The 115343-nt window shown below is 58.1% G+C and carries 94 protein-coding genes and 1 pseudogene (2 of these 95 cut by a window edge); 18 read left to right on the top strand and 77 right to left on the bottom strand.

Features of this window, described 5'->3' with window-relative positions:
- The 42 genes from ACI5FR_RS04885 to ACI5FR_RS04680 all read right to left on the bottom strand — a co-directional run.
- Nucleotides 1-3401, bottom strand: the 5' portion of a protein-coding gene (locus tag ACI5FR_RS04885; RefSeq protein ID WP_405451066.1) for a golvesin C-terminal-like domain-containing protein. It extends 3139 nt beyond the left edge of the window; only the first 3401 of its 6540 coding nucleotides appear in the window; the start codon lies at nt 3399-3401; the stop codon falls past the left edge of the window.
- Between the two features lie 76 nt (nt 3402-3477).
- Entirely contained in the window at nt 3478-5496 is a 2019-nt protein-coding gene (locus ACI5FR_RS04880) for a Sip1-related alpha-galactosidase (protein WP_405451063.1), read from the bottom strand.
- 83 nt (nt 5497-5579) lie between these two features.
- Entirely contained in the window at nt 5580-6953 is a 1374-nt protein-coding gene (locus tag ACI5FR_RS04875) for an ABC transporter substrate-binding protein (RefSeq protein ID WP_405451060.1), read from the bottom strand.
- Nucleotides 6954-7171: 218 nt separating this feature from the next.
- Nucleotides 7172-8722 (bottom strand): DUF5050 domain-containing protein, encoded by a 1551-nt coding sequence (locus ACI5FR_RS04870; protein WP_405451057.1) that lies wholly within the window; start codon nt 8720-8722, stop codon nt 7172-7174.
- 175 nt (nt 8723-8897) lie between these two features.
- Nucleotides 8898-9113: a helix-turn-helix domain-containing protein gene (locus ACI5FR_RS04865; RefSeq protein WP_405451054.1), complete on the bottom strand. Its 216-nt coding sequence runs from the start codon at nt 9111-9113 to the stop codon at nt 8898-8900.
- A 109-nt stretch (nt 9114-9222) separates the two neighbouring features.
- Nucleotides 9223-11514 (bottom strand): polysaccharide lyase 8 family protein, encoded by a 2292-nt coding sequence (locus ACI5FR_RS04860; protein WP_405451051.1) that lies wholly within the window; start codon nt 11512-11514, stop codon nt 9223-9225.
- 113 nt (nt 11515-11627) lie between these two features.
- On the bottom strand, nt 11628-12632 hold the full coding sequence (locus ACI5FR_RS04855; RefSeq protein WP_405451048.1) for a LacI family DNA-binding transcriptional regulator: 1005 nt from the start codon (nt 12630-12632) through the stop codon (nt 11628-11630).
- 91 nt (nt 12633-12723) lie between these two features.
- Nucleotides 12724-13674, bottom strand: coding sequence for a carbohydrate ABC transporter permease (locus tag ACI5FR_RS04850; protein ID WP_405451046.1), 951 nt, complete (start codon nt 13672-13674; stop codon nt 12724-12726).
- A complete protein-coding gene (locus ACI5FR_RS04845) occupies nt 13671-14570 on the bottom strand; it encodes a carbohydrate ABC transporter permease (RefSeq protein ID WP_405451043.1) in 900 nt (299 codons plus the stop codon). Before ACI5FR_RS04845 ends, ACI5FR_RS04850 begins: the two co-directional genes overlap by 4 nt.
- Entirely contained in the window at nt 14571-16796 is a 2226-nt protein-coding gene (locus ACI5FR_RS04840) for a DUF5696 domain-containing protein (protein ID WP_405451040.1), read from the bottom strand.
- The gene (locus ACI5FR_RS04835) at nt 16789-18831 is read right to left on the bottom strand and encodes a YIP1 family protein (RefSeq protein WP_405451037.1); all 2043 of its coding nucleotides are present in this window, start codon (nt 18829-18831) and stop codon (nt 16789-16791) included. The genes ACI5FR_RS04840 and ACI5FR_RS04835 overlap by 8 nt, the downstream gene beginning before the upstream one ends.
- A gap of 57 nt (nt 18832-18888) precedes the next feature.
- On the bottom strand, nt 18889-19770 hold the full coding sequence (locus ACI5FR_RS04830; protein ID WP_405451034.1) for a carbohydrate ABC transporter permease: 882 nt from the start codon (nt 19768-19770) through the stop codon (nt 18889-18891).
- Nucleotides 19767-20753, bottom strand: coding sequence for a carbohydrate ABC transporter permease (locus ACI5FR_RS04825; protein WP_405451031.1), 987 nt, complete (start codon nt 20751-20753; stop codon nt 19767-19769). Before ACI5FR_RS04825 ends, ACI5FR_RS04830 begins: the two co-directional genes overlap by 4 nt.
- Nucleotides 20750-23719 carry an extracellular solute-binding protein gene (locus tag ACI5FR_RS04820; RefSeq protein WP_405451028.1) on the bottom strand — a complete coding sequence of 990 codons (2970 nt, stop codon included), beginning with the start codon at nt 23717-23719 and terminating at the stop codon, nt 20750-20752. Before ACI5FR_RS04820 ends, ACI5FR_RS04825 begins: the two co-directional genes overlap by 4 nt.
- The gene (locus ACI5FR_RS04815; RefSeq protein WP_405451025.1) at nt 23716-24852 is read right to left on the bottom strand and encodes an ABC transporter ATP-binding protein; all 1137 of its coding nucleotides are present in this window, start codon (nt 24850-24852) and stop codon (nt 23716-23718) included. Before ACI5FR_RS04815 ends, ACI5FR_RS04820 begins: the two co-directional genes overlap by 4 nt.
- A gap of 644 nt (nt 24853-25496) precedes the next feature.
- Entirely contained in the window at nt 25497-26492 is a 996-nt protein-coding gene (locus ACI5FR_RS04810; protein WP_405451022.1) for an ABC transporter ATP-binding protein, read from the bottom strand.
- A gap of 9 nt (nt 26493-26501) precedes the next feature.
- Nucleotides 26502-27317, bottom strand: a complete 816-nt coding sequence (locus ACI5FR_RS04805; protein WP_405451019.1) for an ABC transporter permease — start codon at nt 27315-27317, stop codon at nt 26502-26504.
- Nucleotides 27318-27322: 5 nt separating this feature from the next.
- A complete protein-coding gene (locus tag ACI5FR_RS04800) occupies nt 27323-28126 on the bottom strand; it encodes an ABC transporter permease (protein WP_405451016.1) in 804 nt (267 codons plus the stop codon).
- Between the two features lie 240 nt (nt 28127-28366).
- Nucleotides 28367-29311 carry a substrate-binding periplasmic protein gene (locus ACI5FR_RS04795; RefSeq protein WP_405451014.1) on the bottom strand — a complete coding sequence of 315 codons (945 nt, stop codon included), beginning with the start codon at nt 29309-29311 and terminating at the stop codon, nt 28367-28369.
- The gene (gene acpS / locus ACI5FR_RS04790) at nt 29308-29700 is read right to left on the bottom strand and encodes a holo-ACP synthase (protein ID WP_405451011.1); all 393 of its coding nucleotides are present in this window, start codon (nt 29698-29700) and stop codon (nt 29308-29310) included. Before acpS ends, ACI5FR_RS04795 begins: the two co-directional genes overlap by 4 nt.
- 24 nt (nt 29701-29724) lie before the next feature.
- Nucleotides 29725-30465 carry an SDR family oxidoreductase gene (locus ACI5FR_RS04785; protein WP_405451009.1) on the bottom strand — a complete coding sequence of 247 codons (741 nt, stop codon included), beginning with the start codon at nt 30463-30465 and terminating at the stop codon, nt 29725-29727.
- Nucleotides 30462-31214 (bottom strand): 3-oxoacyl-ACP reductase family protein, encoded by a 753-nt coding sequence (locus ACI5FR_RS04780; protein WP_405451007.1) that lies wholly within the window; start codon nt 31212-31214, stop codon nt 30462-30464. The genes ACI5FR_RS04785 and ACI5FR_RS04780 overlap by 4 nt, the downstream gene beginning before the upstream one ends.
- Nucleotides 31211-31534, bottom strand: coding sequence for a phosphopantetheine-binding protein (locus ACI5FR_RS04775; protein WP_405451004.1), 324 nt, complete (start codon nt 31532-31534; stop codon nt 31211-31213). The genes ACI5FR_RS04780 and ACI5FR_RS04775 overlap by 4 nt, the downstream gene beginning before the upstream one ends.
- Before the next feature lie 20 nt (nt 31535-31554).
- Complete coding sequence (locus tag ACI5FR_RS04770; protein ID WP_405451002.1) at nt 31555-33876, bottom strand: beta-ketoacyl synthase N-terminal-like domain-containing protein; 2322 nt, start codon at nt 33874-33876, stop codon at nt 31555-31557.
- Entirely contained in the window at nt 33857-34780 is a 924-nt protein-coding gene (locus ACI5FR_RS04765; RefSeq protein WP_405450999.1) for a GNAT family N-acetyltransferase, read from the bottom strand. Before ACI5FR_RS04765 ends, ACI5FR_RS04770 begins: the two co-directional genes overlap by 20 nt.
- A 15-nt stretch (nt 34781-34795) precedes the next feature.
- Complete coding sequence (locus ACI5FR_RS04760; RefSeq protein ID WP_405450997.1) at nt 34796-36109, bottom strand: dicarboxylate/amino acid:cation symporter; 1314 nt, start codon at nt 36107-36109, stop codon at nt 34796-34798.
- A gap of 118 nt (nt 36110-36227) precedes the next feature.
- Entirely contained in the window at nt 36228-36641 is a 414-nt protein-coding gene (locus ACI5FR_RS04755; protein ID WP_405450996.1) for an NHLP leader peptide family RiPP precursor, read from the bottom strand.
- Nucleotides 36642-36736: 95 nt separating this feature from the next.
- Nucleotides 36737-39658, bottom strand: coding sequence for an NHLP bacteriocin export ABC transporter permease/ATPase subunit (locus ACI5FR_RS04750; RefSeq protein ID WP_405450994.1), 2922 nt, complete (start codon nt 39656-39658; stop codon nt 36737-36739).
- Nucleotides 39659-39684: 26 nt separating this feature from the next.
- Complete coding sequence (locus tag ACI5FR_RS04745) at nt 39685-41895, bottom strand: NHLP family bacteriocin export ABC transporter peptidase/permease/ATPase subunit (RefSeq protein ID WP_405450992.1); 2211 nt, start codon at nt 41893-41895, stop codon at nt 39685-39687.
- A 19-nt stretch (nt 41896-41914) separates the two neighbouring features.
- The gene (locus ACI5FR_RS04740) at nt 41915-42880 is read right to left on the bottom strand and encodes an NHLP bacteriocin system secretion protein (protein ID WP_405450990.1); all 966 of its coding nucleotides are present in this window, start codon (nt 42878-42880) and stop codon (nt 41915-41917) included.
- Between the two features lie 13 nt (nt 42881-42893).
- Nucleotides 42894-44033 (bottom strand): ABC transporter substrate-binding protein, encoded by a 1140-nt coding sequence (locus ACI5FR_RS04735; protein WP_405450987.1) that lies wholly within the window; start codon nt 44031-44033, stop codon nt 42894-42896.
- A 218-nt stretch (nt 44034-44251) separates the two neighbouring features.
- Nucleotides 44252-48136 carry an AAA family ATPase gene (locus ACI5FR_RS04730; protein ID WP_405450984.1) on the bottom strand — a complete coding sequence of 1295 codons (3885 nt, stop codon included), beginning with the start codon at nt 48134-48136 and terminating at the stop codon, nt 44252-44254.
- A gap of 223 nt (nt 48137-48359) precedes the next feature.
- Complete coding sequence (locus ACI5FR_RS04725) at nt 48360-48830, bottom strand: DUF4871 domain-containing protein (protein WP_405450981.1); 471 nt, start codon at nt 48828-48830, stop codon at nt 48360-48362.
- Between the two features lie 194 nt (nt 48831-49024).
- A complete protein-coding gene (locus ACI5FR_RS04720; protein WP_405450978.1) occupies nt 49025-49990 on the bottom strand; it encodes a GNAT family N-acetyltransferase in 966 nt (321 codons plus the stop codon).
- Between the two features lie 114 nt (nt 49991-50104).
- Complete coding sequence (locus ACI5FR_RS04715) at nt 50105-50614, bottom strand: GNAT family N-acetyltransferase (RefSeq protein ID WP_405450975.1); 510 nt, start codon at nt 50612-50614, stop codon at nt 50105-50107.
- Between the two features lie 97 nt (nt 50615-50711).
- A complete protein-coding gene (locus tag ACI5FR_RS04710) occupies nt 50712-51077 on the bottom strand; it encodes a type II toxin-antitoxin system HicB family antitoxin (RefSeq protein ID WP_405450972.1) in 366 nt (121 codons plus the stop codon).
- A 193-nt stretch (nt 51078-51270) separates the two neighbouring features.
- Complete coding sequence (locus ACI5FR_RS04705) at nt 51271-52164, bottom strand: response regulator (protein WP_405450969.1); 894 nt, start codon at nt 52162-52164, stop codon at nt 51271-51273.
- A complete protein-coding gene (locus ACI5FR_RS04700; protein ID WP_405450966.1) occupies nt 52145-53434 on the bottom strand; it encodes a sensor histidine kinase in 1290 nt (429 codons plus the stop codon). Before ACI5FR_RS04700 ends, ACI5FR_RS04705 begins: the two co-directional genes overlap by 20 nt.
- Before the next feature lie 134 nt (nt 53435-53568).
- Nucleotides 53569-54219, bottom strand: a complete 651-nt coding sequence (locus ACI5FR_RS04695) for an amino acid ABC transporter permease (RefSeq protein WP_405450964.1) — start codon at nt 54217-54219, stop codon at nt 53569-53571.
- A gap of 13 nt (nt 54220-54232) precedes the next feature.
- Nucleotides 54233-54886 (bottom strand): amino acid ABC transporter permease, encoded by a 654-nt coding sequence (locus ACI5FR_RS04690; protein WP_405450961.1) that lies wholly within the window; start codon nt 54884-54886, stop codon nt 54233-54235.
- Between the two features lie 84 nt (nt 54887-54970).
- The gene (locus ACI5FR_RS04685; RefSeq protein ID WP_405450958.1) at nt 54971-55813 is read right to left on the bottom strand and encodes a glutamate ABC transporter substrate-binding protein; all 843 of its coding nucleotides are present in this window, start codon (nt 55811-55813) and stop codon (nt 54971-54973) included.
- A gap of 26 nt (nt 55814-55839) precedes the next feature.
- Nucleotides 55840-56568 (bottom strand): amino acid ABC transporter ATP-binding protein, encoded by a 729-nt coding sequence (locus ACI5FR_RS04680; protein ID WP_405450956.1) that lies wholly within the window; start codon nt 56566-56568, stop codon nt 55840-55842.
- A 217-nt stretch (nt 56569-56785) separates the two neighbouring features.
- Here ACI5FR_RS04680 and ACI5FR_RS04675 point away from each other — a divergent pair, with 217 nt between their 5' ends.
- The 6 genes from ACI5FR_RS04675 to ACI5FR_RS04650 are packed head-to-tail and all read left to right on the top strand — an operon-like array spanning nt 56786 to nt 61595.
- Complete coding sequence (locus ACI5FR_RS04675) at nt 56786-57163, top strand: GntR family transcriptional regulator (protein ID WP_405450953.1); 378 nt, start codon at nt 56786-56788, stop codon at nt 57161-57163.
- A 9-nt stretch (nt 57164-57172) separates the two neighbouring features.
- Nucleotides 57173-57880, top strand: a complete 708-nt coding sequence (locus tag ACI5FR_RS04670) for an ABC transporter ATP-binding protein (protein ID WP_405451489.1) — start codon at nt 57173-57175, stop codon at nt 57878-57880.
- Complete coding sequence (locus ACI5FR_RS04665; protein WP_405450951.1) at nt 57881-58618, top strand: hypothetical protein; 738 nt, start codon at nt 57881-57883, stop codon at nt 58616-58618.
- A 2-nt stretch (nt 58619-58620) separates the two neighbouring features.
- Nucleotides 58621-59697 carry a DUF4097 family beta strand repeat-containing protein gene (locus ACI5FR_RS04660; protein WP_405450948.1) on the top strand — a complete coding sequence of 359 codons (1077 nt, stop codon included), beginning with the start codon at nt 58621-58623 and terminating at the stop codon, nt 59695-59697.
- Nucleotides 59698-59731: 34 nt separating this feature from the next.
- On the top strand, nt 59732-60661 hold the full coding sequence (locus tag ACI5FR_RS04655) for an ABC transporter ATP-binding protein (RefSeq protein ID WP_405450945.1): 930 nt from the start codon (nt 59732-59734) through the stop codon (nt 60659-60661).
- On the top strand, nt 60654-61595 hold the full coding sequence (locus tag ACI5FR_RS04650) for an ABC transporter permease (protein ID WP_405450942.1): 942 nt from the start codon (nt 60654-60656) through the stop codon (nt 61593-61595). Before ACI5FR_RS04655 ends, ACI5FR_RS04650 begins: the two co-directional genes overlap by 8 nt.
- A 72-nt stretch (nt 61596-61667) precedes the next feature.
- On the opposite strand, the gene ACI5FR_RS04645 is transcribed toward ACI5FR_RS04650, so the two are convergent.
- The 4 genes from ACI5FR_RS04645 to ACI5FR_RS04630 form a co-directional block, all read right to left on the bottom strand.
- Complete coding sequence (locus ACI5FR_RS04645) at nt 61668-62222, bottom strand: SLOG family protein (protein ID WP_405450939.1); 555 nt, start codon at nt 62220-62222, stop codon at nt 61668-61670.
- A gap of 21 nt (nt 62223-62243) precedes the next feature.
- Nucleotides 62244-62885, bottom strand: a complete 642-nt coding sequence (locus ACI5FR_RS04640; RefSeq protein ID WP_405451486.1) for a pyridoxamine 5'-phosphate oxidase family protein — start codon at nt 62883-62885, stop codon at nt 62244-62246.
- Nucleotides 62886-62900: 15 nt separating this feature from the next.
- Nucleotides 62901-63911 carry a hydroxyacid dehydrogenase gene (locus tag ACI5FR_RS04635; protein ID WP_405450936.1) on the bottom strand — a complete coding sequence of 337 codons (1011 nt, stop codon included), beginning with the start codon at nt 63909-63911 and terminating at the stop codon, nt 62901-62903.
- Between the two features lie 208 nt (nt 63912-64119).
- Nucleotides 64120-65013, bottom strand: coding sequence for an AraC family transcriptional regulator (locus ACI5FR_RS04630; RefSeq protein ID WP_405450933.1), 894 nt, complete (start codon nt 65011-65013; stop codon nt 64120-64122).
- A 276-nt stretch (nt 65014-65289) separates the two neighbouring features.
- Between ACI5FR_RS04630 and ACI5FR_RS04625 the strand changes: the two genes are divergently transcribed.
- From ACI5FR_RS04625 to ACI5FR_RS04615, 3 genes are read left to right on the top strand one after another with little or no spacing between them, the layout of a single operon-like run.
- Complete coding sequence (locus tag ACI5FR_RS04625) at nt 65290-65733, top strand: hypothetical protein (protein WP_405450930.1); 444 nt, start codon at nt 65290-65292, stop codon at nt 65731-65733.
- Complete coding sequence (locus tag ACI5FR_RS04620; protein ID WP_405450927.1) at nt 65726-66931, top strand: Gfo/Idh/MocA family protein; 1206 nt, start codon at nt 65726-65728, stop codon at nt 66929-66931. Before ACI5FR_RS04625 ends, ACI5FR_RS04620 begins: the two co-directional genes overlap by 8 nt.
- 36 nt (nt 66932-66967) lie before the next feature.
- Nucleotides 66968-69280: a family 78 glycoside hydrolase catalytic domain gene (locus ACI5FR_RS04615; RefSeq protein ID WP_405450924.1), complete on the top strand. Its 2313-nt coding sequence runs from the start codon at nt 66968-66970 to the stop codon at nt 69278-69280.
- A 560-nt stretch (nt 69281-69840) separates the two neighbouring features.
- On the opposite strand, the gene ACI5FR_RS04610 is transcribed toward ACI5FR_RS04615, so the two are convergent.
- From ACI5FR_RS04610 to ACI5FR_RS04570, 9 genes are all read right to left on the bottom strand, one after another.
- Nucleotides 69841-71370: an MDR family MFS transporter gene (locus ACI5FR_RS04610; RefSeq protein ID WP_405450921.1), complete on the bottom strand. Its 1530-nt coding sequence runs from the start codon at nt 71368-71370 to the stop codon at nt 69841-69843.
- A 30-nt stretch (nt 71371-71400) separates the two neighbouring features.
- Entirely contained in the window at nt 71401-72237 is an 837-nt protein-coding gene (locus ACI5FR_RS04605; protein ID WP_405450918.1) for an alkaline phosphatase family protein, read from the bottom strand.
- Nucleotides 72238-72283: 46 nt separating this feature from the next.
- On the bottom strand, nt 72284-73120 hold the full coding sequence (locus ACI5FR_RS04600) for a DMT family transporter (protein WP_405451483.1): 837 nt from the start codon (nt 73118-73120) through the stop codon (nt 72284-72286).
- Nucleotides 73121-74057: 937 nt separating this feature from the next.
- Complete coding sequence (locus ACI5FR_RS04595) at nt 74058-74402, bottom strand: hypothetical protein (RefSeq protein WP_405450915.1); 345 nt, start codon at nt 74400-74402, stop codon at nt 74058-74060.
- Between the two features lie 30 nt (nt 74403-74432).
- Nucleotides 74433-75815: a hypothetical protein gene (locus ACI5FR_RS04590; protein ID WP_405450913.1), complete on the bottom strand. Its 1383-nt coding sequence runs from the start codon at nt 75813-75815 to the stop codon at nt 74433-74435.
- A gap of 211 nt (nt 75816-76026) precedes the next feature.
- Nucleotides 76027-76785: a P-loop NTPase family protein gene (locus ACI5FR_RS04585; RefSeq protein ID WP_405450911.1), complete on the bottom strand. Its 759-nt coding sequence runs from the start codon at nt 76783-76785 to the stop codon at nt 76027-76029.
- Between the two features lie 36 nt (nt 76786-76821).
- The gene (locus tag ACI5FR_RS04580) at nt 76822-77847 is read right to left on the bottom strand and encodes an NAD(P)-dependent oxidoreductase (RefSeq protein ID WP_405450908.1); all 1026 of its coding nucleotides are present in this window, start codon (nt 77845-77847) and stop codon (nt 76822-76824) included.
- Entirely contained in the window at nt 77844-78707 is an 864-nt protein-coding gene (locus ACI5FR_RS04575) for a DUF6807 domain-containing protein (protein WP_405450906.1), read from the bottom strand. Before ACI5FR_RS04575 ends, ACI5FR_RS04580 begins: the two co-directional genes overlap by 4 nt.
- A gap of 21 nt (nt 78708-78728) precedes the next feature.
- Nucleotides 78729-79844 carry a Gfo/Idh/MocA family protein gene (locus ACI5FR_RS04570; RefSeq protein WP_405450905.1) on the bottom strand — a complete coding sequence of 372 codons (1116 nt, stop codon included), beginning with the start codon at nt 79842-79844 and terminating at the stop codon, nt 78729-78731.
- A 151-nt stretch (nt 79845-79995) separates the two neighbouring features.
- Here ACI5FR_RS04570 and ACI5FR_RS04565 point away from each other — a divergent pair, with 151 nt between their 5' ends.
- On the top strand, nt 79996-81204 hold the full coding sequence (locus ACI5FR_RS04565) for an AraC family transcriptional regulator (protein WP_405450902.1): 1209 nt from the start codon (nt 79996-79998) through the stop codon (nt 81202-81204).
- A gap of 74 nt (nt 81205-81278) precedes the next feature.
- Here the strand turns inward: ACI5FR_RS04565 and ACI5FR_RS04560 are convergent, their stop codons facing one another.
- From ACI5FR_RS04560 to ACI5FR_RS04545, 4 genes are all read right to left on the bottom strand, one after another.
- Nucleotides 81279-82160, bottom strand: a complete 882-nt coding sequence (locus ACI5FR_RS04560; RefSeq protein WP_405450899.1) for a carbohydrate ABC transporter permease — start codon at nt 82158-82160, stop codon at nt 81279-81281.
- 11 nt (nt 82161-82171) lie between these two features.
- Nucleotides 82172-83131 carry an ABC transporter permease gene (locus tag ACI5FR_RS04555; protein ID WP_405450896.1) on the bottom strand — a complete coding sequence of 320 codons (960 nt, stop codon included), beginning with the start codon at nt 83129-83131 and terminating at the stop codon, nt 82172-82174.
- A 99-nt stretch (nt 83132-83230) separates the two neighbouring features.
- Nucleotides 83231-84865: a type 2 periplasmic-binding domain-containing protein gene (locus tag ACI5FR_RS04550; RefSeq protein WP_405450893.1), complete on the bottom strand. Its 1635-nt coding sequence runs from the start codon at nt 84863-84865 to the stop codon at nt 83231-83233.
- Between the two features lie 311 nt (nt 84866-85176).
- Complete coding sequence (locus ACI5FR_RS04545) at nt 85177-87498, bottom strand: helix-turn-helix domain-containing protein (protein ID WP_405450891.1); 2322 nt, start codon at nt 87496-87498, stop codon at nt 85177-85179.
- Between the two features lie 154 nt (nt 87499-87652).
- Between ACI5FR_RS04545 and ACI5FR_RS04540 the strand changes: the two genes are divergently transcribed.
- Both ACI5FR_RS04540 and ACI5FR_RS04535 read left to right on the top strand, forming a co-directional pair.
- Nucleotides 87653-88495 carry a helix-turn-helix domain-containing protein gene (locus ACI5FR_RS04540; protein WP_405450888.1) on the top strand — a complete coding sequence of 281 codons (843 nt, stop codon included), beginning with the start codon at nt 87653-87655 and terminating at the stop codon, nt 88493-88495.
- 119 nt (nt 88496-88614) lie between these two features.
- The gene (locus tag ACI5FR_RS04535) at nt 88615-90171 is read left to right on the top strand and encodes an ABC-F family ATP-binding cassette domain-containing protein (RefSeq protein ID WP_405450885.1); all 1557 of its coding nucleotides are present in this window, start codon (nt 88615-88617) and stop codon (nt 90169-90171) included.
- Nucleotides 90172-90251: 80 nt separating this feature from the next.
- Here ACI5FR_RS04535 and ACI5FR_RS04530 read toward each other — a convergent pair whose 3' ends face one another.
- Nucleotides 90252-94064: an S-layer homology domain-containing protein gene (locus tag ACI5FR_RS04530; RefSeq protein ID WP_405450883.1), complete on the bottom strand. Its 3813-nt coding sequence runs from the start codon at nt 94062-94064 to the stop codon at nt 90252-90254.
- A gap of 221 nt (nt 94065-94285) precedes the next feature.
- Between ACI5FR_RS04530 and ACI5FR_RS04525 the strand changes: the two genes are divergently transcribed.
- Nucleotides 94286-94768, top strand: a complete 483-nt coding sequence (locus ACI5FR_RS04525) for a hypothetical protein (protein WP_405450881.1) — start codon at nt 94286-94288, stop codon at nt 94766-94768.
- 100 nt (nt 94769-94868) lie between these two features.
- Here the strand turns inward: ACI5FR_RS04525 and ACI5FR_RS04520 are convergent, their stop codons facing one another.
- From ACI5FR_RS04520 to ACI5FR_RS04505, 4 genes are all read right to left on the bottom strand, one after another.
- On the bottom strand, nt 94869-95663 hold the full coding sequence (locus tag ACI5FR_RS04520; protein ID WP_405450878.1) for a hypothetical protein: 795 nt from the start codon (nt 95661-95663) through the stop codon (nt 94869-94871).
- Nucleotides 95660-96256 (bottom strand): RNA polymerase sigma factor, encoded by a 597-nt coding sequence (locus ACI5FR_RS04515; protein ID WP_405450875.1) that lies wholly within the window; start codon nt 96254-96256, stop codon nt 95660-95662. Before ACI5FR_RS04515 ends, ACI5FR_RS04520 begins: the two co-directional genes overlap by 4 nt.
- 157 nt (nt 96257-96413) lie before the next feature.
- Entirely contained in the window at nt 96414-97427 is a 1014-nt protein-coding gene (locus ACI5FR_RS04510; RefSeq protein ID WP_405450872.1) for a glycoside hydrolase family protein, read from the bottom strand.
- On the bottom strand, nt 97427-98065 hold the full coding sequence (locus tag ACI5FR_RS04505; RefSeq protein WP_405450869.1) for an SGNH/GDSL hydrolase family protein: 639 nt from the start codon (nt 98063-98065) through the stop codon (nt 97427-97429). The genes ACI5FR_RS04510 and ACI5FR_RS04505 overlap by 1 nt, the downstream gene beginning before the upstream one ends.
- A 241-nt stretch (nt 98066-98306) precedes the next feature.
- Between ACI5FR_RS04505 and ACI5FR_RS04500 the strand changes: the two genes are divergently transcribed.
- Nucleotides 98307-99077 carry a sporulation protein gene (locus ACI5FR_RS04500; protein WP_405450866.1) on the top strand — a complete coding sequence of 257 codons (771 nt, stop codon included), beginning with the start codon at nt 98307-98309 and terminating at the stop codon, nt 99075-99077.
- 313 nt (nt 99078-99390) lie between these two features.
- Here ACI5FR_RS04500 and ACI5FR_RS04495 read toward each other — a convergent pair whose 3' ends face one another.
- From ACI5FR_RS04495 to ACI5FR_RS04450, 10 genes and pseudogenes are all read right to left on the bottom strand, one after another.
- Nucleotides 99391-100221 carry a helix-turn-helix domain-containing protein gene (locus ACI5FR_RS04495; protein ID WP_405450863.1) on the bottom strand — a complete coding sequence of 277 codons (831 nt, stop codon included), beginning with the start codon at nt 100219-100221 and terminating at the stop codon, nt 99391-99393.
- Nucleotides 100222-100257: 36 nt separating this feature from the next.
- Nucleotides 100258-101280: a zinc-dependent alcohol dehydrogenase gene (locus tag ACI5FR_RS04490; protein ID WP_405450860.1), complete on the bottom strand. Its 1023-nt coding sequence runs from the start codon at nt 101278-101280 to the stop codon at nt 100258-100260.
- 190 nt (nt 101281-101470) lie between these two features.
- The gene (locus ACI5FR_RS04485) at nt 101471-101899 is read right to left on the bottom strand and encodes a hypothetical protein (protein WP_405450859.1); all 429 of its coding nucleotides are present in this window, start codon (nt 101897-101899) and stop codon (nt 101471-101473) included.
- Nucleotides 101900-102030: 131 nt separating this feature from the next.
- A complete protein-coding gene (locus tag ACI5FR_RS04480; RefSeq protein ID WP_405450857.1) occupies nt 102031-102219 on the bottom strand; it encodes a MerR family transcriptional regulator in 189 nt (62 codons plus the stop codon).
- 11 nt (nt 102220-102230) lie between these two features.
- Nucleotides 102231-103037, bottom strand: coding sequence for a VOC family protein (locus tag ACI5FR_RS04475; protein WP_405450854.1), 807 nt, complete (start codon nt 103035-103037; stop codon nt 102231-102233).
- A 43-nt stretch (nt 103038-103080) separates the two neighbouring features.
- Nucleotides 103081-103899 carry a class I SAM-dependent methyltransferase gene (locus ACI5FR_RS04470; RefSeq protein ID WP_405450851.1) on the bottom strand — a complete coding sequence of 273 codons (819 nt, stop codon included), beginning with the start codon at nt 103897-103899 and terminating at the stop codon, nt 103081-103083.
- A 373-nt stretch (nt 103900-104272) separates the two neighbouring features.
- Nucleotides 104273-104881: a 3'-5' exonuclease gene (locus tag ACI5FR_RS04465; protein WP_405450848.1), complete on the bottom strand. Its 609-nt coding sequence runs from the start codon at nt 104879-104881 to the stop codon at nt 104273-104275.
- Nucleotides 104882-104949: 68 nt separating this feature from the next.
- Complete coding sequence (locus ACI5FR_RS04460; protein WP_405450845.1) at nt 104950-105573, bottom strand: YdcF family protein; 624 nt, start codon at nt 105571-105573, stop codon at nt 104950-104952.
- A 101-nt stretch (nt 105574-105674) separates the two neighbouring features.
- Nucleotides 105675-106499, bottom strand: coding sequence for an AraC family transcriptional regulator (locus tag ACI5FR_RS04455; RefSeq protein ID WP_405450843.1), 825 nt, complete (start codon nt 106497-106499; stop codon nt 105675-105677).
- A gap of 209 nt (nt 106500-106708) precedes the next feature.
- Nucleotides 106709-106999: pseudogene (locus ACI5FR_RS04450) on the bottom strand (hypothetical protein); the annotation flags it as partial.
- 399 nt (nt 107000-107398) lie between these two features.
- Between ACI5FR_RS04450 and cas5c the strand changes: the two are divergent.
- Genes cas5c through cas7c form a run of 3 tightly spaced genes read left to right on the top strand, consistent with a single transcriptional unit; the run spans nt 107399 to nt 110824 of the window.
- On the top strand, nt 107399-108073 hold the full coding sequence (cas5c, locus tag ACI5FR_RS04445) for a type I-C CRISPR-associated protein Cas5c (protein WP_483875158.1): 675 nt from the start codon (nt 107399-107401) through the stop codon (nt 108071-108073).
- Nucleotides 108051-109883 (top strand): type I-C CRISPR-associated protein Cas8c/Csd1, encoded by a 1833-nt coding sequence (gene cas8c / locus ACI5FR_RS04440; RefSeq protein WP_405450840.1) that lies wholly within the window; start codon nt 108051-108053, stop codon nt 109881-109883. The genes cas5c and cas8c overlap by 23 nt, the downstream gene beginning before the upstream one ends.
- Nucleotides 109884-109921: 38 nt before the next feature.
- A complete protein-coding gene (gene cas7c / locus ACI5FR_RS04435; RefSeq protein ID WP_405450838.1) occupies nt 109922-110824 on the top strand; it encodes a type I-C CRISPR-associated protein Cas7/Csd2 in 903 nt (300 codons plus the stop codon).
- Here cas7c and ACI5FR_RS04430 read toward each other — a convergent pair.
- Nucleotides 110802-111923 carry an acyltransferase family protein gene (locus ACI5FR_RS04430; RefSeq protein ID WP_405450835.1) on the bottom strand — a complete coding sequence of 374 codons (1122 nt, stop codon included), beginning with the start codon at nt 111921-111923 and terminating at the stop codon, nt 110802-110804. The two genes, cas7c and ACI5FR_RS04430, sit on opposite strands and share 23 nt — an antisense overlap.
- A gap of 22 nt (nt 111924-111945) precedes the next feature.
- Nucleotides 111946-112890 carry an NAD-dependent epimerase/dehydratase family protein gene (locus ACI5FR_RS04425; protein ID WP_405450833.1) on the bottom strand — a complete coding sequence of 315 codons (945 nt, stop codon included), beginning with the start codon at nt 112888-112890 and terminating at the stop codon, nt 111946-111948.
- Between the two features lie 103 nt (nt 112891-112993).
- On the opposite strand from ACI5FR_RS04425, the gene ACI5FR_RS04420 reads away from it, so the two are divergent.
- Nucleotides 112994-114637: a glycosyl hydrolase family 28-related protein gene (locus ACI5FR_RS04420; protein ID WP_405450830.1), complete on the top strand. Its 1644-nt coding sequence runs from the start codon at nt 112994-112996 to the stop codon at nt 114635-114637.
- Nucleotides 114638-114652: 15 nt separating this feature from the next.
- Here the strand turns inward: ACI5FR_RS04420 and ACI5FR_RS04415 are convergent, their stop codons facing one another.
- Nucleotides 114653-115343, bottom strand: the 3' portion of a protein-coding gene (locus tag ACI5FR_RS04415) for a DegT/DnrJ/EryC1/StrS family aminotransferase (RefSeq protein WP_405450828.1). 509 nt of this gene lie beyond the right edge of the window; 691 of the gene's 1200 nt are visible here — the last part of the coding sequence; the start codon falls outside the window, past its right edge; the stop codon is at nt 114653-114655.

Raw genomic sequence — 115343 nt, 5'->3', positions numbered from 1 at the left:
GTATACCGGCCGATAACGGCATTGTGCGCGATATCCCGCAGCAATTCATCGCCGGTGTACTCCGCGATCCGGAGCAGGAACGGCGCCTCCTGCGCGTTCAACCGATAGTTGGCGGATGTGTCGCCCGCTTCGAACGTAAGGCCGTTCGGGGAGACGATCCAGCTGTCCACGACCCGGCCGCCTGGCGCATCTTCAGGCAGCTTCGTCCGCGGGTATTGGTACTTATATTCGTCCGTCCAGCGGAACGCGAGGCTGTACCGGGGCGGCGACGGCTGCGGGATCGAGATCGAGCCGTCCGGCACCGGCCGGGCTACGAAGATGCTGGCATAGCGCTTCGCTTCCTTGTAGGCGGCATTCAAGTATTTGGGTTCTTTCGTTTCCTCGTACAGCTCCAGAATTTCGACCCAGAGCTTCCCGTAGTTATAAAAGAAGTTCGTGCGGCCGAGATCCACCGTAGCGGGCGTATCGATTTCTTGGGCGATATACTGATCGGCCGCCGCTTTCGCTTCGTTCAAGTACTTTGGATCACCGGTCATTCGGTACGTCATCAACGGTTGAATCACCGGTCCCCGGACGAATTGATCCGGATTGCGGAACTGATATTCCTCCAGTCCCAGATCGTATAAGCCGGCGTTCTGACCGCGCGTCATCTCGTAGAACGTCGAGACCATCGAGACGTCGAACGGGACCGCCGCCATTTTCCACAGCGAGGAGTCGGTGTACACCATGCTCTTCGTCGGCGACCAGCCGCGTTCGTTCCGGGATACGCCGTGCTCGAGCATAGGGAGCGCTCTCGTATCGTAGAGCTGATCGTCCCCGGTCATGTAGTACGCGCCCATCAGCACGGAGCTCGTCGCGGAGCGGATCGAATCCTGGTTTTCGATATCGATGAAGCCTTTGGCCCGGTTCCACCAGCCGCTCAAGGACGGTACGAAGTTGACGGAATCGTCGCCCTCGGGCTCTACCTTGACCAGATCGATCATGTTGAACATCGCATCGGTCAGCGATCCGCCAGTCACATTCTCCCGGTAGGCGGTGTAGTCGTACTCGTTGCGCAAAATGTCGGTATAGGCGTCATAGACCGCTCCCGGCTCGGCATACAAGCCGACGCTGAACCGGTATGTGCTGCCAGCCGTAAGCTGCGAGTGCGTTCCAAACTGCGGTGCGTACAAAATCGGCTGAACTTTGCCCTCATTGTTGATCAGGCTCATGCCGAGCCTTTGGTTGCCCGCTGTCCCGTCCGGCTCGAACGTGAGCGGCAGCTGCTCGGCCGGGATGTACAGGCCGTATGTGACCGGGTTACCAGCGCCGTTCTTTTTCTCCACCAGACTCATAGGTGCCGTCAGCTCCCACAGACCGGTGGACTCGGCGGTACCGGCCATCTTGGCATGGTTGCGGGCTCCGCTCAACACTTCGCTCACATCGGCCAAGTCCTCCGTCGTAAACGACTGATAGCCCACTACATAATTACCGCTGGTTTTGGGTGTATACGCATAGGAGATAACCGGTCGCGATCCGGCTAACGACCATGTCACGCTGAAGTCGTATTGGCTCGAATTGCGGCTGTCGGTCAGTACGACCGTCTGGCTGTCGGGCATGGAGAAGCCGTCGAACAGAACCCAAGTGTAGTCCATCGAATCGTAGTAGTTGCTCCGCTCCCCGAAGGACCCGCCGAAAATGACCCATTGCTCCTCAAGCCGCTCCGGCACGGAATTCATCGGCGTCCATACGCCGTTCTCCCGATAATAGACGTCGCGGACTACCGTCGTGCCCCCCGTCCAGTCCGCCTTGTAAAACGTAACTTTATAGTCGCCGTTCTCGATCATACCCTGCTCGGTATACTGAAGATTCGGCAGCGTGCGGGTGCGAAGCGCGCCCTCAGCCGGAGGTTTGCGCTGCACCGTTCCCTCGAACTTGACCGCATCGGCTCTCGTATAGCCCGGGGTCGTCGTAATGCGAGTTAGGCGCACGTACTCGTTGCCCGCTCCTGTGAACGTGTAAGTCCCGAGATCGATCCACCCTTCCGTCGCCGGCGTCAAATCGATGAACTTCGTATCGGTGATGCCTCCGTGCACGATATCGAGCTTGACTCTAGGGTCGGCGCCGTCCGGCCAGTTCACTTTGTAGAACGACACCTTCGCCGTGCCGGCCGTCATACTCGGCTTCCATGTGATCGTAGAGTTCGTGACTGCCGAGTACCGCGTTGTCGACCGATCAACCCCCCTCACCGTATTGGATGTGGTCCAGGAGCCGGTCTCCATGTACCCGGGATCTCCGAAATCCACGAGGATCGTGTTAAACTCCTTCCGCGTCACCTGGATGGAGTAGCTCTTCTCGTCGCTCTGGCCTCCCCCGTATGTGGCAGCCGTTACGGTGATGGCAATCGGATTGCTGCCTACGGCAAGCGGAATATCGGACGATTCGGAGCCGTTCGGGACGACCGTTCCGTTCACCCGGATGACGGCAGTCGGATCGACGGCGGTGGGGGTCACCCGCAGACGGTCGGTCTGCAGCTCCACCTCGCTCGTGTAGCTCAGAACCGAGGGGCTGAAGGCCGGACTCAGCGTCCCTGCGCTAAGCACCAAGCTCTGGAGCGAAGCGTCCACCTGAGGAGGACGTGTGACGGTGATCGTATAGTCTCGCGTCGTCGTTCCATCCGCCGCAGTTACCGTGACATGAATCGCCGTGTCCCCAACTGCAAGGGGGATACTCGGCGAAGGCACGCCGCTCGCGACTGCAGTCCCGTTCACATGGACGCTGGCAGCCAGGTCGTACACCGAGGCCGTCACGCTGACGGAGGACGTCTGCGGCGTTACCGTTGTCGTATAAGCTGTAACCTGGGGGGAGAACGCAGGGCTCAGGGCCGCGCCCCCTCCGTTTACTTGCAGGTCGGTCAAGGAAGCGTCGCTTCCGGCGGCCACCTTCTCGAATTTGACGGCATCGGCGTGGATGAACGTTCCGTTCACGGTGGACATCTTCGTCATTTTAACGAATTCGTTCCCTGCTCCGCTGAACGTGAACGTGCCGAGCTCCACCCATTCCGACGTACCTTGCGTGAAATCGATGAATCGGGTATAGGTCGTTCCGCTGTGCACAACATCGATTTTCCCGTTGGCGTCGTCGGTTAACGTGGGGCGCTTTACTTTGAAGATCGAAACTTTATAAGTGCCTTGTACGGTGCCCGCGGCCGGCGTCCAGGTGGCATAGTTGCCCACTCCGCCCGTCACTCGCGTCGTAGTTCCGTTGTAGCCTTTTACGCTGCTGTTGCTCCAGGCAGGATTTTCCGCATACAGGGGGTCCCCGTTATCTATGAGCAGCAAATCCGTTGGAGCGGCGTGTACGCGGGACGTACCACCCGGCAATAACAACAACTGGCACAACAGGGTTAATACCACCAACATGCTGAGCCGTCTGCGAATCAACCACGAACCCATTCCCGAATTCAATCGATTCCCCCGCTTTCTTAATGGCTTATCCTTACTTCCGCCGGATGCGCAGTACCAGGCTGCCGCCGTTGTCCGGCAAATCGGCCGTCCACAGCCGCCCGTCCTCCGAATCGAATGTCACACCTTCCGCCTGTATCGACCCTTTCTCGTTCCAGACCGCGAACGGTCCGCCTTCCTTCACTTGCACGATCAACTCTTCCTCGGACGCCTCGATGACGTGAACCGCCGCGGGCGACAGGAATTTGTCCGTCCGCCCGATCACCGACCAGCCGTTCTTGATCGGGGTCAGGAGGTAGAGAATGTTGCCGTAGCCATCCAGCTCGTAGCGAATCTCTTCGCCGACTGCCAGCCGGACTGCCTGCCCACGCTCCCAGTCGTAGGCGATCAGCCCCTCGGCAGGCAAGGACCAACGCGTCTCCCCCTTCTGCAGCATGCAGCCCGCTTCCGCGTAATGCTCGGCCGTGAGCGCCCCTCGTACCGTCACTTCCGGCTCCGTCAGGTTATAGATGACCACGGCGGCGGACTCATTCGCGAGCGGCGCGATGACACTATACGGCTCCCCTCCTTCGAAAGGATCCGTGAACAGGCTCTCGCGCAGCGGTGCCGCTGGGGCGAGCGGGCGCAGCAGCTCTCCATCGCGATAGCACAGCGGCATCACGTTGTCGGCGACAAAGTTGGCCGGACTGTCGGACACGTAGATCGGCCCGCCGGACATCGCCTTCGAGATGGCCATCACTTTGCCCGATACCCCGTCGTTCGAGTGGAACATGTCGTGGTCGCCCCATACGGTCTGCCCGATCCACGGAATGTTCCCGTAGGAGTTGTGCAGGTGCCTGCGGGCTCTCGCCAGATCGCCGACCGCATAATCCTCGCTGCAGCGGGTCACGGCGCTGATCCGAGTGTTGAACACGCAGACGGCGCTGTGCGCCATGCAGTTGATCAACCCGTCGGTATGGCGGGCCGACGCGGCTTCCAGCGCCTGTGCGTTGTTCACCGCCCGCCGGATCCCATTGTCCGTCCCGGCATTCAGCCGGACGTTCTGCGCCTGGTTGTCGACTTTGATGAAATCGAATCCCGCCTCGCGTACGGACCGGATATAGGCGTCGTAGAACGCAAACGAATCCAGGAACCGCTTCTTCGGCTGCATCGCCGACTCCTTCACGAGCTCCAAGTGGGCGTTCAGCTCCCCGAATTCGTTCTCCGGGTGGATCCCGTTCCAATAGCCGTTGAAGTTCAACCACAGTCCGATCCATTTGATCCCGTCCTCGCGTTTGCGCGCCATCAGCGGTTCCCAGCCATTGGGGAATTTTTCCGCGTCGGGCTTGAAGCTGATCAACCGGCGTTTGACGTCCGCATGCAGGTGTCCGTCATCCACGAGAAAATATCGGATCGGCAGCTCGGAGCGCTCGATGCCCTCCCACGCCTGGAGCAGGATGTCCTCGCTGATACCGAATTTGTATTCCTCCCAGCTGCACCAGCCCAAGTATTTGAAAATCTCGGGATACTGCTTCTCTTCCCGCATCCGGGTCGAGTATCCGACATGCTCTGCCGCTGTATGCCAAACGAGGCGAGACGCCTCATAAGGGTTCTCGTGGGTGGCCCAGGCGCACAGCGGCACGGGTCCAGACACTTCGCCGGTTCCGAAGATGCCGGCCTGCACAGTGAGCCGTTCTTCCTCTTCTGCGAACCAAGCGTAAGTTTGAGGGCCGACCAACGTGGCGATCGCCATATACCCCCCTTGCTTCAACTGCAGCAGCAGGAACAGGCCGCCGACCGCGAGATCGCGGAAATCCCGGACCGGCAGCGGCTGAATCCGATTGCAGCCGTCCGGCCACGCTTGCGTGCGGGTTTTGATCGGATCGTACTTTTGGAAAGGGGCAAAATAGCTCCCGATCTGAAACTCTGGAAGTTCGACTGCACAGTTGGCGATCCGTCCTTGCGAATCCGGCGTTCGGCTGCCTTCCTCCAGAACATGAATTCCCGTACGGCCCAGAGCCGCGTCAAACTCCAGCTTCAAGCCTTCTCTTTCTTTAGGCGAGGCCTTTCCCATCTTCGCATTTCTCCTGTCTATTGGCGTTTTTGTCTACAAAGACGGCCTGAGTTGCGCCGAACCCAGGCCGATATGCATTGTTTTTAGAGTCCCAGCTGCTTGCGCAGGTCGAGCGTTTTCTTGTTCCAGGCTTCAATGTTCGGAATGACCGTGGTGTTGATGTCTTTGCCGTTGAACAGCGCGTCGTTGATGTACCCGTTCCAGGCGGCGTAGTAATCGTTCCAGGCCGGAATGTTCGGGCCCGGTCTCGTGCAGCAAGGAAGCGTCGAGGCGGTTACGTTCTTGCCCTTCCACACGTCGGTTTCCGCGATGGCCTTGTTCAGATCCGGATCGACCGTGACCGGGAAGAATGAATCCTTGATGTTCGCCAGTTCTTCCTCTTTCTCGAATTGGAAGGCGAGCAGCTTCATCGCGGCTTCCTTGTTCTTGGACCCGCTCAGGATCGCTACCTGACCGGTCGAGTTCACGCCGACTTGCTTCACGGTGCCTTTCGGGAACGGGAGAATGTCCCAGTTGAACTTGGCGTTGTCCTTCGTCGTCTTGCCCACCCAGGAGCCGCCGACGTTGAAGAGCACTTTCCCGGTAATGAACGTTCCGTCCATCGCCCGGTTGAATCCGGTCGCTTTGCTCTCCTCATAGTTCGGCAGCGAATGATCCTTGCTCTGAAGCTCCTGCCACCAACGGAAGTCGGCGAGCGCGTCCGGGGTATTCAGCACGCTTTGGGTCATGTCCTTGTTCAGGTAGAACAGGTTGTCGGCATGGCCGTTCGCCATAGCGAGGGCGGACGCTCCGTAGATGCCGGTGAAGGCGTTGTCGCCGATGCCCCAGTCGCCGGCTTTCGGGTCGGTCGCTTTCTTCGCCATCTCGCGGAATTGCGTCCATGTCCAGTCGTTCTTCGGCATCTCCATGCCGTACTTCGCCAGCATGTCTTTGTTGACGTAGATGAAGATCGGATTGACGGAACGCGGCAGGGCGTACTGCTTGCCCTTGATCTTGAACATGTCGAGCAGACCTTCCGGGAACTTCACTTTCTTCATCGTTTCGTTATTGGCCATGAGCGGCGTCAAGTCTTCGACCAACCCGTCCTTCATGTAGGCGGTGATGTCGACGACCCAGGTCAGATCGGCCGGCGTGCCCGCGGCATTCAGGGCGGCGATCTTCTCCATGTAGTTCGCGTCCTGCCCGCCCGTCGCTTTCTCCACGATGACCGTGATGTTCGGGTACTTCTCCATGAACCGCTTGTAGTGCGCGTCCTGGTCCGGGCTGTTCTGGTGCACGATCCGGAGCGTGACCGGCTCTTCCTTCTTGGCTGGAATCGGAGTCGGCGTCGCTGACGATGACGGCGAAGTGGTACTCCCAGTATTCCCGCCCCCGCCCGAGCATGCCGCCAGCATCATTGAAAGCGTCATCATTCCGGCCATACCCAAAGACATCTTGCTCTTCCATTTCCCTATCATGCGCTTTTCGACCTCCACCGTGGATGGTTCTTTATCAATCTGACCCAATCTTACCCAATTATAGTTTATTCGTCAATATGATTTTACGTTAATTTAGGAATTATTATAGTTAAATATTAAAGTGTAATTTAGTTTATTTTCTTGAATGTGCATCTTATTTAAAGACAAAAACAGCCGGTATTGGCCGGCTGCAGCAGTGCTCTTATTCAACTGACGATTCAACGAATAAGTTTGATTGAGGAATCTAAGGAAGATTCGAGTAAAATCCCATCGTCGGATGTAAGTACACGAGAGATCGGATCCGCTACTTCCAGCTGCAGGCGGCCAGAATCGTCCAGCAGTACGACGCGAAAACCATCGTTCTCGTCAAACCGGCAGACAAGCCGATTGTTTATTACTTGCACAGCTGTGACCGGCGTTCTCCACACGAGCGGGTCTTCTCCGTTCCGATCGGCTTTGTACAACTCGAATCGATTCGTGTCTCTCTTGGTTGTGTAGAATACGTTGCCGTCGATGCTGTCAAACCATGATACTGGATGATCGGAAAGCTTCATTTCGCCCTTCCCATCCAACGCCGACGAATACAACATGTTGTCCTCGTCCTTCACATAGTAGAGCTTTTTATCAAAAATGCGGAATAAGCTAATCCCCGAGTTGACGACCGTTTCACTTTTATTCGTTTTCAGGTTGATTTTGCAAAGTGAATTGTGGTCGTTAGGGCCTTTTAAGCACAGGACGAAGACATCATCCCCGACCAAAGAGTCAGCTGTTGTAAGAACGTCGCGGCTGGTGTACATCTTCACATTCGGGTCGTCTCCCCCTACAATCTTGCTATCCGTCTCATTCTGACCTGGCTGCGATAAATACATGAAGCCGCCTGGGAGATTGAGGATTAAAGTCCCATATGGGGTGTCGAAGAAATCGATATACCCTCGATGCAGCAACTCGGCTTTCCCATCGTCACCGACTTTAACGAACAGGTCCGTACCTGTAAATCCTCCCCCAAGGTGATACTTAAACCAAAGCGTATGATCTCGGATCTGAAAAGTTACGACCTTTGGATTCCTATCGGAACTGTAGAAGCTATAAGAATAAATCTCCTCCATGTCGGACGGATGCAGCTCGGGAGCCCGATATACATGGTTTGTCATCCCTCTCGTCTCGACAAAATAGAAATATCCCTTGAAAAGGGCAACATCGTTCTCACCGGCATAGGCAGGAAGCAGAGCCGGTTGCACCTGTGGGTTATCGGACGTGATGCTAAGACCATCGGTATCGCTCCACTGGTAATCCCAGTTGAATTCGTCGTGCGCGAAACGCCAGGTCAATGGAAAATACGTCACATCCCGGAAGCTTAACAACGGATATTCTTCGTTGGTGTTGTCAATCGTCTTGCCGTTGATCGTGACGGGAGTTGCGGGAACTTCCGCAGCGTAGGAGGCTGCGTTGCGACGATCAGACTTGTAGGACACATACGAGGAAGTCACCAGGCTTTGCTGGATGTTCAGCCCGTTTTCCGGCGACCAATCCGTCTCTAAACCAAGCAGTCTGGTATCGTACCACGTCATCGGAAAATAGGTGATATCGTCGTAAACCAGCAGCGGGTATTCGCGGTTTAGATTTTCCACAATATGCCCGTTCAGTTCTACCGTAAAATCCGGCAGCGTAACCCTTACGGTCTCAGCAGCAGCTCGACTGTTTCCCGCCGTTGCCAACAAGCCCAGGTATAATGAAAAGATAACCATACATCCGATCCGCTTTAATCTCATAGTTCCATTATCTCCTTTAAGAAATTGAGGAAATATTTGTATGAACTAATGACGCTTAATCCAAGAAAAGGTTGCACTAACTGCCCTTAAGCGTAACAAGGCCGCCGATTATTTCGGCAGCCTTCTATTGGTGTCATTTTGCGCTAAAGTGTCCCGTTAGAGTTTACTTCCTCCGCTAATCAGCCGGTACCCATTCATACAGAGCCTCCGCCGTACACCCCAGCGTGCGGGCGATCGAAACCGCCGTTTTGAGCGGCATGATTCGCTTGCCCTCGATATAATCCGCGAGACGCTCCGGCTTGTACCGAAGCTGCATCGCCAGCTCCTCCAGCGATACCGAGGCCTCGCGCATCCTTTCCTGCAGCAAACTGCGGCCTATTTCAACCTTCATACAGACCACGCCTCCTTCCGGACTACTCTGACATTCTGCTTTCCACTCTCAGCTTAGCCAGCCGGAAGCGACCGCAACCTACTCGTTTCCTTATGCCGCTGCAACCGCCCTATTCGCTCTCGAATGCCAGCTCGATCTCGAAAGAGCCACCCGTCGCACCAGCTGGATCAAAGTCCAGCCTTACCCGTCCCTCTCCTTCCGTGAGGAGTCGGATGCGCTCCGACCGGTAGACTACGCGGCCCGCCGGCAAATCTAGCGCCAGCTCGATCGGCGACTGCCGCTTTTGCGTAGGATCGCTGACGGCCAACCGCCACCCGGCCGAGGACTGCTTCAGCACCACGGATGCCGGTCCGTCGACGCTGACCCTCCCGCAGCCATGGCGGGCGGACTGCCAGAAGTGGGCGGCGAACAGGCCTTGTTCGACGTCCTCCACCGCGTGGCACTGCTCGCTCTGCTCCATAATCCGGATCGGCGGGCGCTCGGCGAATTCAGCGGTCTCCTGTTCCGTTCGGCCCGGCAGCACCATGTAAGCATATTCCGCGCCGGACGCCGCCTGCTCGGCTTGCCCCTCTGCAGCGTGCTCGAACCAAAAGGTCGCATACGGTCGGCGTATCTGCTCCACCGGGCCGGCAAGGTTGATGTCCCTCCAGCTCCCCGACCGTTCCTCCCGAAGCGCCTTCACGGTGCAAGCCTTCGGGAACACAATACCCGCATCTGCCTCCGGAACTCCTCCCGCCAGATGGATCCAGCGGGGTTGAAGCGTCTCTGCGCTACCCGTCTCGAGGCAAATCGGCCGGCCATCCGCGCTGATCTTTTCTTCGCCCGTAACGAGCTTCCGATTCTCGATCACCGTTTCCGCCATCTTGCCCGATTCGTTCATCACGATATTAGAGCCGAGGGCGACTATACGGTCGCCGAACAAAAACCAGCTTTTCCGGCCGGTCAGCTGAGCCGAAGCCCGCTCCGCAGGACCTGGAGCCGGTGTCTCCAGCTCCATCGCCACCGCCCCGTAGCGGGCTCCGAGCACCGCTCCGCCGACAAAAGACCGGCTGCTGGACCGGCTTCGGCGCTCGCCGTCCTCCAGCGGCTCCACCGCCGCAGTGATGCCGGGCAGCCGGTACGCATTCACCGTAGGCCAGTAGCCGTCGGCGAATTGGCTCAAATCCCCGTTGTAGAGCGAGGTCATCCCCTGGGAGGTATACCAGCCCTTCAGGTTATCTCCGTTGATCGACTCGTAAGTAAAGATCCGGTCCGAATACATGCTAATGCCGAACGCAAAGCCGGGCCCTTGCAGCACCGCGCGGTCCATCTGGGCGAACAGCTTGCAGAACGCCTCCTCCGGAGCCGGCTGGATCCGCTCCTCCAGAAGCAAACGCCGGGCTTGCTCCGCCGTATCCGGAGGAGCGGTTGTGACATACGATTTGTAGGTGTCCGCCACGATCCACCGCTTCACCCGGGCCAACAGCCATTCGGCTTGCGCCTCGTCCAACATCCGGGCGAAACGCAGACAGGAGGTGATTACGATATGGCCGATATCGTGATTTTGCGAATGGTAGCGCGACATTTCCCGCCCGCTCGCCATGTCCAGCAGCATGCCGCGGAACATAAGCGGAACATACGAATCTTGGATCCAGCGGTAGGTCAACGCCGTTGCGTTAGCGGGCAGCTCCCAGGGCGTGCCGTTCAGCCACACCAGCACCCGAGTGAGGTCCTGCAGCAGCGATTTGCCATAGCCGCCGGTATACGCAAACTTCTCGTGCTGAATGAAGGAGCCGTCCTCATAGAAGCCATCCCCGTGCCGACTGTAGCTGAAAACCGGCAGCAATGCGCGGCAGGCTGCTCGCAGCTTCGCCTCATCCCCCTGAACCACTGCCGTTAGAGCGGAGCCGCTGACCTTCCAAACGAGGTTCGCTCCTGTCGATGGGTTCGGTTGCGTGAACAGCTTCGCGTGAAACGCAGGATCCGCCACATACTTGTCCACCGGCCGAAGCAGCCGTTCGATGAACACCGGGTCGAGCACATCCAGCTCCTCCAGGACGATGATCGTCTCCAGCAGGGTGATCGGCACGCCGATCTCCCAGTTCCACCAGTTGCCGTGCGGCGGGCGAACTTCGTTGTACCGGTGCTCGTAAAACCATTCGAGACCGGCCCGGATTTCGCTCTTCAGCGCCGGATCGTTATAACAAGCGGCCCCCGGCGTGCTCAAGCCGATCGCAAGCTCCCTTAACCGCAGGATCAGGAGATACGAATCCGCGGTGTTGTCCTTCAGAGGAATATCCGGCCACAACAGCGTTTGATCGGGCTGCATCGTGCTCCGGTACTTTTGAATCTTTTGTATCGCTTCTTGCGACAGGGTCTCGCCTACCAAATACTGCCGCCATTTTTGACGTAATTGCCGCATGCGGAGTCTCCTCGACGATTTGATCTTTCACTGTCTCTGGTAGTATAGCACAAGAAGCCGGAGATGGACGTTCGTCCCTCCGGCCCCCTCAGGTTCGGGTTATATATTCCACGTCACAACGACTCGCGCTCCACGAAGTGCGTCGGCATAATGAACTGCACCGGGTAATCCCGCTCCCCGGTCACACGCGCGAGCGCCGCGCGTACGGCCATCCGGCCGATGTTGTAGCCCGGCACCTCGATCGTCGTCAGCCTCGGCGACACATATTCGGCCATCTCGATGTTGTCGAAGCCGAGCACCTTCACCCGGCCCGGCACGTCGATCCCCCGCTCGCGGAGCGCGATCATGACGCCGACCGCCAGCCGGTCGCTCGGACAGAAGAAGACTTCGGGCAGCTCCTTGCCCGAGTCGAGATAATCCAGGACGGCGATTTTGGCCGCATCCGTCTTCCAGCCGTCGATCAGGATCCGGTAGTCCGGATTCAGCGGTTTGTTCATTAGCTTGTGCGCATCCAGATACGCCTTATAACGCCCGGTATGCGGGTTGCCCACATAACCGACCCGGTCGTACCGGTTCAGCACCTTCGTCTGCAGCCACTTCAGCGTGTCCGTATAGAAGTTGACGCCGACGTAGTCCGCCCCCTCAGGAATGGCGGACATCATTTCGACGCCGGCTACGACGAGATCGACTTGGTGATCGATCAGCAGCGCCAGCAGCTCCTTCTCCACGGACATATAGATCACAGTATTGACCTGCGAATCCTCGAGAATTTTTTTGAAAGCTTCCGGCCGGTACAACCCCGGCGTGAAGCAGCCGAAAGCGAGCGTCACGCCGGTGCTGACGGCTTCCGCCTCAATACCTTTGAGAATCATAGAATAGAAGGGATCATAAGCCGTATCGACGGATTGACCGAGCACGTACCCGATTTTATATTCCGACTTCCCGACTTGCCCGGCCTGCTTCCGTTTGGCCTTATAGCCCAACTCGTCGACGAGGCTCCATATTAAATTTTGCGTCTCCTCGCTGCAGATCGTCGTGTCATTATGGTTCACGACTCTCGATACGGTGGTGACCGAGACGTTCGCTTTCTGGGCAATGTCTTTCAGCGTTACGCTCATATCCATTCTCCTACTATCCAAACTTGATTCCTATCAAATAGGTAAACACTCCCATTATACCCGTTTCCGCACCCAATTCCTATCTTCGACTCTAATCGACAAGTCCGGTCCGCTCGATGCCTTCCACAAACCAACGCTGGGTCACGATATAGACGAGCAGCGGGGGGAAGACGATCAGGAACGCGCCCGCCATCTTGGTCCCTTCCGTGATCGGATTGAAGAGCTGCGCCGAGGGATCCGGATTGGTCCCCATGAGCACCTGGGGCAGCTGATTGAGCCGGATGGACAACGGCTGATAAGCATTGTTCAAGAACATCGACGGCTCGTAATATTGGTTCCAATACCAGATGAACGAGAACAGGAACACGACGAGACAAGCCGATCGCGCCAGCGGCATCATAATCCGCGAGAAAATGCGGAACGTCGACGCACCGTCCAGCTTGGCCGCTTCCTCCAGCGCATCGGGCAACGTTTTGAAGAACTGCCGGAATATAATGATGAACAGCGCGCTGCGCAAGCCTTGGCCGAACAAGGCCGGGACGAGGAACACAAGCGGCGTGTTGAGCCAGCCCAGCTTGCTGAAGATGACGTATAACGGGATGATGATGATCTGCGGCGGCACCAGGAACGTCAGGAACACGAGGAACTGCGCCAAGCCTTTCCCCGGGAACTTCAGTTTGGCGAGCGCATACCCCGTCAGCGCGCAGACGCACACCTGGATGAGCGAACCGAACAGGGCGATCGTGATCGTATTGGCGAACGACTGGGGATACTTCAGACCGTTCCACGCCCGGACCAGGTTGTTCCACTCCAGCTTCCGAGGAATCCACTGTACCGTCGGGTCCAGCAGGTCGCTCAAGTTCTTGAACATGGTCGACACCATATAGAAGAAGGGCTGCAGGTACAAGTAAGCGACGATCGACAGCATGAAGTAGATGAACAGCTTCGCGAGCCAGCCGTCGTTGTGGTGTTGGCCGAGTACGGCCCGCTTGGCTTGCTGCGCCCGCTTCCCGACGAGCGCCTTCCGGATATCCGCCATCATCGCAATCCCCTCCTTCCGGATGAAGTCCGGCCTAAGAATAATAAGATAAGCGCAATCAACACCATCACGATCAAAAAGTAGAACCAAGCGAGCGCGCTGGCATAGCCGTAGCCGGTGTCGACCTTGAACATATTTTTCTTGATTTCATCCATAACCGGGTTGAACGCGAACGTGAACAGATCCACCATCGTGTAGAGCAGATTCAAGCCGATGAACGGGAAGATGCCCGGCAGCGTAATTTTCCAGAAGCTCTCCCACGGCGACGCCCCATCGATTCGGACCGCTTCGTATACCGTCCGCGGAATCGTCTGGAACCCGGCGATGAAGATCAGAATCTGGACCCCGGAGGACCAGAGGATCAGGATCATCAAACCCAATACGCTGAGCAGCGGATCGGCGAGCGATTTGCTCACATGCTCCCGGATCAGCACATCGATCCCGTACTGGCTGATGAACGGCAGCTGCCCCGCTCCCTGCTGGAACAGCTCGGTCAGCACCTGCCCCGTGGAGAACACGACCGGCAGGAAGAAGATCGCCCGGTACAGGAACCGGCCCGGGAAGTTCTGGTTCAGCAGGATCGCGACCAGCAGGGAAAAAATAATAATGATCGGGACCATCAGAATCATCTGTTGAAAGAAGGCGAGCAGCTTCACCGGATAAACGTTGTCCTTGAACAGCGCATTCCGGAAATTTTCCAAGCCTACCCATGTATAAGCGAACCCGTCGCCGGTCAGCTTCGTCTTGTTGAAGCTTAAGTACAGCGACCAGCCGATCGGGAACGCCATGAAGACGGAGAAACCGATCACCCAAGGCAGCATGAACAAGTAGCCTACGCCGTACTGCTTCCAGCGGCTGGCCCAGCGGACAAAGCGGGGATGTCGGGCATGCATGGTCATCTAGCTTCCTCCTTTGGTGCCGCCGGTCGGCTGCGAGACGTCGAATGTTTTGCGGTTGTAATCCACGCGGACCTGGACGCCATTGGCGTAGCTCGTGACGAACACGCCGTCCGACACCTTCTCGTGCGCCGTGATCTCCTGGTCGTAGACCGGAGCCAGCTGATCGAACGCGGCATACTCCTTGACCACGGTATCTTTCCAGACCGCAAACTCGCTGCTTGAGAGCCACTCCATCGCCGTGCCCAGCAGCTTGCGGCTGGAGTCGTGCGTCAACGTATAAGCCGGATTCGCGCCATACTCGATCGCCCGCAGCATCTCATCGTCGAAAAGGTTGCGGAAGTTCCCGGGTACCGTGGAGTACGCCACATATCCATGCAGCACGATCGGATAGAAAGGAACCGCTTCGTCGACAAGAAAATCATTGCTGGTGCTGAGAGGCATGTTCTGAATCCGGTCGATCTCGGACAGCGAATAGGAGAACCCGGTATTGACACCCGCCAGCCCTAGCGTCTTGCGAACGTTCGCCAGCATGTCGCGGTTATAGTAGGCCGTGTCGTCCCGCTGCATCGGCCGCTCCGGGTTATAGTCCCTATACAGGAACCCCCCGACCCCTCGCAAAATCAAACCGTCTGCGCCATACGTTTTCAGCTTGCCGCTCGCTTCCCGCTCATAGCGGAGCGCCTGGATCGGGTTAAGCGTAAACCCGCCGCGGTTCAAGAGCACGGTCCCATCGATTCCGCGGATCCCGTACGTCTTGGGGGACAGATCCAGATACTTGGAATCGCCCTGGTTGACGTTCCGTTCCATATACACGGATGCGCCCAATTCATGCATCCGATCGACGAAGGACTGCAGCCCGGAGCTGCCGCCGAGCTTGCTCTCGATCGTAAACCCGAGGGTGTCCGCATATTCGCCGTTCTGCTCCCAGTCCGAATAGGTCACATTGAAGCCGGCGACCCCTTTGTCCTTCAGCTCCTCCACCATAGCCTCTGCCTGTCGGAACGTCGTCACAGGCACGAAGCTGGTCCCGCTGAATGACTTCGAAGCCCCGCCGCCGATGAGCGACAGATCGAGCGGCACGTGCTCCGCCGGCTTGACCCGGTCGACCAGCTGCTTCGTCTGCAGCAAATAGTTCCGGTACGCGTGGGCCATCCCCGCGTAGATCGCTTCGGAGCCGGACAGCAGCCGGTATTCCACCTCGAAATCCTGCTTCCGCAATTCCCGCTGGAACACTTTCATCGGCTTCCCTCTCAGGCTGGTCCGCTGATCATATTCTTCGCGGTAGATCAAGCTGGCGCTGGCCGAATGGAAGGTGGACACGATGCCCGACGGATTCGCTCGGATGATCGCAGACTTGTCGCCTCGGGTCACGATCGCCGCATAAGCGTTCGCGCCCCGCTTGATCCCGAACACGGGATATCCGATGACCTCCCTCTTCTCGTCCGGATCCGGCCGCGAGCTGGCCGGATCGTACCCGTACACCGGCTGGCTGTAGCCGTTGCCGAAGGCGGCATGCTTCAGCGGGAAGCGGATGAGAGCGCCGGGTCCGTCCGGGACGAACAAGTAGCCTTCTTCGGCCGTTGCCGCCGCGCCCATGAACGGCAGCAGCTCAATCGAGATGATCTTGGCTTTGCCGCTCTCCACCACACTCGCTCCCGGGATAGCGGCGCGTACGCCTTCCGGCGTAAGCTGGTATCGGACGGCGAACTTGATCTGCTGCGTCGTATGGTCATACAGCACTTGAACGCCGCCGTCGACTACGGTGACGGTCTTCGTCACCTTCGGATCGAGCGCGTTGGTGAGCAGCCGCTGCGTCCTGCCCTCCTCGAAATATTCCAGCACGTAAGGGGACTCCAGGTTGGACAGAAGCGTCCCTTTCACCGTTTCCCCGCTTAACGCCCGCTTCTCCGGGTTGCTGCGCCAGACGAACCCTCCGGCCGATTTGTCGGTGACCGTGAACTGTCCGTTGTCGGGATTGACCCTTAGGGTGAACTTGGCGTTCTCCGCCGCTACGGCGAAGCCGGCCGCGTCTTTGCCCGCGGGTGCCCACGGCGTTCCGGCTTCGGCAGAGAGAAGCTCGGCGCGGTACGGCTCCACATGCAGCGCCTCGAGCGAGGAAGGCGACCGGTCGGAGACGGCGTACCAGACGCCCCATAGCGCTAAGAGGAAAATGACGGCGGCGACCGCAAACGTCCATTTCGGTATGCGCGGCATCGTTTTAAGCACGCAGGGTCACCTCCCGGTACAGCTGGTAGAAGAAGTCGTACAGATTATAGGACAACCCGAAGGTGACCACGATAAAGATCCACAGGACGGCAATCGTAAAGAGCGCGATCAGGATGATTTTAACGTTTTCGGTGAAATCGAAGTTGTGGATGACCTGCGTTTTGACGAAAAACAGCGTGAACATCCAAAGCCACATCGCCCAAGTGAGTGTCTGCACGAGGATGCCTTCCTCCAGGACGAGCACGTTCGACAGCAGCACGATCGGAATCGTAAACACGATGTAAGGGATCAACGCGTAGACGCTCGACTGCAGCACTTCCCGCAGCATCCCTTCTCCGTCCTTCACCGTGCTGACGAGATAGTTCGCGATGACCCAGGTGAACCAAGGGACGAAGAACACCGCGAGTCCGAGCGGTACATTGATTTTGGACAGATCGACGGGATTAAACGCAAAGCCCGTGCCGAACATGGAGAGCAGTCTAACCGCCGCGGCGGCAAGCAAGATGACGAGCAGCGCGATCCAGGACAGTCTCCTGCCCTTCAGCCGGTAAAAGCCCTCGTACGGATGGAACATCAGGAACCAGCCGTCCTTGAGATCCGATGCGGCCTGAGAGATCCTGGGCGGATATGTCCGTGCGGCGGCCAGCCGATACGCGGGACGGAGCGCGAAGCGGTATAGGACGTAAACCCCGACGAGTGCGGCCAAAGCGACCGCGTAGTTCGAGCGGATCCAGTTCAACCGGTACGTCCAGAACGCCTGCGAGTAGCCTTCGGCATCGTAAGAAATTTTGTAGTGGGCCATAGCCTCCTCGACGCGGTGCTCCTGCAGCGCAGCTTTGCCGAGTCCCTGGTAGGCCAGGTTGATCATCTGGTTCAGCTTGTTCACCGTTTCCCACTGCGGTTTGCTTTGCACGTACGCGCCCTTATAATACTCGGCGGAAGCTCTCATTACGCTGTCCCCGAATTCCGTCCGTTCGAACACTTGGATCATGTTCATGGCGTTGTCCAGCACCCAGAGCTCGCTTTTCGAATTAACCGCGATCGATGCCGGATAAGCGAACACTCCGGCCTGCTGCGGATTTTTGCTGATGCGTCCGAAGCGGAACAGCTCCATCCCGGTCGGGCTGCAGATCGAGATCCCGCCGGTCACCCGGTCCAGCGCATAGAAGAACGCGTCCCGGTCCACGGCCACGTCCACGACCTGCTCGAGATTAGGCAGCTTGCTGTCTCCCTTGAATCGGTTGACGCCGCCGGCATTAAGCCGCTTGACCTGCTTACTGTTGACGCCGATGTTGGAGGTGAAGATGAAACCTTCCGCATCCAGCGCCACATTGGAAATTTCACCCGGCCGAATCGCCGACTCCTTGCTCATCTGTTCTTTGGTGAAAAACATCCGTTTCAACCGGTCGAGCAGCGTCGTCTCCGCCGGGTTGGCTCCGAAGAAGCCCGTGAATTCCCCTTGGCCGTTCATGCGCAGCAAGCCCTGGTAGGTCCCTTTGTTCGCAATGTACAAGACACCCCGGCTGTCGACGATCAGCTTCGAGGGCACGAAGAAGTATTCCTGCGGCAAGTAGTCCGACTGAGGCCTTACGAATTCTCGGACGAATTCCCCCTGCGGCGTATACTGGACGACTCGCTTGTTCCCGGTGTCCGCCACGAATACCGCCCCTTCGGGGGTGACGAAGACGCCTTCGGGCGCGTTCAGCTTGCCTTTGTCTTCCCGGTCCCCGTACGTGCGCACGAGCCGCTTCCGATCATCCAGCTCCAAGACCCGGTTGTTCCCCGTATCCGCCACGAACACATGATCGTTGCCCGTGATGAATAGATCGCTCGGCTGCTTCAGCGGCGTCGTATTCAAGTCCTGGCCGAGCACCACGGCCGCCGGCACATAAACATCCTGGATCTGGTACCCGTTCTTCTGCCCCATGTAAAAGGTGTCGTACGGCGTCGCCGCCGAGCCGGTCTGCGGGACCGAGACGAACAGCAGCAGCAGGGCGCAGCACGAGGCGGCCGATTTCACCAGCAGTCTTATCATGGAAAACCCTCTTTCCTTCATCACAAGTCATCCCTCGTTCTTCGGTTAGCTCAGCGCTTATTTCACCCCGGAATGGACCATCGTCTCCATGACTTTTTTCTGGAACAGCAGGAAGATGATCAGGTTCGGCAGAAAAATGAGCAGTCCCGCGGCGGCCGCCATCCCCTGTCCGGCCACGCTGTTCTGCAAGCCGTTCGTCAGCGTCAGCACGTAGTACGGCAGCGTCTTCATCGTCTCGTCCTGCATGTACAAGGTCGAAGCCTCGGTGTCCATCCAGACCGCCTGGAACGTCAGGATCGAGATCGTCGCGATCGCCGGGAAACAGATCGGCATGACGATCCGGGTGAACAACCCGAATTCCGAAGCCCCGTCGAGCTTGCCCGCCTCCAAGAGCGCGTCCGGCACCTGATCGATGAACTGCTTCATCAGGAACACCCCGACTGTCGAGGCCAGGAACGGCAGCACATGCCCGAAGTACGTGTTGTTCAGCCCGAGCCCGCTAATGACGAGATAACGGGGAATGCCGACCGTCTCGGGGGCGAACATCAGCGAGACCAAGATCAGGGAGAAGATCAGACTTTTAAAAGGAAAGCGATGCTTCGACAGCACATAGCCGGCGAGCGAGCTCGCCAGAATGACGCAGACGAGCGTGATGGACGAAATCAACACACTGTTGAACAAATACCGCGTGAACGGAATCGTCCCGCCGGAGGACACGAGGAACAACGTCGAGAAGTTGGTCCATGTCGGCTGTTTGACTAGAAACGTGGGCGGGAACAGAAACAGCTCGTTGAACGGTTTGAACGCATTGTTGATGATGAACACGATCGGGAGCAGCATGAAGACGGCCACCGCCGTCAGGACGGCGAACAGAAGCGCCCGGGATATCGAGATCCGGCGCAGCCGTCTCAGCTTGTTGCGCATAGCCAACATCGTCATTCACCGTCCTTCGGGGCGAACAGCCGGTAGCAGAACCGCATCACCAGATAGGCGATGACGAGCAGCACGACCGACACCATCGACGCGTACCCCAGCTCGAAGCGCTGATACGCGTAATCGTCCACGTGATTGATGATCAAATGCCCCGCGTACTGCTGCGTAATCGGCTTCCCGGTCAGCTGGACGGAGATTTGCCCCGCCTTCAGCGTGCCGACGATCGCCATCACCGCGCTGAAGAGCATCTGCGGTTTCATAGACGGCACCGTGATGTAGTACACTTCCTGCAGCCGGCTCTTGATCCCGTCGATTCGCCCGGCCTCGTACAGCTCGGTATTGACCGTCTCGAGACCGGCCAGCATGGCGAGGAAGCCTACGCCGAAGTTCGTCCACAGGGTGACGATGATCATGATGTTGAGCAAATATTGCGGATCCTGCAGCCACAGCTTGGGCATGTCGATCCATCCGAGGTTCAGGAGCAGGTGATTCAAGTACCCGACCTGGTCTCCGCTGAACGCGGCGATCCACACGACGGACAGCGCCACGCCGCCGGCCATCGAAGGCGCATAGAACGCCAGCGTGAAGTAGTCGCGGATGCTCTTCGGCAGCTGGTGAATGAGCCAGGCGACGAAGAAGGTGAACAAATAGCCGATCGGGCCGACGAACACCGCGAACTTGATCGTATTCGGCAGGGCGTATTTCATGAAGACGACGTCCTGCGTGATCAAGGAGATATAGTTGTCGAGACCGATGAAGGTCGGAAACGTAAAGCCGTCGAACGACGTGAAGCTGAGCGTGGCGGCCATGATGACGGGCACGACGACGAACGCGAGAAAGCACAGGAGAAACGGCGCCAGGAACAAATACGAGAGCCGGGCGTCCCAGGTTCTGCGCAGGAACAGCTTCATACGCTGAACGATCGTGCCGAAGTCGGGCGCCGTCGTCGGTTTGACGATCGGCGGCCGGGTCACGGATGGTCGGGTCATGGCTGGGCGCTCCTCCAATCGTAAGGTTGATCGAACGCCGGCAGGCGGAGATCCGCCGTCGCCGGGATGTTCAGGTTGCGCTGCTTGCGCTGCATCTCGCGTTCCATGGAGACGGTCGCTTCCTCCAGCGATTCTCGGGCCGGCACGCCTTTCACGACCGTCCGGATCCAGGCGAACTCCATCTCTCGGCTCAGGAAATAGTACCCCGGCGCGAGCGGCATGTTCTTCGTCCAGCGGTTCTGCTCCTGGATCGCCTTCAGGTCCTCGGCCGGCCAGGACAAGGCGGCGAGCGCCTGCTGATTGGCCGTGTTCCAGCGGTACTCCGTGCCGTAGAACGATTCGATCCGGTTGCCGTACTGCAGCTGCACGTCATTCGATGTCCACCAGTCGAGGAACTTCCACGCCTGCTCCTTCCGTTCGCTCTTCTCCATGATGATCGCGCCGGTCAACCCTTGCGGAGCCCAGCGTGCGACCGTGCCGTCATTCTGTCGGTTGCCCGGGATCGGGGCGATCTTCCACTTGCCGGCGATCTCGGGTGCGGCGACGAGCAGCTGGACATAAGTGTTGAAATCCGCGACGCCGATCGGCATATCGCCGAGCTTGAAGTGGTTGTAGAAGGACGGGACTTCCTTCGGTAAATAATACTTTTCGAATAACCCGGTCCACTGCTCGAACGCTTTCTGCGCCGCTTCGCCTTCCAGCTTGCTGTGCATGCCGTCGTTCGTGAAGAACTCCGCTCCCTGCTGGTAGAAGAACGGGGTGAAGTCCAGGGCCGGATAATAGAACGACAATCCGTTCTCCTGCAGCGTCGGCAGCATCCGGTATACGTCCTCCCAAGTTTGAGGCGGCTGCAGGCCGAGCTGCTGCAGCAAGTCCGTACGGTAGAACATCAGCTTGAAGTTCTGCACCTCCGGCAGCGCATAGACCCCGCCGTCGTAAGCGTACGAGCGCATCGCGCCCGGATGGAACCTTTGGACCGTCTGATTGAAACCGGGGAACTTCGACAGATCGGCGACCGCCTGGCGCATCGCGTAATCTACCGGGGTATCCATGGCGATGCCGAGCGCTACATCCGGCTGGTCGCCGGCCGCATTGCCCAGAATGAGCGCATTGGCGTTCGGCATCAGGTTCACGTTGACCTTGATGCCGGTCTTCGGCGTGAAATCCTGATCGATCATCTCCTGCAGCAGATCGACATAATCCCGGCCGCGCTGCACCCACACGGTCAACGCCGTTCGGTCGTTCAGCTTCCGAAGGTCATAGGTCATGTAGAACGTGCGGAAGAAGTTGTTAACGGCATAAGGAATTTTGGTGAGCAGCGTCGACTGCTTCAGCTCAGGCTTGGCCTCCGGCGTCCGGACGACCAGGAAGTCGAGCGCCATCCCCTGTTTGTTCAATTGATCGAGCCAAGTGCTGAGGCTGCTCTGGATGTCGGTGAAATATTTCATCTCCGTCGGGATGCGGTCCAGATCCGACTTCATTCGGTTCAGCGTATCTACAGCGATTTCCACCGCGGTGGTAGCGTCCGTTTTGGTCTGATGGAGACCCTTCAAATATGCCGCCGCACTGTTCAAGTTGTCGATAATGGCTTGGATTTTGTCGGGCAGCTTCGGGTCGTACTTGGCCAATTCCCACGTCCGGTTGAGATCGACGTTGCCGTTCTTCTCGCCATAGTTGCCGGTGATCTTTCGGATTTGCTGCTCAATGTCCCGAATGTCGTCCAACGAGCGGCTCAGAGACAAGACGGCCGGCTCCACCGGGGAGCTGTCCGCGGTCATCCGCAGCACATGCTTGCCTGCCGTCAGATAGAAGCGGTACGGGTCGCCGTTCGGCTGCTGTATCGTTCGCACCGTCAAGCGGTCGTTGTAAGGGAACGGCACGTGCAGCATTTCCCGGAACGGCACCTGCCCGTCGATCATGATCGTGCGGTAGACGTTGATTTTGCCTTGGGCGGGATACTTCTGAAAGTACTTCGTATCGATCTCATAAAACCCGGTCTTCGGAACTTCGAATGTCCATTCGATCCATTCCCCCGGGTTTTTCCAGCGAGAACCATCGATTACGTTATAAACGATCCGCCCTTTCGGGTCCGGGGACACGTAGGGCTCCGACGCGCTGCCGGTTTGGACCGACGTGTGTGATTTCCGCGTATATTGCTCGGCCTCGAAGATGGCGTACCAGTTGTCGGAACCATCGCCGGTATTGGCCGTCTTGGATTGTACATATTGCGCGTACGCGGGAGTCGCCGCCGCCGGGGCGAGCGAGAGCGCATGCAGCGCCACCGGCCCCCCGCTCCCGGTCATCCGCAGCGTATGGACGCCTTTGGTCAGCTGGAATTTCAGCGGCTCCGAGGAGGCCGAATAGTTGGCGAGCGTCGTCGTCTTCCAGCCTTCGATTTCCTTCTGCGGGGAGCGGATTTCGTTATTCAGCGCATTCCGGTCGTACGGGAACTTCTCGTCCTTCCAATGCCGCACGAGCTCCAGATGCCCTGCTTCTTCGAATTGGAGCTTTCCGTCGATCTGCACGCCTACTATGATCGGGGTGTAGCCTGAGGCGAGCGGCAAGTAATCGAGACTCAATTCGTACAAGCCGTCCTGCGGAGCCTCGAACTGCCACTCCACCCAACCGAGCCCGCTCTCCCAAGCTAGGATGTTCCCTTGCTGCGGGTCTTGACGCTTCGCCGCTTTTGCGTCGTCCGACGCCTTCGTGAACGCGGCTGCCTGCAGTTGAATGGCGGCGGCAGTCCCGTTCGTGGCAGCAGCGGAGGCGAGCTTGCCGAAGGTTCGCTCCGCCTCCGCATAGGCCGGCACGCCGTTCACGCGGTGCGCCTCGCTGATGCGGACTTGATCGGCCGGCACCGCCGGATAGCTGTCGCCGCTCTGCGCCACGGACCGAAGCCCGAAGCCGGCGGCCGCCAACAGACAGACGGCCGCCACGGCTATGATTCGTGTTCGCCGCCTTCTCATGCCCGAGGATCCTCCTGAGCCTGCAACGACATCCCGGTTTCTTTATCGAAGAAATGCGCCTTTTCCATCCGGAACGCAGCCTGCACGGCATCTCCCGGCTCAAAAGGTGAATGCGCTTCCACGCGGGAGATCATACGGGTGTCGCCTGAAGTTAAATAGAGGAACATATCCGCGCCCATCAGCTCCCGGATGTCGACCTTAGCCTGAACCGCCGAGGCGCTATGCTGGCGCACGAGCTCCGGGTCGCACACGACATGCTCCGGCCGGATACCCATCACGATCTGGCGCAGGGCCGTCGCGGAAGTTCTGCGGAATGCGGGGTAGAACGATTCGGGAATCGGCAGCCTCCACCGCTTCGTATCGAAGTAGAACCGGCCCTCCTCCTCGAGCACCGCTCCCTCCACGAAATTCATCGGCGGGGAGCCGATGAATCCGGCTACGAACAAATTGCGCGGGTGATTATAGATGTCCTTCGCCGTCGCGACCTGCTGGATCTCTCCGCTCTTCATGACCACGATCCGCGAGCCCATCGTCATCGCTTCGGTCTGGTCGTGCGTGACGTACACGGTCGTCGCCCTCAGCTCCTGATGGAGCCGGATCAGCTCGGCGCGCGTCTGGGTCCGCAGCTTCGCATCCAGATTGGACAGCGGTTCGTCCATCAGGAACACCTGCGGCTCCCGCACGATCGCGCGTCCGAGCGCAACCCGCTGCTTCTGGCCGCCGGACAGCTGGTTCGGCCGCTTCCCGAGCAGCGAGTAGATCTCGAGCGTCGTGGCGGCCCGCTTCACGCGCAGTTCGATCTCATGCTTGGCCATCTTCCTCAGCTTTAGGCCGAGCGACATGTTCTCGAATACGGATAAATTCGGGTAGAGCGCATAGTTCTGAAACACCATCGCGATATCGCGGTTCTTCGGAGACACATAATTAATGTAGCGATCCCCTATGTAGATCTCGCCTTCCGAAATGTCCTCCAGCCCTGCGAGCATGCGGAGCGTCGTCGTCTTGCCGCAGCCGGAAGGCCCGACAAGCACCAGAAATTCTCCGTCGTCGACCTCGAGATGGAAGTCCTTGACGGAGGGAGTCGATTCGGATTTGTAGTATTTATACACGTGCCGGAACGAGACATGGGCCATGGTCGGAACCACCCTTTAACCAAATTAAATACGGATCCTGCCTTGATTTTATGGCATTATAGTATAACTGTCAATTTATTTTACTTTAATTTTAGGTGATTATTTTAGTTGATTTCTATTGACTTCTGTTTGTGGGCAAAAAGAAAACCGTCCTGTGCGGACGGTGCGTCGCGTAGGCGTTCAGTTTGGCGCGTGGGGCGGGCGGGCAGAGAGGTTCCGATCGTAGATGAAATCGTGTCGCCTGTTGTTTAGACGGGCGTCGTCCTAACCAGGAGAGGGAAAACCTCCCTCCCTTTCGCTCCTAACCACGTGTTTCGCGCTGATGTGAGGGAAAAGCTCCCTCTCCTTTGGCCCGATCCCCCCGATTTATGCTTTTTTCCATAAAAAAAGAGGGAGCTTTTCCCCCTCACATCCCTTAAGTTGCTTGAATCCGACGAAAAAGAGGGAGGAAATCCCTCTTCTCACACCAGATACCCCAGCGCCGCCCACGCATCGGATAAGCTCCCGCCCATTCCCGATTCCAGGACGACTTTGCTTCGACCACTCTTGGTCTCCCCAGCGATGTCCAATCGCGCCCGAGGCGGGTTCCGCCCCTTAGCTGGAGGTTAGAGCCCGCCTTCTGTCGTTCACCGCAACACTATATCCTACTGAACTTGCCGCTCCGGCGAAGTTTTGTAAACTTCGCGAATCGCTTCTTCGATGTCCGGTTCTTTGACGCTTAAGTCTTGAATCGGCAGCTTCCGGGACAAGTCCGCGATGAGCTCGGCGGCCGTGATCCGTTTTTTCTCGAACTGGTACCACAGTCTAAGGCCTTCCCGCTTCACAATCTCGGCTGAAGGATGCGTCAAATCTTCGCAAGGATGCTGCAGGTCAACGACGAGCTGCCGCTTCGGCGTGAGTTGGCCGATCAGATGCTCGATGGGGCCGTCTTCCACTACCTTGCCGTGGTTCACGATGACCAGCCGGCTGCACAGCTGCTCGACGTCATCCAGGTCATGGGTAGTCAGAATGACGGTCAACCCCAGCGTGCGGTTCATCTCTTTGATGAACTGCCGGATGGCATGCTTCGCTTCGACGTCCAGGCCGATCGTCGGCTCATCCAGGAACAAGACGGAAGGCGAATGCAGCATGGACGCGGCTAAGTCGCCCCGCATCCGTTGGCCCAAAGACAGCTGGCGGACCGGAGTGTCCAGAAACTCGCTCAGCTTCAAGACCTCATTTAACAGGGCCACATTTTCGCGGTAAAGCTTGTCGTCTATCTGATAAATCCGCCTGAGCAGCTCGAACGATTCCCCGAGACGCAAGTCCCAATACAGTTGGGTGCGTTGTCCGAACACGACACCGAGCTTTTTCACAACCGCCTTGCGGTTCTCCTGCGGAGAAATGCCGCACACTCGGATGGTGCCCGAAGTCGGGTGGAGAATGCCGGTCAGCATCTTAATCGTCGTGCTTTTTCCCGCCCCGTTCGGACCGATATACCCCACAATTTCTCCAGGCTCGACGGCGAACGTAACGCCATCGACACCCCGGACGATTTTTTTCTCGGGGAAGAACAAGCTTTTAACCGCTCCTCGAAGGCCGGTTTCTTTCTTCACGACCACATATTCTTTGACGATGTCATTGACCTCAATCACGGCCATATCCAACCCTCACGATCCGGAGCTTTCATAATTTTTCATACCGAGCCTGAATAGCCGTAGCGATAACCAAAAATAAACCAACCCGAGAAGAGGAGTCCAAAGAGCAAAGCCTAAAGGAAGCTGAAAGGCATGAGCCTTGTCCAGAAAATCGACGGCCGGATAAAAACTGATGAACCCGATCGGGATCAGAAACGTAAAAAGCATCTGAACGATGTATGGGTATAGACTAAGGGGATATAACGTGACCCGCTCCAAGGTAGACAAAGCGAAATCAACCGTCGAAGCGTTGCGCTTGGTCCAGAACGCGATCGTGCCAAGACTGACGAACAGCGCCGCCCGAAGGAAGACGCCCCCAATTACAACGAGGATCAGCTTGCCTATGTTCGCAAGGGACCACTCCAGGCCGACGGCTTGGCAGCCATAGATAAATATAATGGTGCCCGGTATGAGATCGATCAGTCCGATAAAATTCACATAGCTCGCCACCAACTGAAAAAACACGCTCATCGGCCTTAGCAGAAGCCGGTCGAACGCCCCGTTGATGACCATATGGTCCATATGCCACGTATTAATAAAAAAGACGACCAGCAGCCCGTGGCTCAACAGTCCCAGCCCATAGATAAACGCCAGCTCGGGGAAATCCCACCCATTCAGCGGTTGAAAACGGTCCACAATGATGCGCAGCATCCAAATCCCGGAGAAGTAGTGGATCGGAATCATCAGCAGCCAGCTGACAAGAAACAAAGGATATTCCAGCTGCCGCTGTACGGCCAGCCGGGCGAAACAAGCCGCTACGGAGCCGTAATGCCTTAATTTTGCCACCATAGTCCTTAGCCTCCCTGGATCAGCGTCTTCGTCTTCGTGCGATTCCAAGCCCAGCGGAGCAGAAGAGCCAATACGGCGACCCAAACGATCTGTATGACCATCCCCTGAAAGGCTTCGGGTATCGAAACGACGCCGATATAAATGCTGATCGGGGCTTGATACGTATACTGAAACGGCAGGAACGCCGAGATGCGCTGGATCGTCTCCGGGAAAAACCAGAGCGGAACGAGGCTGCCGGACAAAATACGCACGATACTATCCTTCACGATGCCCAAGTTGCCGAGCTCCATGACCCAGAACGCAGCCAAGCCGACCAAAGCGCTTAGCAGCCATAACAAAGCATAGCTCAACAGGACACTGGGGACGAACAATAAAAAATGCTTCCACGAGGCGGGGAGCGGCGGACCGAAAACGATCGTGGCGAACAGGAACAGCGGAATCACCCGATTCACGAGCCCGCTGACCGCACTTCCGAGATCGTCGGCCAAATAGGAGGCGAGCAGCGGGATCGGTCTGTAAAAATCCGTGACGATCTGGCCTTCGCGGATTTTATAATAGATCGTATTCTGTACTCCGCATACAAAAACGGAAGCTAGCAGGATGGAAAGCACCGTATACGTAATCAGATCATCCAATTGCATGGATTGGACCTGTTCGATGCCTGCATAGGCGGATCTCCACAAAAACACAGACGCGATCAGCAAAATAATGTTGGTTCCGACAGCCGCGAACACTTCAAAGCGATAGGCCAGGTTGGTCAACACCCGCATTTTCGTTATGTACCAATAAGCTTGCAGCAGTCCAGACACCCCACTATTCAACAAAAGCTACTAGGCAGGCAATTTATACCATTATAAGTTCGGTCATAGGGTCTAGCAATATGAAAGTTACATTATAACGGTTTTGGAGGAAGGCAAGGAAACTAATCGTGTTCGAAAAGGGGTTGAAACCGTGTGTTTAGCGGGGGGCATTACGTTCGCGCATGCTTGGGGAAGCCGAGCCCATCTGGACGATCGTCTGCACAATTCCAGTTTACGACGAGCCGTTACTTAACGGGCATGCTCGGCTTTCACCCCGTATTTCGCCAACAGATAATCAATGCGAGCCTGATTGCTCTGCAAATACAAGTTGATCCAAGCGAGCAATGGCCCCTCTTGAGGCGGGATCGCGACGGCGATCGGATCGACTTGATCCGGCAAGAGATGCAGCTGCAGATCGATGGAGCGCCCCGGGTTGTTCGCGAGCAGCTGTTTCAATTGCAGCTCGTCGTAATAGATCGCCGTCACATCGCCTTTAATCGCGGCATCCATTGCTTCCTGCGGGGTCGCGAATTGGACCGTCTCGGTTCTCGGGAATAGGAGATGCGCAAAACTGACGTAAGAAGTCCCCGCGATGACCCCGATCTTCACCTTCGCTTGGCGGAGGCGCTGTACGGGGTCTACACTCGCAGGTCCGAGCCGCGCCATGGCGAGACGATTCATCAAGAGGCCTTGGTGCAGCGTGAGATAGGGCTCGGAGAACAGCACTTTTCCCGCTCTTGGCAATGTCGCGCTGAGCTTGGACACGGCCACGTCGGCCTGGCCCGAAGCGACCTGGTTCACGACCTCCTCGAAGGATTTCGCGGACCGCACATACTCTACGTCCACGCCCAATTGAGCCGCCATGTCCGCGGCCAATTCTACGTCGCTCCCAGTGAGCATCCCGCCCGCATCGGTATAGAAGAAAGGGTTGCGATCCGCAACAGGCAAGGCTACCCGGAGTTTTCCTCGTTGGTAGATGGCTTTCATTTGCGGCGAATAGTAGGCCAGATCCTCCTCGGCTATGGTCCGCTTGACGGGAGTCACGACGAATTCGCCCGTCCCGTCCTTTGGCGCCTGGGGAGCCGATGAAGGACTCGCTCCGCAGGCGGCCAATGCAAGCACGCTCGCCAGCATAAGCCCCGCTAATCGGGCCTGAGCCCAAAAGGAGTGTCTATTGCATTTCCAGGCCGTCATGGGCGAGCCTCCTTCTCGATGACGACGACAGCGGCCGCGGTCGTGTCGGTGTGCGTGATGCTGAGATGGCAGGAGATCGGGGCTTCCAACTGCCGAAGGACGGCGTCGGACAAGACCAGGCAAGGTCGGCCCGCCGAATCCGGACTCACTTCGATATCCCGCATGCCGATGCCTCGGGGCAAAGCCAGCCCCAGCGCCTTCATCAGCGCTTCCTTGGCCGCGAATCGGCCGGCGAGCCATTCCGCCTGGCGATGCGGGGCCTCCAGAGCGAGGAAATCCCTTCGTTCCTTGTCCGTCAATAAACGCTCGACCAGCAGTTCATCCTTTTTGTTCAGCATTTTGACGAACCGTCCGATTTCTACCAGATCGAGTCCAACGCCGATTAGCAATCGGAACTCTCCTCTCCGAATGAGTTACACGCCGGTATCCAGCCCCGCACCGAAATGGATATTTTGCCCGCTCACCAGACGCTCCGGGACTCGCAGCAGCCAATCGACGGAAGCTGCCGCCATCTCTTGCGGCGCCGGTAGATACGGCTTCAAGGCATGAATCTCCAACCTTTGCCTAAGCTCCTTCTTGTCCACCCGTTCGTCCGGAACGGCGTAATAGCCGTAGGTAACGGCGTTCACGGCGACCCGGAAGGGCGAGAGCTCCTTTGCGAGCGTCTTCATCAGCCCGATCGTTCCCTGATTCAGAACCGGCGAAGAAGGGTACCCTGCAGAGTACAAGCTGTCGGCGAGCAGCAAAAACCAGATTTGTCCCGATTTGGCGCGGGCCATATGCGCGGCCGCCGCCCGGCTATACAAAAAGCGGTTCCGGAGCTCCGCCGCCGTGTTCAACCCGAATTCGAGGGGATCCAAGTCATATCCCGCTTCTTCGTCCCAGGCCTCTACCCCGTGAATCAACACATCCAAGCGCCCCATTCGGCTCGCGGCCTGATCCACGACGGCTCGAATGCCTTCCTCGTCCGTCGGCCGGCCCCATAAGGGGAAAAACCGCTCCCGATGGCGCTCGGGCACCCGATCCATGCAGGAGCCGGCTTCCCCCGGTTCCGCAAACACCATAGCCGTCGAGCAGCCCTGCTCCAGCAGTTCGGTCAAGATGTGCCCCATGAAGAGCGGATCGGCTTTCGTGAGCAATACGGCTCGGCTCATCGCAGGAACCCCCCGTCTACCTTGAGCACTTGTCCGGATACATAAGCGGCAGCCCCGGAGGCCAGCGGCAAGAGGGCGGCCGCGACTTCGCCAGCGGTGCCTTGGCGCTTCAAGTGCGTGTGCCCCAAGAAGGCGTCCATGGTGCCGGCGGGCAGCGACTCCGTCATCTCCGTGGCGATCATGCCCGGGGCTACCGCATTGACGCGGATGCCCTCCTGCGCATGACGGCGAGCCAGCAGCTTCGTGAGGCCGATGACAGCGCCCTTGGCGGTGCTGTAGTTCGCCTGGGCCTCCCTGCCGTAAATGCCCGAGACCGACACAACGTTGATGACGGAACCCCCGCCTTGCTCCCTCATATATGGAATCGCCTCCGTGGCGCAAAGTAATGTCCCGAGCCAGTTCGTTTGCAGCACCGTATCCCATTCTTCGACGGTCATCCGCATCGCCAGATTGTCCCTCGTAATGCCGGCGTTATTCACCAGGATGTCGAGGCGGCCGAACTGTCGCTTCACCCGCTGCATCAGCTCCTTAACGAAGGCGGGGTCGTGGACCGAACCTTGATAGAAGGCGCCCGGAATCGATCTCGACTCCCTCTCCGCCTCTAGCCGCGCGGCGATCTCCTCGCTTCGGGCATAGACGCCGATCACGGTGGCGCCGGCATATGAGAATTGCTCCCACACCGCTCTTCCGATCCCCCGGGTGGCACCGGTGACGATAGCCACCCGATCCTGGAGCACCCCGGATCTCATACCGAGCCCGTCTCCGCCCGGTTGACCGGCTGCTCCCGCACGCTGGCCTGAATGAACCGGGCGATCGAATCCACATGGCGCATGTGGGCTTTGAGCTCCTCTGCCGGGATCCCTTCCACCATCACCCCGAACACGGCCTCCAGCCCCACCATGACCTCGAAAGCCTCCACGGAATCCAGGCCCAGCCCTTCCCCGAACAGCGGCATTTCATCGCCAATGTCGGCCGCCGTCACGTCTTCCAATTCCAACCGCTCGACGAGAAGCTTCTCTTTCACGATTTGCTTCAGTTCCTCCAGCGATAACAAGTGCGCGTTCATCATGGGATCTCCTCCCCCTCCTCCTAGTAGCTGGTTGATTCCACGGCGCTGACGATGGCAGCGGCCGCATTGCCATTCACGGATATACTGACGGCCAAGACGTGCCGCAACCCTCCGGGCTTCACCTGCTCTGCAGCTGCGCCCAGCAGGAGCATCGAGCTGACGGATTCCCCGTATCCGTATTGCTCATTCACGTCTACCAACGGGACGTCCCTTCCGGCGAGCAGCTCGCGAACGGCCTGAACCGCCGCTTCTCGCTCGCTTGGGCGGCCCGCGCAATCGAGCAGCACCCCGTCGATCTGTTCCGGCGCCACCCCAGCGCGCTTCGCCGCTTCGTCGACGGCTCGGGTCAAGCCGTCTGCGCCAGAAGCCATCCCGCAGCCTCCGAGCTCCGCGATCGTCAGCCATCCCGTCTCCCGGGCGGTCTCCAGATCGGCCAAAGCAAGACAAACGCTGCCCTCCAGCGCCCCATACCGGCTCTCCGTCAGCCCCTTCGCCCGGTCGATCTGGTCCGAGAGCCCGGACCATTCATCCCCGGCCGCGACGAGGAATCGGTCGTGTACCCCGCTGCGGATGCTGTCGCAGGCATAGGCCACGGCCAGAATCCCCTCCGTGCCGCCGCTGCTCAGGGAGCTGCTGAACCCGCCCAGCTCCAGCTTCTCCGCGGTTTTGCCGGCAATGGAGTTGATTACCGTAAAGGGGAAATAGATGCTGCTGGCCTGCTCGGGCCCGTTCACGAACACGCTGTGCAGGAACTTGCCGATGCTGTCCGTGCTGCCCCTCGAAGTGCCGTAGATGAATCCGATCGCGTCACCGGCCGCGGAGCCGTCCCATCCCGCATCCGCGAGCGCCGTCTTCGCGGCGCCGATGCTGAACTGGCAGAGCCGGTTCATCCGCCGCTCATACAGACTGGGATCCAAGTCCTTCAACGAGAACGTGCACGCTCCCGGTTTCGCGTCCACTGTATCTGGCGTGGAGTCACCTGCACCGGATACACCCGATACACCCGATACACCGGATATGCGGCCACGGCGAACGCCGTCCCCCAGCACCGCCCCGATGCCGACGAGCCCGATTCTTCGTTCCGGGCGGTAGCGCACAGCCGCAGGATTGTAGTCCTGCGCCGCATCGGCCAGACCCGTTCGGGCCACAAGGGATACATTGTGGCCCCCGAAGGCCGAGTTGTTGTTCAGGATGAACGCCGGCCGCCCCTCCTCCATTCGATTGGCCACGATGCTTAACCCTTCGCAGCCAGCTCTCGGCTCGTCATAATGCAGCGTCGCCGGCAGCCAGCCCTGCCGAATCGCATACAGGGAGGTCGTGAATTCGATCGCGGCGGCCGCCCCGAGCGTATGGCCAAAATAAGCTTTGCTCGAGCTGAGCGGGATATCGGGCAGCCGGTCGCCGAACACGCTGCGGAGCCCCAGGATCTCCGCTTGATCGTTGGCCTGCGTTCCCGTGCCATGCGCGTTGATGTACTCGATCTGCGACAAGGATGTACCGGCATGGCGCAAAGCCATTGTCACCGCACCTTGAATGCCCCGTCCCTCCGGATCCGGCGCGGTCTCGTGATGCGCATCGTTGCTGAGGCCATACCCGCAAATTTCCGCATAGACGGTGGCTCCGCGCGCCAACGCCCGCTCCAGCGGTTCCAGGACTACGATAGCCGCCCCCTCGCCGAGACTGAGCCCGAACCGGCTCGCGAACGGGGAGGTCGGCACGGGATTCAAGGCCCTCAGCACATTGAACCCGGCATACACCGCGTGCGAGAGGGGATCGGAGCCTCCTGCCAGCATCGCGTCCGCGTAGCCCCAGCGGATCATGTCGTAGGCGTACCCGATCGCATTGCCGCTGGCCGCGCATGCCGTGTTCATGGTGGCGACCGGCCCTCCAGCCCCAAAATAAGCGGCAACGTCGTCGCCCTGCTGGTAAAACGGATAACGGGCCGTTCTTGCTTCGTCCAGCTCCGTGACGGTCCATTGCTCCTCGAGCGACACGATGCCCCCGTTGCATGTGCCCAGCGCCACGCCCCATCTCGGTCCCAGCTCGACCGTCCCTTGCCGGCCGCTGTCCCGAAGCGCCTGGTCGGCGGCGAGGATCGCATATTGCGCGCACAGGTCGTACTGCCGCCGCTCTTCCGGCGTAAAATAGCCCTTGGCCGCAGCCGGACTCAGCTCCGCCCCGATCCCACTATGGAGCCGCGCCGTCGGAAAGCGCTGCACCGGCCCGATGCCCGTTCGGCCCTCCTGCATCCGGGCGAATACGGCTTCGAACGTATCCCCTAGGGCGCATAGGATGCCCATTCCCGTTACCGCCACGCGCCGTCTATCCATGACTTGTGCCAACCGCGAGCCCCCCTTTCACACATAGATCCTTATGGGCCGACTTTCGCTCCGAGATACCGGTTGTATAGGGGCCGAGCCACCGGTCCAGCATTCGGCGCATGAACGGAGCTTCCCGATTCACCGCGAAGATTGCCCGAGGGATCCGATGCTCGAGCTGAATGGAGATGGATTGTGCGATCAGCATGAACGCACAGCCGGACAAGCGATATTCCGGCGCAATATAGACGCTGTCATAGAGTACGGTATCTTCGGCAATCCGGTATGTGATGCACCATCCCACCGTCTCGCCGCGAGCCCGCAGGCCGAGGCTGTTGCGCTTCTCCAGCGGCAGCACCGCTTTGAACGGCGAGAGGTATGCGGGATACAGGCTGCCCTCCAGCTTCTCCAATCGGGTCTTCTCTTCCCCCGGAAGCTCCTGCCAATAGAAGGAGCGCATCCCGCTCGGCATGCCGGTCTTCTGAAGCCAGGGCGCCTCGGCGATCCTCATGTCCGCCGTATACACTTTCCCTTCGGTCTCCGGCGGCGACCACCCCTCGCGATGCAGAAACGACTCGATCGCGGGGGTGATGGGTTTGCCCGAATAATAGATCAGGCTCAGCTTCGAGCGCTGCCGCTCTTGGAGGAGGCCCTCCGCCAGGCGGAGGAGCGCCGTCCCGATTCCGCGTCTGCGGTACGGGGCTTTGACGAAGAGAGAGACGACCTCGGCGCCTTCGCTCCCTGCCGGACAATGGAGGAGCAGCAGCCCGACCGCTTCGGTCTTCCTGGCGCCGTCCCTCCATTCTGCCCCAAGGGCCAAGGAGGTCGGACGCTCGTTCAGTTGCTGCAGCAGGGGGCGGGCATATTGGAAGGTCAGCGATTCGTAGGCCGGGCTTGTTGTCGAATCCAGCTGGCTAACGTGGAACATAAGCTTTCCCCCTAATCATTCCATCTGCAGGGTGCCGTCCCGGTAGGGGAGGCTCTGGGCGCCCGCTAACGAACCCTTGTCCTCGGGCTCGGCGATCATCACGGTTGCGGCGCAATTCAGCATGATACTAGCCGTCGTCACGCCGGGATCGATGATGGGGTTCACCGCCATCAGGAGAATGACGCCCGTGGCGTAGGGCAGATGCAGCGGCTCGGCGATCAGAGCGATCATGGAAATGGCTACGATACCTGGAGAGCCCGCTCCGGCGACCGCGGTCAGAATCGCGCCGACCAAGGCGATCAGCAAGCCCTGCAGCCCGAGCGTCACTCCATACAATTGAGCGATGAAGACGATGCCGGTCGTATACGTCAGCACCATGCTGTACCGGCACAGCACGATGCCGAGCGGTACAACCAAATTGACCGCATGCGCGTTCAACCGGAATCGGTCCCGCAAAGTCTCGAGCACATACGGCATGGTCGCGATGCTGTTCTGCGTGCCGAAGGCAATGCACAGCGGTTCCTTAAGTCCGAGCAGCGTTCGGAGAAAGCTCAGCTTCATTCTCGCCGAAACGATCCAAACGCCGAGCAGCAAGAGCAGCAGGCAAACGGAATAAATGCATACGATATATTGAACCATGGCTAGCAGCAGGTCTCCCCCCGCGCCCGCGATTTGACCGGCCATCATGCAGAACATGCCGAGGGGCAGCATGTACATGCCCCAAGAGATGATGCGCTGGAAAGCCCGGAACAGCAGGTCCGTCATCACGAGGAACTGATCGCCCGCATGAACGGAGAGCAGCCCGACGGCGATCCCTACGACGACCGAGAAGAATAAAATCTGCAGGTTGTCTCCCTGCCCTAGCGCGATGAAGATGTTCGACGGAATGAGATCGAAGACGAATTGGAGCAGGCCATGGCCGGAGGAAGCGGCCTCCGAGGATTCCGCAGCCGGTTCCCGGTCGAGCACCTCCTGGCCCAGCACCGTTCTCTGACTGGCCGAGAAGCCTTCGCCCGGTTGGCCGAGCGATCCCGCTCCGAGTCCTAGAGTGCCCACTAGAAGCAACCCGGCCAGAAACACCGTAACCATGCGCCGCAGCACTTGCGATGTACCGCTCGACATGAACAGCCGGCCTACGCTGGAGACGATGGCGGTGACCATGATGGGAATCACGCACATTTTGAGAAACGATAAATATAAATTTCCATATGGAACGAGCCTCTCGGCGAACTGGGGCTGGTACAACCCGATCAAGACCCCGGCGCCGATCGCCCCGACTATTGCCCAGATCGATTTTAGCCAACGGATGGAAAAGGGAATGCGCTTCATGAACTTGAACTCACCTTCTGTAATAAGCTTGAACCATGCCTTATAGGTAGAAAGGGGCTTGCGGAAGAACCCCATTCAGGATTCGCTCCGCAAGCCGGTAAGAATAAGTCCTACACCATTATTGAGCCAGAGCTGCAGGCAGCGTAATGATGGCACCGATGACCGTGCCGGCTGTAGCTTCGTCGCTATTGCCCCGGAACCCTGTATCATGGCCGAACATGGCCAACGCACCGGTTCCAACACCGCTGAAGAAGTCGCTCGCCCCGTCCTTGCTGCCGCCGGCGACACTTTCCAGCTCGCTCTCGGACAGCTCATCGGCCTCCCGGACGACCGGAGGTAACACCAGGTTCAAGTGGTTCGCCGATTGATCGAGCACGCCGATCTTGAAGCTGGCCGGTACCTCAAGCCCGGTCTCTTGTTGAATGGCGGCATGAATGTTGGTCAGGCACAAACTCCTGAATTCAGCATCCGTAGATGCTCGGGCGCCGATTTTTTGTACCGCTTCTGCCAATGCTTCTTTCGTCCAACTCATGGTAATGCCTCCTCGCAAAATGAGATTTATCATAAACCTGGCGGTTAGCCAGGAGAATGAACCTAATGATCCGGAGTCCGGAATCCGGAATCCGACTAAGCCAGCTGTCGCTTGGCCAGCTCCAGGAACAACCCGTCCTGCTGCATCAGCTCCGCGTATGTGCCGGCTTGCACGACCCGTCCTTGGTCCAGGACGAAGATCCGGTCGGCATTCATAATCGTGCTGAGCCGATGGGCGATCACCACGCGCGTGGCGCGCAGCTTCTCCATGCTCTCGCTGACGATGGCCTGGGTTCGGTTATCCAGGGCGCTGGTGGCTTCGTCGAAGAAGAGGATCTTCGGCTTTCTGGCGAGCGCCCGGGCAATGAGCAGACGCTGGCGCTGCCCGCCGGACAATGTGCCGCCCCCCTCCGAGATGACCGTGTGCATCCCCATCGGCATCTGCTGGATGTCCTGATCGAACCCGGCCAGACGGGCCGCTTCCCAGGCATCCTGATGCGTCAGATTGGTCGAGCCGACGATGTTGCTGTAGATGTCGCCGGCCATCACCTTCCCATGCTGCAGGACAACGCCGAGCTGGCTGCGAACCGAACGGATATCCAGCGCCTTCATATCCTGGCCGTCATAATAGATGGAACCCGACTCCGCTTTCTCGAACCCGAGCAGCAAGCGGAGCAAGGACGATTTGCCGCAGCCCGATGCGCCGACCAAGGCGACGAATTCGCCCGGCCGGATGGTCAGGGACAGATCGTTCAGGATGAGCGGCTGCTCGGACCTGTACCTGAAGTTCACATGGCGCACTTCGATCCCGCCCGCCAGCTCCCCCGGGTCCTCCATCGCCTCCTGCACCTCCGGCACCGCTTGGAGGATCGGCTTGGTGCGCTCGAACAGCGGCACGATGTTCAGGATGGACACCACCGCGGACGACATCGAGATCATCGCGGTCAGGAAGGCCGTGAACGCCGAGAAGAAGGCGATGAACTGGCCGGCGCTGAGTCCCTCCGCGTGGCCCCCGACCATGTAGAACAGCACGATCGAGGTCACGAGGGGATAGAACGAATTGAACACGGCATGGATGTTGCTGACTGTTCTCGCCTGGAACGAGGTTTCCTTCATTTCTCCGAACCCTTTGGCCCACAGGAAAAAAGCTCGTTTCTCCGCGCCGGCCATCCGAAACTTCGAAATCCCGTTGATAATCTGCAGCACGCTGCCCGTCAGCCGCCCTTGCACCCGCAGCAGAATCCGCTGCCGGCGCACCTGCACGACCCCGACGCCGACGGTCGCGAGCATCGGAATGAGCGCCAGCACCGCCGCGGCGAGCGCCATCTGCAGATCGTAATGGAAGAGCAGGAAGAAATTGAAGGAAGAGAAAAGGCCCGAGAAAATTGCGGTGACCGCCACGCCGGACAACATCTTCCTCATCGCATTGATGCCGCCGGCCCGGTTCGCCAGGTCCCCCGCCGTGAATTGCCGGAAGAACGACGCCGGCAAATTCAGCAGCCGATCCCAGACCGCCGCCTGGATGGAGCCGTCCATCTTCCCTTCGATGCGAAGCATCGCCATCGAGCGCGCGAGCTCGAACAACCCCGTCGCGAGCGTGATGGACAGCAGGATGAGCCCCATCTGCAGCAGCGGCCCCCGCTGGGCCGCAGGAATCACCGTATCGAACAGGATGCCGTTCGCGATGGGAACGAACATCCCGAGCAAGCCGGTGGCGATCCCGAGCAGGATCATCCTCGCGAAATCGCGCCGGACCGTCCGATGCGCGCCATATTGGAGAATATCCAACACGGACAACGGATGGGTCGGAAACGGGCGATAAAACATGTGGGCCACGCTCTCCAGCATCCCGGCCAGCTGTTCCGTGACCTCAGTCTCCGACCCGTCCTCCGGATTCAACAGCGTATAGCGGGACGGCCCTTGCGGCAGCAGCGCGACCGGATGCCCCCCCTCTTCGGTGAAGGCCAGCAACGGGCCGTTGTCGGCCTGCCACCAGTCGTCTCTGAGCACGACCTGGCGCGAGCGGAACCCGGACCCTTTGGCGAGCTCGCTGACGGGATCGCGCGACTTGCGCAGCCGGGAGACCGGGGCCGGCTTCACCGTCAGGCCCACGGCTTCGCCGACGCGACGAGCCGCCTCGTAGAGGGCGTCTCCGGACAGCGGGTCCGCCGCACGCTTCGTGCCGGGCCCTCCGGTGACCGCCGCCAGACGGCGAATCGCCCGCTCCATGACCGCCCGATCCTGCTCGGTCTTGAGCTTCAGCCGCTCGCGTTCGAATCGGGTCTCGAACCGATCTCGCTCGCGCAAGCTGGCCGCGATGTGCTGATGATACGCCGACAGTCCTTGCCAGGACGGATCCAGCTCCAGCCACTGCAGCGTGCTGTACACCGTCACGCTGGAGGGCTCCGCGGCGGACAGCCAGCTGTTCGGCGTCAGCGGGAACAGCTGACCGGACCGATCGACCTTGAGGCCGGAGTCGCTCCTCCAATGCAAGTGCCCGCTTTGCAGCCTGACCCACACGGGGCGGGCCGTGCGCAGCACCGTCCCCTCCGCCGCCTCCACCGTGTCGCCCAGCTCCAGGTCGATTGAGAGTTCCGCCGGCTCCGCATGGGTCCCTGCGGTCGAGCAAGCCGAAATCCACCCCTCGATCAAGGGAGCTGCGGCCGCCCGCAAGTGGGGAGACTGGGCCAACGCTTGAAGGAAGACCGCTTTGTCGAGACGCAGCAGCCGGGTTCCCGTCAAGCCCGCGACCAGCATCCCCGCCGACCTGACTGGACCGGCCTCTCCCGCATGGTACCCGAACAGGAGCTGTCCCGGATCCGCCCCGAACAAGAAGCGTCTGGGGCGTACCACCTCTTCCTCGTGCAGCGCAACGGCAAACACATCCGCATGCCCCGCCAGGACCATCCACACCTCCTGCTCATCCCGGACGATCAAGGGTTGGTTGCCTTCGGCTTCCGCCACCGTCCCCTGTTCCAGGAACAGCTGCTGCAGCTCGGTTCTTTGCGTAGGTCCCACGGGTTTCTCCTCCTTTCGAGGGGCAGTTAATGCTCCTGAATAAGCCGGGCGTACAGCCCGTTCTTGGCGAGCAGCTCTTGATGGGTGCCCCGCTCGGTGACCTTCCCGCGATGCATGACGATAATCTCATCCGCATCGCGGATCGTGCTCAATCGGTGCGCCACGATCAGGCAGGTGCAGCCGCGTCTGCGGATGCTGGCATCGACCAGCTGCTCCGTCTTCGGATCGAGGGCGCTCGTCGCTTCATCCAGCACGAGCACGGAGGGATTGCCAGCCAGCGCGCGGGCGATCTCCAGACGTTGCCGCTGGCCGCCGCTGAAATTCCCGCCGCCCTCGTCGATCCGATGATCATAGCCGCCGCTGCGTGAGCTGATCTCATCGTGAATGCAGGCGTCCTTGGCCGCCCGGACGATGTCCGTCTCTGGGATGGTCGCATCCCACAGCGAGAGGTTCTCCTTGATCGTGCCTTCGAACAGATGGATCTCCTGATCCACAACCGCCACCGAGTTGCCGATCAGCTCTCGCGAGAGCTGCTGGCGCGTCGCGTCATCGAATCGAATTTCCCCGGACCAGGGCTCGTAGATGCCCGCCACCAGCTTCGCTACCGTCGATTTGCCGCTGCCGGATCCCCCTACGAGCGCTACGCGCTTGCCCGGCTTCAGCTCTAGGCTGAAATTCTCGATCAGCGGCCCCTCCAGCCGGTTGTAGCCGAACGTCACCTGCCGGAGCTCCACGAACCCCGCCAGCTTGGCATGGTCCTGGGTCCCGGGCTCCCGCTCCTCTGCATTGGTCGGTTCCGGCGTCTCGGCGGCGAACTGCGCATCCACCTTGTAATTCAGTACATCGTCCAGGCGTTTGAGTCCCCCCTGCGCTTCCTGCAAGGAGCTGCCCAGCTGCACCATCTGATTTACCGGCTCGATGAAGCTGGCCATGAGGCTCTGAAACGCCACGAGCATCCCGACGGTGAGCGCTCCGTCCATCACTTGATAGCCGCCCACGGACAGGATCACCGCGGTGCTCAGGCCGGACAAAAGGCCGGGCACGGCCGACAACAAGCCGGAGGAAACCCCGAGCTGCTGCTGGGACTGAAGGAGCTTGCTCTGGTACCCGGACCACTTGGCGAAGAAGTCGGATTCCGAACCGCTCGATTTCAACGTCTCGATCAACTGCAAGCCTCCCATGGACACACCCTGCATTTTCCCGGATTCCTGCAGAAGCCTCATATTCTGATCTACCCTTTGTTTGGACACAAAGCGCAGGAACAGCACATTCGCGAGCGCTACCGCCACCGCGATGAGCGTCAGCAGCAGGCTGTATTGCAGCATGAGCAGCAGATAGAACACGATCAGGATCGAGTTCAGCACCGCCACCGCCAGATCGCCGGACAGCAGCTGGGCCACGCGGTCGTTGATCATCACCCGGGACCCGATCTCCCCGCTGTACCGCTGGGAGAAGAACTCGATCGGGAGCCGCAGCACGTGCCAGAAAAACCGCCCGGAGGTGCTGAGTGAGAACTTCATCTCGAGCCGCAGCAAGTAATATCGCTGCAGCCAGGTCAGCGCCGCGCGCATGGCCGCCGTCAGGCCCATCCCGAACAGGAGAGGCATCAGCCAGCTGTGAAGACCGCCGAGCAGGATGTTGTCGATCAGCACCTTGGTGAATACGGGAATGACGAGCCCCGGCACGACGAGGAACAACCCGGCCAGGATGACGTAGATCAAGGCCGACTCCGAGCCCTTCAGCCGGCTGCCGAGCGCCTTCAGCATCCCGGTCTGCCCGCCCTGGGGCTTGTAGGTCTCGGAGGGCGCGAAGGTCAGCACCACTCCGGTGAACGCCATGTCGAACTCTTCCTCCGAGACGACTCGGGGCCCCGCAGCCGGATCGTTCAAATAGACGCGGCCATTCTTGAAGCCCTCCAAGACGAGGAAGTGGTTGAAGTTCCAGTGAATGATCATCGGCACCGGCAGGCTGCGCAGGTCCTCCGGATTTTTCTTGTAGCCCTTGGCCGTCAAGCCATACTTCCTTGACGCCTTCAGGATGTTATTGGCTTTGCTCCCGTCCCGGGAGACGCCGCATTCCACGCGCAACTCCTCCAGTGGGACGTGGCTGCCGTAATAGCCCAGGATGATCGCCAGGGCGGCCGCGCCGCACTCCACCGCTTCCATCTGCAGGACGGTCGGCGTCTTGGCCCGCCTAGGCGCGCCCGATCGCCGGCTCGGGCTTATCTTCGTTTCCATCCGCGGGTCAACTCCATCTTCACTTGATCTGAGGAATAACCGAAGTGATCGGCTTTTGCTGCTTCACGATGATGGAGGCGGACACCAGGGTGCCGCTGTCGAGCTCCACCGGCGGCCCTTCTCCGGTCGACCACGCATAGCCGCTGACCGTCCGGGGATCGAGGACCGGATCGATCCAGACCTCCAAGAGAGCGGCCCCCCGTCCGGCCAGCTCGCCCACCAGCGCTTCGTTGCCGAGCGTGACGAGCATGGCCTGGGCGTTCACGGGAAACTCGGAGACGGCCGTAACTCGTCCTTTAATGAACCCGTACTCCTCGCGATTCACGGAGCTGGGGGACACTTCGACCTGCATGCCGGGTATAATCTTTTTGCCTTGCTGAAGCGGCAGGTACATCACCGTCTTCAACGCCTTCGCGTCCTTATCCCCCGATTCGATCGAGATTAGCGGCATGCCCGCGTTGATCGCGGAGCCCAACTTCGTCCGAACCTCCATCACGCGGCCGGAATACGGGCTGACGACCCTGGACGCATTCGCATAATCGGCCTTCACGAGCGCGATGGCAGCCTTGGTCTTCTCGATTTGACCGGCCAAGGCCGGGGTCGGTTCCAGCTGGTTGCCCGCTTCCGCCTGATGCAGCGATTGATTCAGCTGCGCGAGCTTCTCCAGCAAGAGCGGCTGCTCGATCCTCGCCATCACGTCCCCCTTGCGCACGTAATCGTTCTCCACGACCCGGATATCGGTGATGGTCCCGCTGGTATCGGAGTAGATGTTTTGCAGGCCGCCGGGGCGGATGAGCACGCCTTGGGCGTGGATCTTCGTTTGGAGCGTCCCCCCAAATCCCCAAGCGATCGCTGAGAGCAGCAGCACGCCCAGCGCAGCGAGCGCCAGCCAGCCCTTGGGCGACGTGACCCGCATCAGTGTGTCCAGCTGCTCCGGCGAGGACAATCGTTCCACGGAGACCTTGCGAAACACTTCCTTATTCATCCGCACGTCCTCCTTAGTTGAGATACTGGAACGAAGCGCCTCTCAGCTGCTTCAGGATGATGGGCATATCCCGCACGTTGCCGTCGGCATCGAAGGTATGGAGGCCGGACACGCCCTGCCAGCCCTTCGTCTGGTTCAGCACGTTCGCAAGCTTCGAAGGTTGGCGGGATCCCGCCTTCTCCAGCGCATACGCCAACAGCTTCAACGCATCGTAGCCCTGGGCCGCCCACTTGCGGGGCTCCTCGTTATACTTGCTCTTGTACGCTTGCACGAAATGTTGAACCGTGTCGCCCGCGGCGGTCGGGTTGAAGATCGACGCCACGACCGTATTGTCCGCCGCGCTTCCCGCCACTTCCGCGAGAGCGGCCGTGTCCAGCCCGTCTCCGCCGATGACGGGCACTTGCATGCCGACCTTCCGCAGATCCGCGAGGAAGGCAGCTCCAGCCGGCATGACCTCGGCCAAGAAGATCGCGTCGACGCCGAGTAGCTTCCATTTGTCCATGGCCCGCCGCAACGCATCCAAGTCCCTATAATCGGACAGCCGGTCCACGATTTGGATCCCCGTCGCCTTGGCCCCGTCCTCGAAGGAGTTGGCCAAACCTCGGCCGTATTCGTCATTCGTATAGAAGATCGCCATATTTCGGTAACCCTTGCTCTGGGCGTACTTCGCCATAGTAGAACCGATCTGGTTATCGTCGGGAATGAGGCGGAACACGCGGTCCATTCCGGCGGCCGTCAGTCCTGGAGCCGTGGAGGAAGGAGCCAGCATCAAAAGGCCCGCGTTGTCGTAAACTTTGGACGCCGGCACGGTCACGACCGAGCTCCGGTGCCCGATCACCGCCGTCAGCGCCGGATTGTTCGCGAAGGACTGCGCGATCGTGAGTCCCTCCGTCACCGAGGATTGATCATCCTTCTGAAGGAGCTTCATCCGACTACCCAGGACGCCCTTTTGATTGATCTCCTCCAAGGCCAGCTCCAGCCCTTCCCGGAATCCTTCATTGCGGTCGGCGAAAGGCCAGGCCACCCCCACGAGGATATCGCCCGTCTGCCGGCCGAGCGTCCGCTCCCGCTGCTCGCGCAGATCCCCCGCACTCGAGCAGGCTGAGATGAACAACATCAAGGCGGCCGCGATTAAAATCGACTTTATTCTCATTACTCCGGGTCCCCTTTTACTCCGTTCGGATCATCTTTGCTGGTACAACTCTACACCGGAGGCCCATTTTTGTCGTATAACTTAAGTTATATTTTTGGTTGGGCTTGTCCCGCCCGCGAAGCCCGTCCAACGCCAAAAACCCGCGAACGGCGCCGGATTGGGCGAAGTTTCGCGGGTTCGATGCGGGAACCTTTTTCATGAATTTTGATTCTTTTGGCCTACAGCTTCGGATCGTTCAAAAGGTTCATTCGTTTGCCCTCCAGCACCGCTTTCGCGCGCCGATTGACATTCATTTTGCTGAAAATTCGATTCGTATGCAGCTTGACGGTCCCCAAGGCAATATGCAGCTGTTGGGCGATCTCCTGATTCGACATCCCGAGCGACATGAGCTGCAGCACCTCCAGCTCCCGATTGGTCAAGGGATTCATCGGCTCGGGCGACCCCTCCGCCAGGGCTGCCTCCGGTTCCGCCTCCTCCTTGACCACCGGGGGATCGGCCTGAACCGGCGAAGCGCTGTCCGAGTCGTCCGCGTCGTCCCGCCGGAACAGCTTGAGCAAGAACACCGTCTGTGTGGCCAACAAGCGCAGCAGCTCCAGCCGGTCCGCAGCGAAGGCGCCGCTTGCCCGATTGTTCTCGAGGTACAGCACCGCCGTGAGCTGATTCTGGAATTGCAACGGCAGGCAGAGCATCGACTTCGTTCGCGCGCTCATCACGTAAGGGTCCCGGGCGAATCGGCCTATCCCCGCAGCATCCTCGAGCAGGACCATCTCGCCCGTATTCGCGGTGTACCGGACGGCCGGCAAACAGACCTCGTCGTACCGTTCCAAGGGCACTCGCGGCCGGCTTACGTTCCCCGCCTGATCCACGGCCAATTCCACGGTTAGCCGGTTCGCATGCTCCAGGGCGAAACAGCCTCTCTGCGCGCCCGCCTGCGCCACGACCGTCCGGACCAGATTCTCGATCAGCGTCCGCTGATTCGACTCCACGGCCATCGATTGAAAAGCCTCCCGAACGAGCGAAAGGTCGAGCGAAGGGTCGAGCGCAGCGGGAATCGCGCTTAAATCGGAGGTCACCTCCACCGCGGACGGCACGCCCGGAGGTCGTACAGCCTCGGGAGCGTCCCGGCTCCAATCCCGGTAATGCTCCGCATAGCGCGCCCTGACCTGCTCCGCCTTGCGGGAGCCGCCCCATTGCCGGTACAAAGCGTAAGCTTCGATGAGATACCCTTTGGCCCGCGTGTCACTGGCGTGCGACGCATAGAACTGCCCCGCGCACTCACAAGCGATCGCGGCGTGATGCATGTACCCGCTTCGCTTCGCCTCCCGGATGGCTTCGTCGTAGCGGCGCTCCGCCCGATCGCGCTTTCCTCGTATTCGGGCATATTCCGCCTCGACGAGCAGCAGCTTGTGCCGGACGTGATCCGGGCACTTGCCGGCGGCTTGGCGGAGCCTTTGCAGACAAGCGGCGATCCGTCTCGATTCGTCGGGCTGCATGCTCTTTCCCCGGGAGAGCAGGTGCAGGCCCAGAAACAGATCGTACTCGGACGCGTGAACGTAATGATTGGCATACCGCGTATGTCCGCCTGCCAGCTCGGCGCCCCTTCGCGCCGCTTCCCCGTCGCCCAGCAAGTACCCCTCCTGCAGGAGACACAGCCCATACAGAAACAGGAGCAGCGATTCCATGCCCGAGCCGCGGATCTGGTCCAACAGTCCTTGCGCTTCCGGGTCCGCCTCCCTGCCCTTCAAGGCGTGCACCCACCGGTCCAAAATGGTCAGATACGGAAGCATATATTGATTTTGGGTATGGGACAGCATTTTCTTGTATTCCGGAAGTACCGCATGGAGCAAATCCAGCTTGCCCGTCATATGGAGATTGATGCACCGCATGACCACGGCATGCCCGGTGAAGAGCATGTCGCCGGCTTCCAGCCCGTACTGCACCGATTTCAGGAAGCTCGCGTTGAAGTCCTTGTGCTCGTCCTCCATGATGAAGAACATGACCCCTAAGGTCAGATACGCTCGGCACAAAAGCGAGGGTTGGTTGTAGATCGCCGCCAATTTCAGGCTTTCCCGCAGCGCCGCTTGCGCCAGCCGACGGTCTCCCAGCGCGTGGTTGAGAATGCCGCTGAAGCTCCCCAATACCGCCGCCGAGTAAGGAAAATGCCCATAACGGAGCGACAGACGGATGCATTTGAACGTCAAAGCGCGAAACAACGGTTTGTTGTAGACGAAAGCCGCGCCTGACAGCATCGTCATCACCTGCAGGGCCATTTTCATGACCGGGTCCGACACGGGCGGCTGCGAGGCGAGTCGATCGGCCTTCCGGCGCCATTGTTCTTTGGTCGCCACAAGCTCGGCTAACAGCATCGCCTTCCCTGGCTTAGCGGAAACATGAACGTTCAGATCCCGGAGGCATTGCAAGCCCAGGGAGATCCCCTCGGCCAATCGCTCGGTGTGGAGCAGACGATTGATCGCCAGAGTCTGCACTCTCGTTCGTTCGTAGGGCGTACGGGCTCTCTGCAGCAATGCGTCGAACGCCGCGTCGGTAGCGGACGTCCACCCGTTCATGTACTCGCATTCAAGCAGATCGATCATCCAATCGAAGCAATTCTCGAAATCCCGCTCCCAGTGCTCCTCCCGGAGACGTGCGGCTGCTGCATGGAGATACTCTCCCGCAGCTTCGAAGGCGGTCGCCGCTTTCGCTTTCTTCCCCGCCCTGGCATTCGCATGGATGAGACGGTCGTGATCCTCCGGCAGCCGAGCCTGTCCGCTCCCTTTATTGAGATGGCCGGCGGCCTCGAACACATAGCGTTCCCGGATGGCCGGATCCGGGTGCTCGACCCAATGAAGGCCGGCATGCCAGTGCAGTCTCTCGCTCATGGAAGGGTCGAGCAGCGTATTCGCCGCTTCCTGCAAGCGGTCGTGGACGAATCGGAAGGAGCGCTCTTGGGCAGGCGCATCGGTCACGGAATCCGGCTCACGCTCCAGGCAGACGATGAATTGCCGGTGAATCGCCGGCTGCAGCACCTCCAGCGTGCGTTCCGGCGACTCCCGCCGCCACGAAGCCAGCAAGCCGATCTGGCATTCTCCTCCGAGGCAGGACGCCTCGAGCAGCGCTTGTCGGGTGTCTGGAGGAAGCCGGTGGAGGCTGTCCGTCATATAGCTCAACAACAGATCGGCATGCCCCGGATGTCCTTCGGAGTGACGCTCCTCCCAGTTCCAGGCCCACTGCTCGGTTCGCTCCTCGTAGCGGAGGATGTCTTCCTCCAGACTATGAAGCAATTGGCGGCGAAAGAGGAACGGATTCCCGTTCGAGCGCTGAAACAACGTGTGGGCGATATCGTCGGCAAGCCCCTGCTCCACCCTCAGCGTATCATTCACCATCCGCGTGGCGTCCGCCGGAGTCAGCGGCTCCAGCGGCAACGCCTGCACCGCCACGCCGGAAGAAGCGATCGCCTCCAGCTCCTCCTCGATCCGGTCGAGCGGACCCTGCTCCTGGTCGCGATAGGCACCGATGAGCAGCAAGCTCTGGCTTTGCGGATCGGTCATGAACGAGCGGATCATCCGCCACGAAGCCTCGTCGGCCCATTGCAAATCGTCCATTACGAGCACGAGCGGGTGCTTCTGACGGCAGAACACTTGAATGAACCGCCGGAAGACGAACTGGAAGCGCTCCATAGATTCTTCGAGCGGCAGACCCTCCACGGGCATGGGATTCCCGATTATCCGCTCCATCTCGGGAATGACCTCGGTGATTACCGCCGCGTTGTTTCCCAGGGCCTGCGTCAGGGAATCCCGCCATTGTTCCAGCTTCCCTTTGTCCTCGTTCAGCAGCTGTTCGGCCAGCTCCCGAAAGGCGGCGATGAGCGGGTACATCGGGATATCCTGCTGCAAGGGCTCGAATTTGCCGGAGATCAAATAGGCTTGTCCCAGCGCGATCTTCCGGGTGGCTTCTTGGATGAGGGCGGTTTTCCCGATCCCCGAAGGACCCGATACGCCAATCATCTGCGTCGACCCGAGCGTGGTCCAGTGATAGGCTTCCCGGATCCGGGCTACCTCGCGATCCCGCCCATACAGCCCGCCCGGCAAGGTGTACCGTGACATGCGCGGCCCCTCGCGATCCGGGAGCGGCTTGGCTCCGTCTCCCTTCGATATTGCCTTTAATGATCCTTCTTGTTTCACGACAGCACCAACCTGTTTTATTTCTGCATATCCGGTAAAGGTAATTGTACGTTCTGAGAGGGAAGTGGCCTGGAGTGACCGGCGGAAGGAAGCCATCCAATGATAGCTTTATCATATCATGATACTGGGAATAATTCTCGGGGACTTAACTTACATGGACAACGACGCTACCAAACAATTCTCCGCCCAAATACGTATTGAGTTGCCATTTGCCTGGATTCGGTAGCTCTAGACCTGAGGGTAAATGTGCATCCGCTCCATTGTTTGGACCACCTAAACCGTAGTTGTATTCCCATACATATTTTTTATTCGGAGTTCCCATTCCCTCAAGCAAAACTGGATGCTTTTTTCCAGTATTCAGATCAATAGCTTCAACTTTGAAGGGAGCTCGAGCTAATTCTTCTTTCGTACCCCAGAAATGCCACATGTACTTATTAGGTTTATTGGCTATAAAACCGCCAGGAGCCAAAATACCAATTCTTCCTTCAATGCCCTGTAACGTATAAACTCCGCTCTTAAATGGGGGGCTTACTTGAACATCATTGACCTGTTTGCTACATCCAATTGTTAATGATGTAGTTATCATAAGAACAAGTATAACAAGTAGCTTCTTCATACAATGCCTCCTTCTCAAAACGAAGTGATGTATGTTATTTAAGACGCCTTATACAAGCTACTAGTTGCGATATCCTGCTCATTAGCGCAAACGAAGATGCCTTTTTGGAGGCAGCTTCGCTTTAGTGGAGTTGAACCTTTCATGTCCTGTTCGAAAAGAGGAGCAAAAAGCTGTAGCGGAGGCGCAGGCCTCCACTACAGCTCGCGCTTCAGCCGCCAGTAGGACTTCCAAGCGCGATAACCCAGCTTGCCGTAGAAATCCAAATAGGGCGTCGTGTCGATGACGATGCGGTCGATGCCCCGCTCCCGCAACACCGCAGCGGCGGCCTGGACTATGGAAAGCCCGTACCCGCAGCCGCGGAACCGCTCGTCAATGCCGAGCGGCCCGATGCCCCCCAGCTCCTCCGCGAAGAGCGGCGCCCAATAAATATTCTGGGCAAGCAGCGGAGACTGGGCGTCATTGAGGCGGCAGAAGCCAATGATCTCGCCATTGTCCCGCTGCAGCACGACGAATTCCCGTCCCGTGCCGCCTCGCTCCCAATATTGCCTTGCCTGGTACTCCCACCGGCCGGGGAAGCAACGCGCCATGAAGGCGAGCAGCTCCTCGCGGTCGTCGGGCCGGGCTAGGCGAAACGTCACACCGTCAGCGCGGGGCATCTCCACGACATCTGCCTCGCCGTATTCGTGCAGGAGATCGTAGGTCAACTCGGATCCGGCATACCCCCTACGCTCGAACCAGCGTACGGATTCCGGATTCTCGGCAGGAATTCCGGGGAACAGCCTCCAATGGAAGTCGTTGCCCAACACCACGGAGCGTACCCCCGCATCACGAAAGGCCGATTCCGCCCGCGCGAGCAGCTGTCCGCCGATCCCTTGCCCGCGCGCATCGCGATCCACAACAAGGGCTTGGAGCCACCCGGTATCGCCATCGAACGACATGCCGGATTCGGCATCCCGCCATACCTTGGCTGTGATAAAGCCGAGCAGGCGGTCAGTCGCCGGATCAACGGCCATCCAGGATCCAGCCTCGAGCAGGTTCCGGTCGTCGAACACATTTTGCCGCAGCAGCCGTTCCCGCATCGGATATGCCTCCACCCATTCCCGATTCCATAGGGCGACCATCTCCATAATCCGAGCTTCGTTCAATGGCTTGAATTCCATCTTTCCCACGTCTCTCCCCCCGAGTTACCATGTTTGTCTATTAGTGTACTCCGCAGAGGCCGATCCGCCTATGATCGGATTTTTAACTTTTTTGCAATTGTTTCACTTCCAACCTTACCCCAGTTCCTTATAGTACAAAATCGTCGCATCCAGTTCGCCGCTCGCCGATCTGGCGTAACCGGGAATGCGGCCGGCCTCAATGTAGCCCATGGAAGAATACAACCGATTCGAAGGATCTCCCTCTCGAGTGTCAAGCACGAGCAAGGACCGCCCCTCCTGCCGGGCCCGGTCTTCCGCCTCCTGCATGAGCTGTCGGCCGATCCCACGTCTCCGATAATCCGGGCTCGTCATCAGCTTGGCGATCTCGGCCCGGTGAAGGCCGTTCGCCTTGCCGCACAAATGCAGCTGAACGCTGCCGACAATCCGGTCGTCGATCCGCGCGACCCACAAGATTACATCGGTCGCCAGCACTTGCTGCCAATACCGGACCGCCATCGACTCCCCGAGCGGCGGGAGGAAGCCGATCGAGGCGCCATCCTCCACCACTTGGACGAGCAGATTCGCAAGCTCTGCCTGAATCCCCTCTATCGAGACCACTTGTTCGATTATGACGTCTTGACTCATACGGTCCCCTCCTTGTAATCCATCTCCTGCAGCGGCTCCATGGAAAAGCCGCTCGGATCCGAGCGGCCTCTTGTTGAGTTATCGTGTTGTGTGGTACCTACCGCGAATCTCTTCTTATCAAGCCGTGCTCTGCAAGTTCTTTCTCTGCATCTTGATATAAATGGTCGGTTACCCAAGAATTTAAGCTCTTATCTGAAACCTTCGCAGCGAGTGAGATCATACGATGTTGCTCAGGTGTTAATCTTACCACAAATTTACCGGAGAACGGTTTCTCGGGTTCTTCTCCCTCTGAAGCACAAAAGTCCAAGTAATCATCGACAGATTCTCTAAATGCTTTCAGTAGATCGCTAACATTGTCTGCCTGGAAAGTAATGACGTCTTTAATATTGATTACTTCACCATGGAGTATCTCTGCCTCATCATCATACTCAACACGTCCGATATATCCCTTGTACTCCATCATGGCGTTACACCTGCTTCCGCTAAAAATCTTCTAACCGACTTCAAAGCACCTTTATCCGTTACTCGTTCGGGGTGGGGACGATGAAACACAGCTCTAGTATCACCACCTGATACTATCATACGGCCTACTAAGTACTTTTTCCACTGCTGGATCACCATATAACAAAGGGGGCTTTACCCAGGCCACGATTTCCTCAACTCTGCTTCAATTCCATATAAAACGCCTGAATAAACTTTCTCACGTTCACTTTGCTGCTCGTTCCTTCCGTATCGTGCTCGAGCTCGCGCATCCGGGTCCGCACTTCCTGAAATTCGAACAAGCGGGAGGCGTAATGCTCGAAGATCGGATTCGCGTAATCGGTCAGCCCGAGCGAGGACAGATGGGTCAACGTCTGCAGCACCATCCGCCGCATGCGCTGCTCCAAGGCGCGGACTTCCTTCTCCGCCGGCTCCCCGGGGCCGCCAAGGCGAAGCGCTTCCGCATACAATTCCTTCAAGGGAGGCAAATCCCGAAGCGGCCCGTTGCGTCGTTCTTGCTCGTCCAACCACCGGATGATGTTCATCAAATCCCCCGCCCCGGCTTCCCCGGCGATCCCGAGCTGCAGCATCATCGAGCCGGCTTTGTCCTCCAAGGACGGCTTCGGCGGAACCTGCGGGTGCATCGTCTCGACTTCGCCCCCCAACGCTCGCAGCGAATGGCGAATCGAATCGACGGAACGGACCAGGTTGAGATGATGGCCGACGCGTTTCAGTACCGCGAGCACTTCATGCCGGTTGATCGGTTTCCGGATAAACGTGTCGACCCCTTCTTTATACGCTTCGCCGACCAGCTCCTTGTGCTCGACCTGCGAGATCATAACGAACGTACCCGTATAGCCTTCCTTGCGCAGCGCCTTGATCGTCTCGATGCCGTCCCGGCCGGGCATGAGGAGATCCATCAGCACCACGTCCGATTCCACCAACTGTCCGGCGGTGACGCCCGATCCGTCCACCGCTTCGCCCACGACTTCGCCAAGCCCGCTCTCCACGATCAGGCGCTCCAGCATCTTGCGTACAGCCGCATCGTCGTCAATCAGAAACAGCTTCATGCTCGTCATTGTCCCCCTTCCGCATCAATTGTCCGATCGGGATGCGCAGTTCGAACCGCGCTCCGGCTTCCGAGCCGGGCAGCAGCGTGAGCGTGCCGCCCATCGCTTGGGCGATATCCCGCGCATGCGTCAGCCCAATCCCGGTAGAGAAATAGCCGTCCGCACTGAACTTCGTCGAATAGCCGGGTACGAATACCATATCCCGCTCCATCTCGGAGATGCCGGGCCCGTCGTCGCTCACCCGCAGCACGAGCCCATCCTCCGCCAGCTCGGCTTCCAGCAGGATCGCGCCTCGTCCCGCAATCGCTTCCACGGCGTTGGCCATCAGATTGTTCAAGATGGACAACAGCGCGTAAGTCTGATTCGTGAACAGGTGAACGTCCGCCTCCAGCCGGAAGACGATCCGTCTGCCGCGGGCTTCGGCGTACGTTTCGTTCGCCTGGACCGCCAATCGGCACAGCTCGGCGATCCCTAGCTTCTCCCCAGCTTGGGTAGGCTTCATTAGCTTCGACAGCCCGGCTACGATACGCTGCAAATCTTTCTTGAGCTCATGCACGTTCTCGGCGACGTGAAGCGCCTCCCGGTGCTCCGGTAGCTTATGATCGATCAGCTTCTGGTACAGCCGATAACTCTCGCGCGTCAGCTTCTCCACATGGTCCATCAATTTTCGCATATAGAACGATTCTTCGTACAAGCTGGAGTTGAGCAGGACGAGCTTTTCCAACTCCTGCTTCCTCCATTCCCCGAGCTCCCGCACTTGACGAATGGAGAGCATGTTGTACAGCCCGACGACGAAAAAGCTGCGCAGCAGGCCGGTGATCGCGATCAGAAGCAGGGCTTTCCATGAGAAGGGGGCCGACGCGACGAGCAGCAAACGAACGCCCAGCTCCGCTACGTTGGATAAAGTATCGGCGGCTCCTCCGATCAAGCCGACCCGGATCGGGAACTCGGCCTGTTTGCGCAGGCGCAGCACCTTCACGGATACGGCGAACACCAAATAGAAAATAAACGTCGGCAGGTGATGCACGAAGCTGGACACTAGCCCGTGATCCCCGGTCACCACATCCATCCCGGTGCGGAACAAGACGACGAAAGCGCCCGTAAGCAGACCTGTCGACAAGATCGGGACGGAGAACCAGAGCAGCCCGAAAAAATAGGCAACGATGCCGAGTGAAAAACGGAACGAGTCTCCGAACGGATTTAGTTTCACTTCCCCGAGCAGCGCGGTGCTCACCAGAAGAACGATCAATATACGGTTTCGGTCCGACATGGCGATTTGGGTAACCTCCTGCGGCTGAACCTGAAATATTTTCCCACATCAACGTCATAATATCTAGATTGCCCAAAACAGCCCCACTCAAAAGTGGAGCTGCTTGTTCGTAGCAAGACTATGATAGGGAAGCGTCAAACATACTTGCTTTCCAGCTTCCTGGACAATATCGACAACGCGTAGTTGACGACGAAATACATGAGGGCAGCCATGATGTACGACGGAATGACGTAGTTCACGTTGCGCCCGTTGATGATCTGCACATGGTTCATCAGCTCAGGAAGCGCGATTACGACCGCAAGCGACGTATCCTTCAACAGCGAAATAAACTGGGAGACGATCGGCGGTACCATGCGGCGCAGCCCTTGAGGCAAAATGATGTAGCGCATCGTTTGAGCCGCCGACAAGCCGGACGAACGGGCCGCCTCGATTTGCCCTCGATCGATGGAAGCGAGGCCACTTCGCACGATCTCTGCCAGCATCGCCGATTCGAAGATGACGAGCGCCACGATCGCCGCGCTCATCTTGCTCATCTTGATCCCGACTTCCGGCAGCGCGAAATACGTGAAGAAAATGATCAGCAAGAGCGGCAAATTGCGGATCGTCTCCACAAGTACAGCCATCAACCAGGATAGCACGGGAATTCGCCAATAACGCACAATGCCGATCAGCGTCCCGATGATGAAGCTAAGCACAATCGAGATGAACGCGACCTCGAGCGTCAGCCAAAACCCTTGCAGCAAAAAGCTCAGATGAGACGGAGCATAGGCGCCTAAAAAATCCATCGGGTTCCCCTCCTCATCGTACTCCAGCTAACCGGCGCTCCAAATAACGGATGCCGAAGCTGAGCGGAATGGTTAATACTAAGTAAAACATCGCAACAAAAATATAGACGTCGAACGTAACAAAGGTGGAGGCGGAAATCAAATCGCCGTAATACATCAGATCGAGTCCGGCTATGACGCCAAGTACGGATGAATTTTTGATCAAATTCAACAGCTGGTTGCCGAGCGGCGGAATGACGAGCTTGACCGCCTGCGGCAAGATGATGTACCGCATCGTCTGCACGTACGTGAAGCCGGAAGAGCGGCCCGCCTCCATTTGCCCGCGCGGCACGGACTGGATGCCCGCGCGAATCGCTTCGGCGATGAAGGCGGACGTATAGATCATTAACCCGATCGTGCCCGCGATAAACGGCTCCAGCCGGATGCCGAGCACCGGAAGTCCGATAAACATGAAAAATACGATAATAAGAATCGGAATATTGCGGAAAAATTCTACATAGACGGCTCCGATGGCGTTCAGCACCTTAATGGGAGCGATGCGCAAAACGGCGAACACCGTGCCGATGATGAGGCTGCCGATCAGGGCCAGCAAGCTGGCTTTGATGGTATTCCCGAAACCGGCTAAATATTGATCGATATGCTCCGTCAATATAGTAAAATCCAACATACCGGCCCTCCTTTCTTTACCTCACAAAGTGATGTGAGAAGAAACAGACAGGATGGGCAGCCCGCCCACCCCGTCGGAATTGCATTATTTTTTCGGCTTCTCGCCGATCCATTTTTCGTACAGCTTGTCGTACTCGCCGTTGTCTTTCATTTCCTTGATGACGGAGTTGACCAGCTTCACCAGTTCGTCCTCGTTCTTGCGCATGCCGATGCCGTACGGCTCCTCGGTGAACGTCTCCTGGACGACTCGGTAATTCGGATCCTGCTTCGCCATCCCGTAAAGCAGCGCGTTATCTGTCGTCAGCGCGTCGCCTTGGCCGGATTTCAGCGCGGTGAATGCCTCGGCGTAGTTCTCGAACTCCATCACTTGAGCGCCGGGCGCTTTCTCCCGAATGTTCGTAGCCGATGTCGAGCCTTTAGCGGTTACGACCTTTGCCCCTTTAGGCAGATCGGCAAGTCCGTTGATTTTGCTGTCCTTCTTCACGAGCAGCGATTGACCGGCCATGAAGTAGACGTCGGAGAAGTCGATTTCCTTTTTGCGGTCTTCGGTAATGGTCATCGTGGCGACGATCATGTCGATTTCGCCGTTTTTGAGCATCGGAATCCGCGTCTTGGACGTCACTTCCTTCAGCTCGATCTTATTCTCGTCGCCGAGAATTTTTTTGGCGATCGCTTTGGCGAGATCGATGTCGAATCCTTCCACCTTGCCGGAAGCCGGATCTTTCAGGCCGAACAGGTTCAAATCGTACTTCACGCCGACCAGCAGTTTACCTCGTGCTTTGATTTGCTCGACCGGACCGGCCGCAGGCTTCGAGCTCGAGCCTTGGGTCGAATCATTCCCGGATGTGGCCCCGCCCCCGCAAGCGGTGAGCGATACGGCCATTACGGCCGTCAAGGTGATACCCGTCAATTTTTTCCACACTTTCATTTTCCATCTCTCCTTATTCGAAATGATTAGTGGTTCAAGACGCGGCTAAGAAACAAACGCGCCCGCTCTTCCTTCGGATCGGCGAAGAATTCCGCCGGGGCGGCTTCTTCCACGATTCTCCCTTGATCCATAAATACGACCCGGTCGGCCACTTCCCGGGCGAACCCCATCTCGTGGGTCACGACGACCATCGTCATCCCCTCGCGGGCAAGCGTTTTCATCACATCGAGCACTTCTCCGATCGTCTCCGGATCGAGCGCCGACGTCGGCTCGTCGAAGAGCATGATCTTCGGCTTCATCGCCAGCCCTCTCGCGATCGCTACCCGCTGCTGCTGACCACCGGACAATTGGGACGGATAAGCGTCCGCCTTGCCGGAGATGCCCACTTTCTCGAGATAGAACATCGCCGTTTCGCGTGCTTCGGCTGCGGGTACGTTCGCCGCCTTCATCGGGGCGAGCATAATATTGTTCAGAACTGTCATATGGGGATACAGATTAAAGTGCTGGAACACCATGCCGATGTCCCGGCGTAGGGAGTTGATGTCCGTTTTGCGGTCGTTCACGCGAATGCCGTCCACGATCAGTTCTCCGTCCGTAATCGCTTCCAACCGGTTGATGCAGCGGACGAGCGTGCTCTTCCCCGAACCCGAAGGCCCGATCACGACGACGACTTCGCCGGACTTCACGGACAAATTGATGTCTTTAAGGACGTGAAATTGCCCGTAATGCTTATTCACCTGGTGAAACCGTATCATGCGATCCCCCTCCGTCTCCAAATTGATAAGGCTTACATGCATGTTAAATGCCGCCCAACCGAATCCGACCGGAAACGACACAAATTTGTGGATCATTTGTAAATAGACCAAGCAGGAAAGCAGGAGAACCTCATTGACAAACTCGCCGACGGCATTATAAAGTATTAGTGAACTAGTTCAATAGTGCACTGGTTCTTTCAGGCAAGGAGGGTGGAACGTGCAGCTGAATTTTAACAGCCCCAAACCCATTTATTTGCAGATGGTCGATGAAGTCAAGAAGGCTCTGGTCCGGGGAGAGCTCTCGCCCGGTGACAAAATCCCCTCTCACAAGGAACAGGCCCAGCTGTCCAAAGTAAATCCCAACACCGTACAGCGCGCCTACCAGGAGATGGAGCGGGAGGGGTTGACCGAGACGCTCAGGGGACAGGGTACGTTCATCCGGAATGATCCGGAGCTGCTGCGGCAGATTCGTTCGGAGATGGCGCAAGCGGCCGTACAGCAATTCCTCGAGGAGATGTCCGGACTCGGCATAGAGCCTGGGGAAGTGGAGCGCCTGCTGCACAAGGAGTTGTACAAGGAACCCAAGGAGGGATAACCGGTGCCGATGGCAAACGATCCGATCATGATTGAACTCGAAGGAATCCATAAACGGTATTTGTTGAAGCATGCCGTAAACGGCATCGACCTTCAGATCCGCAAAGGCAGCATTGTCGGCTTGCTGGGCCCGAACGGCAGCGGGAAGTCGACGCTGCTCAAAATGCTGGCGGGTCTGATCTACCCCACCTCAGGCAGCATCCGCGTGAACGGAAGAGAGCCTGACGTGCGCAACAAAACACAAATCGCCTACTTGCCGGAGATCGACCATCTATACGGCTGGATGACGGTGAAGGAGACGCTGCGGTTCATCTCCGGCTTCTACGGCGACTGGCAGGCGCGCAAAGCCGCCGAATTGCTCGAGACCATGGAACTGGAGGAGAAGATGAAGGTGCGCAATCTCTCCAAGGGCCAGCGAGCCCGCCTGAAATTGATCGCCGCCCTGTCCCGGGACGTTCCGCTCGTTTTGCTGGATGAGCCGTTCTCGGGGATCGATCCGTCTTCGCGGGCGAAGATCATTCGTTCGATCATCCAGCAATTCCAGTCGGATGAGCAGACGATTGTGCTCTCTACCCATTCCCTGAACGAGTCGGAGCCGATGTTCGACGACGTGATCTTCTTGCAGAACGGCCGGGTCAAGCTCTACGATACCGCGGAGAATCTGCGCTCTGATTTTGGCTGCTCGCTTGAGAACATCTGGGAGAAGGTGTACGCATAGATGTCGTTTCGTAACTTATTTCGCAAAGAATGGAGAAGTATTTTCCCGCTGTTCGCCGCTTACTCCGCGTTGGTCGTGCTGCTGTATCTGATTCTTCTATTCAAACGATCCGGCATGGACAATGACGTGATGTTTATCCTGGCCGTTTTCCTGCCCTTCCTGTTCATCTCTGTCATCGCGATCGGCATTGGCTATTACCAGCTGCATACGGAGTGGAGGACGAACTCGATCTACCTGCTCTTATCCTTGCCGGTGCGAGGCTGGAAGGTGCTGACGGCCAAGCTCGCCGCGGTCATCGCTTTGTTGCTCCTTCAGCTCGTCTGGATCGGCGCCAGCTTCGCCCTCATCCTGCTGCGAGTCCATTGGGACGAATTCAGCGGGAACGGGGAGCTGTCGCTCACCACGCTTCTCAATGTTGCGTTCAACAGCTTTTGGATGTACGTGCTGGTCGTGCTGTTCTTGCTGGCGGTGCTCCAGTTTGCGTATCTGAGCGGACAACTCGTCGCCAAGTTCAAGTGGCTGGTCGTCATGGGCGCTTTCGTCGGCGCGTTGTGGCTCGTGATGCGGATCAGTCCGCCGCTCTCCGGCTTGCTGAGCTGGACGCCCGAGATTCTCTACGGCGGGAAGGACACCGATGTTATGTATTTGCATTCCGGCCCGTTCATCCTCCTCCTGCTGCTTACCATCGGCCTGATCGCGCTGAACGGATACATTTTCGAGAAAGAAGTGGAGGTGTGAAGATGACGTTCCGTAAGAAAAGAATGGCTCTTCTCGCCTCGATCGCGATTCTGGTCCTTGTTGCGGTCCTCGATGTGTGGATCACCAAGGATGCCCTCTTCGAAAAATTCGGACGGCAATTCATCAACGAAGCCAAGACAGAAGCGTACTGGCAAGCGAAAAGAGGAGCGGAAGCGACGGCCGAGCGGCAGCTGGACATCGATTCGCAAGGGATCCGGGAAGTCCTGCTCGCCGGGGAAAGAAGCCATATGACCGTGAAGCGCGCTCCAGGCCGGACGATTCAGCTGCGCTATACCGTAACCGCAAACGCGGCGGAATCGGATGCGGCGGAGCGCAAACGGGATGCCGTCCTCATCGAGAAGGACATCCGCGAGGGGCGCTTATCGCTCGCAGCCACCGCGGAAGGCCGGCCTGTCGATCCCGATTCGGTCTCGATCGATTATGAGCTGCTCCTGCCCGATGCGCTCAAGCTGCGAATCGAGAGCAAATCCGGATCGATCCGCATCCAGGGCGTAGTGGCGGATATGGATGCCGCATCCGAGAACGGGAGCCTGGAGATCGTCGACGTCGCCGGGGCCGTATCCGTGAGAACCTCGTACGGCAGCTTGTATATGGCGAATATTAAGGGCAGCGTCAGCCTGGAGAACCTGTCCAGCGAAGCGATTGCGGAAGGGATCCAGGGAGCGTTCGGGTTCGAGAGCCGATCGGGACGCAACGACATTGCCGGAGTTACGGGTACGGTGTCCGGCAGCGCGGAGAAGGGTTCCGTGCGCTTGAATGAGATCGCAGGGCCCGTGGAGATGCACGGACGCGCGGCCAAGCTTCAATTAAGCGAGATCCGCAATCAGATCCGGGTGATGTCGGAACTCGGCGACCTCAAGCTTGTCCTGCCGGAAGCCGTAGGCTACGCGGTGGATGCGAAGGTGAGGTCCGGCCGTATCCGCACGCATCTCCCCTTCCCGGTCGAACCGAGGCCGGATGAGGGTGGCGGCTCCCAGCTGAAGGGGGTCGTCGGGACCGGAACCTGGAAAGTTGACGTTGAGGCGCATTCAGCCGACATCCAGATCCACACTCAGTGAGCCAGTATTCATCCATTTCAAAGGAGGGCCGGCCATGAGCCAGGAACCTATCGTCCGTCTTCGCAACGTAACCAAGCGGATCGGGCGCAAGACGATCATCGACAATTTGACGTTCGACGTCCCCCGAGGAGAAATCTTCGGGTTTCTCGGACCGAACGGAGCGGGCAAAACGACTACGATCCGCATGATGGTCGGGTTGATGTCCATAACCCAGGGAGAGATTTTGATCCACAACACGAGCATCAAGCAGCACTTCGAGCATGCGATCCGCCATGTCGGCGCCATCGTGGAGAACCCGGAGATGTATAAGTTTCTAAGCGGGTATCACAACTTGGTGCATTACGCCCGGATGGTGCCGGGAGTGACGAAAGCGCGGATCGATGAAGTCGTGAAGCTGGTCAAGCTGGAAAACCGAATCCACGACAAGGTGAGGAAATATTCCCTTGGCATGCGCCAGCGGCTAGGGGTCGCTCAGGCACTCTTGCATCGGCCGTCGCTTCTGATCCTGGACGAACCGACGAACGGCCTGGATCCGGCAGGCATCCGCGAGCTGCGGGATTATCTGCGGTACTTGACCCGGACGGAAGGGATCACGGTCATCGTATCCAGCCATCTGCTGTCCGAGATGGAGCTCATGTGCGACCGTGTGGCCATTCTCCAGCATGGGAAGCTGGTCGACGTGAAGCGGATCGAGGAGTTCATCGGGTCGGACGAAGGAGCGCAGACGTTCCTGATCGAAGCGCTCCCCGTCGAGCGGGCACTCTCCGAATTGATGCGGATGGACGAGATCCATGGTGTGAAGGCTGTACCGGAAGGGTTGGAGATCGTCACCGAACGCGATCGTATTCCTTCGATCCTCGCCCGCCTCATGAGGAGCGAGATCGAGATTTATGGCGTCCGCGCAGTGCGTCAATCGTTGGAGGACCGATTCTTGGCTATGACGGGAGGGGAGCAAGTTGGGTAGCTTAATTCTGAACGAGAACATGAAGCTTTACCGCCATTGGAGGACTTGGGTATTGATCGCCATGATGCTCGGGGCCGTCCTCATCGGCAGCATCCTGGACTGGTATTACGACAGCAACGCTCCGGCCGACGCCTGGCGGGACGAGATCGTCGAGGACAATCAGCGCTTCACCGCTATGTTGAACGATCCCAAGACGGGACCGGAGAACAAGGCGTTCGCACAGGAGCGGCTCGCGATCAATGAATACCGGCTGGCCCACGACATTCAGCCCACAACGAGCACTATATGGTCCGGCATTAACGGCTGCGCGGAGCTGTTCATTCTGATCACGCTGTTCACGGTGATCGTGGCGGGGGACAGCCTGGCGAGCGAATTCACGACCGGGACGATCAAACTCCTGCTGATCCGGCCGGCGAGCCGGCTGAAGATCCTCGTCTCCAAATACGTGTCCATGTTGATGTTCGGCGTTCTGCTGCTGGTCATTCTTTTCCTGGCCTCGGTGCTGGTGAACGGATTGCTCTACAAGTTCCAGCTGATGGACCTGCCGCTTGTGGACGTGGATGCCGCAGGCCAGGTCGTCGAGAAGAACATGGTGGCCAACTTATGGCAAACGTATTTGCTGAACGGCGTCTCGACCATTATTTTCGTCACGATGGCCTTCATGATCTCGTCCGCCTTCCGCAGCAGCACGATGGCCATCGGGTTCTCCATCTTCGCGTTGTTCGCAGGCACCATCTTAACGGAACTCTTGCAGCGGTACAACTGGAGCAAATACCTGGTATTCCCGAATCTCGACTTGTCCCAGTATCTCTCCGGCCGGCCCTACCAGGAAGGGATGACGCTCTCCTTCTCCGTGACGATGCTGGCGATTTATTTCGTCGTGTTCAATCTGATCGCTTGGCAGGTGTTCACCCGAAGAGACGTAGCGGCTTAAGCGAGCGGCGTACTGCGTGGAATCGTATCCCATCCCGAGACTCTGATCTTGGGGTGGGATTTTTTGTGCACCTTAAAAGTCGCCCAGCCGTTCCTCGTCCGCCAAGTTCTGCAAGTCATACGCCGAGATGACGAAGATGGGGTACTCCCTCCGCTCGGCCATCTGTTCGGCCTGGCGCTTGATGAACCGCGGCGAGCCCGCCATCTCCTCGTCGTAGAGCAGCAGCAGGGCGTCGGAATTGCGCAGCAGGAACTTGTCCTTCTCCACGAACTGCCAAGTCCCTTCGTACTTCGTCTTCGTGACGCTGCCTACGTAGTCCGCTTGCTGGACCACGCGGCTGTAGATCCCCCGCTTCTCCTCGCTCCACTTCTCGTCCTGCTCCAGGAAGGGCGTGATGACGGCCAGCCGGAGCTGAGGGTAATTCGGCTTCAGCGCGAGTGCCGCTTCAGCGGCCCAGAGCTCGACGCCCCATTGGCCGCTCACGATGACCCATTCCAGCCCTTCCTCCAGCAAGGCGATCAACTGCTTCGTAATCGCCTTCTTAATAATGGCGACACCGGGATGCTTCAGCGAGAAAATGCCCAGCTCCGTGGCCCGGTAACCGGTGACCAATACGCGGTTCAACATACAGCCCCACTACTTTCCTATTCAATACAGCCGCTTCGTGTAGCTCTCCTGCAGCTGCGCTTCGATCTCCGAGACACTCGCCCCGCCGGCATACGCCGCGAGCATCTCCGCGGCAGACGGAAGCTCCTCCGCCGGCAGCCACGTGGAAGGCTGCCACAGGCCGGACCGTTTGAACGCTTTGGCGCAATGCACGAACACTTCCTCGACTTCGACACCTATACCCATCACCGGAACCCGGCCGTTCACCGCGGTCAGCTCCAGGAGCTGAGGGTCGCGCGTAATGCAGGCGGTCCCGTTCACCCGAAGCGTCTCTTCCATCCCAGGGATGAGGAAGATGAGGCCGATGCCGGAATTCGTCAGCAGATTGCGGATCGAATCCAGCCTGCGATTGCCGGGCCGCTCTGGGAGGAAGAGATGCCGGTCGTCCAGGATGTGCACGAACCCGGGCGCGTCTCCCCGCGGCGATACGTCGCAGCGGCCTTGCGCATCGGCCGTGGCGATAAGCGCAAACGGCGAGCGGGCGATGTACGAGCGGCTGCGCGCATCGAGCGACGGCCGTACTTTGCGCATCGCGAGCGGACTCGGAGTCCCGATCACGGAGCGAAACTGCTCCAGCTCTTCGAGCGTAGTGATCCGATCGGCGAAGACGTCGTCGTTCAGCATCATCGGAACCCTCCCTTAAGCCATTGTCGCCAGCATTTCAAGCGTAACCTGATAGCGCAGCGGCTCGCCCTTCAAGTACCGTTCGAATTCCTCCGCGGCGAACGCCCCCATCCGGGCTACTTCATCGTTCATACTCCCGGCGATATGCGGGGTGAGGATGACGTTCTCGAGGGGTAGGAACTCGCTGTCCGCCTCCACCGGCTCGGGGAACGTCACGTCGAGCAAGGCCACCCGCCCCGGCTCGTCCTTCAGCGCCTGGATCAGATCGGCTTCGACGACCTGTGCGCCTCGCCCCGTATTGATGAATGTGGCGTAGGGCTTCATGCGATCGAAATGCTCCTTGTGCAGGATCCCCTGCGTCTCCGGCAAGTTGGCCAGGTGGTTGGAGATCGTATCGCAGGTGGAGAAGATATCGAGCAGATCGCTCTTCTCTACGCCCAGCTCAGCGGCCTTCGCATCCGGAAGGAAGGGGTCGAACACTTTGACCCGGATGTTGTACGCCTTCAGCATCTCGATCACTTTTTTCCCGATCATGCCCGCGCCGAGCAGACCTACGGTCAAGCCGTAATTGCCCCGGTAATGGCTTCTCGATGCGATCGCCTGCTTATGTCCGTTTTTCTTGTACTGCCGGCCGGTTTCGAAAAAGCCTTTATTGGCCAGCACGATCGTCGCGACGGTGAACTCCGCCACCGGGATCGCATTCGCCGCCCAGGAGCTGACGACGATAATGTCCCGCGCGAGGAACGGCCGGGCGAAGTACTGGACCGAGCCCGCCCCGTACAGCACGATTTTCAGATTCGGAAAATAGCGCTGCAGCTCCTCCTCCGTGAACTTGGAGATGCCCCAAGTACTAAAGGCGACCTCTACATCCTGCAACCCGTCCCGGTGCTGCTCGACATTGGCATGGTTGATATGCGTCGGATAAAAGTCGACCCACTGCTCCAGCCGATTGCGCGTCGATGTATCGAACACTTCGAAAATTTTGCTTTTCTCCAATTCCGCCAAATACACGGCTTTCTTCTTCATAGGTCAACCCGCCTCCCACTTTCTTAACTTGATCGCTTTCGCTTTGTCATCCTCTGATTGTACCACGGCCCACGGGGAATGCTAATCCTCAATTTTGCCAACGGGCACCGTCGTAATTAAACCAAAGCTGGTGTAAGTGCCCCGAAGATGGCGCAATGTGTCAAAAAAAGCCAGCTCGCGTTGACTTCTCGATAGCGAAAGGCTTCTCTCAGGTGAGTACTTGCTTGATTATTTTATTCCGAAAATGCGAAGGACTGACTCCAGTAGTATTCTTGAACACTTTCCCGAAATAATGGGTGTTACAGAAGCCGATTTTCTCCGAAATTTCCGTGATCGAAAACTCGTTTTCAATCATCATCTTTTTGGCCATATTGATCCGCGTCAAGTTGATGTAATCGGGTACGGTCATTCCGGTCCATTTTTTGAAGGTGCGGCTGAAATGATAGGGACTCATATTCACTAATTGGCATAAATCTGCCAAATAAATAGATTTGGCGTAATGTTCTTCAATATAGTCCAGAACGGGCCGGAGGGAAGCAAAATTATGGATGGCTGCAGAACTGCTTCGGCTCCTCTCGGTATAATTCTGCTTATCGAAGTAGCGGATAACGGCGGTCATAATCCGATAAATGTAGGATTTGATTGCCAACTCGTAACAAACATCCCGAAGATCGTTTTCCTCGTAAGAAGCTTGAATACAAGCATTCAACTCCCCCCACAGGGAATGTTCGGGAGAAAACAGCCATTGGCGTTGTTTAATGTTAATGAACATAGTATAGATTTGCTTCGTTTCAAACCCTTCCAAGAAGTTTGTAATGAAAAATTTATCGAAAATGATGCCTATGATTCTAGCGTCTCCTGTTCTTGGTTTAACCGAATGAATTTGTCCACTGTTTACATAAATAATATCACCCGTTTGAGCCGAAAAAGTCTGATTGTCCAATGTAACAAGAATTTGTCCCCCGATCACTTTGATAAATTCAAGATGGTCATGCCAATGAGGGCGAACCATGTACCCATTAATGACTTTTGAAACGTTGCTTGTTCGAAATGGGAAGCGCTTGCCGACAGAGGGATCGATGCGTTGTCCTGGATCTGCCATTCCCCGTCCTCCTACTTTTATTCCTTGAATGTAGTATACCACCGGCAAATGGGGTGAATGTAGCAAGATTTTATCAAAATAGAGCAATAACCTGTATAGAAACAAACAACTAGGCATAGTAGCATGAAGAAGCGAATGAAAGCGCTTCTAACAGACCAGGCAAAGGATTACAACCATTCGATGTCCTAAGGAGGGGAATGATGTTGAATCGTGTAATGAAAGTATTTCTAATTGGTTTGCTGACAGCCGCAGGCTTAAGTTTTTTAAGTGCGCGCGATGACCTATCTCGCCGTGAATCATGGGACAAAAGCACTCGGTACTTATGTCAATGATGATTATCCGGCCGGATTTCTGCTCAAGCGAGACGCCCCCCAAATATGGGCGCAGTATAAAATTCTCAATCAAGAACTGGAATCGTTGAAGGATGCCATTGCAGCCGCCCCGGCAGCTCAAACCATTTCGTCTTCTTCGCCGGTTCTGGATATAAAAATACGCGAGTATAATGGAACCCGCTACTTGTTCGCGGTGAACACAACGCGGGACAACATTACAGCCACGTTCTCCGAAGCCGGTATGACAGGCAAAACATCTGTCGAAGTCATCTATGAATACAGATCGAAGTCAATTGGCGGCGGAAGCTTCAGCGACACATTTTCACCTTATATGGTTCACATTATAAGCTGCAATAAATTCGGAAGGGAAGATTCACAACATGACTGAAATGAGTACTCGAACGAAATTAGGCATCGGAATTTTGGGGACGGGAAGCCGCGGAGTTTACTTCGCAGGACATTACTTCAGCAAGCATCCGGACTGTAAGCTTTCAGGTCTTTGCGATCTGCGTCCGGAAAGTTTGGAATTTGCCCGCAAAGAGCTGGGAGCTTTGCCGGCCACTACGTCCATCGATGAGTTTTTACAAAATCCCGATATGGATGCCGTGGTGATTTGCACGAATGATCATGCCCATGCGGAGAACGCCATTGCTGCGCTTAAGGCCGGCAAGCATGTTTATCTGGAGAAACCGATGGCCCAGACGATCGAAGATTGCGACCGGATCATCGAAGCCGCGGCTCAATCGGGTCGTGTGTTTATGGTGGGGCTGGAGCTGCGATATTGCTCCCTGATGGTGGATATGAAGCGGATCATCGCTTCGGGAGAAATCGGGGAGATCAAGATCGGAACCGTAACCGACAACGTTTCCGTCGGAGGCCATTATTATTACCACGGTGCGAGACGGCGCAAGGACTACGTGAAAAGCCTCATTCTCGAAAAAGGTACGCATTCGCTGGACTTAGCCAATTGGCTGGTGGATGCATCGCCCATAAAGGTATACTGCAGCGGCGGGATAGACGTATTCGGCGGCAGCGCCCCGAATGATAAACGTTGCCGCGACTGCAGCGATGCCGACTCCTGCGAATATTACTTGGATACCAAAATTGGTTATGCGATGGATTACGGAGATGTCAAGCTTAATACGGACTTATGTGTGTACGCCGAAGAGTGCGATGTTCATGACAACGCGCTAGTTCTTATCGATTACGATAACGGCGCCCGAATCTCTTATATGGAGTGCCACTTTACGCCGGAGTATACGCGTGAGTTCATGTTTGTGGGCACCAAGGGGAAGATATGGGGATTTTACAACAATGAGCAAGATTTTAAAATTCGAGTATTGAAGCGGTTTACGGGGGAAGAGCAAGTCTACTACCCGGAGAAACGGACAGGCGGGCATGGAGGAGGCGATACGGGGATCGTGAACGAGTTCGTCGATTTGGTGAGAAAAGGCGAACCCGTCTTCAAAGGGATTAAAGGTGCGCGAGACAGTGCAGCAATAGCCATTGCCGCGAGTGAATCGTCTGAAACCGGATTCCCCGTATCTATTCGCCCGAATAAGATGGCAGACATGATTTGCTCATAGGCTTGAAGATTAGTGATTGGAATCCGGAGGGGTCAAATGAACAAACTCGAACAGGCAGTGTGGATATGGGATGAACGCCTTAGGGAGGAGATCAATCAGTATGTAGAGTTCCGGCATGAGTTCCTTCTGCCGGAAGATCCGTCTTCCGCGCAATTGTATATATCCGTGGATTCGGAATATGCGGTCTGGATCAACGGACAATTTGCAGATACCGGACAATATGATGATTTCCCGGAGAATAAAGCTTATGATTGTTTGCCGGTCGGGCATCTGCTCCAACAGGGGAATAATGTGATATGCATCTTGGCTTATTATCAGGGTCAGAACAGTTTTCAATATATACAAGGTTGTCCGGGATTAATCTATGCTTTAGAGACAGACTCCCTAACCGTAACAAGCGGGTGCGATACTTATTTCCGCCAGTCCCCGTCTTACAGATGCGGTCCGGCCCCTGTAATAACCAGCCAACTGGGGTTTACCTTTGAATACGACGCCAGCAAATGCGATCCGTGGCTGACCCTGGACTATCGTATGGATGAAAACTGGAGTCGGTTCGAACCGGCTTCGGGTTATGCCGGATTAAATCCCCGTCTGTATTTCAGACCGGTCCGTAAGCAGAATATTCTAAAGCGGTGCAGGGCCAAACTGGTAAGCCAAGGTCTGTTTATCCGGCAAGAAGAGCCGAATGCGATCGTATCGGAGCTCATGCAGCATGATTATTTATCTTATCGGTTGCCGGAGTATCTGATGGAAACGACCAGCCATTTAGTTCTGCCTTCCACGGACGGTTTTTCAATCCGCTCCTCATTATTTCGCGAAAACGGCGGAGTATATCTTCTTCTCGACCTCGGCCGAGAGGAATGTGGAATATTGGATCTGGAGATGGAAGCAGAGAACGGGGCCCTTGTCGATATCGCATACGGAGAACACCTCGACGATCTGCGTGTCCGCGCCGAAGCGCGGGGCAAAAACTTCGCAACCCGATACAGATGCTGCGAAGGGCGTCAAACGTTTACTCATTATTTGAAAAGGTGGGCCGGGCGCTATCTTCAATTGCACATTAGCGGTGACGCTGAAAAATTCGTGCTCCATTATGCCGGGTTAAGGCCGGTTGAATACCCGGTTGAAGCCATAGGCGAATTCCACTGCCCGGATCATCTTCATCGACAAATTGAACAAGTAGCTGTCCGCACCCTTCATTTATGCATGCACGAGCATTACGAAGACACTCCGTGGCGTGAACAGGCCTTGTACGCCATGGACGCCCGGAATCAAGCCCTGTGCGGATACTACTGCTTCGGCGAGTACGATTTTCCTGGAGCTTCTTTCAGGCTTCTCGGAGAGGGACTGAAGGAAGACGGGTTTCTGGAAATCTGTGCGCCCGCGGAGAATCCACTGACCATTCCTTCGTTCAGCTTTCTATGGGTTGTTGAACTGGACGAGCATTTGCTTTACAGCGGCAATATCGAACAGGCCCAAGCAAGTTGGCCCTCCGTTGGGCGGATGATGGATACTCATATCGCCAAAATGCAGGACGATTTGTTGGCGACACCCGTGAAATCCCGGTACTGGAATTTTTATGATTGGGCGCCCGGAATGCACAACTGGAATGCCGCTACGCCGGGCTACGACGCGCCGCTCAATTTGTTTTTCGTGATGGCGTTGGAAGCTGCCGCGAGGCTTGCCCAATATGGCGGCAAGCAAGAAGACGCCCAGCGCTGTTCCTCTATCGCAGCAAAAGTCAAGAAAGCGATCCATGAACGATTCTGGAACCCGACGGAATCGGCTTACCGTACCTATCGGCGGGAAGTCGTTGAAGAAGAGCATTATGCGGAATTGACACAGGCATTGGCCTTGTGTACGAAAGTTTGCCCTGATCCGCTGGCAGGACAAGTGAGAGAACGGCTCTCAAAACGGGATAACGGATTCGTACCGGTCTCGCTCAGCTATTCCCTCTTCAAGTTCAAAGCGCTGCTTGATGAGCCCGAGTTATATGGTAAATTGGTGTTTGATTCCATTGCGAATGATTGGGGATCTATGCTTTTTAGAGGGGCAACAAGCTTTTGGGAAACGATTGAAGGCGCCGATGCCTTCGGGAGGGCAGGAAGTCTATGTCACGGTTGGTCTGCGATTCCCGTTTATTTTTATTACGCTTATATATTGGGGGTTAAGCCTGTCGAACCGGGGTTTAAGGTGTTCAGCGCAGATCCTGTCCGATCGGTCTTTCACAATGCCTCTGGAGTCATACCGACGCCTTACGGGAACATACGAGTGGCTTGGGAAGAAACATCGGACGGACTCAAATGGGACATCAACCACCCTGAAGGCACCCAGCAAGCGAAAAAGTAGGAGTTAGGAAAAACTGGAGGATTTAAATTGAAAAGAACTTTGATTTTAACGGCGGCTTCTCTGATCGCGATCTCAATTACGGCTTGCAGTACAGGTGACAAAGGAAGCCCCTCTTCCTCCCCGGCAACTTCAACAACGACTCCAAAGGCGCCAAAAGAAATGAAGCTGAAGCATCAAAACCGAGATCGCAGAGGCGCCTTGGGGTGATTTCGCGACCAAAATCACTACAGAAATCGCGGGCGGCACCGCCCCTGATATTTGGTTCCAAGAATAATGCGGATTTAAACCCTCTTGATCGGGTTGGCGGTTCCGCGACGAACTGAAGCTATTTTGGTCGAATCTCGAACAAACGGAGCCCGCAACCCGCGCGACTCCGTTTTATGTTGTTGGCTAATATCAGCCTTATGTGCGTTCACACTCGTTCGCAGAGGCGCATGTTCGCGCTGATGTACGATCTGCGTGCCATCTTCCGATCGAATCGTCGGCATCGCCGGACGATGCAAAAAGCTGCCCGGACCAAACGTCCAGGCAGCCCTAAGAGTGAATGGACTGCGTTCGAATTAGTGCCCGCCGGCAAATTCGCTCTCTCCTTCGGTCCGCTCGAGCTTGTCACGGCCCATGAAGAAGGCGGCTGCGAGCCCGATGACGGCCGGAATGATAGCCCAAGCGAAGGTGAACGCGATCGAGGACGAGAGCCCCTCGGTGATTTTGTTCAGCACCTCCGGCGGAATGTTGGCCCGGCCTGCAGGCGATAACAGCTCGTGCGGATCGCTGCTGATGCCGGCTCCGCTCGGCGCCTGGCCTCCGAAGAGAGCGGCCAGCTTATTGCTGAACGAATGGCTCTGAATGATGCCGAAGACGGTAATCCCGAGCGTCATCCCCATCGAGCGCAGGAAGTTGAGCGTCGATGTCGCCGAGCCGCGCTGCCGGATGGAGAACGTCTGGATCGCGGCACTGCTGAGTACCGAGAAAGAGGCGCCGATGCCGAGACCGGTCAAGATCATATAGAGCGTCACGACGAACCGGGAAGTGCCGGTCGAGAGCGTCGTGAGCAGGATCATGCCCACGACGAGAAGCGCGAGCGTCGGAATCATAATCGACCGGTATTTGACCTTCGTCATGAGGAAACCGCCCATTGTAGCGGTCACGACGGAAGCGACCATCATCGGCAGCAGCACGAGCCCCGAATTGGTGGCCGTCCCCCCGAGCACGCCCTGGATGAAAATCGGAATGTAGACGGACGCCGTGATGAACGCGGCCCCGCTGAACATGCCGATGACATTGCTGGAGGAATACAGCCGCATTTTGAACATGGAGAAGGAAATGATCGGTTCCTCAGCCCGGGTCTCCGTGATCAGGAAGACGATGCTGAGCAAGGCGAACCCGGCGAACAACCCCAGAATGACACTGGAGTTCCATGCGTACTCCTTGCCCCCGAGCTCCAGGGCGAACATCAAGCAAACGACCGCGCCGACGAGGGTAAACGCACCAAGCCAATCGATGCGCTGCTTCGTATGGACGGGAGACTCTTTATAGAAAAACGCGATAAAAACAAACGCAATCAGTCCCAGCGGAAGGTTGATGTAGAACACCCACTCCCACCCAATGTAGTCGGTGATGTAAGCCCCGAGGAGCGGTCCGAAAATGCTGGACATGCCGAAAACTGCTCCGAACAGGCCGGTCAGCTTGCCGCGGCTCTCGATCGGTACGGCGTCGAACATAATCGTGAACGCCGTAGGCACCATTGCGCCGGCTCCGATCCCTTGGATCGCCCGGTACAGGCTGAGCTCTACGATGCTGTTCGCGGTCCCGCATAGAATCGAACCCAGCATGAAGAGCAGAATTCCGAAGACGAAAAATCGTTTGCGTCCGTACATATCGGACAATTTGCCGAAGATCGGCATTCCGGCCATCTCGGCCACCATGTAAGCCGACGTAACCCAGACGAACTTGTCCAATCCGCCGAGCTCGCCAATAATCGTTCCCATCGCCGTCGCCACGATCGTGTTGTCCATCGAGGCCATCAGAATGCCGAGCAGCAGTCCGGCCACGACGATGCCGATGTTATTTTTTTTCACAACTTGTGCCATGAGTAAACTCCTTACCTTATTTTTCTGTTCCTATACTTTATCGCATCGAGCCTCCTGAAGCAATCGGTCCGGAGACTGAGCCTCCCATACGGCTGGAGAAGGTATGCCCAGCGCCTTCGCTACGACCGCGGCCGTGTCCTTGATCGTGATCCCGCCCGGAATCTGAGCGCCCGGCTCGACGCCGGGACCGGCGCAGCCCCAGAAGATCGTGCGGTCCAGCGGATGGCTGCTGCCATGCGCGTGTGCATCCGCCCCTCCGCCGCCGTGATCGGACACCGCAATAATCAGAGTTTGTTCCCATATACCGGCCGACTCGAGGGCTTGCAACACTATGCCTGTATGGGCATCGGTCTCCTCTATCGCACGCAGCTGTGCGTCCGTATTGTAGCCGTGCCGATGGCCGGCGGCATCCGGCAGATCGAGGGCCAGGAACAGCAGCTTGAAGTCGGGATTCGCCGTGATGTAAGCGGCCGCCGCGTCTGCCAATTCCTCATCGGGCAGAGAGACTTTGTGCACCCCGATCGAGAACTCTATGAGGCCATCATTAATCGGCGGCCAGGCGCAGAACGAAGCGAGCTTGGCGTCCGGGAACGCTTCGCGCGCCACTCGGAAGATAGAAGGATACGGCGAATCTTTCGGGTATACGTCCTTCGCAGCGAGCTCGTTGGTCCGTCCGTGCTTCTCCGGGCTTACCCCGTGCAGGAGCGACCCCCAGCATGGAGCGCTGATCGTGGGAAGCTCCGTCTGCGCCTGGAAGTCGAACGCCCCTGCCGCCGCAAGCCGGTCCAAGTTCGGCGTGTGCGCCGCCTGTACGAAATTGCCGGCTCCGTCCCATCCTATTATCACTATGTGTTCAATTATCGCCATGTTCGACATCTCTCTTTCGCAGGTTAGATTAGTATGGTTATGTTGACTAAGGACTGCCCCAGAGGCCCATCAGGATGACCCCCGTCGTAATTAACGCCGACAGCATCACCCGTCGCAAGCCTTGCCGCTCCTTCAGCAGCAGGACCCCTAAGAGCGTCGCGAATACGGTCCCCATCTCGCGCATCGGGGCCAAGTGCGACAAGGGCGCCAGCTTGACCGCGAGCAAGAACAGCCAATAGGAGCCGGGCGACAGGACCGTACCAAGCGCGATCGTCATCCGGTTGATCCTCCATTCCGCCCGGATCTCTCCGGTACGCAGCGCAGCGGGGGTCAGGATGATCAAGTACGCCAGGTTGCCCAATTCAATGAGTGCTAGCGGGGAGATGTGCTGCAGCACGATTTTATCGGTCAGCACGTACCCGGTGATGCACGCTCCGACTGCGAGCGCAGGCCATAAGTTCAGCCGGGTCGCCTGGGCGGGCACGCTTCTGAAGAAACCGCTGATGGCGAACATCCCTAAGACAATACAACCAATGCCAACCCATCCGACCCAAGTGATCGTTTCCTTGTACAGGAAGACGCTGAAGATCGGGACGCACAACGCTCCCGTTCCCCTCATGATCGGGTATACCTGGGAGATGTCTCCCTTGCGGTATGCGAGGGGGAGCAGCAAGCCATAGCCCATCTGGAACAGCATGGACAACCCGATAAAGCCATAGCCGCGGAGAGAGATCGACGCTGCCGACAGTTCCATGACGAACGACGGGAGCAAGAGTACGAACGCAGCAATGTGAATCGACCACAGGAAGACGGTCTTGTTGCGGCTTCGCTTCGTGAACAAATTCCAGATGGCATGCGTCAGCCCGGAGCATAAGACTAGCAGAATGGCGGTAAGAATGGGAAGTCCTCCTTCTGAGGTAAGAAGATCTAACGTACTCCGCCTGGTTGGCGGGTGTCCCCATTATACTGCTGCTCCGTCCATGCTTCAACATAAAAACAACAAAAAGCAACTAAAAACAATCAAATAGGATATTGAATCACGCCCTTCGTGTCGGTATCGTTGTAATCTGTTCCCATTATACGCGAACATGACTGACAAATTCGGTCAGTGAAAATGAGAAGTTGGACGGGTCGTGCGGAGATGCGGCAAAGTGGGCTTGGGGGCAGGCTGGGCGGGCTGGCGTGGAGGGCGTGGCCGGTGTGGGGGGCGTGGTAGACGTGGCGGGCGTGGGAGGTGTGGGGGCGTGGCCGGTGTGGGGGGTGTGGTGGGACTGGCCGATGCGGTGGGCGTGGTAGGCTTGGGGGGTATGGCCGGTGCGGTGGGCATGGTGAGCGTGGCCGGTGCGGTAGACGTGGTGGGTGTGGAGTGGTGCTGACCGATGTCGCAGAGGTAAAATCCCCCTCCTTTTCCGGAAAATCCAGTGTAATCGCTCAACGAAGGGGAAACGCTCAGTCTGTTGAGAAACGTATTAGGTCGTTGTAAAGCTAAGTTTACAAATAAGCACGGGAACTTGACTAATATCGCGCCATTTAAACGGATTTCGCCAGTTTGTAAGGCTACCTTTTGTTAATAGTATAGTGCACTGTACTATTAACAAAAGTTTGGTTAACAATGCATCTCGATTCGGCCCAAACAGGTCTACGCTTATTTGTAAGGTTTTCCTTACAAGATGGACGGCAAGATGGCGATCCAATGATCAGGCTCAGCAGGTTGGCTGCTACTTTCTCGGGCAGTCTGATGAATTCCCCTTCAATAGTTCCCGCACTCTATAAAGCAACAACAACAAATCCCCCGAATCGCTCGGGGGATCAAGGGGGCTTCATAATTCATCCGGTGTCAAGTAAAGCTCGTACAGTTCTTCGAACGCCACGAGATGGAACTTCTGTTTCTCACGCAGCAGCCGGCTCGCCAGCAGCCTGTATATATGGGCAAACTTCCGGTTGTGGCAGGCTTCTGCTTCTTGCGTCAAAGCGAACGCCATCATGGTCAGCTCCTGGCCGTCCAATCCGAGCATGCCTTGCGTGTAGACCACCTTCTTGGCGAGCCTACGGTACATTTGGGACTCGAAGCGGCTTGCGGTTTTTATTGCCCATTGCACCAAGACGTTGACGATTAACAGTTTATCGTTGCTGGACAAGGTGATCCAAGTTTTCGTACAGCGCATGGCGAGTACACTCCTTTGTTCTCGATTTGGTTAAACACTGCTTATCGAGAGCAAGGAATGGATGGGCGGACGCAAGGGGGGCGCGTTCGACCATTTCTGGATAAAGTGGTTCCAGCTATGCCACGGCATACGGCGGCTATGCAGATCGGTCACACTTTGTTCGCACAAGACAGCCGTCGTTTGGTATCCCGACCCCGATCCTGCCGAGCTGCCTTTTTTGGCGCATGCCGCGGAGGCCTGGAGCACTGCGATCGGCGGCTCCGGGCATGGCGCCGCCGGGCTTGAAGCCGGGCCCGGCCAGGCGCTTAGCGGCGAGGGCCGGTTCGGGTCCGCATGCGATGGCGACTCAGGCTGTCGCAAACTCGCCATGGATTGCAGCGGGGGCGGCTCTGCGCCAAGCATTGTCACCTGTTGGTCGGCTGCGCGCACCGGATCGGCCATAACCGCGGGTGGAGCTGCCGCTGTCGAGGTCTGGTCCATATTCGCCGGCCTGCCACTTCCTGCAGCATACGGCGGCAGAGCGGCGGCTCGCTCAGCAGGCGGAGTTGACGGTCGCCCTGATTCGCCGCCTGGCGTAGGCTCTTCGGATGGTTCGGCGGGAGTCGACTGATCGGCTGGCGCTTCAGTCGGAGCCTCTTCACCCGCTTCTGGTTGTTCCTGCGGCGGCGGTATCAGCGTGATGGGCACAGCAGGCAGAATAGGTGAGAGCACCGGCTCGACCGCTTCGAGCACCGGGGCAATAGTCTCTAAAACCGGACCTAGTACGGGTTCAACCACGGGCTCGATCGCCTGTAGGATTGGCCCGACCACAGGCTGCACCACCCCGCCGAGCGTTTCCCCCAGCGGCTCGATCACCGGCTTCAGCGGTTCGGCCACTGCCTGCACAACAGGCTGCACCACCCCGCCAACCGCTTCGCCCAGCGGCTCTACCACCGGCTTCAGCGGTTCCGTTACCGCCTGCACCACTGGCTGCGCAACCTTGCCTACTGCTTCGCCCAGCGGCTCTACCACCGGCTTCAGCGGTTCGGCCACCGCCTGCACCACTGGCTGCGCCACCTTGCCCACTGCTTCGGCCAGCGGCTCTACCACCGGCTTCAGCGGTTCGGCCACCGCTTGCACAACAGGCTGCACCACCCCGCCAACCGCTTCACCCAGCGGCTCTACCACCGGCTTCAGCGGTTCGGCCACCGCCTGCACCACTGGCTGCGCAACCTTGCCTACTGCTTCACCAAGCGGCTCTACCACCGGCTTCAGCGGTTCCGTCACCGTTTGCACCACAGGCTGCGTTACGTTGCTTAGAACGTCCCCCAGCCCGCCCAGCAAGCCCGAGGATCGCTCCTTGCCTTGCACCGAGCCGGCCCCAACTAAGAGAAGAGCGAGTAGAACCAATACCGACAGCCAATACCGTTTCATGTATCATTCACCTCCTTTCACAGGAAGTTTCAGACGCTTGTAACCATGTAAAACTTCTCCAAACTTTGGTAATTTCCTGTCGTATCTCGACAACAATCGGTAAAAAAATCGGAATCATCCGTTCAGGTTATCCCTAGTCCATTCCGTCGCAAAGAAAAGGCCCTCCCCTGGGGACGGCCTGCCAACGTTCACATCGATCGATTGGTCCTCTTTATTTTCCTGGTCTTTTTACGAACCCCTCGACAAACTCAATAATGCGTTCCCGGTACTCCTCCCACAAGTAATCCTTGTTCGGAATAATGACCTTCGGGATTTCCCACTGTTCCACAATCGTCAACATATTCTCCTGGGTAGACGTCCAAAACTCGCCCGCCCGGATAAAATCCTCGTCCGTATACAACCCGCACCGGTCATGTGCAAACGCAGGCCCCCGAATCTCGCAAATCCAGCGCCAATGCTGCTCCACATTTTTTTGAACATAATAAATCAGAATGGGATTCAGGACCTGCAAGCTCGATTGAATCGACTCAGCTACCGACAACAAGCGTTGGCGATCCATTCCCATGTTGAACGCAAACGCCAGCGTGTCTTGAAATACATAGCTATCGACTATCGCGATTTCGTCCCGATCGACCCGATCTGCCGCAAAATCATGGAACAGCTGCTTGACCTTGGCGGCGAACCAATCCGCCTCCTCCTCGATCTTAAACGAAGTGAACTGCCGATCATAAATACGTAAAGGATGATGGTCTTCTAGCTCATGGATAAAGAGCGGCTCGGGATGCGGAGCTCCTCCAACCTGGTTTGCAGCATGGAGCCGGTCGTAGATTTGCCCGAGCCCGGAATGCCGTCGACGATAATTAGTTTCATTGGCACGCGGACCCCTCCTAGCCTCCATCCTCTCTACAAGGAATACGAGGATTTTCCCACAAGCTGACCCGCCAAACATAGTGAAAATCTGGTTATGCAAAAACTCTCCGGCCCACCAGGACGCAGCCGCCTGCGCCTATACCCGCGGCAGGAACTGTTCGTACAGCTTCCTCGCATATTGTGCGTTCGCTTCCTTCGTCCGTCCGGCGTTGTGCGGCGTATGCACCACGTTGTGGCGGCCGAGCAGCGGGTCGTCCAGCGGCAGCGGCTCAATGTCGAACACGTCGGCCGCCAGGCTCAACTCGTCCGCCAATACCCGGCGGCGCAGTTCCTCCATGTCGCAGATGCCCGCTCGCGTCGCCAGCACGACGAGCGTGCCCTTCGGCAGCGACCGGATCAGATCGGCGGTCACGAGCCCTCTCGTCTTATCCGTTAACGGCACCATCGGGACGAAAATGTCCGCATCTCGCACAAGACGGTCCAGATGCCACTCTTTGCGCGCGCCCGCCCGATGAAAGGACGGCTCCGACGCATAAGGGTCCCACGCGGCGACGTCGGCGCCCAGCATGCGGACGAAGCTCGCGTACCGGCTGGCGATGTTGCCAGCTCCGACGATACGGATGCGCTTGCCTTCGATCGTGCCGTTCGCGAATCTCGAATCGTCCCCGTATTGCTGACCCCGTACGCCCGGTTGGCCGATGCCGCCCGGCGGGTCGTAGTTCCATGGCTGCAGGCTCGTTATGATCTCATGATGCGTCTGCGGAATGCGCCGCAGCCCGCACAGCGTAAGCGCAAGAGCGAACTCGCTGACCGATTGTCCCCAGAAGCCTTCGGTCGGCTGCGAATAAACCCGGACGCCGTGCGCCTGAAGAGCTTCGGTGAGTTCCGCCCGAGGCGAGCCGCCATAGCCGGACGTCTCGAGGACGGCTTCTTCCAGCGCCGTGAACCGACGGAGACAGTCGGGTGTAACCGCCGTTTGAAGCGAGACGAGCCGGACGACGCTGTCCGGCCGATCGACGATATCGCCGAGCCGCTCCGCAGAGCCCGGCTGCAGACGAATGAACGTCACCTCCCCGTCCCGCGCCAGCAGCCGATGGAATTGGTCCGCGGCGAATGGCCAGATTCGGTCGAAATCCGGATGTACCACAACTACGCTTCTCATCTCGTTGTCCTCCTTATATATCGATTCCAGCTGGCTTCGATGGCATCGCGGTCAATCTCTCCGCAGAAGGCATATACCCGATGGCGGAACGTCTGAGATGTTCCGTTCGGGAGCGACCACGCTCCGGCGATACAGCGGCTCGGCGCGAACCCGAGCTGGTGGTCGACCCGCCATGGCACCGGATGCTCCGCATTGTCCGGATGATCCATGACCGCGAGGCCCGCATGGCCGTCGCGTCCGGCGATCGGCATGCTCGCCGCCCCCCATCGCGCCCGGCGGCCTTCGGCGTCTCCGCCATAATCGCCCTCGCTGTTCATGTAGCGGCCTCCCAGTTCATGCCGGTACGGCATACGGAGGAACAACCCTCCGTATGAGTATTGTCCGAACCGAAGATCGGTCATGGCGTCGAGCGTCCACACCAGATCCAGCTCGAACCAGTCTCCTCCGTCGATGAACGACCATTGCTGCCTTTCAGCCAGCATCGGCTTCCCACCCGGCTCGCGCCATTCCGTGGAGACGGACCAAGCCGCCTGGTTCCCTTCCGCGCTAGCGGCCTCGATCGGCTGAGGATGGAATGTGCCGTCCTTCTCCGAGTTCGTCAGTCCTTCGGTCCAGAACCCGATGCCATTCACGTCGTTCAGCCCGACATACAGCCCATGCTGCCACGGGTGATGGGACGGCGCGTCCTCCGTCAGAATCCCTAGGCCGTCGGGAGCGGCGATCGGGTGAATGTACGGACGCCGGTCCTTGTCCGCCTGCTGCACGAGGATAGCGGTGTCGCTGTCGGTCCGGTACACGGCCACCCTGCGATCTGATGCCACGATTCGCAAGCCTCCGGCCGACTGGTTATGAGTTGTCATCTCCGTGAATCCTCCCCGATTTCAATTTCCCGCTTGGCGAAAGTCCGGCAGCCGAATGGGCGCCCCGCCCTGCAGCGCAGATTCGTGGGCGCAGAGGCCGGCGCACGTCCAGTTCGCGGACGTGTAGACGTCCGGGAACGGGGAGCGGCCCTCGACGATGCTCATGACGAACTCGTGCGCCAGATGAGGATGCGATCCGCCGTGACCGCTGCCTTGCTTGAACGACAAATGCCGGTTCTCCTGCGCATCGTAGACGCCTTGGGTCGTATAGGGGCGAATCCCTTCCGGCAGCAGGTGCGCATAATCGGGAACTTGCACGCGTTTCGCCTCCTCGCCGATGAACAGGACGGGGTCCTCGTTCTCCAGCTGCTGCCATTCGAAGCTCGTCTTTTCCGCGTATACGTCGAAGCTCTCCACATACTCCCGGGAAGTCTCGAACAGGGAGCGTGTGACCTCCATGGCCAGATCGGAATCCTTCAACCGGAACAAAGCCGATTCCACCGCGAACGGCGAGCCATACTTGTCGGCCAGCCTCGCCGTGATACGACCCGAGCCTAGACAGATGGCGACCTCCGCATCTTTCCCCGCCAGGGCGAGCAGCGGACTGACCGCATGCGTCGCGTAATGCATAGGCGGCAGCCCTTCCCAATAGCCAGGCCAGCCCGCCATCTCCTGCTGATGGGCCCCCCGCAAAAACTGGATCCGGCCCAACCGGCCGCTGTCCCGCAGCTGCTTCACGTATAAAAACTCGCGGGTGTAGACAGCCGTCTCCATCATCATATACGTTTTGCCCGAAGCGCGCTGAGCTTCCACGATACGGCGGCAATCTTCGATCGATGTGGCCATCGGCACGGTACAGGCGACATGCTTGCCGGCAAGCAGCGCGGCGATCGACTGCTCGGCGTGATCCGGGATCGGGGAGTTGATGTGCACCGCGTCGATCTCGTCGTCTTGGAGAAGTTCCGCATAGCTGGAATACCGGGCCGGCACGCCGAAATGGTCCCCTATCCGACGCAGCCCTTCCTCCGAGCGCTGGCAGATCGCATACATTTCCGTATGGGGATGACGTTGGTAGATGGGAATGAATTCGGCGCCGAATCCGAGGCCGACGATCGCCATTTTGAGTTTGTCACGCATCGCAAGGCAGCTCCCTTCCTATGTTTTCCCTTCCACTATAGCCGTTGTGCGCGGGGAAATGAAGGAGCTTTTACGCAAATCTCTTGTGAAATTTCACCTTGACCGCATGAGGAAAAAGGCATATAACAGTCACTAGGAGGCATGATATCGGATGCGAAACGACGAAACGGGATTGCGTTTTTTGGAAAACAAGACTGCGGCGGGCGGCGCGTTCCGCAGCCGGCATGTAGCGCTGTTGATCGAAACGTCGAACGAGTACGCGCGGGGATTGCTGAGGGGAATCCGCTCCTACATCCGGGAGCACAAGCCATGGTCCCTCTATATGGGGGAGATGAGCCGCGACCAGGCCGATTTGTCCTGGCTGCACGGCTGGAGCGGGGACGGCATCATCGCCCGCATCGAGAACGCGGAGATCGCCGATCGGGTTCGCGAGCTCGGCTTGCCGGCCGTCGACCTCAGCGCCCGCCGGCTGTTGCCGGAGCTGCCCTGTGTCGAAACCGACGATGAGGCGATCGCCAAGCTCGCTTTCTCCCACCTGGCGGAGAAAGGGTTCACGCATTTCGCTTACTGCGGGGACGGGCGATTCGCTTGGTCGAAGCAGCGACAGGACCATTTTATCCGGATTGCCGCCGAAGCCGGGAGCACTTGCAGCGTATACGAGGACGGTGGGACGGAGACGTGGAGCGAAGAGCGGAGCCATATGGCGCAATGGGTGCAGTCGCTGCCCAAGCCTGCCGGTATAATGGCCTGCTACGATATTATGGGCCAGAAGCTGCTCGAATCCTGCCGGCTTGCCGGCGTGGCCGTACCCGACGAGGTCGGCATTGTCGGCGTCGACAACGACGACCTGCTCTGCAATTTGTCTGACCCGCCGCTGTCGAGCGTCATGCCGAATACGCACGAGACCGGCTATCGGGCTGCGTCGCTGTTGGACCGGATGATGGCCGGCGAACAATGGGAAGCGTCCACCGTGCGGGTCCCGCCGATTGACATCGTGGCCCGGCTCTCCACCGATGTCATTGCGGTGGACGACCGGCTCGTCGCCGAGGCGGTCCGCCTCATCCGCGAGCATCTGTACGAGGACATGAACGTCGATGCCCTGTTCCGCCGGTTCGAGGTCTCCCGGCGCTCGCTGGAGAGCCGCTTCGTCCGTTCGCTCGGGCGGACGCCGCATGCCGTCATCATGGAGATGAAGGTGAAGCTGATCAAGCAATTCCTGAGCGGAACCGATCTGACGCTGCCGAAGATCGCGGAACGAATCGGCTTCAAGAATGCGGAGTACATGAGCGTCCTGTTCAAACGCGAGACGGGACTCACGCCGAACGCTTACCGGGTTAGAACGAAAAGCACCGGGGGGTAGTACCCGTCGGCCTCCCCCCGGTATCGTGTCCAGCCGCAGCGCAGGATCCGCATGCCCCTTTCATCCGATTACGATTACCCCTTGATCGCGCCGATCAGTGCCCCTTTGACAAAATACTTCTGTAAGAACGGGTACACGAGCAGGATCGGCACCGTAGCCACAATGATCGTCGCGTACTTGAGCGTCACGGACAGCATCGCGATGTCCCCGGCCGTCGCCCCGCCCTGCATCGCGCTCACCTCTCCCTGGAGCAGAATCTCGCGCAATACGAGCTGAAGCGGATACATCGAGCGGTCCTGCAGGAAGATCATCGCGTGAAACCACGAATTCCAATGGCTCACGCCGTAATACAGCATCATGACCGCCACGACCGGCATGGACAGCGGCAGGATGATCCGGAACAGGATGATGAAATCATGAGCCCCGTCCATCTTGGCCGACTCCTCGAGGCTGTCCGGGATCGCTTCGAACGCGGTTTTCATCAGAATCAGATTGAACGTGTTGATCGCCTGAGGGATAATGAGCGCCCAGAGGCTGTTAGCCAGCCCTACCCCTTTGACCGTAAAGTAGAACGGAATGAGCCCGCCGTTGAAAAACATCGTGAAGACGATAAACAGCATAATCCGCTTGCGATAGCGCAAGCTCTTGCGCGACAGGGCGTACGCCCCGAACGCAGTCAGCGCGATATTGAGGACGAGCCCGACGATGACGACGAAGAACGTATTGCCGTACCCCCTCAGGATCATCGGGTTGTCGAACACGCTCTTGTACGCGCCAAGCGTGAAGCCGAGCGGCTTCAGCAGCAAGCCGTTGTGTCCCATCATGCGCTCCGCCTCGCTGACCGATGCCAGTGCGACGTACAGCACCGGGTAGATCGTGACGACCATCAGCACAATCAGGAACAGCGTATTAAACGCATCGAACCCTTTTTCCAACCATGTTGTCCGGTTCAACATAATACCCCTCCCTACCACAAGCTCGTGTCGTTCAACCGGCGGCTGAGCCAATTGGAGAACACGACCAGCACGAAGTTGATGACCGAATTGAACAGTCCGACGGCGGAGCTGAAGCTGTAGTTGAAATCTTGCAGCCCGACCCGGTATACATAGGACGAGATCACGTCCGCCGTGGAATACGTGCCCGGATTATACAGCAGGATGATTTTCTCGAACCCGACATTCATCATCCGGCCCACGTTCAAGATCAGCAGAATCACGATGGTAGGCATGAGACCCGGCAAAGTAATATGGAGCATCTGCTTCCACCGTCCGGCTCCGTCCATACGCGCCGCCTCATATTGCTCCTGATCGATCCCGCTCAGCGCCGCGAGGAAGATGATCGTCCCCCAGCCGATATGCTGCCAGATCCCGGAGGACACATAGATCGTCCGGAACCATTCCGGCTCCAGCAGCAGGGTGACGCGCTCACCGCCGAAGAAGGCGATGATGTCGTTAATGACCCCGTCGCTGACGGTGAAGTCTTTGATAATGCCGCAGATGACGACAAGCGAGATGAAATGCGGCAAATACGTCACCGTCTGCACCGTGCGCTTGAACATGGAATTCCGCACCTCATTCAGGAGCAGCGCCAGGATGATCGGAGCCGGAAAGCCGAAGAGCAGTTCATAGAGGCTGATCAGGATCGTGTTCTTGATCGTCCGCCAGAAGTAGGCGCCCGTGAAGAACGTCTCGAAATGCTCGAAGCCGGCCCAATCGCTGCCCCAGATCCCGAGGCGTGGCGAGAAGTCCTTGAACGCAATAATCGCGCCATACATGGGGACGTAATGAAAAATCACATAAAAGAGCAAGACGGGCAGCAGCATGACGTACAGCAGCTTGTTCTTGCGAATATCGGTCAGCAAGCCCCAGGCGCTCCGTTTTTTGGCGGCGAGCGGCAGGCCGGTCGTGTTCGAATTCAGCGCATTCATCGTGTCGGTCTCTCCCTCCGGTCGCTATCGTGCGCGACTTGGGCGGTGCGCCCGCCGATCCCGGCAGGCGCAATCCCCGCAAGCACGCTTCCGCTTAAACTACCTCTTGTTGTAGCGATCGAGCGCATCCTGATAAATCTTGATCACTTTGTCGATGCCCATATCCTTCATTTGCTTCACGTAATCGTCGAATTTCTCGAGCGGTTCCTTGCCCATCACGAACTTCACGAACATTTCTTCCTTATAGCTTGTGATCGCGGTCGTCAGCTTGGCCATCTCCTTGCTCTCGTCCACGGTAGGGCTGATGAAGGTCGGCATCACATGCTTGGCCGCATCCGTCTCGCCCCAAATTTTGATCGCCTCGTCCTGCTCCGGGTACGTGTTGAACGACTTGCGCTCGTCGCCCAGGAACGGCCCGTTCGGTTTCGTGTACTGCGAGACCATCTGCTGCAGGTTGTACTTCGGATCCTTCTGGATCTTGTCGGTGAACGTCGGCACGCCGTTCTTCAGCGTATAGCTGTCGCCCTCGATCCCGAAGTTGAACAGCAGGCTCCCCTTCTCGCTGTAAGCGTAGTCCAGCCACTTCACGACGAGCTCCGGATTTTTGGCCGCCGTGGTCACCGCTTTGCTCGCCGCCGGCGCATATTTGAATTCACGTTGGCCGATGAACGCCCGCTCCCCTTTCTTCAGCGTCGGGTAAGGCGCGGCTACAAGCTGGTATTTCGGATCCGCCTTCTTGCCCGTATCCATCCAGCGGCCCATGCCGCCACTCAAGAGCGCGACCGTCGCCCCGGAGGCGTTGCCGATCATCTTCGCATCGTACGCCTTGGAATCGGAGTTCAGCGCGAAGTCTTTGTCCAGCAAGCCTTCCGCATACCATTTGCGCAGCAGCCCGAGCGCGTCCTTAAACTGCGGATCGATCGGACCGTACTTCACTTTGCCGGCATCGTCGACGTAGTAGCGGTTCGCCGTCTTGTACGCCCCGATGAAGGCGTCCTGCAAATTCAGCTCGTTGTTATAAGCGGCCGTCAGCGGAGCTGTGGCTCCCTTCTTCTCCTTGAACGCCTTCAGCATGGTCTCCCACTCTTCGATCGTCGTCGGGACGGACAGCTTCAGCTCATCCAGCCAATCTTTCCGGATCATCGGGCCGCGGTAGACCAGGCCATTGTCGGGACGGATCATCGGGAACACGTAGATTTTGCCGCTGTCGGTCTTGAGCATCTTCTCCAGCTCTTTGTCCTTCGCCATCAGCTTCTTCAGATTCGGAGCGTGCTTGTCGATCAGATCGTTCAGCGGCAGGATCACCTTGTCGGCGATCGCCTTCTCCGGCCCGCCCGGATAGCCCGTGTTCCAATCATACTCGATCGTATCCGGCAGGTTGTTCGAGGCGATAAGCAGGTTGAACTGCTCCTTGGATTGCCCGTCGGCCGGATGGGTGTACTTCACCTTGACGCCGGTGTCCTTCTCCAGCTGCTTGCCGAACGGCGAGTCCGCCAGATTCGGGAAGAACGTGATGGCGTTCACATTGATCTGTTCCCAGGACGTAATCGTCTCGGTCGTGCTGATCGGATACTTGCCCGCCTCCGGTGCGGCGCTAGCCGCGGCTGACGGCTTCGCCCCGTCTTTGGACGCCGAGCCCCCGTCGTCTTTGGAACACGCCGCTACTAATGCGGATGCCAGCGCGACGCTGACGGCAATGCTAAGTGTACGTTTGTTGAACTTCGGTTGGCCCATACCCATCCCCCTGCTCATTCCCTAGTGAAGTGTGCATGTCGCTGCACCTGACGCCATTATGCGGGCTCCCCGTCTCTGCGGCCATCGTCAATACCTCAACTACATCGTTAAAACCTGTACTGGTCAATCTTCAATATATGGAGTCCGTCTGCAAAAAGTAAAAAACGCGCCTGCCAAGAGCAGAAAAGCCGCGATATGCGGCTTCAGACTGCTTCGGACTGCGCGATCTCCCTCGCCCGTCGTCCGGCGCGGCCGAGATAGCACGAAAATCGCGCTATCTCCCGTCCCAACCGCCCAGCCGCGGCCCCGGCTCATCCTGGGCCCGCCACCCCTCTATATTTGCCGGGTGTTATGCCCTCGAATTTCTTGAAAATGCGGTTGAACGTGTTAATATCGCCATACCCGACCTGACGCGCAATCTCCGCGACCGGCAGCGCTTGCTGTGCCAGCAGCGCTTTGGCAGCTTCGAGCCGAGTGCGGTTAATATAGTCGAGCAGCGCCTCCCCGGTCTGCGTCTTGAATTGCTTGGAGAGGTAAGAGGGCGTCAGGCCGAACGCCTCTCCGATGCTCGAGATGTTCAGATTCTCGTCGCTGTAGTGCCGCTGCACATGCTCCATGACCTGGCGGCCGATCGGGTTCGCTTCGGTCTTGCGGTCCTCCTCGATCGTTCGGCACACCCGTTCCAGCACATCGCGGAGCTCCGCCTCCATCTCCTTGATCGTCTCGCAGGCGATCAGGCGGTTCAGCGGATCCACATGCTCCATCACCCGCCGCTTGGGCTCCGCCCCGAGCTCGTCCATCGTCTTGAGCAGCGTGCCGATCAGGTCGAACATGAGGCACTTGGCGTGCGCCACCGAGAAGGGGGTCTCGCCTCCATTCATCGAGAGGATCTCCTCGATGACCGCCTTCGACCGTTCATAATCGCCGGTCTTCACGAAATTGATGAGCTGCTGCTCCACATGCAGCGGATAATAATAGCCTCCCGTACCACTCGCGGCCGGCTTGGGCAGGTCGTCGTAGCCGATGACCTCGCCGCTGCCCATGACGAGGCGGTATTCCATGGCCTCGAGCGTCTCCACGTAAGCGCGGGGCAGGTTGTATAAGTCCTGGTGAATCCCGCTGATCGCCACGGTGAGGGGGACATGGAATTGCTCCAGCAGAAACCGCTTCGTCTGTTCGGCCAGCCGTCTCAACGCCTCCGGATCGCCTTCCCCGCGAAAGTTCACGATGCAGGCCGCCCACTCGTCCATCTCCGTCGCGAAAGCCAGATGGTGCTGAGCCGCGAGTTCTTCCACTACGTTCATCACGATGAACTGGAGCAGCTTGACCTTCTGCGGCTCCGAGTAATCCGAGGCGTCCAGCTTCCCGTAATGCTCGATATGGAACAGCAGCACGGCATAATGGTCCGATTCCGGCCGGATATCGTGAGCCGCAAGCGATTCGTGCACCGGTACGTTCCGGTCGAGTCTTCCGTTCAGCAGGCCCCGGAGGAAGTGCGACCGGATCGCGTTATGATGCTGCTTCAGCCGCTGATCGACCTTCTCCTTCTCCGTCAGCGTATTGTTCAGCGCGTCCTGCAAGTAATGGTATTCGTTCGACCCGCCGGAGAACGACAGGCCGGACTTGGTCGCGAAGCTCCCGATGAGCAGGCTGATCGGGACGTAATTTTTCCTCAGAAACCAAAAAGTCACAACCCCGCCGATGAGGATACAAAGCCCGACGCTCCCGTAGATAAGCTTCTTCATATATTCCATCTTCTGATCGAATACCGCGGCCGGGACGAGCGACACGTACTTCCACCCGTTGCTCGCCGAGGTCGTATAAGAGACGGCTACCTTGCGCCCTCCGGTTTCGTCGTAGAGGAAGCCCTTCTCCTCCGTGAGCCTATCGTACGGCACCGGATAAGCGTCGCTTCCCGCATCGGTCGTGGCGACCAACCGGTTCATCTTATCGACGACCGCTACGGCGGAGCCATTGGAAGAGGTCGTATTCTCCAACAGCTTGGAATCCTTGATCACGAACAGAATCACGGCACCCGGCTGATCGGGGTTGTCGAGCAGGACCGATTTGGCGTACATCACGGCCTTTTCCGTCTGATTCCCGTCCTTCATCCGCACCGGTGCGTATTCTTGCATGTACCGCTTGTCGAAGAACGCTTTCCATTCCTCGTAGGACATGTCTTCTCGCTGGCGCAACATCTCATATAGCCCGCGGCTGTCGATATGGTCCCGGGTCGACAGCACGGTGTCGCTGTTTTTGTAGTAAAGATAAATTTGCTCGATATACTCGTTCGCCATTTTGTAGACGCGAAGTGTGTTGGCGATGCTGTAAAGCTCGTAGTAATCGTTGTCCGTGAGCGGCTTCGTCGCATTGATGAAGGCGGCCACTTGCTTGTTCAGCGCGATCTCCACGCTTAGCCGCTCGATCCCCCGCAGGTTAGAGTCGATCGCCTGCTCCGTTTGCTGCAGGAGCGATTCATTGGCTCGCGTTACTTCGGACTCGACCACATGCCATGTTGCGGCATACACCGCCCCGCTGATCATCATCGGGACGAGCAGCACGGAGATGTAGGAAATCAACCATGTGACGATGACGCTTCTTTTGCCAAGTCGGACCGGAATTCGACTCCTCATTCCTGCTGCCCCTCGCTGTCTGTAATGGCTTTCATTTACCCACATTATACTGAAATTCCAACCAGGGAGATACTTAGAAATTGTCGATTCGTGCAGCCCTTCCGGTCTTGTCCGGACTTGTGGTACACTTAGGCCGGAAAGGGGCGACGTTCCGTTGAGCAAGAGCGAGCACGAGGTAATCCGCAGCTATTACAAGCGACTGCAGATGGAGCTGATCGTCGCCCGATTCATCGAGCGCGTACCGCTCGATTGGGGCCGTCCTATGCAGGCGGACGATCATAACCGGCTGTATCTGATCCTGGGCGGCGAGGGACGCATCCAGGTCGGCTGGCACCAATTCCAGCCGGTGAGCGGCCAGCTCGTGTTCCTTCCGGCGGGTACTCCACTGACCTACAGCACAGTGAATGCGAACACATACCGCAAGTATTGGTGCCACTTCACGGCCAAGGTCGGCGGCTCTCATTTGTCTCAATTGATCGACTTTCCCTACGTCGTGCAGGTGGCGGACATGTCCCACGTCGAGGGCTTGTTCGATCGCCTGATCGAGGCCAGTGAGACGAGCGGCGATATGACTTCCCCTCTGCGGGCGAACGTCCTGCTGTTCGAGCTGCTCACTTACTACATGGAGCATACGCCTCCCGGCTCGATCCGGCTGTCTTCTTCACCCGATACGTACCGGTCGAATCAGATCCTGCAATATATCGAGGAGCATCTCTCGGGTCCCCTGACGTCCAAGCAGTTGGCCGAGGCGTTTCATTACAACCCGAATTATTTTAGCCGCTACTTCCGCTCCTTGTTCCGCCAATCGCCGAACGAATACATCAACCGGGTCCGCATGGAGCGGGCGAAGTGGCTTCTCACCCATTCCACATCAACGATCGAGGAGATTGCCGGGCAAGTCGGCTTGGAGCGGTTTTACTTTTCCAACCTGTTCAAGCGGTTCACTTCGCTCTCCCCGAGCGAGTATCGGAATACGCACCAGACCGGAAGTCCCTGAAGAGTCCGTCTGAAAGTTTGATTCGAACCATTTTTCCCGCTTTTCCCACATTGAGTTGTTTATGCTATAAAGCTTATAATAGGACGAGATCAATAGCAGAAGGATTAGGTGTCCCCAAAATGAGCATTCTTAACGTAGAGAAATTAAGCCACGGCTTCGGCGACCGCGCGATCTTCAACGACGTGTCGTTCCGCCTCCTGAAGGGCGAGCATATCGGACTCATCGGAGCCAATGGCGAAGGCAAGTCCACATTCATGAACATCATTACCGGCAAGCTGCAGCCCGATGCGGGCAAGGTCGTCTGGTCCAAGCGCATGCGCGTGGGCTACCTCGATCAGCACGCCGTTCTGAGCAAGGGCATGACGATCCGCGACGTCCTGAAGGGCGCCTTCCAATACTTGTTCGACATGGAGCAAGAGATGAACGATGCGTATGCCAAAATGGGCGACGTCTCTCCCGAGGAGCTCGAGCAGCTGCTGGAGGACGTTGGGACGATTCAGGATACGCTTACGAACCAAGACTTTTATATGATCGACGCCAAAATCGAAGAAACCGCCCGCGGGCTCGGCCTGACCGATATCGGCCTGGACAAGGACGTCAACGACCTGAGCGGCGGCCAGCGGACCAAGGTGCTGCTCGCCAAGCTGCTGCTCGAGAAGCCGGACATCCTGCTCCTGGACGAGCCGACGAACTATCTCGACGAGCAGCATATCGAGTGGCTGAAGCGGTACCTGAACGAATATGAGAATGCCTTCATCCTCATCTCGCACGACATTCCGTTCCTGAATAGCGTCATCAACTTGATCTATCATATGGAGAATCAAGAGCTGAACCGCTATGTCGGCGACTACGACCACTTCCAGTCCGTGTACGAGATGAAGAAGCAGCAGCTGGAGTCCGCGTTCAAGCGCCAGCAGCAGGAGATTGCGGATCTGAAGGACTTCGTCGCCCGGAACAAGGCGAGCGTCGCGACGCGGAACATGGCGATGTCCCGCCAGAAGAAGCTCGACAAGATGGACGTCATCGAGCTGGCGAAGGAGAAGCCGAAGCCGCAGTTCAACTTCAAGGAAGCGCGGGCGTCCGGCAAGCTCATCTTCGAGACGAAGGAGCTCGTGATCGGATACGACGCTCCCCTGTCGCGGCCGCTCAATCTCCGCATGGAGCGCGGGCAGAAGATCGCTCTCGTCGGTGCGAACGGCATCGGGAAGACGACGCTCCTGCGCAGCCTCCTGGGCGAGATCCCCGCGATCTCCGGGGACGTGGAGCGGGGCGAGTTCCTGTACATCGGCTACTTCGAGCAGGAGGTCAAGGACGCCAATTACAACACGTGTATCGAGGAAGTGTGGAATGAGTTCCCCTCGTTCAACCAATTCGAGGTGCGCGCGGCGCTCGCCAAGTGTGGGCTGACGACCAAGCACATCGAGAGCAAGATCGCCGTGCTGAGCGGCGGCGAGAAGGCGAAGGTGCGGCTGTGCAAGCTGATCAACCGCGAGACGAACTTGCTCGTGCTCGACGAGCCGACGAACCATTTGGACGTCGATGCGAAGGAAGAGCTGAAGCGGGCGCTGAAGGCGTACAAGGGCAGCGTGCTGCTCATCTCCCACGAACCGGAATTTTACCGCGAAGTTGTGACCGAGACTTGGAATTGCGAGTCGTGGACGACGAAGGTGTTTTAGTTGGTTTAGGTGGTTAATAAGGCGAACTCCCCTGCCCCGGCGACGGGTTAGGGGAGTTTTTTTGTGTTTGATTACATGAATCAGTCTATCATACCAAGCAATTGCAGCGTTCTAACGAACACAACCGCCGCTTGCGCGCGTGTCGATTCATCCTTCGGACTAAACGTATCCACACTTGTACCTGTCATGATTCGAAGTTTCACCATCAGGCGAATGTCCTCCAGAACATCTGCATTCACATTTCCGATATCTTTGTATCCATCCAGACGGGTATATTCCTTGGTCATCGGCAGCTTTTCCAATTGGACGACGGCCGCGAGCATACTCGCCATTTCCTCGCGGGTCAGCGGTTTAGTGGGACTGAATCTACTGCCCTTCACAAAATCGAGCAGGCCCAACTCCTTCGCTTTGGCTACTGTGTCCCCGTACCATTCGCTGTGCTTGACATCGTCATAAGGCGCCGCGCTGCCGGCGGATGTGCCGAGCCCCAGCGCTCGAACGAGCATGGCCGTAAATTCCGCTCTGGTAACAGCTGTGTCCGGATCGAAGCGGCCACCGCCCGTTCCCTCCACAAGCCCTTTCGCCGAGGCCAGCTCGACAAAAGACCGGCTCCAATGCTTTTGCACATCGGTAAAGCTTACCGCATTCTCCGCTATGGCGTATACGCTGTTGGTATAGGAGCTAATCATGACGTACCACACGCCATCGATCTGTTTCGTTGTGGCCGGGACGAACTCAAACGTCTTCGTCGTTTCGTTATAACGGAATGCGCCCCATTGCGCAGGCATGGCAGTCTCATTTTTCGGCATCGGAATCACTCTTGTCAACGCCTTGCTGAACCTTTCCGCAGCTCCGACGATTTGCCCCGACTTGGTGTGGATCACATCGATATGAAAATCGACGATCGCCCCCATCACTTTTCCGCCCGGCAACCCGTTCGCGAATGCCGTCTGAACGGCCTTATCGCCGGACTTGTCGGTCAGGGTGATCTTGAAGCTGATGTCCTTGGCCTGGAGGTTGTTGGCCGCAAGCAAGTCTTGCAACCCGGGAATTAGCGACGCCAGATTAACGGGAACTTGATAGCTGCCGTAAGGGGCTTTAATCTCCAAAAAGAAGGAGGCGTTCTTGTCCTCAAAGCCGGTTAATATGCTCGCCGGGATGCTGACGTACGCTGCGCCGTCCTTGGGCGTAACCTCCAGTGTGTAGGACGGCTTTGTCATGTCGATCGTACTCGGGTCAAGCGTCACGCCGTTCACGTCGATGACCGGCACCGCTTCGGTCGTCGGGCTGCTGTCTAACGGCAGATCGGGTGCGGGTGTCGCTATAGTTATGATTTCAATTTCCTTTATCGCTTCATTGCCTGCCCCATCCTTGGCATAGACGGTGTATGTCCCGTTCATGGTAACCGTGAATTGCAGGGCGGCCATAATATTTGTACCGGATTCTCCGGTAAAATCGGCAGCGCTATGACTTCCCGCCATCCAGCGCAGCTTCGCGAGCGTGTTGCCCACCGTTTCGCCGTAGACGGCGGCCGTCACACGGACCGTTTTCTCCCGACTCAGTCCGTCCGGCACGGCTTGCAGGGCAAGGTCGGGCGCAATCGCGACGATGCGGATGCCGCTCGTATCCGGCACTTCGTACAGCCGCGAAGCGTTTGAGCCGGAGGAGACGCGCGTGATGCTGGCGCCGCCCGGGAGCGCCAACTGCCCAGCGACTGCAATCCCGTCCTCATCCGCCATCCCCGCCGGCACCACGTACGCGAAGGTAAGGGAGGTTAGGGGAATGCCGCGCTCGCCCGTATACGTTGCATATACCGACCGGGTCACGCTGCCGGTACCGATCGTAAGCGGAACGGCAGGCGTGCCGCTCACGGTTACTTCGTCGTCAAAGATAAGCGTAAAGACCAGCGTCTCGTTCATACCGTATAAATCGTCCATGGGCACTATCAGTCCGGGCCCAACGAGGATGGTGTAGGTCTGCTTAGCGCTTCTGCCGCTGCCTGTATCGGTGGCCGTCACCTCGAACGAATAAGAACCGGCCTTCTCCGCGATGCCGCTGAGAGTTCGACCGCTCAAGGTCAGTCCGTTCGGCAGTTGCCCGTCCGTGATCGCATATGTATAGCTTCCCGTTCCGTTTCCCGCCTCCGGAATATCCGCGTTATACGTCTCGCCGTAATTGCCATGCGGCAGGTCGGTCCCGGACAGCGTCAGCTCGTTGGCTGTCCATTTGGCATAAAACGCAGTAGCCGTCCGCACTACTGCGGGAAACGAGGCTTGGATCGAGTAACCCGGATCGGAGTACCAGCCTGCGAACGTGTAGCCGACTCGCAGTGGCTGGGGGGAAGGCGCAGCGACGCTTGCGCCATAGACCTCATTCGTCACGGATGGCAGCCCCATCGTTCCGCCATTCAAACTCCAGCTTACTTGATAATGATTCGAGAGCGTAACGACCGCAACCGCACCCGTATTCGTAACCACAAGCAGAGCGGGGTCCAAGGCCACCGGCCTGTAGCCGTTCGGAGCCGTCAGCGCAAGATCTTCCAACCCATAGTTGCCGGCAGGTACATACAGGTACAGCTTTCCGGCATGATCTGTCGAGACTGCGCTACCCTTATACGAAAGCGTCATGTTCGGCAGTATCGTAGTATCGTCTGCAACGACCGTCAATGCCATCAGGTAAACGGGGACGCCGGCACTATTTTTAAAGGCGCTTGTATCGCCATTTGCTCGAACCGCACCGCCATCAATGGTTATTGTTGCACCGCCGGCTCCCCCTCTTCCTGCGCCGATGCCGGCCCCGCCATCAGTACCTGTCGCCGTAACGGTGCCGCCCGAAATCTTTGTTGTACCGCCTGCTCCATTCTGTCCCCCACCGATGCCGGCTCCGTAGGACCCGCCAGTGGCCGTGACGATGCCGCCCGTTATCGTCGTTTCGCCGCCATCACCTTCGTTCCCCCCGCCGATGCCGGCTCCCACAAAGTCGCCAGTGGCCGTGACGGTGCCGCCCGAAATCTTCGTTATACCGCCTGCTCCTCCGGTTCCCCCGCCGATGCCAGATGCATTTGCACCTCCTTTGGCCGTGACGATGCCGCCTGTTATCGTCGTTTCGCCGCCGTCACCTCCGGATCCTCCGCCTATGCCGGCTCCGTGCCACGCAGCTCCGCTTTTCGCCGTGACGGTGCCGCCCGTTATCGTCGTTACGCCGCCGTCACCGCCTCCGGGTCCTCCGCCTATACCGGCTCCATTATAAGGACTATAAGCCGTGACAGTTCCACCCATTATCGTCGTTACGCCGCCAGTGCCTCCGGCTCCTCCGCCGATGCCGGCTCCTCCGCCTCCGTTATAACCGGCATTGGCCGTGACGTGACCGCCCAATATCGTCACTGTACCGCCGTTTTCTGAAAACCCTCCGCCGATGCCGGCTGAACCAGTGGCCGTTAGCGAGTCAGCGTCCGTACCGGTAATGGTAAGCGATTTGCCTGCTGGCACCCGGACGCCTGGAAAGTCGTAGGCCTCGATGGAATTACGGCCTGCCAATTTGAGCGTGACTTCTGCTCCGGCTACATCCAATCCTGCCACACCAGCAGAAGATCTAACGTTGATTCCGCTAATGGTCAGTTCCAAGGCGGTCGAATTGTTGGCCGACACACTCGCAGTCAGTGCCGTAGCCGGGTCGCTTTGGGTCAGGGTGACCATGGTTACATTTGCAGCAATAGTAATGGTTCCATTTCCTATCAACTTGTACGCGCCATTTTCGCCGATCGTGTAGACGCCGCTAATTTCCGTAACGGGTTCTTCGGCAGCAGCGGCCACTGGCAAGCCGAACACCGTTCCCGCCAACAATAGAAATGCCAGCAACAGCTTGCGCGCGGATCGAGCTGATAAATTGCTCATCTTTCCTTACCTCCGATTCATATACATAACCTAATGTATTTATTTAAATCCGATATTTCCCATTCGTCAAGTGAACAATTCGCGGGATGATAGAATAGGCCCGTGTCACTCCCATCCTCGGCAGCTCAAAAATTTTTTACCGCCCCCATAACCTAAGCTAGTCCCAGGTGTTAATAGTAATGTAATGCCATTAACTAAATTTAAACAAAGGGTGTGAAAGTATGGTCGTCAAAAGAATGATCGTCAGTCTGCTCCTCGCATGTATGCTGGTCGCCACCGCCAGTGCCGCTACCGCAGCGGAATCCGCGTCCCCAGGGAACACCGCGCCCCTGACTTCGCCACCTCCTGTTGAGGTTCAACCGTTCAGCGTCTGGGATCCGAATCACGTGTACCTGGATACTGGGTGGAGTGTAGCCTCGGATAACGGAAATCACGTCTTCAAGGTCGATGTCACCACAGTTGCGAGCACTACCGTCAGCCAGATCGGGGCCAAGCTGTACATAGAGAAATGGACCGGCAGCACTTGGGCTCTGGTAGGCAGCGTGATCAATCTCCAAACCACCAATCGGGACGACTATGTGGGGTCGCACTCGCAAGTCGTGTTAGGCGGTTACTACTACCGAGCCCGTACGATCCATTGGATCCAGCAAGGGGCCGTATACGAGGAAGGGCAAATCGTCGGCGGGTCGGTCTACGTGAACTAAGCGCGAAGCACGACGTCGTCCCATACAGAAACAGGAGCCCTCATCGGGCTCCTGCTCATCTACACTCTTCTCCACCTCCTACTCACGCTCCAGCACAAGACTACCCATCCGTATCCCGCTTGATCCGATTCGCGAGCTCGATGATCTCCGCTTTCCCCAGATCTCCGGTCAGCGTGACGTGCGACGCCTGCAGCAGGAACTCCAGGCTGTACCGGCTCTCGCCGATCCGTACCAAGTACCCTTGGGTCTTGCCGGCCATCTCGACCGTCTCGATCTCTCCACCGTCGTTCGCTCCGGAGGACAGCACCGTACTAGTGTTGAGCTCGGTAATGTAAATGTTAAGGAATCGACCCTTCCCGGTGTCCGCTTCATAACGGAGCCGCGCTTGGTTAGCCTTCGTCTGATTCGATCCGTAGTACAGCACGACTTCCTTCAGCCGGTACGGCTCGCCTACCGGAAGCGCCGGGAAGGAGAACACCACTCTCGTCTTCGCCTCTTCCAATGAGACCGTCTCGCGCTTCAACTCTCCGATAGAGCCGGAGCTCGGGGCCTGCGCGCTATTCGGAGGCGGCTCGGTCTTGGCCGAGCGATTACGCTGATCGGCACCGAAAAAGAAGCCAACCATCCGGTCCCCCACCGACTGGAGCTGTTGCACGACCGGAGGGAACGCCCGAGAGACAAGCGGCTGGCCGAATAGGAATGAACCTAGCAAGAGTGAAGCCGCGATAACCCCAGCGAGCTGAAGCCGCTTCCGCATCCGTGCCCGCTTCCGCTGCCGCTCCATTACCGCACGAACCCGCTCCCAAGACGGTGTGCTGTCGGGGGTTGTCTCGAGCTGCCGGGCGGCCGTCTCGAATGCTTCGTCAAAAAGACGATCGAACTCTTCCTGCCTCATCGCCTACCCTCCTTCCCGTCATGGTCCCGCTCGCGGTCCGAATTCAGCTTCCTCCGGATCGCTTCCCGGGCCCTGTGCAGCTTTTGCTTGACGCCTTCTTCCGTGATGTCCAGCTCCTCGGCGATCTCTTTGTACGACATCTCCCGTTTCCAGCGCATCTCGATCAGCATTTTATATTCCGGCTTCATCTGATCCAGATAACCCGAGATCGTCGCAGCCAAATCCTTGGCCTCGACCTGCTTCTCCACCGAGTCTTCACTGGCGCTCGCCAAGTAGCTGTCAATATGCAATACACTTTCAATGTCGACTTGGTTATGGATTTTTTTGTGTTTTCTTAAGTAATTATAGCTCTCGTTCCGGGCCACCACCTTGATCCACGCCTTCAACCGGACTTCGTCCCCGCCATCCGGCCTGGACTTCAACGTCTTGAGGAACGTTTCCTGGATAATGTCCTCGGCGGCCGCATGATCCCGGGTTATGTAATAAATCCCTCCGTACAAGAAGGTGTAGAATTGTTTGTAGACTTCTTTTTGCAGCGACTCATTAAGACTGCCGAATGCGCCGGTGGCCAGCAGCATGATCAGGTTCTCCATCCGATTCCCCCGCTTGAAGTGTGACTGGTATATATTGTATCACATGGGAACCCGCCGGAAATGAGCCTTTCCTATATATTTCGGGGATGCCGGCAAGCAAACCAAAAAAGCACCAAGCCGCGGGCCGAATGGCCCTCGGTTCGGTGCTTGCATCGTCCTACTTAAGCGGGAACACGGCATTCCACGTCTCCGTCGCATCGCCGAACCCGGTCTTGCCGTTCGAGACGGCGGCGAACAGATGCGTCGGCCGGCCCTGCTCGTCGAACAGCAGGAACGGGCGCTCCATGCTGCCGAGCACCTGCTCGGTGCCGTCGTCCCAGCGGACGTGCCGCGAGTACGCCTTCGGCTCCTCCGCGAGCTCCCAGTGCAGCCCGTCGCGGGAGCGGACATGCACGCCGCCGTGCCGCTCGCCGCAGACGTTGCCGTCCATGTCCTTCGCGATCAGCTCGTAGCCGTCCTCCGACCGCCAGACGAACGGATCCTCGAGGTGGAACTTATCCGGCGGGAAGATCGGCTCCTCGCTCAGTACGCGGTACGGTCCTGCGTAGTGGTCGGCATAGGCCGCGCCGATCGTCATCCGGCCGTGCGTGTTGCCTTCGTACCGCCGGGCTTTGTAGATGAGCAGCACGGAGCCGTCCTCGTTCACGCATGGGGCCGGGTTCGACGTGAGGAAGCTGTCGAACTTGCCCGGCCGCGTAGACAGCACCGGCGCGTCGAGCCGGGTCCACGGCCCGAAGACACTCTTCGCCGTTGCTAGGCCGATGCGCTTGTTGGCCCGGCCCACGATGCAGCGCGGGTCGCTCAGCCCATAGCCGTCGCCCGGCTCCGGATCCGAGAGCGGATGAGTCGAGCCCATGTAGTACAGCAAGTACGTGTCCTTGTGCTTCACGATATGCGGGTTGTGCGTGCTGCGGCCGTCCCAGTATTCGGCCCCGCGCGCCGGGAGCACAACCTCCTGGAACGCATACGGCCCTTCCGGCCGGTCTGCGACCGCCCGGACGACCTCCGAGGCGACGATCCAGCCCGGATGCATCGGCAGTGACTTCGGCCACCGAGACGCGAACATGTGGTAGCGGCCGTCCTCGCCCTTCACGACCGAGCCGCACCAGACCCAGTAGCCTTCCATCCGGAAGCCTCCGTTCTTCGGTGCCGGCATCCAAGTCCCGAACATCAGCAGCCCTCCGCTTCGACGGCCTTCAGCCACGCCTCGGCGATCAGGGCATGTCCGGCCGGTGACGGGTGCACACCGTCCGGCGCCCAATACTTCGGCTCCGCCCGCATCGAGGCGGCTGCGAACAAGCCGTCGAGCGGCACGAGCAGCGCGCCATATTCCCGGGCGAGCTCCCGTACGACCTGGATCTTCGGGTCCAGATCCTCGCGCCACGTCTTCCGGTCCTCCGGGTGCGGCACGACGAACGGCTCGATCAGCACGAGCTTCGCGTCGAGCGACTCCTTCGTGCGGTTCAGAATGTCGCGGTATCCGCTCTCGAATTTCTCCGCCGACGTCTCATCCTGCCGGTCATACCGGCGCCATGTGTCGTTAATGCCGATATAGATGGACACCCAAGTCGGTTTCAGGTCGAGACAGTCCGCCTGCCAGCGCTCCTGCAGATTGATAACCCGGTTCCCGCTAATGCCGCGGTTCAGGAATTGCACTTGCTTTTCCGGATACTTCGCTCCGAATAGAGCCGCTGTCAGATAGGCGTAACCCCGGCCCAAGTCGCTCCCGACTTCCCGATTCCGTCCGGCGTCCGTGATGCTATCCCCTTGAAATAATACGACATCTCCCTGCTTAAGCCGCGTTCCCATCCTTGTTCGTTCCTCCTCTTCGTCTCCTGATCCCCATTTGAAGCTCATCCCTGATTGTATAAGATCTCCCTTATCGTACCATATGTGCATTCGTTACGGATGCATGGAATTTGCTCACTTTTGCGTACCGGCGCTTAAGGCGGACTTCCCTCTTTATCTCGCGAAACCCCCGATACGGTTTTTTCGTAATAACGGATGGATGGCTGACAGCCACCTTAATGAACTTATCAGGAGGTACAACATGTCGTTCTTTAACCGGATGTTGGCGAGTATCGGCATTGGTAATGCAAAGGTAGACACGAGGCTGGAGAAAAGCGAGTTCATCCCAGGTGAGGACGTGAACGGGGTGGTGCACATTCAGGGCGGTGCGGTCGAGCAGGAGATTGGCAGCATCTACATTATGATCATGACTCAATATATCAGGGAACGCGATGATCGAAAATATACCCATAACTATGAGCTGGCGCGTATTCGGATCTCGAATCAGCTGAAGCTTAGCCCGAATGAAAACCTGGAGATTCCATTCACGTTTACGCTTCCGCTGGACACACCCGTCACGATCGGCCGCGTTCCCGTGTGGCTGCGCACCGGACTCGACGTCGAGATGGCCGTGGATCCGAGCGACGAAGATTCGATCCGGGTTCACCCCCACCCGGATGTCGCAGTCGTACTGGAGGCGGCGAGTCAGCTCGGCTGCCGGCTGAAGAGCGCCCGGTGCGAGCATGCCCGTTATCATCAGGGCGACCTTCCGTTCATGCAGGAATTCGAATTCCATCCCGGGCGGTACGCGAGCCGGATGGCGGAGCTGGAGCTCGTGTTCTACATCCGGCCGGACGGCCTGGACATCCTGGTGGAGGTCGACCGCCGGGCGCGCGGCTTGACAGGCTTGTTCGAGCAAGCGTTCGACATGGATGAGCACAAGATGATGCTGAGGCTGAGCCGAGCCCATCTGAACGGCGGACCGGCCGCCATAGCGGATCTGTTAGCAGACACGATCGAGCGGCATATTTAATCGCACAACGGCACGGGCTTACATCTGCCGGTGTGGCCCGTGCTAGCACGTTGTAAAGCTAAGTTTACAAATAAGCAGGGGATCTTCACTAATATCGCGCCATTTTAGCCGGTTCCGCCAGTTTGTAAGGCAATCTTCCGTTAATAGTACAGCGCACTGTACTATTAACGGAAGTTTGGTTTACTATATAACCCCATTCGGCCCAAACAGGTCAAACCTTGTAAGGGGACTAGTCTTATTTGTAAGTTTTGTCTTACAAGCTGGACGGCAAGAAGGCGAACCAGAAGCTAGCCTCCCTCCTGTTCGGCGCAACTCACCGGCTCGCGGCCTCGAGCGCGCGGTACTGCTGCGGAGAGACCCCGGTGTATTTCTTGAACAGCCGGGTGAAGTTCGACAGCTCCGCATACCCCATCGTATCCGCGATCTCGCGGATGCTCATGTCCGTCTGCCGGAGCAGAGACTTGACCCGCTCCACCACGATTTTCTTGTGAAGGGCGATCGGCGATTCCCCGTAGAGCTCTTTGAACCGGTTGCTGATATAGGTTGCATTCAAATGAAGCTTGGCCGAGAGCTGCCCCAGCGACACCGGCTTCTCCGGATGCTGGATCATCTCGATGAGCACCCCTACCAGCGCGGGGGACCACTTCCGCTCGATCGCAGCAGTATGGTGGCGCAGCCCATTCTCCAGCAGGATGTACAGGAGCTCCAGCGCCTTCGCCTTCTGCACGATCGGGGCGATCAGCCCGTTCCCCGCCGACGCCGAAGCCATCAGCTCTCCGAACACCGCCTCGAACTTGTCCGTGTCCTCGAGCGGATACAAGTAAGGCAGCTGAAGGAATTTCAGCACATCCACAACTTGCTCCAGCATGTATGTGAAATGCCACCAGAGGAACTCCGTCTCCTCGCTCGTGTCCTTGTATTGATCGTGCTCCACGCCAGGCGGAATCAGAATGACCGACCCGGGTGGAATGACCCTCACCTCGTCCCCGACCCGCAGCTTGGCCGTCCCTTCTTTCACATAAGTCATCATGTAAAAAGATGTGAGCGTCCGATTACGGATATTAATCTTCGTGACCCTGTGAATATCGAACTTGAACAGCTTCAGCTCGGCCGTGGCGAACAGCTCTCTCGCTTGCTCATGCATGCAGGTTTCACTCCCGGTACGTGCGCTTCCTCCTAATTATACACCAGCCTGCTCCAGCAAGTCCCAGTCCAAAATAACGCCGAGCGCCGACGACCGGTCCCGCAGCAGCCCCTCGTACACCCGTACGGCGTCCGCCGGGGAATAGCGGTGCGTGATCAGGCTCTTCACATCCATGCGGCCGCTCACCAAGTAATCGAAAAAGAGCGATTCCATCCGCGAACCGTCCCAGCCTTGGAACCCGCGGACCAAGTTGGCATGGGTCCCCAGCACGCTGATCGAATTGGCCACCACCTTGGGACCCAGCACCTGCTGCGACGGCACCGTCGAATCGCCGAGCAGGACGACCCTCCCCAGCCGGCCCGCAAGACGCGTCGCCAATGCAAGCACCGCAGGGTGGCCCGTAATATCGAAAACGACGTCGAGCATACGGCCTTCCGTGATCTGGTTCACTCCCTCCCGCGCGCTGCCCGCATCCATCGCCAGTCCGTGCGTGGCGCCGAACTGCCGGGCGAGCTTCAGCCGGGCCTCAGCCGGGTCGATCGCCACGACATGCCGGCAGCCGGACAGGCGCAAATACTGTACAACGAGCTGGCCCAAGAGGCCCAGCCCGATCACGCCTACGCTCTCGCCCAGCTCCAATCCCGCTCGGCGGACGCCGAGCTGGGTCGTATTCGCAAGCGAGAACCAGGCCGCCTCCTCGTCCGAGATCTCGGCTGGGATGAGCTTCAGGTTCGAGGCCGCGGTCACGAAATACTGCCGATGACTCTCCCCGACGTACACCCGGTCGCCCGGCTTCCAGCCGGTTACGTTCTCGCCGGTCTTGACGATCTCGGCGGCCATGCTGTACCCCGGCAGGAAGGGGTAGCGCACCCAATCCGCCCACAACGTATCCGCGTCGAACACCCCGCGCAAGCAGAGCGTTTCCGTGCCGGTGCTGATCAAAGATTTCCGGGCCCGGCAAAGTACCTCATCCGGACCGATCGGTCCTACAGGCTCCTCCCTCACGGCCACTTGCTCCCGCTCCGTGAATACGATCGTTAACGACTTTAAAGATTCCATAAGGCTCCGCCTCCTCTTTCTCGTCTTGCCCAACTTCAGTGTAGAGGATCGGTTGCGGCCTCAGAAGGTCGGTTTTACGGCTAGATTTATCCTTTTTACAGGTCTGTCTTCTGTTGAGCAGACTTTTGGCTAAACCCTCGTGCCCCTACGATCGACACGACAATCATCAATTCCGGCAACTCCCGTTTCGTTAGGATTGAATAGGCACCAAAAGCTGTACTACATCCGAGCTCTCGTTATATCGCTCCATCGTTGGTCCGATCGGTTCTATTCCATATTTCTTGAAGAGATGAATGTAAGAAAAACAAGCCCACTCATCGTCGGCAGAGCTTTCAATTACAGCGAATAGGCAGGGCTGCATGACTTCCAACGAACCATATTTAAGATGGTTAAAGGCAGCTTTGTCTTCAAGCGTTGGTTTTATTTCAAACCCGATCTCTCCCCTCAACTCCCCTGCGCTCGACCGACCGTCCAGCCTAACGTAGGTACATGGGGTACAAACCAGCCCCATCTCTTTTATCCGGTTTTTATGTATTGGAAAGGTGTCGTGAAAGGGCTGCTTTTGCCTTACAACGCAATGACGAAACCATAAAAATGTTTTGGGTTCTTCCCAACGCATTAGATAAGTTCTGCTTGTAGTCGGAGTAAACTCAGTAAGATACCGGTTTGCGATCTGAAGCGAGATGAGTTTCGTTTGGGTTTCTTTTCGCCACGTCTCTATGTAAGCTGATTTATCTTCGGAGGATGCCTTTAAATATCCTCGAGAGGCACGTCGGCTTGTCTAAGCGAGTGAATTTGGAGTGCCGTCCCAATCTGATCCTCGGAGTACAGGCGATAGCCGTTGCTCATCCGGGTCGGGGACAATAGGCCTTTGCGGTCGTAAAACCTAAGGGCGCTTGGACTCAGTCCGGTTCGGTAGGAGAAAGCATTGATTTTCATCATAGCTCCTATTAGTACGCACACGTGCTGACATTGGTTCGATTCCCGTCCGGATCCACAATGTGATAGACCGCCCACCCATCGGGATTTCCCAAAATGGTCGAAACCTCGACATTGTTCCGCTGAAGCTGCTCGTGCACCCGAAGGAAGTCCGGTTTACCCAGCCAAAAATACAACCTCGACGAGGAGTTCCCGCGGGAAACCTGGTCCTTCGGGATTTGCTTCAACCAGATCATATCGATCCAAGAATCTTGGAATGTTCGTTTGCCTTGCAATAATCGACAGCCCTCTGGGGTGGAGCGTTCTGATAGCTTCATGCCCAATAGCTCGGTGTACCATTGGACGGATGCCCCTAAATCCGATACCCCGACTTCGAGAGGGATAGCAGCCGTACGGACCAGGCGCGCTCTAGAGCTTGTTTGCAGCTCGGGACTGTTCACGGCAAGGAGCTTGGCACCACCGAAGGCGGTAATTTCGATCGTTTCCCGGCCTTCTGGGTCATTTCCTAACTCAGTGAACGGTATCCCTTGCTCGCGAAAATAAAGGAGTGTGTTTTCATAATCGGCAATGGCAAAACGAAGCCTGGCGTTTCCCTCTAGATCTGTGATAGGGTTCCTTGTTAAATGATCATGCTTAGCTCCAATCGCCTTAAGCACGATAAACCCAAAAAACGCCTTCTCCCCGTGACTGCTCGGTATTCTTTGCTGAAGTTCCCAACCCATATGTTCGGAGTACCACTGAACGGCGGCTTCAAAATCATGCATTGGAACAAGGAGGAGATTAAAGTCCCACTCAAACACGGGCCCGCTTCTAGGCATCGATTCCCACCTCATCTTGGTTTCTACACCACGATTATAAGCCTTAAACTTGGTTGAAGGTCAATCGTTTCCGCCCAATATACATGAGATGCTCGGCCATACTCAGCAAATCCTCCCGTTCGCACACTTGCTCGGCCAAGTCCAGCCAGGCGGAGACCACCTCCGGCGCTTGGCGCAGCAGTTCCGGCTCGCGCATGTACAAGAAGCTCTCGCAGTTGACCAGATGCAGGCTATCCAGATCAAAGGGTTGGAAAAACGGAAGCACATCACCCGGGCGGATGAAGAAATTTTCCGTAAATGCATGTCCGGCAAAGTTGGCATCCTTGACTATCGTATGGAGCTGGGAGCCCCTCTCGTCGTCCAAGATCAAGCTTGGATTCTGGATCAGATAATCCCACACGAAGGAATAAGAAGAAACAAAGGCCACGAATAAAGTTCCCTCCGGTTTTAGAACCCTCATACATTCATGAATCGCGGCAACCCGGTCTTGCTCTTCCTTCAGATGATACATCGGGCCCATGCACAGGACATGATCGTATTGTTCATCCTCCAGTGCGGATAAATCGCGACAATCGGCACGCAGGCCGTTCAACGACAGTCCAAGCTCCTCTGCTTTATTCATCGCAAACGCTACATTGTTCTCGGAAAGATCCGCCAAGGTCACTTGGCAGCCAAGTTGTGCCAGGTAGAGCGAGTACTTGCCCGGTCCCCCGCCGAGGTCCAGCACCTTGTCCTGCGGGTTGACATAGCGGCGAATATAACGTTTGCTAAGCTCGAATTCGACTTGATGGCGATCGAGCCGCTTCCACTCCACATTCACCGTTTCATCATAAAATTTCCTTACGATTTCCATACTGTCCATGTGATCCCTCCCGATTAACTGAAAATAAAAAAATCCCACCCCTAAGACTATAGTCTCAGGGACGAGATTGGAACTCCTCGTGGTACCACCCAGGTTCGCCGACAGGTCCCCCTATCGGCCTCTTCAAGTACGGCATCCCTCGCGAATGCTTATACCCTAGCTCTGTAACAGGAGCTCCTGTCCCATCACCCCCCGGCTACCAGGTTCCGATGTGCAGCTCAGAGGCTTTTTTCCATACAGGACGCTTTACTCCTTTTCAGCTGCCGGAGCTCTCTGTGAAAGTGTCCTCTATTTACTGCCCTCTTCATCGCTTTATGCATATTGGCCCTATGTTACCAGGTGATTAGGGTGCTGTAAAGAAGATTATACGGTATTAACCCCCAAGCGGCGGAAGCTGGAATCGCTTGACCCGCAATCCCTCCCGGACCGTCCAATCGGCATGTCCCAGTGCACGATACTCCTCCAGGATGGCCCGAAAAAAACGGCTGATCAAAATCGAATCTCCCAGCGCATCGTGACGCGGAACATCTCGGTCGTCGATCTGATAAGTCCGAAGCAAGTAGTTGGTGGAAATGATATCGGTGATCTCGGGATGGATCGAAGCGTAGAGCGCTTTGGTATCTATGACAGGCTGCGGCTTCCAGGGGATTCCATACCGACCGCAATGCCGCTCCAGCATGTGGACGTCGTATTCGTAGCCGGCTTGAGTAACTAACACCGCACCGGCACTAAACTCTAGAAAGCGTGCGTACACCTCGGGAAAATCGGGGGCGCTTTCTAATTCGGCGTTCTTGATACCCGTTAGCCTTTCAATAGCCTCAGGGATTCGAACCGGGGAGCGAACCAACGAAGAGAATCGCCGGACGACCTCCCCGTCCTGCAGCAGCACCGCTCCGATCTGCGTGATGTGATCCGTCTCATAATCGATTCCGGTACCTTCCAGATCGAATACACAAAACGTCCGGCTATGCAGGTCGCCCACATGAATGTCACTTACTTCGTACTCGGCATCGGAAACAAATGTGATTTGGATACGAATCGGCTCCTGTCCTATGTGCTTGGCTGAGCCGCATCCAATTCGTCATCGGCCAGCTGGCCTTCCCTCACATACTGAATGAGCGAGGCGGCCTCCTTCTTCACCTTCCGGGCTTCCAGCTCGGACTCCCACCAGTTATGGGCTTGCCCAACTTGACGGCAGTCCGGGCAAGGCACGAACTGAATCCATGGCGGCATATACGTATGCAGCGTCAACAAGCATCGCCGCATGTGCCAGGGAGCGCTCACGACGAGCAGCCGGCGCAGCTTATACAATCCGCAATGACGGTCCAGGACGAGCAAGGACGCCAGTACGTTTTCCTTGGTATGGTTCGATTCCGTCTCGATGAGGATCGCATGCTCGGGAACGCCCAATCCCACGGCCATGTTCCTCATAACGACGGCCTCCGGTTGAGGGTGAAGCCCCCATCGCGTCCCGCCCGAGAACAGGATGTGCGAAGCCTTGCCGGCCGAGAACAACTCGACGGCACGCTTCACGCGCTCCGCCGTAATCCGACCCCCGCTCCCGAAGACGAAGATACAATCGCCGTGCATCTCTTCCTCCGACGCGGTTACGAATAAGAGCCGCGTCAGCTCGTCTCGGCTCAATTGATCGGCTACAAGCTCGGATATCAACATGGATTCATCCGCTCCCCATGCGAAACATACTGTTACTTCCAGTATGACACGGGAGCGAGCAAAAGTGAATTTAGGCCAAAAAATCAGGCTCTAGCCGAGCTTTAGCGAGTCGACTGCGGAGGATCGGCCCTTTGCATGAAGGACGAAGGCGGCGTCCCGAAATGCTGCTTGAACTGCTTGCTGAACAGGAATACGGATGCATACCCCAGCGCATCGGACACCTGCGATACGTTCATTGTCGTCTCCGACAACAGATGCTTCGCCCGCTGCAGCCGGACCTTGGTGACGTATTCCTTCAGGGACGTTCCGGTGTACAGCTTGAAAATTTTGCTCATGTACGCCGGTGTCAGGCCGACCAGCTCCGCCAATTCCTCGTGCGGAATACGGCGACCGCCTTCTTCCTGCACGCGGCGCATGACGCGTGAGACCGCCTGCCGCTGCTTGCGCGACAGGGCCGAGGCCGCCTCCGGACGATCCTGGGCCCGGTACAGCTGGATCAGGACCGACTTCATCGTGCAGTCGAACTCCTGCTCCGTCCAGGCATCGTCGCGATACCGGGTTTCGAGCGCCTGATGCAGCAGCCCCTCCAACTCCGCCAGGTCCTCCATGTAGACGACCCGGTCCTTAAGGAGTTCCGGGCTCAGGACCGTCCGGTCGGGACCAAACGAGAGAACCTGGAAGTGGATGAAGATCACCGTCAGCCGATCATCCAGATCTTGGGAGGCGACCGGCTGATCACCGGGGTGGAGCAGGAAGCAGGCTCCCTTCCTCAGCGGATGCTTCACTCCGTTCAGCTGCATCTCCCCGCTGCCGGACAGCACGCACCAGAGGTCATAATCGCACAGCGGCCCCGGTCTCCAATTCCAGCCGATCTCGCACCGGACTTTGCCGCAATTCATGCCATTCGCCATAACGAAATTCATCATTGGAGACACCCCCGTCAGCAACGAACCTAGCTCATGCCTCCATTATACCTGTCCCCGCGGTAAGAGGAAGCAGAGAATTGGCTTAATCCGCCCTTTCCGGCTCCACTTCAACGGTTACGACCGTTTTCCAAGTTTCCAGAGGGTGCTCGAGCATGGCCGGAGTCAAATAGCGTAAATCTGAGGATATACATTGCGATGATCATGCGTGATCAAGTTTCCCATTGCAGCTCACCTACTCTCATCTTGGCGATATATGTAATCTGTCCCGTGTGATACGGCAAGTGATTCATCATCTGCATCATGACGTCCAGCACTGTGGATTCGTTATTCAGCGAGCTGAATGTAAGCGGCGCCATGTCCAAGTACGGCTGTGAGAGCAATCGTTCCGGACTGGACTTCAGCTCCTCCAGCACGTCAAGCAGAAGATCGAACGACCTGCAAATCAACCGGATCGCTTCGGATTTGCTCATGACGAGTCCGACCTCGAATTCCTTCTCCCTCCACCTCCGAGGGCGGAATAAGCACTAAAAAACAATTTCCATGGACAATTAGCAAATTCCTTCCAGGGATTCGGCGCCATTCGGCATCATTCAGCATCATACGCGAATATTCGATAAATTTACTGTTATACAAAATTTTTCTAGTTTTATCTGAAAATAAGCAGGGGATTTAGCCCAGGTCTAGAATTAGAAATAGTACTAAATGCCTTTTATGCATGCCAAGCAATCCTTCCAATCACCTAATATCTGAAGCTATCGCACCTATCTATTCCGATAGGATTGGTAGTTTAACACCTAGTAGGCATAAAGACCTTCGATCTTCAGTAGGATGATACCAAGCCCTGAGGTTCGAACGGTACGGCCGGGAGAGGGGGCTTTACACTGGCATTCGGCATCCGATTGCACGTCTGGGGCGACTACGCCTGCTTCACCAGACCCGAAATGAAAGTAGAACGGATGAGCTATGAGGCCATGACGCCTTCCGCCGCTCGCGGGATTCTCGAGGCCGTTCACTGGAGGCCGGCGATTCGCTGGGTCGTTGACCGTATTCACGTTTTGCATGAAATTGTCTACGAGACCGTTCGAAGGAACGAAATCGAGAATAAAATCGCGGCGGGCTCCGTGAAGGCCGCCATGGCGGGCAAACCGGTAGCCCTCTCGCAGGTCGTCACGGAGGAACGTCAACAGCGATCCACCCTCCTGCTCCGCCGGCCGGCCTACCTCATCGACGCCCACTTCGTCTTGACGGAGGAGGCAGGTCCCGGCGACTCGGCCGAGAAACACTACAACATGTTCGTACGCCGGGCGAGGCTTGGACAATGCTTCCATCGTCCCTATCTCGGGTGCCGGGAGTTCGCGGCCCAATTCCGGCTGATTGAAGCTTGGGACCCGCTACCATCGTCCTTCTACCAAGACCAGGAAGCGGTCGATCTCGGCTGGATGCTGCACGATCTGGATTTTCAGGATGGGATGACCCCCCTATTCTTCCAGGCTAGCATGCGCCGAGGCATCATCCACGTGCCGTCACTTCCGCCGAGAGGAGCGATGCCCCTTGATCGTACAGGCGCTTTATAAGCGATATCTGGATCTCGTTCAGGACCCGAACTCCGGTGTATGCGAAATGTACTTCAGCGTGGGCAAAGCGGCCTATATCTTGGAATTGGCGCAGGACGGGACCCTGAAGGCGGTAACGAATGCGAGAGAGCAGTCCGGGAAAAAAAGGGTGCCGCGCTCCGAGATCGTTCCGGAACAAGCCAGCCGGTCCAGCGGGATCTCCCCTTATTTTCTGTGCGACAAAGCCGAATACTTGATCGGCTACGCTCCGCCCGACGCCAAGAAGCTAGCCGACGCGCTCAAAAAGTACGAGGCATCCCGGGAGCTCGCGCAGACTATCCTGGCCGGGGCGGCAGGCGAAACGGCGGAGGCCATCTTAAACTTCTACTCGTACTGGAAGCCGGAGCAGGCCCGAAGACACCCCGCGCTTCAGGACCACCTCGCGGACTTGGACCGCGGGATCGACACGAACATGGTCTTCCGCGTTCAAGGCGCCGCAGAGCCGGCTCATCGCGACCCTAACATCCGGGACGCCTGGATCCGGCATAGGGAGAAGCAGGAGACGGAGTCGGGCTATGACGCCCAGTGCTTGGCGACCGGTCAGCGCTACACCGCGATAGCCCGGCTGCATGACAAGATCAAGGGCGTCCGTCACGCGCAGCAGGCCGGGGCAACGCTGGTCTCCTTCAACTTCCGCTCGGCGGAGTCATACGGCAAGGACCATATGCAAAGCTACAACGCACCCGTCAGCAAAGCCGCTACGTTCGGCTATGCGACGGCTTTGAACCACCTGCTCGCCTCCCCTTCCAATCGGCTCTTGCTCGGAGACATGACGGTCGTATTCTGGTCCGGAGACCACACCGTCGCTTCGCAGACGGAGCCTTTGCTCGCCTCTTGGCTCGCAACCGGAGGGATGACGGGGAAGGCGGGAGCGACGGAGCCGACGGAAGGCACGCTTCCCCACGCGGATGCTCCCTTCTATATTCTCGGGCTCGCGCCCAATAACGCCAGGGTGTCGGTCCGGCTGTTCTGGCACGGCCGGTTCGGGGACCTCGCCCGGCAGCTGAACGCCCACGCCGCCGACTTCTCGCTGGCCGGCCCGGATGAGCCTCGGGACCATACCTTCTACCCGACGCTAACCGAGATCCTCGAAGAGACGAGGCGCGTAGCCGGCGACGGCCGCAAAATCGGAGACGGTCCCCCCGATCGGATCGGCGGAGAGCTGTTCCGGGCGGTCCTGCAGGGAACCGCCTATCCTTATTCGCTGTACACCGCGATCCTCGGACGGATCCGCATGGACGGCATCGTGAACCGTCTGCGGGCATCGATTGTCAAAGGCTATCTCACCCGCTATTGCCGGATTCACAACCACAACCATTTACTGAAGGAGGGATTAATGATGAGTTTGAACGTATCCGCCACGGAGCCCGCCTACCGGCTGGGGCGGCTCTTCTCGGTTCTGGAGCGGGCCCAGGTGGAGGCCGCCCGGCCGGCGAAGCTCCACGCGACGATCAAGGACCGGTATTTCCAGGCGGCGGTTACGAACCCGAGAACGGTGTTCCCGAATCTGCTCAGGCTGGCGAGCTCCCACACGAGCAAGTCAGAATTCGGTCCGCTCCGCGAGCGGGAGATGGCGGAGATCTTGTCCGGCGTCGGCCAGTTCCCGGCCAGGCTGAACGTTCAGCAGCAGGGGTTGTTCATGCTGGGGTATTACCATCAGAAACAGGCGGCTTTCGCAGGGAAGCCGGCCGAGGAAGCCGATCTCAGAGGGCAGGAGCCTGCAAGCGGACCTGCGAGCGAGGCGGATACGCGAAGGGCGAACGAGGAATAACGGAGCACGGATAAAAATAAACGGACGGTGAAGTTGGAATGGCAACGTTGGAAAAAGATCTTCTCCCTTGGCGGGGCGGAGCCGTGTTGCAGCACAGGATCGAATTCTCCCTCTTCTTCGACGTGACGAACGGCAACCCTAACGGCGATCCCGATGCGGGGAATATGCCCCGGCTCGATCCGGAGACGGGGCATGGGATTATCACGGACGTGTCGTTGAAGCGCAAGGTGCGGAATTATATCGAGCTGACCCGGGAAGGACAGGAGCGCTTCCATATCTACGTGACGGAAGGCGGGGTCCTGAACGAGCAGCACCGAAGGGCGTACCAAGCGATCCGGCCGGACGACGCGAAGAGCAAGGAGCTGAAGCCGAAGGACGCGGCCGAGGCCCGGGAGCTGACGCGCTGGATGTGCAACAACTTCTACGACATCCGCACCTTCGGGGCGGTAATGACGACGAAGGTCAATGCCGGCCAAGTCCGGGGTCCCGTGCAATTCTCCTTCGCCCGCAGCCTCGATCCGATCTTCGCCCAGGAGGTGACGATCACGCGGCATGCGGTAACCCAAGAAGGCGTGGACAAAGAACGGGAGATGGGACGCAAGCATATTATCCCGTACGCGCTGTACCGGATGGACGGCTATATCTCGGCGTACTTGGCTGAGAAGACCGGCTTCACCTCCGATGATTTGAACGTGCTCTGGGAAGCACTGATTCATTCCTTCGAGCATGACCGTTCGGCGTCGAGGGGGCAGATGGCGGCCCGCAAGCTCGTCGTATTCGAGCATGACTCCAAGCTGGGTCACGCGCCCGCCCACCATTTGTTCGAGCGGATTCATATTGCCCGCAGCACCGACTCTGCCCCTAGGGCGTACGCCGACTACAGCATCGCGGTGGACCGGGACGGACTGCCGGCCGGTATTACGATTCGGGAGCTGGAGTAGCCGGACTGGCCGAGCCGCCCGCCTGCGGCTCATCTTCCCGCTTCCGGCCGAGCCCGATCCCGACGCGGCCGACCACGTACGCGCCGCCCGGCACCCTGTTAGCGAGCTGCATGAGAAGTGCGGAGCCGACGACGCATCCGGCGAATTGCAGCGCCACGCTGAACACGCCCAAGCTGCGCAGCCCGAACGAGGCCGGGGCCATCGCGAAGACGGCGAGCAGCAGCGGATGCAGCAGATAGATGCCGAACGAGTAGCGGCTGATCCATTCCAGCACCGCGGGAATTCGCCTCATGGAGGAAGCCGCGGCGAACAGGAACACGATCATGCTCGAGGCGAACAGCAGCATGTCGATGCGCTTGGACGAATGTGCGGTGATCCACCCCTGCCCGTTCACGAGCAGCACCAGCGCCCCGGTCGCGACCGGCAACCCGTAGGCGGCGAGGCGGAACCGCTTCAGCTGGTCGCGGAACCAGCGCTCATGCCGCCCCAGGTAATACGCTCCGGTGAAATAGAACAGCCAGCCCGGGAAAAACAGCCAATACATTTTATCCCAAATGTAGTGGAGGGCGGCGGAGTCGCCCGGCTGGGTGAAGTTGAAAAACGCCAAGTAGGCGACGTTGATCGCGAATGAGACAGGCAGTACCCGGCGTGGCGACAGTCGCCCGGCTAGCCGCTGGAACACCATGTGCAGGGCGTAGAACTGGAAGATCACAAGAATGAAGTACCCGTGAAAATCCCCCAGCAGCAAATGCCTCCAAAGGTAGTACCACACCGCCCCCACTAGCGGCAATCCTTCCCGTCCGGCCAGATCGAGCCCTTTCAACCCCGCATAGAGCGTACCGAAGATGACATACGGCAGCAAAATGTATTTGATCCGCTTGCTCCAAAACCCGGCTGGGGTGCCCGCCGGATAAGCGAACGACAGCACGAATTGGGAGATGAAGACGAACACCGGCGTCCCGAACGTCAGCAGCAGACCGATCGACTCCACCCAAGACGTCTCTCCGTCGTAGACCCGGTACAGCGCATGCAGCAGTGCGATGCTCAGGCAGGCCACGCTGCGCAGGACGAACATCTCCGCATTGATTTTCCGTTCCATGACGAATGCTCCTCTCCCGCTCTCATGTCCCTACGGCGCCCGGGACCGGCATACCGGCCGCGATCGTTTTCTCCAGCCCCATGGCGAGCGTGTGGGACGGCTTCCACTGCATCAGCTCCAGCGCCCTCCGATTGTTCAGATAGCTGTGCACGATGTCGCCCGGACGCGCCTCTTCGTAGTGCGACTGGATCGGGCGCCCCGTCAGCTTGCCCATCAGTTCGACGAGTCCGTTCACGGAGGTAGGTCTTCCGGAGCTGATATTGATCGTCTGGTTATCCACCCTCCGGTCCGCCTTCACCGCCGATAGCACCGCGTCCGCCACATCCTCCACATACACGAAGTCCCGGGTCTGCTCGCCGTCCCCATATATGATAGGACGTTCGCTCCGCATCAAACGGTCCAGGAACACCGACACGACCCCGGCTTCCCCCTGGGCGCATTGCCTAGGCCCATAGACGTTCGCAAACCGGAGAATCGTATACTTCAGCCCGTACATGCCGGCGAACAGCCGGATGTACGATTCGGGCACGCTCTTCGATACGCCATAGCACGATGTAGGCGCGAGCGGATGATTCTCGTCGATGCTAAGGTATTGCGGGGCCCCATAGACCGCCGCCGAAGAAGCGTATACGACCTTGCGGACGCGGTGCGCCTCACACTGCCGAAGCACACTCAGCGTGCCGAAGATGTTCACGCCGGCGTCGAACAGCGGATTGCGCTGCGACTCCGCCACGTTGATCTGGGCGGCCAGATGGATGACGGCGTCCGGCCGCTCCCGGGCGAACACCTCGTGGAGCGCCTCGTCCCGGATGTCGTGCGTATATAGGACTGCCGCAGGATGCACGTAAGCCGCGCCGGACGCACCGGACAAATTATCGACAAGGACCGTCTCGATGTGCTGAGCCAATAGCCGGTCCACAACATGGGACCCTATGAATCCCGCTCCCCCGGTTACTAGTACTTTCATCTCAAAATCTCCCCAAAGCCCGTAATGGCGTTGTTTGGAACACACCAAGGCTCCTATGGTTTCATAAACTACAAGAATCATAGATACGAAGGAGTGAACCACAATGGCTGCTTCTCCTCTTCCGGACGGCTCGGTCACGACCGCCAAGCTGGCGAACGGAGCCGTGACGTCCGTCAAGCTCGATCCCGAGACGAACGGGTATGTGAACGTGCGCTCGTTCGGCGCGGCCGGTGACGAGACCAAGGACGATACGACCGCGATTCAGAATGCGATTGCGAGCGGGACCGCTTCACGCAAGGGGGTCTTCATCCCGGCGGGTACGTACAAGGTCTCCTCCGGTCAGATGCGCAACCCGGCGAGCTCCGAATGGTGGTGCATTCGGGTCCCGTCCGGCGCCAACCTGCTGTTCGAGCCGGGAGCGAAGCTCGTGCTCGCGCCGAATGCTCCGTCGAATACCCGGGTGCTTGTGATTTTCAACGCCGCCGACATTACGGTGGCCGGACATGTCGAAATAGACGGAAGCGCTTCAACGGTACGCACCGGTGTGAACGATCAATTGCACGGCCTGTTCGTCTCCAGCTCGCAGAATGTCAGCATCGAATCGATTTATGCGCACGACTGCTACGGCGACAACATCTTCATCGGCGGGACCGAATCGGCTCCCTCCGTCGGCGTGCAGATCGGGTACGCCCGCTGCGAGACGGCCGGACGGAAGAACTTCGTCGTGCACTTCGTCGACCGACTGCACGTGAACCGCGCCGTCCTGGACAACAGCCGCGGCGGCGCGCCGGGCTTCAAGGGAGCGAACTCGCTTGACCTCGAGCCCGACGAGTACAAGGGCACGCGCCCGTTCTATCAGCGGTTCGACTCGGTGTCGACGACCGGCTACGGCAACGACCTCTCGGCCGGGCTGTCCGATGCGATCGCCAAGCTGTGGACGCTCGACATCGGAGCCCTCGACATGCGCGTGGCCGGGACGACCGAGCCGGCACTGCTGTCCTACGGGCTGACGCTGAAGATCGGGCACCTGTCGATCCAGTCGACGGACCACAGCGCAGCTTATGGCCTCCAGACGCTGTACAGCCAGTTCATCGACGTAACACGCGCCAGGTTCGACGGCATTGGCGGGCCCGCCGTCTATGCCGCGGCGAGCGGCGGCGGCAAGCCGAGGCTCCGCCTGGGCTCGCTCGAGCTGTACGGGGCGGGCTCGCCGAACGCGAGCGGCATCCGGATCGACGGCGGCGACCTGTACGTCGGCACGATGGACGCCCAAGACTTGAGCGGCCCCGCCCTGCACGTCTTCGCGACCGTATCGGACACGATGGCGACGGTAGACAACATGCTGGTGCGCAACTGCGGCGCGAACCAAGCGGTGCTCTTGTCGTCCTACGGGACGGCGAGACCTTATGTGCGCTTGAGCAATATCGCTGTCTTCGACTCCCGAACGGCCAAGGTGAAGCGCGTTGTGGAGTTCGAGACGCTCGCGGCGATGCAGGGCACTTCGCTTGGAACGCTCTACAATCCGGCACAAATCCCGGAATGGCATTCCACGTACGGCAACTTCCAGAAGGCACTCCGCCTCGCAGGCGGCACGGTGCTGCCTTCGGTGTTCCTGGTGGAGGGCTCGCCGGAGGGCGTTCTGGCGGCGCCGGCCGGCAGTGTCGCGATTCGGACCGACGGCGGTGCGGCGAGCACGCTGTACGTCAAGGAAACCGGTACCGGTGCGACTGGCTGGAAGGCGAAGTAGCGGGAGGTGTGAGTATCACCGCCGCAAGACGCTCCTGCCGTTCTGAATGCACGTCTCGATCGTATCCATGACCCTGGCCTGCTCTTCGTCCGTCATCGCCGACCCGGAGGGCAGGCAAATGCCGTTCGCGAACAGCTGATCCGACACGCTGTAGCCCTCGAAGTACGGGAAGTACGGCGAGCTCGCGAACAAGGGCTGCAGGTGAAGCGGCTTCCAGACCGGCCGCGCCTCGATATTGTTGCGTTCGAGGCAATTCAGCAGCTGACGCGCCGACACCTGCGCGTATTCTTCATCTACGGTGATGGCGGTAAGCCACCGGGTGCTGCGCCCTTCCGGCGACTCGGGCATGAAGTGCAGACCGAGAATCGGTTCGAGCCTGGCGCGGTACGCCTCATAGATCGCCCTTCGACGCTCCACCCGTTCCTCCAGCTGCTCGAGCTGCCCCCGGCCGAGCGCGGCGAGGATGTTGCTCATCCGATAGTTGTAGCCCAACTCGGAGTGCTGGTAGTGCGGCGCCGCATCGCGGGCCTGGGTCGCCCAGAAGCGCGCCCGCTCCAGCGCCTCGGTGTCGTCGGAGACGAGCATGCCGCCGCCGGACGTCGTGATGATCTTGTTGCCGTTGAACGAGTACACGCCGAACCGGCCCCAAGTTCCGCTCACCTTGCCCTTGTACGTGGCACCCAGCGATTCGGCGGCGTCCTCGATC

This window comes from Paenibacillus sp. HJGM_3 (assembly GCF_045062745.1).
Classification (GTDB): Bacteria; Bacillota; Bacilli; order Paenibacillales; family NBRC-103111; genus Paenibacillus_AA.
The sequence above is the reverse complement of the archived record's forward strand: the minus strand, read 5'-3'. Positions and strand labels throughout refer to the sequence as shown.

Coding starts and splice junctions, on each gene's coding strand:
- ACI5FR_RS04880 (WP_405451063.1), bottom strand. CDS start 5,496: ATGGGAAAGGCCTCGCCTAAAGAAAGAGAAGGCTTGAAGCTGGAGTTT.
- ACI5FR_RS04875 (WP_405451060.1), bottom strand. CDS start 6,953: ATGATAGGGAAATGGAAGAGCAAGATGTCTTTGGGTATGGCCGGAATG.
- ACI5FR_RS04870 (WP_405451057.1), bottom strand. CDS start 8,722: ATGAGATTAAAGCGGATCGGATGTATGGTTATCTTTTCATTATACCTG.
- ACI5FR_RS04865 (WP_405451054.1), bottom strand. CDS start 9,113: ATGAAGGTTGAAATAGGCCGCAGTTTGCTGCAGGAAAGGATGCGCGAG.
- ACI5FR_RS04860 (WP_405451051.1), bottom strand. CDS start 11,514: ATGCGGCAATTACGTCAAAAATGGCGGCAGTATTTGGTAGGCGAGACC.
- ACI5FR_RS04855 (WP_405451048.1), bottom strand. CDS start 12,632: ATGAGCGTAACGCTGAAAGACATTGCCCAGAAAGCGAACGTCTCGGTC.
- ACI5FR_RS04850 (WP_405451046.1), bottom strand. CDS start 13,674: ATGATGGCGGATATCCGGAAGGCGCTCGTCGGGAAGCGGGCGCAGCAA.
- ACI5FR_RS04845 (WP_405451043.1), bottom strand. CDS start 14,570: ATGACCATGCATGCCCGACATCCCCGCTTTGTCCGCTGGGCCAGCCGC.
- ACI5FR_RS04835 (WP_405451037.1), bottom strand. CDS start 18,831: ATGATAAGACTGCTGGTGAAATCGGCCGCCTCGTGCTGCGCCCTGCTG.
- ACI5FR_RS04830 (WP_405451034.1), bottom strand. CDS start 19,770: ATGACGATGTTGGCTATGCGCAACAAGCTGAGACGGCTGCGCCGGATC.
- ACI5FR_RS04825 (WP_405451031.1), bottom strand. CDS start 20,753: ATGACCCGACCATCCGTGACCCGGCCGCCGATCGTCAAACCGACGACG.
- ACI5FR_RS04820 (WP_405451028.1), bottom strand. CDS start 23,719: ATGAGAAGGCGGCGAACACGAATCATAGCCGTGGCGGCCGTCTGTCTG.
- ACI5FR_RS04815 (WP_405451025.1), bottom strand. CDS start 24,852: ATGGCCCATGTCTCGTTCCGGCACGTGTATAAATACTACAAATCCGAA.
- ACI5FR_RS04810 (WP_405451022.1), bottom strand. CDS start 26,492: ATGGCCGTGATTGAGGTCAATGACATCGTCAAAGAATATGTGGTCGTG.
- ACI5FR_RS04805 (WP_405451019.1), bottom strand. CDS start 27,317: ATGGTGGCAAAATTAAGGCATTACGGCTCCGTAGCGGCTTGTTTCGCC.
- ACI5FR_RS04795 (WP_405451014.1), bottom strand. CDS start 29,311: ATGACGGCCTGGAAATGCAATAGACACTCCTTTTGGGCTCAGGCCCGA.
- ACI5FR_RS04785 (WP_405451009.1), bottom strand. CDS start 30,465: ATGAGCCGAGCCGTATTGCTCACGAAAGCCGATCCGCTCTTCATGGGG.
- ACI5FR_RS04780 (WP_405451007.1), bottom strand. CDS start 31,214: ATGAGATCCGGGGTGCTCCAGGATCGGGTGGCTATCGTCACCGGTGCC.
- ACI5FR_RS04775 (WP_405451004.1), bottom strand. CDS start 31,534: ATGATGAACGCGCACTTGTTATCGCTGGAGGAACTGAAGCAAATCGTG.
- ACI5FR_RS04765 (WP_405450999.1), bottom strand. CDS start 34,780: ATGTTCCACGTTAGCCAGCTGGATTCGACAACAAGCCCGGCCTACGAA.
- ACI5FR_RS04760 (WP_405450997.1), bottom strand. CDS start 36,109: ATGAAGCGCATTCCCTTTTCCATCCGTTGGCTAAAATCGATCTGGGCA.
- ACI5FR_RS04755 (WP_405450996.1), bottom strand. CDS start 36,641: ATGAGTTGGACGAAAGAAGCATTGGCAGAAGCGGTACAAAAAATCGGC.
- ACI5FR_RS04745 (WP_405450992.1), bottom strand. CDS start 41,895: ATGGAAACGAAGATAAGCCCGAGCCGGCGATCGGGCGCGCCTAGGCGG.
- ACI5FR_RS04740 (WP_405450990.1), bottom strand. CDS start 42,880: ATGAATAAGGAAGTGTTTCGCAAGGTCTCCGTGGAACGATTGTCCTCG.
- ACI5FR_RS04735 (WP_405450987.1), bottom strand. CDS start 44,033: ATGAGAATAAAGTCGATTTTAATCGCGGCCGCCTTGATGTTGTTCATC.
- ACI5FR_RS04730 (WP_405450984.1), bottom strand. CDS start 48,136: ATGTCACGGTACACCTTGCCGGGCGGGCTGTATGGGCGGGATCGCGAG.
- ACI5FR_RS04725 (WP_405450981.1), bottom strand. CDS start 48,830: ATGAAGAAGCTACTTGTTATACTTGTTCTTATGATAACTACATCATTA.
- ACI5FR_RS04720 (WP_405450978.1), bottom strand. CDS start 49,990: ATGGAATTCAAGCCATTGAACGAAGCTCGGATTATGGAGATGGTCGCC.
- ACI5FR_RS04715 (WP_405450975.1), bottom strand. CDS start 50,614: ATGAGTCAAGACGTCATAATCGAACAAGTGGTCTCGATAGAGGGGATT.
- ACI5FR_RS04710 (WP_405450972.1), bottom strand. CDS start 51,077: ATGATGGAGTACAAGGGATATATCGGACGTGTTGAGTATGATGATGAG.
- ACI5FR_RS04705 (WP_405450969.1), bottom strand. CDS start 52,164: ATGAAGCTGTTTCTGATTGACGACGATGCGGCTGTACGCAAGATGCTG.
- ACI5FR_RS04700 (WP_405450966.1), bottom strand. CDS start 53,434: ATGTCGGACCGAAACCGTATATTGATCGTTCTTCTGGTGAGCACCGCG.
- ACI5FR_RS04695 (WP_405450964.1), bottom strand. CDS start 54,219: ATGGATTTTTTAGGCGCCTATGCTCCGTCTCATCTGAGCTTTTTGCTG.
- ACI5FR_RS04690 (WP_405450961.1), bottom strand. CDS start 54,886: ATGTTGGATTTTACTATATTGACGGAGCATATCGATCAATATTTAGCC.
- ACI5FR_RS04685 (WP_405450958.1), bottom strand. CDS start 55,813: ATGAAAGTGTGGAAAAAATTGACGGGTATCACCTTGACGGCCGTAATG.
- ACI5FR_RS04680 (WP_405450956.1), bottom strand. CDS start 56,568: ATGATACGGTTTCACCAGGTGAATAAGCATTACGGGCAATTTCACGTC.
- ACI5FR_RS04670 (WP_405451489.1), top strand. CDS start 57,173: ATGGCAAACGATCCGATCATGATTGAACTCGAAGGAATCCATAAACGG.
- ACI5FR_RS04665 (WP_405450951.1), top strand. CDS start 57,881: ATGTCGTTTCGTAACTTATTTCGCAAAGAATGGAGAAGTATTTTCCCG.
- ACI5FR_RS04660 (WP_405450948.1), top strand. CDS start 58,621: ATGACGTTCCGTAAGAAAAGAATGGCTCTTCTCGCCTCGATCGCGATT.
- ACI5FR_RS04655 (WP_405450945.1), top strand. CDS start 59,732: ATGAGCCAGGAACCTATCGTCCGTCTTCGCAACGTAACCAAGCGGATC.
- ACI5FR_RS04645 (WP_405450939.1), bottom strand. CDS start 62,222: ATGTTGAACCGCGTATTGGTCACCGGTTACCGGGCCACGGAGCTGGGC.
- ACI5FR_RS04640 (WP_405451486.1), bottom strand. CDS start 62,885: ATGCTGAACGACGACGTCTTCGCCGATCGGATCACTACGCTCGAAGAG.
- ACI5FR_RS04635 (WP_405450936.1), bottom strand. CDS start 63,911: ATGAAGAAGAAAGCCGTGTATTTGGCGGAATTGGAGAAAAGCAAAATT.
- ACI5FR_RS04630 (WP_405450933.1), bottom strand. CDS start 65,013: ATGGCAGATCCAGGACAACGCATCGATCCCTCTGTCGGCAAGCGCTTC.
- ACI5FR_RS04625 (WP_405450930.1), top strand. CDS start 65,290: ATGACCTATCTCGCCGTGAATCATGGGACAAAAGCACTCGGTACTTAT.
- ACI5FR_RS04620 (WP_405450927.1), top strand. CDS start 65,726: ATGACTGAAATGAGTACTCGAACGAAATTAGGCATCGGAATTTTGGGG.
- ACI5FR_RS04615 (WP_405450924.1), top strand. CDS start 66,968: ATGAACAAACTCGAACAGGCAGTGTGGATATGGGATGAACGCCTTAGG.
- ACI5FR_RS04610 (WP_405450921.1), bottom strand. CDS start 71,370: ATGGCACAAGTTGTGAAAAAAAATAACATCGGCATCGTCGTGGCCGGA.
- ACI5FR_RS04605 (WP_405450918.1), bottom strand. CDS start 72,237: ATGGCGATAATTGAACACATAGTGATAATAGGATGGGACGGAGCCGGC.
- ACI5FR_RS04595 (WP_405450915.1), bottom strand. CDS start 74,402: ATGCGCTGTACGAAAACTTGGATCACCTTGTCCAGCAACGATAAACTG.
- ACI5FR_RS04590 (WP_405450913.1), bottom strand. CDS start 75,815: ATGAAACGGTATTGGCTGTCGGTATTGGTTCTACTCGCTCTTCTCTTA.
- ACI5FR_RS04580 (WP_405450908.1), bottom strand. CDS start 77,847: ATGAGAAGCGTAGTTGTGGTACATCCGGATTTCGACCGAATCTGGCCA.
- ACI5FR_RS04575 (WP_405450906.1), bottom strand. CDS start 78,707: ATGACAACTCATAACCAGTCGGCCGGAGGCTTGCGAATCGTGGCATCA.
- ACI5FR_RS04570 (WP_405450905.1), bottom strand. CDS start 79,844: ATGCGTGACAAACTCAAAATGGCGATCGTCGGCCTCGGATTCGGCGCC.
- ACI5FR_RS04565 (WP_405450902.1), top strand. CDS start 79,996: ATGCGAAACGACGAAACGGGATTGCGTTTTTTGGAAAACAAGACTGCG.
- ACI5FR_RS04560 (WP_405450899.1), bottom strand. CDS start 82,160: ATGTTGAACCGGACAACATGGTTGGAAAAAGGGTTCGATGCGTTTAAT.
- ACI5FR_RS04555 (WP_405450896.1), bottom strand. CDS start 83,131: ATGAATGCGCTGAATTCGAACACGACCGGCCTGCCGCTCGCCGCCAAA.
- ACI5FR_RS04550 (WP_405450893.1), bottom strand. CDS start 84,865: ATGGGCCAACCGAAGTTCAACAAACGTACACTTAGCATTGCCGTCAGC.
- ACI5FR_RS04545 (WP_405450891.1), bottom strand. CDS start 87,498: ATGAGGAGTCGAATTCCGGTCCGACTTGGCAAAAGAAGCGTCATCGTC.
- ACI5FR_RS04535 (WP_405450885.1), top strand. CDS start 88,615: ATGAGCATTCTTAACGTAGAGAAATTAAGCCACGGCTTCGGCGACCGC.
- ACI5FR_RS04530 (WP_405450883.1), bottom strand. CDS start 94,064: ATGAGCAATTTATCAGCTCGATCCGCGCGCAAGCTGTTGCTGGCATTT.
- ACI5FR_RS04525 (WP_405450881.1), top strand. CDS start 94,286: ATGGTCGTCAAAAGAATGATCGTCAGTCTGCTCCTCGCATGTATGCTG.
- ACI5FR_RS04520 (WP_405450878.1), bottom strand. CDS start 95,663: ATGAGGCAGGAAGAGTTCGATCGTCTTTTTGACGAAGCATTCGAGACG.
- ACI5FR_RS04515 (WP_405450875.1), bottom strand. CDS start 96,256: ATGGAGAACCTGATCATGCTGCTGGCCACCGGCGCATTCGGCAGTCTT.
- ACI5FR_RS04510 (WP_405450872.1), bottom strand. CDS start 97,427: ATGTTCGGGACTTGGATGCCGGCACCGAAGAACGGAGGCTTCCGGATG.
- ACI5FR_RS04505 (WP_405450869.1), bottom strand. CDS start 98,065: ATGGGAACGCGGCTTAAGCAGGGAGATGTCGTATTATTTCAAGGGGAT.
- ACI5FR_RS04500 (WP_405450866.1), top strand. CDS start 98,307: ATGTCGTTCTTTAACCGGATGTTGGCGAGTATCGGCATTGGTAATGCA.
- ACI5FR_RS04495 (WP_405450863.1), bottom strand. CDS start 100,221: ATGCATGAGCAAGCGAGAGAGCTGTTCGCCACGGCCGAGCTGAAGCTG.
- ACI5FR_RS04490 (WP_405450860.1), bottom strand. CDS start 101,280: ATGGAATCTTTAAAGTCGTTAACGATCGTATTCACGGAGCGGGAGCAA.
- ACI5FR_RS04485 (WP_405450859.1), bottom strand. CDS start 101,899: ATGCGTTGGGAAGAACCCAAAACATTTTTATGGTTTCGTCATTGCGTT.
- ACI5FR_RS04480 (WP_405450857.1), bottom strand. CDS start 102,219: ATGAAAATCAATGCTTTCTCCTACCGAACCGGACTGAGTCCAAGCGCC.
- ACI5FR_RS04475 (WP_405450854.1), bottom strand. CDS start 103,037: ATGCCTAGAAGCGGGCCCGTGTTTGAGTGGGACTTTAATCTCCTCCTT.
- ACI5FR_RS04470 (WP_405450851.1), bottom strand. CDS start 103,899: ATGGACAGTATGGAAATCGTAAGGAAATTTTATGATGAAACGGTGAAT.
- ACI5FR_RS04460 (WP_405450845.1), bottom strand. CDS start 105,573: ATGTTGATATCCGAGCTTGTAGCCGATCAATTGAGCCGAGACGAGCTG.
- ACI5FR_RS04455 (WP_405450843.1), bottom strand. CDS start 106,499: ATGATGAATTTCGTTATGGCGAATGGCATGAATTGCGGCAAAGTCCGG.
- cas7c (WP_405450838.1), top strand. CDS start 109,922: ATGGCAACGTTGGAAAAAGATCTTCTCCCTTGGCGGGGCGGAGCCGTG.
- ACI5FR_RS04430 (WP_405450835.1), bottom strand. CDS start 111,923: ATGGAACGGAAAATCAATGCGGAGATGTTCGTCCTGCGCAGCGTGGCC.
- ACI5FR_RS04425 (WP_405450833.1), bottom strand. CDS start 112,890: ATGAAAGTACTAGTAACCGGGGGAGCGGGATTCATAGGGTCCCATGTT.
- ACI5FR_RS04420 (WP_405450830.1), top strand. CDS start 112,994: ATGGCTGCTTCTCCTCTTCCGGACGGCTCGGTCACGACCGCCAAGCTG.